At 72.1% G+C, this 112,015-nt stretch carries 106 protein-coding genes, 3 tRNA genes and 1 pseudogene (1 of these 110 cut by a window edge); 67 read left to right on the top strand and 43 right to left on the bottom strand.

The window, feature by feature from the left end:
* The 3 genes from BMW85_RS44830 to BMW85_RS44825 all read left to right on the top strand — a co-directional run.
* Nucleotides 1–454 carry the end of a glutamate-5-semialdehyde dehydrogenase gene (locus tag BMW85_RS44830; RefSeq protein WP_091093740.1) on the top strand. 821 nt of this gene lie to the left of the window's left edge, so 454 of the gene's 1,275 nt are visible here — the last part of the coding sequence; its start codon lies beyond the left edge, outside the window; its stop codon occupies nucleotides 452–454.
* A gap of 49 nt (nucleotides 455–503) precedes the next feature.
* Complete coding sequence (locus BMW85_RS50105; RefSeq protein ID WP_177241209.1) at nucleotides 504–680, top strand: hypothetical protein; 177 nt, start codon at nucleotides 504–506, stop codon at nucleotides 678–680.
* A 91-nt stretch (nucleotides 681–771) separates the two neighbouring features.
* Entirely contained in the window at nucleotides 772–2,796 is a 2,025-nt protein-coding gene (locus BMW85_RS44825) for a serine/threonine-protein kinase (RefSeq protein WP_091093738.1), read from the top strand.
* A 75-nt stretch (nucleotides 2,797–2,871) separates the two neighbouring features.
* Here the strand turns inward: BMW85_RS44825 and BMW85_RS44820 are convergent, their stop codons facing one another.
* Entirely contained in the window at nucleotides 2,872–3,894 is a 1,023-nt protein-coding gene (locus BMW85_RS44820; protein WP_091093786.1) for a M48 family metallopeptidase, read from the bottom strand.
* A gap of 123 nt (nucleotides 3,895–4,017) precedes the next feature.
* On the opposite strand from BMW85_RS44820, the gene nadD reads away from it, so the two are divergent.
* The 3 genes from nadD to BMW85_RS44805 all read left to right on the top strand — a co-directional run bounded on the left by nadD (nucleotide 4,018) and on the right by BMW85_RS44805 (nucleotide 5,759).
* On the top strand, nucleotides 4,018–4,608 hold the full coding sequence (nadD, locus tag BMW85_RS44815; protein ID WP_281249699.1) for a nicotinate-nucleotide adenylyltransferase: 591 nt from the start codon (nucleotides 4,018–4,020) through the stop codon (nucleotides 4,606–4,608).
* Between the two features lie 91 nt (nucleotides 4,609–4,699).
* Entirely contained in the window at nucleotides 4,700–5,095 is a 396-nt protein-coding gene (gene rsfS / locus BMW85_RS44810; protein WP_091093736.1) for a ribosome silencing factor, read from the top strand.
* A 34-nt stretch (nucleotides 5,096–5,129) separates the two neighbouring features.
* A complete protein-coding gene (locus BMW85_RS44805) occupies nucleotides 5,130–5,759 on the top strand; it encodes a histidine phosphatase family protein (protein WP_091093735.1) in 630 nt (209 codons plus the stop codon).
* A 52-nt stretch (nucleotides 5,760–5,811) separates the two neighbouring features.
* Here the strand turns inward: BMW85_RS44805 and BMW85_RS44800 are convergent, their stop codons facing one another.
* The gene (locus BMW85_RS44800; RefSeq protein ID WP_091093733.1) at nucleotides 5,812–6,183 is read right to left on the bottom strand and encodes a winged helix-turn-helix transcriptional regulator; all 372 of its coding nucleotides are present in this window, start codon (nucleotides 6,181–6,183) and stop codon (nucleotides 5,812–5,814) included.
* Between the two features lie 91 nt (nucleotides 6,184–6,274).
* On the opposite strand from BMW85_RS44800, the gene BMW85_RS44795 reads away from it, so the two are divergent.
* On the top strand, nucleotides 6,275–6,901 hold the full coding sequence (locus tag BMW85_RS44795; protein ID WP_091093732.1) for an NAD(P)-dependent oxidoreductase: 627 nt from the start codon (nucleotides 6,275–6,277) through the stop codon (nucleotides 6,899–6,901).
* A 95-nt stretch (nucleotides 6,902–6,996) separates the two neighbouring features.
* Nucleotides 6,997–7,072, top strand: a tRNA-Ala gene (locus tag BMW85_RS44790).
* Between the two features lie 50 nt (nucleotides 7,073–7,122).
* On the opposite strand, the gene BMW85_RS44785 is transcribed toward BMW85_RS44790, so the two are convergent.
* Complete coding sequence (locus tag BMW85_RS44785) at nucleotides 7,123–8,424, bottom strand: extracellular catalytic domain type 1 short-chain-length polyhydroxyalkanoate depolymerase (protein ID WP_091093730.1); 1,302 nt, start codon at nucleotides 8,422–8,424, stop codon at nucleotides 7,123–7,125.
* A 116-nt stretch (nucleotides 8,425–8,540) separates the two neighbouring features.
* Complete coding sequence (locus BMW85_RS44780; protein WP_091093783.1) at nucleotides 8,541–9,542, bottom strand: helix-turn-helix transcriptional regulator; 1,002 nt, start codon at nucleotides 9,540–9,542, stop codon at nucleotides 8,541–8,543.
* Nucleotides 9,543–9,588: 46 nt separating this feature from the next.
* Here BMW85_RS44780 and BMW85_RS44775 point away from each other — a divergent pair, with 46 nt between their 5' ends.
* The gene (locus BMW85_RS44775; RefSeq protein ID WP_091093728.1) at nucleotides 9,589–10,041 is read left to right on the top strand and encodes a hypothetical protein; all 453 of its coding nucleotides are present in this window, start codon (nucleotides 9,589–9,591) and stop codon (nucleotides 10,039–10,041) included.
* Here the strand turns inward: BMW85_RS44775 and BMW85_RS44770 are convergent.
* Entirely contained in the window at nucleotides 10,028–10,348 is a 321-nt protein-coding gene (locus tag BMW85_RS44770; protein WP_091093726.1) for a hypothetical protein, read from the bottom strand. The two genes, BMW85_RS44775 and BMW85_RS44770, sit on opposite strands and share 14 nt — an antisense overlap.
* 93 nt (nucleotides 10,349–10,441) lie before the next feature.
* Between BMW85_RS44770 and BMW85_RS44765 the strand changes: the two genes are divergently transcribed.
* The gene (locus BMW85_RS44765; protein ID WP_218156216.1) at nucleotides 10,442–11,206 is read left to right on the top strand and encodes an SDR family oxidoreductase; all 765 of its coding nucleotides are present in this window, start codon (nucleotides 10,442–10,444) and stop codon (nucleotides 11,204–11,206) included.
* Nucleotides 11,207–11,221: 15 nt separating this feature from the next.
* Here BMW85_RS44765 and BMW85_RS52245 read toward each other — a convergent pair whose 3' ends face one another.
* From BMW85_RS52245 to BMW85_RS44745, 4 genes are all read right to left on the bottom strand, one after another.
* Entirely contained in the window at nucleotides 11,222–11,797 is a 576-nt protein-coding gene (locus BMW85_RS52245) for a hypothetical protein (RefSeq protein ID WP_143082619.1), read from the bottom strand.
* A gap of 31 nt (nucleotides 11,798–11,828) precedes the next feature.
* Complete coding sequence (gene nhaA / locus BMW85_RS44755; protein WP_091093722.1) at nucleotides 11,829–13,634, bottom strand: Na+/H+ antiporter NhaA; 1,806 nt, start codon at nucleotides 13,632–13,634, stop codon at nucleotides 11,829–11,831.
* Nucleotides 13,635–13,701: 67 nt separating this feature from the next.
* Nucleotides 13,702–14,391 carry a GAP family protein gene (locus BMW85_RS44750; protein WP_091093720.1) on the bottom strand — a complete coding sequence of 230 codons (690 nt, stop codon included), beginning with the start codon at nucleotides 14,389–14,391 and terminating at the stop codon, nucleotides 13,702–13,704.
* Nucleotides 14,392–14,485: 94 nt separating this feature from the next.
* A complete protein-coding gene (locus tag BMW85_RS44745; protein ID WP_091093718.1) occupies nucleotides 14,486–15,856 on the bottom strand; it encodes a Dyp-type peroxidase in 1,371 nt (456 codons plus the stop codon).
* A 165-nt stretch (nucleotides 15,857–16,021) separates the two neighbouring features.
* Between BMW85_RS44745 and BMW85_RS44740 the strand changes: the two genes are divergently transcribed.
* Nucleotides 16,022–16,405 (top strand): hypothetical protein, encoded by a 384-nt coding sequence (locus BMW85_RS44740; protein WP_091093717.1) that lies wholly within the window; start codon nucleotides 16,022–16,024, stop codon nucleotides 16,403–16,405.
* On the opposite strand, the gene BMW85_RS44735 is transcribed toward BMW85_RS44740, so the two are convergent.
* A complete protein-coding gene (locus BMW85_RS44735) occupies nucleotides 16,381–16,875 on the bottom strand; it encodes a 2-thiouracil desulfurase family protein (RefSeq protein ID WP_091093715.1) in 495 nt (164 codons plus the stop codon). The two genes, BMW85_RS44740 and BMW85_RS44735, sit on opposite strands and share 25 nt — an antisense overlap.
* Nucleotides 16,845–18,209, bottom strand: coding sequence for a DHA2 family efflux MFS transporter permease subunit (locus BMW85_RS44730; RefSeq protein WP_218156215.1), 1,365 nt, complete (start codon nucleotides 18,207–18,209; stop codon nucleotides 16,845–16,847). Before BMW85_RS44730 ends, BMW85_RS44735 begins: the two co-directional genes overlap by 31 nt.
* 55 nt (nucleotides 18,210–18,264) lie before the next feature.
* Here BMW85_RS44730 and BMW85_RS44725 point away from each other — a divergent pair, with 55 nt between their 5' ends.
* The 7 genes from BMW85_RS44725 to BMW85_RS44695 all read left to right on the top strand — a co-directional run bounded on the left by BMW85_RS44725 (nucleotide 18,265) and on the right by BMW85_RS44695 (nucleotide 22,718).
* Nucleotides 18,265–18,951, top strand: a complete 687-nt coding sequence (locus BMW85_RS44725) for a TetR/AcrR family transcriptional regulator (protein ID WP_177241207.1) — start codon at nucleotides 18,265–18,267, stop codon at nucleotides 18,949–18,951.
* A 34-nt stretch (nucleotides 18,952–18,985) separates the two neighbouring features.
* The gene (locus BMW85_RS44720; protein ID WP_091093712.1) at nucleotides 18,986–19,348 is read left to right on the top strand and encodes a hypothetical protein; all 363 of its coding nucleotides are present in this window, start codon (nucleotides 18,986–18,988) and stop codon (nucleotides 19,346–19,348) included.
* On the top strand, nucleotides 19,345–19,722 hold the full coding sequence (locus BMW85_RS44715) for a hypothetical protein (protein WP_091093711.1): 378 nt from the start codon (nucleotides 19,345–19,347) through the stop codon (nucleotides 19,720–19,722). Before BMW85_RS44720 ends, BMW85_RS44715 begins: the two co-directional genes overlap by 4 nt.
* Before the next feature lie 39 nt (nucleotides 19,723–19,761).
* Nucleotides 19,762–20,403, top strand: a complete 642-nt coding sequence (locus BMW85_RS44710; protein WP_091093708.1) for an SRPBCC family protein — start codon at nucleotides 19,762–19,764, stop codon at nucleotides 20,401–20,403.
* A 146-nt stretch (nucleotides 20,404–20,549) separates the two neighbouring features.
* Nucleotides 20,550–21,761, top strand: a complete 1,212-nt coding sequence (locus tag BMW85_RS44705) for a CynX/NimT family MFS transporter (RefSeq protein WP_177241206.1) — start codon at nucleotides 20,550–20,552, stop codon at nucleotides 21,759–21,761.
* 7 nt (nucleotides 21,762–21,768) lie between these two features.
* Nucleotides 21,769–22,593: an alanyl-tRNA editing protein gene (locus tag BMW85_RS44700; RefSeq protein WP_091093705.1), complete on the top strand. Its 825-nt coding sequence runs from the start codon at nucleotides 21,769–21,771 to the stop codon at nucleotides 22,591–22,593.
* Between the two features lie 52 nt (nucleotides 22,594–22,645).
* Nucleotides 22,646–22,718, top strand: a tRNA-Ala gene (locus BMW85_RS44695).
* Between the two features lie 13 nt (nucleotides 22,719–22,731).
* Here BMW85_RS44695 and BMW85_RS44690 read toward each other — a convergent pair.
* Entirely contained in the window at nucleotides 22,732–23,409 is a 678-nt protein-coding gene (locus BMW85_RS44690) for an endonuclease III domain-containing protein (RefSeq protein WP_091093704.1), read from the bottom strand.
* Nucleotides 23,410–23,500: 91 nt separating this feature from the next.
* Complete coding sequence (locus tag BMW85_RS44685) at nucleotides 23,501–23,701, bottom strand: DUF4236 domain-containing protein (protein ID WP_245775457.1); 201 nt, start codon at nucleotides 23,699–23,701, stop codon at nucleotides 23,501–23,503.
* Between the two features lie 62 nt (nucleotides 23,702–23,763).
* Between BMW85_RS44685 and BMW85_RS44680 the strand changes: the two genes are divergently transcribed.
* Nucleotides 23,764–24,516 (top strand): metallophosphoesterase, encoded by a 753-nt coding sequence (locus tag BMW85_RS44680; RefSeq protein ID WP_091093702.1) that lies wholly within the window; start codon nucleotides 23,764–23,766, stop codon nucleotides 24,514–24,516.
* Here BMW85_RS44680 and BMW85_RS44675 read toward each other — a convergent pair.
* Nucleotides 24,503–27,907 carry an alpha-L-arabinofuranosidase family protein gene (locus BMW85_RS44675; RefSeq protein ID WP_177241205.1) on the bottom strand — a complete coding sequence of 1,135 codons (3,405 nt, stop codon included), beginning with the start codon at nucleotides 27,905–27,907 and terminating at the stop codon, nucleotides 24,503–24,505. The genes BMW85_RS44680 and BMW85_RS44675 overlap by 14 nt on opposite strands.
* A 230-nt stretch (nucleotides 27,908–28,137) precedes the next feature.
* On the opposite strand from BMW85_RS44675, the gene BMW85_RS44665 reads away from it, so the two are divergent.
* The 12 genes from BMW85_RS44665 (at nucleotide 28,138) to araA (ending at nucleotide 42,825) form a co-directional block, all read left to right on the top strand.
* The gene (locus tag BMW85_RS44665; protein WP_091093699.1) at nucleotides 28,138–29,130 is read left to right on the top strand and encodes a LacI family DNA-binding transcriptional regulator; all 993 of its coding nucleotides are present in this window, start codon (nucleotides 28,138–28,140) and stop codon (nucleotides 29,128–29,130) included.
* Nucleotides 29,131–29,203: 73 nt separating this feature from the next.
* Nucleotides 29,204–30,193 (top strand): ABC transporter substrate-binding protein, encoded by a 990-nt coding sequence (locus BMW85_RS44660; RefSeq protein WP_091093698.1) that lies wholly within the window; start codon nucleotides 29,204–29,206, stop codon nucleotides 30,191–30,193.
* Between the two features lie 55 nt (nucleotides 30,194–30,248).
* Complete coding sequence (locus BMW85_RS44655) at nucleotides 30,249–31,760, top strand: sugar ABC transporter ATP-binding protein (protein ID WP_091093696.1); 1,512 nt, start codon at nucleotides 30,249–30,251, stop codon at nucleotides 31,758–31,760.
* Nucleotides 31,757–32,782 carry an ABC transporter permease gene (locus tag BMW85_RS44650; RefSeq protein WP_091093694.1) on the top strand — a complete coding sequence of 342 codons (1,026 nt, stop codon included), beginning with the start codon at nucleotides 31,757–31,759 and terminating at the stop codon, nucleotides 32,780–32,782. Before BMW85_RS44655 ends, BMW85_RS44650 begins: the two co-directional genes overlap by 4 nt.
* On the top strand, nucleotides 32,779–33,762 hold the full coding sequence (gene yjfF, locus BMW85_RS44645; RefSeq protein ID WP_091093693.1) for a galactofuranose ABC transporter, permease protein YjfF: 984 nt from the start codon (nucleotides 32,779–32,781) through the stop codon (nucleotides 33,760–33,762). The genes BMW85_RS44650 and yjfF overlap by 4 nt, the downstream gene beginning before the upstream one ends.
* A 207-nt stretch (nucleotides 33,763–33,969) precedes the next feature.
* Nucleotides 33,970–35,085, top strand: a complete 1,116-nt coding sequence (gene chvE / locus BMW85_RS44640) for a multiple monosaccharide ABC transporter substrate-binding protein (protein WP_091093692.1) — start codon at nucleotides 33,970–33,972, stop codon at nucleotides 35,083–35,085.
* A 60-nt stretch (nucleotides 35,086–35,145) separates the two neighbouring features.
* Nucleotides 35,146–36,684: a multiple monosaccharide ABC transporter ATP-binding protein gene (gene mmsA / locus BMW85_RS44635; protein ID WP_091093690.1), complete on the top strand. Its 1,539-nt coding sequence runs from the start codon at nucleotides 35,146–35,148 to the stop codon at nucleotides 36,682–36,684.
* The gene (gene mmsB / locus BMW85_RS44630; RefSeq protein ID WP_218156214.1) at nucleotides 36,681–37,955 is read left to right on the top strand and encodes a multiple monosaccharide ABC transporter permease; all 1,275 of its coding nucleotides are present in this window, start codon (nucleotides 36,681–36,683) and stop codon (nucleotides 37,953–37,955) included. The genes mmsA and mmsB overlap by 4 nt, the downstream gene beginning before the upstream one ends.
* 70 nt (nucleotides 37,956–38,025) lie before the next feature.
* Nucleotides 38,026–39,048: a LacI family DNA-binding transcriptional regulator gene (locus BMW85_RS44625; protein ID WP_245775456.1), complete on the top strand. Its 1,023-nt coding sequence runs from the start codon at nucleotides 38,026–38,028 to the stop codon at nucleotides 39,046–39,048.
* A 5-nt stretch (nucleotides 39,049–39,053) separates the two neighbouring features.
* A complete protein-coding gene (araB, locus tag BMW85_RS44620) occupies nucleotides 39,054–40,718 on the top strand; it encodes a ribulokinase (RefSeq protein ID WP_177241204.1) in 1,665 nt (554 codons plus the stop codon).
* Complete coding sequence (locus tag BMW85_RS44615; RefSeq protein WP_091093686.1) at nucleotides 40,715–41,371, top strand: L-ribulose-5-phosphate 4-epimerase; 657 nt, start codon at nucleotides 40,715–40,717, stop codon at nucleotides 41,369–41,371. Before araB ends, BMW85_RS44615 begins: the two co-directional genes overlap by 4 nt.
* Nucleotides 41,368–42,825 (top strand): L-arabinose isomerase, encoded by a 1,458-nt coding sequence (gene araA, locus BMW85_RS44610; RefSeq protein ID WP_091093685.1) that lies wholly within the window; start codon nucleotides 41,368–41,370, stop codon nucleotides 42,823–42,825. Before BMW85_RS44615 ends, araA begins: the two co-directional genes overlap by 4 nt.
* Here the strand turns inward: araA and BMW85_RS44605 are convergent.
* Complete coding sequence (locus tag BMW85_RS44605) at nucleotides 42,822–43,166, bottom strand: PLD nuclease N-terminal domain-containing protein (RefSeq protein ID WP_218156213.1); 345 nt, start codon at nucleotides 43,164–43,166, stop codon at nucleotides 42,822–42,824. The genes araA and BMW85_RS44605 overlap by 4 nt on opposite strands.
* Nucleotides 43,167–43,247: 81 nt before the next feature.
* Between BMW85_RS44605 and BMW85_RS44600 the strand changes: the two genes are divergently transcribed.
* The 6 genes from BMW85_RS44600 to BMW85_RS44580 all read left to right on the top strand — a co-directional run bounded on the left by BMW85_RS44600 (nucleotide 43,248) and on the right by BMW85_RS44580 (nucleotide 47,902).
* Entirely contained in the window at nucleotides 43,248–44,465 is a 1,218-nt protein-coding gene (locus BMW85_RS44600; protein ID WP_091093683.1) for an FAD-binding protein, read from the top strand.
* Between the two features lie 111 nt (nucleotides 44,466–44,576).
* Entirely contained in the window at nucleotides 44,577–45,359 is a 783-nt protein-coding gene (locus BMW85_RS44595) for an LLM class flavin-dependent oxidoreductase (RefSeq protein WP_091093681.1), read from the top strand.
* A gap of 36 nt (nucleotides 45,360–45,395) precedes the next feature.
* On the top strand, nucleotides 45,396–45,788 hold the full coding sequence (locus BMW85_RS44590) for a DUF3224 domain-containing protein (RefSeq protein WP_245775455.1): 393 nt from the start codon (nucleotides 45,396–45,398) through the stop codon (nucleotides 45,786–45,788).
* A gap of 71 nt (nucleotides 45,789–45,859) precedes the next feature.
* Complete coding sequence (locus tag BMW85_RS50675) at nucleotides 45,860–46,054, top strand: hypothetical protein (RefSeq protein WP_218156212.1); 195 nt, start codon at nucleotides 45,860–45,862, stop codon at nucleotides 46,052–46,054.
* Nucleotides 46,055–46,097: 43 nt separating this feature from the next.
* Nucleotides 46,098–47,381 (top strand): acyl-CoA carboxylase subunit beta, encoded by a 1,284-nt coding sequence (locus BMW85_RS44585; RefSeq protein WP_245775454.1) that lies wholly within the window; start codon nucleotides 46,098–46,100, stop codon nucleotides 47,379–47,381.
* 50 nt (nucleotides 47,382–47,431) lie between these two features.
* Nucleotides 47,432–47,902 (top strand): class I SAM-dependent methyltransferase, encoded by a 471-nt coding sequence (locus BMW85_RS44580; protein WP_177241203.1) that lies wholly within the window; start codon nucleotides 47,432–47,434, stop codon nucleotides 47,900–47,902.
* A gap of 100 nt (nucleotides 47,903–48,002) precedes the next feature.
* Here the strand turns inward: BMW85_RS44580 and BMW85_RS44575 are convergent.
* The 3 genes from BMW85_RS44575 to BMW85_RS44565 all read right to left on the bottom strand — a co-directional run bounded on the left by BMW85_RS44575 (nucleotide 48,003) and on the right by BMW85_RS44565 (nucleotide 50,500).
* Nucleotides 48,003–48,075: transfer RNA gene (locus BMW85_RS44575), tRNA-Ala, on the bottom strand.
* 46 nt (nucleotides 48,076–48,121) lie between these two features.
* Nucleotides 48,122–48,883, bottom strand: a complete 762-nt coding sequence (locus BMW85_RS44570; protein ID WP_245775453.1) for an alpha/beta fold hydrolase — start codon at nucleotides 48,881–48,883, stop codon at nucleotides 48,122–48,124.
* Nucleotides 48,884–49,021: 138 nt separating this feature from the next.
* Complete coding sequence (locus BMW85_RS44565; protein ID WP_245775452.1) at nucleotides 49,022–50,500, bottom strand: vWA domain-containing protein; 1,479 nt, start codon at nucleotides 50,498–50,500, stop codon at nucleotides 49,022–49,024.
* Between the two features lie 133 nt (nucleotides 50,501–50,633).
* On the opposite strand from BMW85_RS44565, the gene BMW85_RS44560 reads away from it, so the two are divergent.
* Nucleotides 50,634–52,409, top strand: a complete 1,776-nt coding sequence (locus BMW85_RS44560; protein WP_245775451.1) for an asparagine synthase-related protein — start codon at nucleotides 50,634–50,636, stop codon at nucleotides 52,407–52,409.
* On the opposite strand, the gene BMW85_RS44555 is transcribed toward BMW85_RS44560, so the two are convergent.
* From BMW85_RS44555 to BMW85_RS44545, 3 genes are read right to left on the bottom strand one after another with little or no spacing between them, the layout of a single operon-like run.
* A complete protein-coding gene (locus BMW85_RS44555; RefSeq protein ID WP_091093674.1) occupies nucleotides 52,378–52,926 on the bottom strand; it encodes a TIGR03086 family metal-binding protein in 549 nt (182 codons plus the stop codon). The two genes, BMW85_RS44560 and BMW85_RS44555, sit on opposite strands and share 32 nt — an antisense overlap.
* Nucleotides 52,923–53,435, bottom strand: a complete 513-nt coding sequence (locus tag BMW85_RS44550; RefSeq protein ID WP_177241202.1) for an isoprenylcysteine carboxyl methyltransferase family protein — start codon at nucleotides 53,433–53,435, stop codon at nucleotides 52,923–52,925. Before BMW85_RS44550 ends, BMW85_RS44555 begins: the two co-directional genes overlap by 4 nt.
* Nucleotides 53,432–54,451 (bottom strand): type III polyketide synthase, encoded by a 1,020-nt coding sequence (locus BMW85_RS44545; protein WP_091093672.1) that lies wholly within the window; start codon nucleotides 54,449–54,451, stop codon nucleotides 53,432–53,434. The genes BMW85_RS44550 and BMW85_RS44545 overlap by 4 nt, the downstream gene beginning before the upstream one ends.
* 42 nt (nucleotides 54,452–54,493) lie before the next feature.
* On the opposite strand from BMW85_RS44545, the gene BMW85_RS44540 reads away from it, so the two are divergent.
* The 3 genes from BMW85_RS44540 (at nucleotide 54,494) to BMW85_RS44530 (ending at nucleotide 56,349) form a co-directional block, all read left to right on the top strand.
* Nucleotides 54,494–55,501, top strand: a complete 1,008-nt coding sequence (locus tag BMW85_RS44540; protein WP_091093671.1) for a helix-turn-helix domain-containing protein — start codon at nucleotides 54,494–54,496, stop codon at nucleotides 55,499–55,501.
* 36 nt (nucleotides 55,502–55,537) lie between these two features.
* Nucleotides 55,538–55,804, top strand: a complete 267-nt coding sequence (locus BMW85_RS44535) for a hypothetical protein (RefSeq protein WP_091093669.1) — start codon at nucleotides 55,538–55,540, stop codon at nucleotides 55,802–55,804.
* 122 nt (nucleotides 55,805–55,926) lie between these two features.
* Nucleotides 55,927–56,349: a VOC family protein gene (locus BMW85_RS44530; protein ID WP_091093668.1), complete on the top strand. Its 423-nt coding sequence runs from the start codon at nucleotides 55,927–55,929 to the stop codon at nucleotides 56,347–56,349.
* 7 nt (nucleotides 56,350–56,356) lie between these two features.
* Here the strand turns inward: BMW85_RS44530 and BMW85_RS44525 are convergent, their stop codons facing one another.
* Both BMW85_RS44525 and BMW85_RS44520 read right to left on the bottom strand, forming a co-directional pair.
* Nucleotides 56,357–57,184 carry an SAM-dependent methyltransferase gene (locus BMW85_RS44525; protein WP_091093666.1) on the bottom strand — a complete coding sequence of 276 codons (828 nt, stop codon included), beginning with the start codon at nucleotides 57,182–57,184 and terminating at the stop codon, nucleotides 56,357–56,359.
* Nucleotides 57,185–57,221: 37 nt separating this feature from the next.
* The gene (locus BMW85_RS44520) at nucleotides 57,222–58,175 is read right to left on the bottom strand and encodes a GlxA family transcriptional regulator (RefSeq protein ID WP_245775450.1); all 954 of its coding nucleotides are present in this window, start codon (nucleotides 58,173–58,175) and stop codon (nucleotides 57,222–57,224) included.
* 71 nt (nucleotides 58,176–58,246) lie between these two features.
* Here BMW85_RS44520 and BMW85_RS44515 point away from each other — a divergent pair, with 71 nt between their 5' ends.
* Nucleotides 58,247–59,533 (top strand): MFS transporter, encoded by a 1,287-nt coding sequence (locus BMW85_RS44515; protein ID WP_091093663.1) that lies wholly within the window; start codon nucleotides 58,247–58,249, stop codon nucleotides 59,531–59,533.
* The gene (locus BMW85_RS44510; RefSeq protein WP_245775449.1) at nucleotides 59,530–60,189 is read left to right on the top strand and encodes a peptidyl-tRNA hydrolase; all 660 of its coding nucleotides are present in this window, start codon (nucleotides 59,530–59,532) and stop codon (nucleotides 60,187–60,189) included. The genes BMW85_RS44515 and BMW85_RS44510 overlap by 4 nt, the downstream gene beginning before the upstream one ends.
* Here BMW85_RS44510 and BMW85_RS44505 read toward each other — a convergent pair.
* Entirely contained in the window at nucleotides 60,179–61,162 is a 984-nt protein-coding gene (locus BMW85_RS44505; protein ID WP_245775448.1) for a DUF3616 domain-containing protein, read from the bottom strand. The two genes, BMW85_RS44510 and BMW85_RS44505, sit on opposite strands and share 11 nt — an antisense overlap.
* Before the next feature lie 101 nt (nucleotides 61,163–61,263).
* On the opposite strand from BMW85_RS44505, the gene BMW85_RS44500 reads away from it, so the two are divergent.
* The 6 genes from BMW85_RS44500 to BMW85_RS44475 all read left to right on the top strand — a co-directional run bounded on the left by BMW85_RS44500 (nucleotide 61,264) and on the right by BMW85_RS44475 (nucleotide 67,849).
* Entirely contained in the window at nucleotides 61,264–62,139 is an 876-nt protein-coding gene (locus BMW85_RS44500) for a hypothetical protein (RefSeq protein ID WP_143082618.1), read from the top strand.
* Nucleotides 62,140–62,176: 37 nt separating this feature from the next.
* Entirely contained in the window at nucleotides 62,177–64,099 is a 1,923-nt protein-coding gene (gene ftsH / locus BMW85_RS44495; RefSeq protein ID WP_091093770.1) for an ATP-dependent zinc metalloprotease FtsH, read from the top strand.
* 109 nt (nucleotides 64,100–64,208) lie between these two features.
* Complete coding sequence (locus tag BMW85_RS44490) at nucleotides 64,209–64,796, top strand: DUF937 domain-containing protein (RefSeq protein WP_091093656.1); 588 nt, start codon at nucleotides 64,209–64,211, stop codon at nucleotides 64,794–64,796.
* Between the two features lie 26 nt (nucleotides 64,797–64,822).
* Nucleotides 64,823–65,404: a Maf family protein gene (locus BMW85_RS44485; RefSeq protein ID WP_091093655.1), complete on the top strand. Its 582-nt coding sequence runs from the start codon at nucleotides 64,823–64,825 to the stop codon at nucleotides 65,402–65,404.
* A gap of 10 nt (nucleotides 65,405–65,414) precedes the next feature.
* Entirely contained in the window at nucleotides 65,415–66,176 is a 762-nt protein-coding gene (locus BMW85_RS44480) for an EI24 domain-containing protein (protein WP_245775447.1), read from the top strand.
* A 545-nt stretch (nucleotides 66,177–66,721) separates the two neighbouring features.
* On the top strand, nucleotides 66,722–67,849 hold the full coding sequence (locus BMW85_RS44475) for a DUF4192 domain-containing protein (protein ID WP_091093652.1): 1,128 nt from the start codon (nucleotides 66,722–66,724) through the stop codon (nucleotides 67,847–67,849).
* 202 nt (nucleotides 67,850–68,051) lie between these two features.
* Here BMW85_RS44475 and BMW85_RS44470 read toward each other — a convergent pair whose 3' ends face one another.
* Nucleotides 68,052–68,396, bottom strand: a complete 345-nt coding sequence (locus tag BMW85_RS44470; RefSeq protein WP_091093650.1) for a hypothetical protein — start codon at nucleotides 68,394–68,396, stop codon at nucleotides 68,052–68,054.
* Nucleotides 68,397–68,556: 160 nt separating this feature from the next.
* Between BMW85_RS44470 and BMW85_RS44465 the strand changes: the two genes are divergently transcribed.
* Nucleotides 68,557–69,150 (top strand): DUF1707 and DUF4870 domain-containing protein, encoded by a 594-nt coding sequence (locus BMW85_RS44465; protein WP_245775446.1) that lies wholly within the window; start codon nucleotides 68,557–68,559, stop codon nucleotides 69,148–69,150.
* 162 nt (nucleotides 69,151–69,312) lie between these two features.
* On the opposite strand, the gene BMW85_RS52240 is transcribed toward BMW85_RS44465, so the two are convergent.
* The 3 genes from BMW85_RS52240 to BMW85_RS44450 all read right to left on the bottom strand — a co-directional run bounded on the left by BMW85_RS52240 (nucleotide 69,313) and on the right by BMW85_RS44450 (nucleotide 72,666).
* Nucleotides 69,313–70,053, bottom strand: coding sequence for a septal ring lytic transglycosylase RlpA family protein (locus BMW85_RS52240; protein WP_281249698.1), 741 nt, complete (start codon nucleotides 70,051–70,053; stop codon nucleotides 69,313–69,315).
* 628 nt (nucleotides 70,054–70,681) lie between these two features.
* On the bottom strand, nucleotides 70,682–72,205 hold the full coding sequence (locus BMW85_RS44455; RefSeq protein ID WP_091093649.1) for an ATP-dependent DNA ligase: 1,524 nt from the start codon (nucleotides 72,203–72,205) through the stop codon (nucleotides 70,682–70,684).
* Nucleotides 72,206–72,291: 86 nt separating this feature from the next.
* Nucleotides 72,292–72,666, bottom strand: a complete 375-nt coding sequence (locus tag BMW85_RS44450) for an FKBP-type peptidyl-prolyl cis-trans isomerase (protein ID WP_091093647.1) — start codon at nucleotides 72,664–72,666, stop codon at nucleotides 72,292–72,294.
* Nucleotides 72,667–72,743: 77 nt separating this feature from the next.
* Here BMW85_RS44450 and BMW85_RS44445 point away from each other — a divergent pair, with 77 nt between their 5' ends.
* On the top strand, nucleotides 72,744–73,505 hold the full coding sequence (locus BMW85_RS44445) for an SDR family NAD(P)-dependent oxidoreductase (RefSeq protein WP_091093646.1): 762 nt from the start codon (nucleotides 72,744–72,746) through the stop codon (nucleotides 73,503–73,505).
* A 27-nt stretch (nucleotides 73,506–73,532) separates the two neighbouring features.
* On the opposite strand, the gene BMW85_RS44440 is transcribed toward BMW85_RS44445, so the two are convergent.
* A complete protein-coding gene (locus tag BMW85_RS44440) occupies nucleotides 73,533–74,972 on the bottom strand; it encodes a GuaB1 family IMP dehydrogenase-related protein (RefSeq protein WP_091093764.1) in 1,440 nt (479 codons plus the stop codon).
* A 97-nt stretch (nucleotides 74,973–75,069) separates the two neighbouring features.
* Between BMW85_RS44440 and BMW85_RS44435 the strand changes: the two genes are divergently transcribed.
* Nucleotides 75,070–75,522, top strand: a complete 453-nt coding sequence (locus BMW85_RS44435) for a GyrI-like domain-containing protein (RefSeq protein ID WP_091093644.1) — start codon at nucleotides 75,070–75,072, stop codon at nucleotides 75,520–75,522.
* 47 nt (nucleotides 75,523–75,569) lie between these two features.
* On the opposite strand, the gene BMW85_RS44430 is transcribed toward BMW85_RS44435, so the two are convergent.
* Nucleotides 75,570–76,724, bottom strand: a complete 1,155-nt coding sequence (locus tag BMW85_RS44430; RefSeq protein ID WP_091093642.1) for a cytochrome P450 — start codon at nucleotides 76,722–76,724, stop codon at nucleotides 75,570–75,572.
* Entirely contained in the window at nucleotides 76,721–77,842 is a 1,122-nt protein-coding gene (locus tag BMW85_RS44425) for a CaiB/BaiF CoA transferase family protein (protein WP_091093639.1), read from the bottom strand. The genes BMW85_RS44430 and BMW85_RS44425 overlap by 4 nt, the downstream gene beginning before the upstream one ends.
* A gap of 118 nt (nucleotides 77,843–77,960) precedes the next feature.
* On the opposite strand from BMW85_RS44425, the gene BMW85_RS50100 reads away from it, so the two are divergent.
* Nucleotides 77,961–79,505: a serine/threonine-protein kinase gene (locus BMW85_RS50100; RefSeq protein WP_177241201.1), complete on the top strand. Its 1,545-nt coding sequence runs from the start codon at nucleotides 77,961–77,963 to the stop codon at nucleotides 79,503–79,505.
* Nucleotides 79,502–80,485 carry an NAD(P)-dependent oxidoreductase gene (locus BMW85_RS44415; RefSeq protein WP_091093638.1) on the top strand — a complete coding sequence of 328 codons (984 nt, stop codon included), beginning with the start codon at nucleotides 79,502–79,504 and terminating at the stop codon, nucleotides 80,483–80,485. The genes BMW85_RS50100 and BMW85_RS44415 overlap by 4 nt, the downstream gene beginning before the upstream one ends.
* Nucleotides 80,486–80,587: 102 nt before the next feature.
* Here BMW85_RS44415 and BMW85_RS52730 read toward each other — a convergent pair.
* Nucleotides 80,588–80,692, bottom strand: a pseudogene (locus BMW85_RS52730) (FitA-like ribbon-helix-helix domain-containing protein); the annotation flags it as partial.
* Between the two features lie 50 nt (nucleotides 80,693–80,742).
* On the opposite strand from BMW85_RS52730, the gene BMW85_RS44405 reads away from it, so the two are divergent.
* From BMW85_RS44405 to BMW85_RS44395, 3 genes are all read left to right on the top strand, one after another.
* A complete protein-coding gene (locus BMW85_RS44405) occupies nucleotides 80,743–82,038 on the top strand; it encodes an RNA-guided endonuclease InsQ/TnpB family protein (protein WP_218156211.1) in 1,296 nt (431 codons plus the stop codon).
* A 91-nt stretch (nucleotides 82,039–82,129) separates the two neighbouring features.
* Nucleotides 82,130–83,479, top strand: coding sequence for an FAD-binding oxidoreductase (locus BMW85_RS44400; protein WP_091093635.1), 1,350 nt, complete (start codon nucleotides 82,130–82,132; stop codon nucleotides 83,477–83,479).
* Nucleotides 83,480–83,483: 4 nt separating this feature from the next.
* A complete protein-coding gene (locus BMW85_RS44395) occupies nucleotides 83,484–84,743 on the top strand; it encodes a class I SAM-dependent methyltransferase (protein WP_091093634.1) in 1,260 nt (419 codons plus the stop codon).
* 15 nt (nucleotides 84,744–84,758) lie between these two features.
* Here BMW85_RS44395 and BMW85_RS44390 read toward each other — a convergent pair whose 3' ends face one another.
* Nucleotides 84,759–85,688: a zinc-binding dehydrogenase gene (locus tag BMW85_RS44390; RefSeq protein ID WP_177241200.1), complete on the bottom strand. Its 930-nt coding sequence runs from the start codon at nucleotides 85,686–85,688 to the stop codon at nucleotides 84,759–84,761.
* A gap of 110 nt (nucleotides 85,689–85,798) precedes the next feature.
* Here BMW85_RS44390 and BMW85_RS44385 point away from each other — a divergent pair, with 110 nt between their 5' ends.
* Entirely contained in the window at nucleotides 85,799–86,482 is a 684-nt protein-coding gene (locus BMW85_RS44385) for a TetR/AcrR family transcriptional regulator (RefSeq protein WP_218156210.1), read from the top strand.
* A gap of 81 nt (nucleotides 86,483–86,563) precedes the next feature.
* Here BMW85_RS44385 and BMW85_RS52235 read toward each other — a convergent pair whose 3' ends face one another.
* Both BMW85_RS52235 and BMW85_RS44380 read right to left on the bottom strand, forming a co-directional pair.
* Nucleotides 86,564–86,689 carry a hypothetical protein gene (locus tag BMW85_RS52235; RefSeq protein WP_281249697.1) on the bottom strand — a complete coding sequence of 42 codons (126 nt, stop codon included), beginning with the start codon at nucleotides 86,687–86,689 and terminating at the stop codon, nucleotides 86,564–86,566.
* A gap of 103 nt (nucleotides 86,690–86,792) precedes the next feature.
* Complete coding sequence (locus BMW85_RS44380) at nucleotides 86,793–88,328, bottom strand: long-chain-fatty-acid--CoA ligase (RefSeq protein WP_091093632.1); 1,536 nt, start codon at nucleotides 88,326–88,328, stop codon at nucleotides 86,793–86,795.
* A gap of 149 nt (nucleotides 88,329–88,477) precedes the next feature.
* Here BMW85_RS44380 and BMW85_RS44375 point away from each other — a divergent pair, with 149 nt between their 5' ends.
* From BMW85_RS44375 to BMW85_RS44365, 3 genes are all read left to right on the top strand, one after another.
* Nucleotides 88,478–90,019, top strand: coding sequence for a GMC family oxidoreductase (locus BMW85_RS44375; RefSeq protein WP_091093631.1), 1,542 nt, complete (start codon nucleotides 88,478–88,480; stop codon nucleotides 90,017–90,019).
* A 94-nt stretch (nucleotides 90,020–90,113) separates the two neighbouring features.
* Complete coding sequence (locus BMW85_RS44370) at nucleotides 90,114–91,367, top strand: cytochrome P450 (RefSeq protein WP_091093629.1); 1,254 nt, start codon at nucleotides 90,114–90,116, stop codon at nucleotides 91,365–91,367.
* A gap of 23 nt (nucleotides 91,368–91,390) precedes the next feature.
* On the top strand, nucleotides 91,391–92,230 hold the full coding sequence (locus BMW85_RS44365; RefSeq protein ID WP_091093628.1) for an alpha/beta fold hydrolase: 840 nt from the start codon (nucleotides 91,391–91,393) through the stop codon (nucleotides 92,228–92,230).
* A 6-nt stretch (nucleotides 92,231–92,236) separates the two neighbouring features.
* On the opposite strand, the gene BMW85_RS44360 is transcribed toward BMW85_RS44365, so the two are convergent.
* On the bottom strand, nucleotides 92,237–93,271 hold the full coding sequence (locus BMW85_RS44360; protein WP_245775445.1) for a methyltransferase domain-containing protein: 1,035 nt from the start codon (nucleotides 93,269–93,271) through the stop codon (nucleotides 92,237–92,239).
* Between the two features lie 223 nt (nucleotides 93,272–93,494).
* On the opposite strand from BMW85_RS44360, the gene BMW85_RS44355 reads away from it, so the two are divergent.
* Entirely contained in the window at nucleotides 93,495–94,736 is a 1,242-nt protein-coding gene (locus BMW85_RS44355; RefSeq protein WP_091093625.1) for a cytochrome P450, read from the top strand.
* Here BMW85_RS44355 and BMW85_RS50095 read toward each other — a convergent pair.
* Nucleotides 94,733–96,673: a hypothetical protein gene (locus tag BMW85_RS50095; RefSeq protein WP_177241199.1), complete on the bottom strand. Its 1,941-nt coding sequence runs from the start codon at nucleotides 96,671–96,673 to the stop codon at nucleotides 94,733–94,735. The two genes, BMW85_RS44355 and BMW85_RS50095, sit on opposite strands and share 4 nt — an antisense overlap.
* Before the next feature lie 431 nt (nucleotides 96,674–97,104).
* Here BMW85_RS50095 and leuS point away from each other — a divergent pair, with 431 nt between their 5' ends.
* Nucleotides 97,105–99,585 carry a leucine--tRNA ligase gene (gene leuS / locus BMW85_RS44345; protein WP_091093621.1) on the top strand — a complete coding sequence of 827 codons (2,481 nt, stop codon included), beginning with the start codon at nucleotides 97,105–97,107 and terminating at the stop codon, nucleotides 99,583–99,585.
* A 12-nt stretch (nucleotides 99,586–99,597) separates the two neighbouring features.
* Here leuS and BMW85_RS44340 read toward each other — a convergent pair whose 3' ends face one another.
* Together BMW85_RS44340 and BMW85_RS44335 are read right to left on the bottom strand one after the other, a co-directional pair.
* Nucleotides 99,598–100,566 carry a TIGR03557 family F420-dependent LLM class oxidoreductase gene (locus BMW85_RS44340; RefSeq protein ID WP_091093620.1) on the bottom strand — a complete coding sequence of 323 codons (969 nt, stop codon included), beginning with the start codon at nucleotides 100,564–100,566 and terminating at the stop codon, nucleotides 99,598–99,600.
* Between the two features lie 28 nt (nucleotides 100,567–100,594).
* A complete protein-coding gene (locus BMW85_RS44335) occupies nucleotides 100,595–101,035 on the bottom strand; it encodes a hypothetical protein (RefSeq protein ID WP_091093618.1) in 441 nt (146 codons plus the stop codon).
* Nucleotides 101,036–101,175: 140 nt separating this feature from the next.
* On the opposite strand from BMW85_RS44335, the gene BMW85_RS44330 reads away from it, so the two are divergent.
* A complete protein-coding gene (locus BMW85_RS44330) occupies nucleotides 101,176–104,328 on the top strand; it encodes a S41 family peptidase (RefSeq protein ID WP_091093617.1) in 3,153 nt (1,050 codons plus the stop codon).
* 82 nt (nucleotides 104,329–104,410) lie between these two features.
* On the opposite strand, the gene BMW85_RS44325 is transcribed toward BMW85_RS44330, so the two are convergent.
* Nucleotides 104,411–105,421 carry a MalY/PatB family protein gene (locus BMW85_RS44325; protein WP_218156209.1) on the bottom strand — a complete coding sequence of 337 codons (1,011 nt, stop codon included), beginning with the start codon at nucleotides 105,419–105,421 and terminating at the stop codon, nucleotides 104,411–104,413.
* Nucleotides 105,422–105,584: 163 nt separating this feature from the next.
* Here BMW85_RS44325 and BMW85_RS44320 point away from each other — a divergent pair, with 163 nt between their 5' ends.
* The 3 genes from BMW85_RS44320 (at nucleotide 105,585) to BMW85_RS44310 (ending at nucleotide 108,935) form a co-directional block, all read left to right on the top strand.
* Entirely contained in the window at nucleotides 105,585–106,427 is an 843-nt protein-coding gene (locus BMW85_RS44320; RefSeq protein ID WP_091093615.1) for an aminoglycoside adenylyltransferase domain-containing protein, read from the top strand.
* 130 nt (nucleotides 106,428–106,557) lie between these two features.
* Nucleotides 106,558–107,721, top strand: a complete 1,164-nt coding sequence (locus tag BMW85_RS44315) for an MFS transporter (protein ID WP_091093614.1) — start codon at nucleotides 106,558–106,560, stop codon at nucleotides 107,719–107,721.
* Nucleotides 107,718–108,935 (top strand): aminopeptidase, encoded by a 1,218-nt coding sequence (locus BMW85_RS44310; protein ID WP_091093612.1) that lies wholly within the window; start codon nucleotides 107,718–107,720, stop codon nucleotides 108,933–108,935. Before BMW85_RS44315 ends, BMW85_RS44310 begins: the two co-directional genes overlap by 4 nt.
* Here BMW85_RS44310 and BMW85_RS44305 read toward each other — a convergent pair.
* From BMW85_RS44305 to BMW85_RS44295, 3 genes are all read right to left on the bottom strand, one after another.
* The gene (locus BMW85_RS44305; protein WP_091093611.1) at nucleotides 108,884–110,146 is read right to left on the bottom strand and encodes an MFS transporter; all 1,263 of its coding nucleotides are present in this window, start codon (nucleotides 110,144–110,146) and stop codon (nucleotides 108,884–108,886) included. The two genes, BMW85_RS44310 and BMW85_RS44305, sit on opposite strands and share 52 nt — an antisense overlap.
* 77 nt (nucleotides 110,147–110,223) lie before the next feature.
* Complete coding sequence (locus BMW85_RS44300; RefSeq protein ID WP_091093609.1) at nucleotides 110,224–111,162, bottom strand: aldo/keto reductase; 939 nt, start codon at nucleotides 111,160–111,162, stop codon at nucleotides 110,224–110,226.
* Between the two features lie 104 nt (nucleotides 111,163–111,266).
* Nucleotides 111,267–112,015: TCP-1/cpn60 chaperonin family protein (locus tag BMW85_RS44295; protein ID WP_281249680.1), on the bottom strand; the 749-nt coding region annotated here is incomplete at its 5' end.

Below are 112,015 nucleotides of genomic sequence, written 5' to 3'. Positions count from 1 at the left end.
GAAGGCGCTGGAGGCGCTGGCCGAGGCGGGCGTGACCGTGCACGGCGACGAGCGGATCGCCGCCCACGGCGCCGACGTCGTGCCCGTCACCGACGACGACTTCGCCGTCGAATACCTCTCGCTCGACATCGCCGCGGCCGTCGTCGGCTCGCTGGAGGAGGCGGTGGAGCACATCAGGCGCCACGGCTCGGGCCACACCGACGCCATCGTGACCCGGTCGCAGCGGGCCGCCAGGCGGTTCGTGGCGCTGGTCGACTCGGCGGCGGTGGCGGTCAACGCCTCCACGCGGTTCACCGACGGGGGCGAGTTCGGGTTCGGGGCGGAGATCGGCATCTCCACCCAGAAGCTGCACGCGCGCGGGCCGATGGGGCTGCCGGAGCTCACCTCCACGAAGTGGGTTTACACCGGCGAAGGGCATTTGCGCACCTCAGAAGGCACCGTGGTGGCCGGCTGACGGCGTGTCGGCCTGACCGTGGCCGCGCACCGCGGCTTGACTGGGGGACATGGAGATCATCGTCGCCCTCGCCTTCGTCGCCGCGGTGCTGTTCGCCGCCGACCGTCTGATGCTCCTGCTGGAGAGCCACGGCCACGTACGCTGGCGCCGCAAGGGTCGCAGGCGGCTGTCCGAGGAGCCCACCGCGCGACTCGACAGCATGCTCTCCGACCACTCACGCCGATAAACCTGTACGACCTCCGGCGCGCCGCAAGCGTTGACTCCCGTCCCAACGCTAGGGTTGTGTCCCTTATGGGCGCGCCGGGCGGGGAGGGACGGTGAGCAAGCTCGGCAAGGTCGGGCCGTACACCTTGGTCGAGCGGCTCGGCCGGGGCGGCATGGGCGAGGTCTACCTCGCGACCACCCGCCGGGGCGAGCGCATCGCGCTGAAGGTCCTGCACGACCTGGCCGAGGACGAGACCTCACGGGTCAGGCTGGAGCGCGAGGTCCGCGCGCTGCGCAGGGTCGAGAGCCCGTACGTCGCCAAGGTGCTGGACGCCGACCTCAACTGCGCGCGGCCCTACCTGGTGATGGAGCACATCGAGGGCGCCACGCTGCTGGAGAAGGTACGCGGGGACGGGCCGCTCGACGTCGCCGAGCTGGTCGAGATGGCGCAGGGCATCGCGGCGGCGCTGGCGATCATCCACGCGGCCGGGGTCGTGCACCGCGACCTGAAGCCGGGCAACATCATCATGTCCGCGCGCGGACCGGTGCTCATCGACTTCGGCATCGCCCAGGTCCTGGACGCGACCCGGCTGACCATGACCGGCACGTTCCTCGGCACGCCCGGCTACACCGCGCCGGAGATCTTCGCCGACGAGCACGTCGACTCGCCGGCGGACGTGCACGCCTGGGCGGCGACGGTGGCGTTCGCGGCGACCGGGCGGCCCACGTTCGGGCGGGGGACGGCCGAGGCGCAGATGTACGCCGTGCTCAACGGGCAGGCCGACCTCAAGGGCGTGCCGGTCGAGCTGCTGCCGCTGGTGCGCGCGGCGCTCAACCGGGAGCCGGGCAAGCGGCCCACGGCGGCGTTGCTGGCCGACCGGCTGTCGCGGCTGGCCAGGGTCACCAGCGCGACCGAGACCGACGCGGGCGGCGAGGCGGCCGAGGAGGCGCCGCCGTCGCGGGGGCGGGGCGCGGACGAGGGCGCGCGGGGCGAGGCCAAGGCGGCGCGCGGGCGGCCCAATCCGACGGGCGCCGACGGGAAGGTGCCGCCGCCTCGCCGTACCGGTGGTGAGGCGGCGAGGCGGGCCGCCGCCGAGGGGAAGACCACCCAGCCGCGAGGCCGGACGCCTGTGGACGGGGCTGCCGCGCGTGGCCGGACTCCTGCGGATGGGGCCGCCGCGCGTGGGCGCACGCCTGCTGATCCAAGCGCCGCGCGTGGGCGCACTTCTGCTGATCCGACCGCTGCTCGTGGGCGTGCGCCTGTTGATGGTGCCGCCGCTCGTGGGCGTGCGCCTGCTGACGGTGCTGCCGCGCGTGGGCGTGCCGCCGCCGATGGTGCCGCTGCTCGTGGGCGGACGGCTGGTGACGGGGGTGCCGCGCGGGGGCGTACGCCGGCTGATGGGGTTGTGGCGCGGAGCAGGATGGACGGGGCCGCGGCGCGGGCCCGGAGCGCGGCGGACGGGAAGGTGCCCGCGCCGCGCGTCCGGGGCAGCGGCGACGGCAAGAACACCGGGCCGCGGGCGAAGATGACCACGCCCCGCGCCCGTGCGGCCGCCGCCGTACGGACCCGCGCGGCGGCGGCCCGGCCACAGGTCAGGCGGAAGAGCGACGCGCCCACCACGCTGCCCGCGGGCAACGGCGCGCTGCTGCTGCTCGCGGTGCTGGCGGTGCCGTGCGTGGTGACGTCGGTGATCTGGCCGATCGCCTCGATCGCGATCACCGCCGTGTTCGTGGTGCTGACCAGGACGCTCTGGATGAACCACTGGATGATCAGGAACCGGGGCTCCCGGCGGGTGCGGATGACGCTGCGCGTGCTGCTGTTCCCGCTGGCGCTGGCCGGCGCGGCGGGGACCGCGCTGGTGTGGCCCGGCCTGCCCGTCGCGGTGGCGTCGGGCGGGGCGCTCTGGGTGACCGGCGGCGGCCAGATCGACACCGACTGGTGGCAGCAGCCGGCGCCCGTGACCGTGGCGGCCGTGGTGTTCGGGATGCTCTGCGGCGGCATCACCGGTCGCGAGATCGAGCGGATCGGCGGCCGGCTGCCGGACCTGCGCAGGGAGGGACTGCGGGCGCTGGCGGTGCTGGGCGGGTTCGTCGCCCTGTGCGCGGCCGCCGTGCGCGCCATCGCCCTCCTGCTCTAGGACCCCGGCGAAAGACCGGCCCGCCGACGGACGCGGCCGCTCACGCTGACCGGCCGCGCGTGGCGATGGCGCCGGTCAGCCCTGGCCGCCGTCGCGGCGGGAGAAGCGGTTGAAGATGCGCTCGCCCGCGTTGACCGCGCCCTCGGCGACGTCGCGCAGCACGCCGATGAACGGGTCCTGCGACTGCTGCCAGGACGCGCGGTAGGACTCGGCCGCCGCCTTGACCTCGTCGGTGACCCGTGCGCTGGCGTCGTCCTCGCGGCGCGGGTAGTCGCCGCCGAGGATGCGGTCGTAGTCGCCGCTGCGCTGCCACTTGTCCAGCTCGGCCACGCGCACCACGGCGAACGGGTGGGTGGTGCCGAGCAGGTTGAGCACCTTGAGGAAGCCGTCGCGAAGGTCGCCCGCGGTGTCGTACTCGTTGTACTGCTCCAGGAACGCCTCGATGTTCATCTCGTGGGTGTAGGCGCCGCCGGCGAGCTTCATCAGCGCCCGCTTGCCCGCGTCGGGGTCCTGGCCGACGAGCAGGCCGCCGCGGTCGGAGGACAGCTCCGACTTGCGGTACCACTCCTCCAGGCCCGCGACGATGGCCCGCAGGCCGATGTAGCCGAGCGGGATCCAGGCGACGCGGGTGGCGAGGCGGGTGAGGATGTCGAGCATCGTCCGGTAGACCGCGTGCCCCGAGAGGATGTGGGCGGTCTCGTGGCCGATGACGAAGCGCTGCTCCTCCTCGTTCATGAGGTTGAGCAGGCCGGTGGTCACGACGATGAACGGGTCGTCGAAGCCGATGGCCTTGGCCTGGACCTGCGGGTCCTGCTGGACGTAGATCTCCGGGATGCGGTGCAGGTCGAGGGTGTAGGCGGCGTCGCGGCCCATGTCGTAGAGCGAGCGGAACTGCGTCTCGCTGACGCGGACGGCCGAGGCGAGGTACATCAGGCGGAGGCGGCGCTCGCTGATGAGACCGGACATCTGCTTGAGAACCGTGTCAAACCCACTCAACTTACGCAGAGCGACCAGGGCGGACCGGTCTGCGGGGTGTTCGTAGGCTCGGGACGAGATGCCGGGCAGTTGGACGCGATTGCGGTCCGGGGTGGTCGTCATGCCCGGCATGCTACGTCCGCAACCGAAGTCTTGCGCGGACATCACGAAGGGGGGTGCCATCGAGTTGTGGTGCTGCGTCCGCGTAAGGTCCGTTCCATGAAGAACGCGTCGGGTGTGCAGGGGATGCGACGAGTGGGAGTCATGGGCGGGACGTTCGATCCCATCCACCACGGACACCTTGTCGCGGCCAGCGAAGTCGCCCACCACTTCGAGCTGGACGAGGTCGTCTTCGTCCCGACCGGACGGCCGTACCAGAAGTCCGAGCGCGAGGTGTCCGCCGCCGAGGACCGCTACCTCATGACGGTCATCGCCACCGCCTCGAACCCCCGTTTCTCCGTCAGCCGGGTGGACGTGGACCGTCCCGGGCCGACGTTCACGATCGACACCCTGCGCGACATCGCCAACATTTACGGTCCGGACGTCGAGCTGTTCTTCATCACCGGCGCCGACGCGCTCGGCGCGATCCTCGACTGGCAGCAGGCCGACGAGCTGTTCGAGCTGGCGCACTTCGTCGGCTGCACGAGGCCCGGCCACACCCTGCACGATCCCGGCCTGCCCGAGGGGCGGGTGACGCTGCTGGAGATCCCCGCGCTGGCCATCTCGTCGTCGGAGTGCCGGCAGCGGGTGGCCAAAGGGGAGCCGATCTGGTATCTGGTTCCCGACGGGATCGTGCAGTACATCAACAAACGAGGGCTGTATCGCGCCCACGGGTGAAGGTATCCATGCCGTACGTGAGGGGTTTCGGCCTGGACGGGTACCCTCAACATATAGGCATGCTGCCGACACAGGAGGACAGACCCGCATCGTGACCGCATCTGACAGAGCCGTCCAGCTCGTGCGCATCGCCGCGGAGGCCGCGGCCGAAAAGCTGGCCGATGACATCCTCGCCTACGACGTGAGCGAGCAGCTCGTCATCACCGACGCGTTCCTGCTCTGCTCCGCCACCAACGACCGCCAGGTCCGTGCCATCGTCGACGAGATCGAGGAGCGGCTGCGCACCGAGGCCGACGCCAAGCCCGTGCGCCGCGAGGGCGAGCGTGAGGGCCGCTGGGTGCTGCTCGACTACATCGACATCGTCGTGCACGTCCAGCACGAGGAGGACCGTACGTTCTACGCCCTGGAGCGCCTGTGGAAGGACTGCCCGGCCATCGCGCTGCCGGAGAGCGTCATGCAGGCCAACCTGCAGCGGGCGCGCGCGTGAGCGGACGGGCCGGGCTTCCCGGCGGGGAAACCGCATGAGCCGGCGCATCGTGTGTCTGCGCCACGGGCAGACGTTGTGGAACGTCGAACGACGGTTCCAGGGCCACTCCGACATCCCGCTCGACGAGACCGGCATCGCGCAGGCCGCCAGGGCCGCCTCGCTGCTGGCCTCGCTCCGTCCCACCGTCATCGTCTCCTCCGACCTGCAGCGGGCCAACGACACAGCGCTCGCGCTGGGCCGCCTGGTCCGGCTCGACGTGCACGTCGACAAGGACTTCCGCGAGCGCGGGGGCGGCCAGTGGGAAGGGCTGACGCGGGAGGAGATCGCCGCGCGCTGGCCCAAGGAGTACGCCGACTGGGAGGCTCCCGACGGCGAGGAGGTCCAGGACGTCGCCGAGCGGGTGGCGTCGGCCATGCGCCGCTGGGCGGCCAAGCTGGACGACGACGGCCTGCTGGTCGTGGCCTCGCACGGCGCGGCGCTGCGGCTCGGCATCTGCGAGCTGCTCGGGCTGCCCGAGGAGCTGTGGCCGGCGCTCGGCGGGCTCGGCAACTGCTCGTGGTCGGTGCTCCAGGAAGGGCGCAAGGGCTGGCGGTTGCTGGAGCACAACGCCGGCACGCTGCCTGAGCCCATCAGCAGCGACGACAAACCGGACGCCGAGGTCTGAGAACGGCCGGGCGGCCGTGCGGCTCGGGGGCCGTGCGGCTCGCTCGCCTCGCTCAGGAGGCGGTGTGCCGCTCCCGCGCGTCGAGCAGCTCGTCCCAGTGATCGGCCGCCCACGCGCAGGCCGCCTCCAGCGGCTCCAGCATGCTGCGGCCGAGCGGCGTCAGCGCGTACTCCACCCTGGGTCTCGGGTCGTCGTGCACGGTGCGCGAGACGAGGCCGCCGCGCTCCAGCCCGCGTAGCGACTGCGTGAGCACCTTCGGGGTGACGCGGTGCAGCGGCACGCGGAGCTCCGAGAACCGGCGCGGGCCGTCCTCCAGACAGCGGATGATCAACGCCGCCCACTTGTCGCCGAAGCGGAACGGCACCAGCGGCGACGGGCACAGCTCGTCGAAGAGGTCGGCGGGCAGCGGCTGCCGGTGCGTCATGGTGTCTCTCCCGCGGGTCTCGGTATCCAGGAGGTAACCGCCCTCGCGGCTATCTTTCCGGAGCATCGACGCAACGGGAGGTATTCCGACGATGAGCAGGTACGTGATTTTCGGGGCCGGCGGCCGAGCCGGCCGGCGGGCCGTCGCCGAGGCGCGCAGGCGCGGCCACCAGGTGACGGCCGTGGTCCGCGACCCGGCACGGTACGACGGCCCGGCGGACGACGGCGTACGGGTCGCCGCGGGGGACGTCACCGACGCGGCCGACGTCGCCGCCCTCGCGGCCGGGCACGACGCCGCGATCAACACGGCGGCGGTGATCGGCTCGGACACCTTCTTCAGCGACGCGGCGCGGGCCCTCGTCAAGGGCCTGCGGCAGGCCGGGGTGGACCGGCTCGTCGCGGTCGGGATCGCCACGCTGCTGCCCGGGCCCGACGGGATCCTGCTGCTGGACGTGCCCGGCTTCCCCGCCGAGTTCCGGCCCTTCTGCCTGGCCCACGCCGCCGGTCTCGAGGTGCTGCGTGCCGAAGGCGGCGGGCTGGACTGGGTGTACGTCAGCCCGGCCGGCGACTTCGACCACGAGGGGGAGCGCAGCGGCCGGTACGAGGTCCGCGAACACGGGGACATGGCGCTCCGCGTCTCGTACGCGGACTTCGCGATCGTCCTGCTGGACGAGGCGGAGAGCCCACGGCACCGTGGCGGCCACCTGGCCGTGACCTGAGGCCCGGGTTTCGCGGGAGAGGCGATTAGGCGAATCCGGGCGGATGGCTATATGCTCTCGGAGCGCCGCAACGGGCAGGCTCGTAGCGGTGACCAGGGGCTATAGCGCAGTTGGTAGCGCGCCTCCATGGCATGGAGGAGGTCTGGGGTTCGAATCCCCATAGCTCCACCACCACAGAAACGGCGGCGTCCTCACGGACGCCGCCGTTTTCCGTGTGTGGGTCAGGTGGTGCAGGCGGCGCCGTTCAGGGTGAAGGACGAGGGGGCCGCGGTGTTGCCGTTGTGGGTGGCCTGGAAGCCGAACTGGGTGGACGCGCCGGGCGCCAGGGTGCCGTTGTAGCTCACGTTCCTGGCCGTCACCGCGCCCGAGGCGGGGGAGACGGTGGCGTTCCACGCGCCGGTGACCGTCTGCCCGGCGGGCAGCGTGAAGGCCAGCGACCAGGACGAGAGCTGCGTGGTCCCGGTGTTGGTGATCGTCACGGCGGCCGTGAAGCCGTTGTTCCAGGTGTTCATGGCGTACGCGACCTTGCAGGCGCCGCTCGGGGTGACGGTCGGGGTGACGGTCGGGGTCGCGGTCGGCGTCTGGGACGGGCCGCCGCCGGGGGTGTCCAGGCCGAGGAAGGCCAGCACCATGGCGGCCATCCCGCCCTGCGGCAGGCTGTGCCCGACGCCCTGGAGGCTGATGCCCTCGACCGCGACGGTGGTGCCGGTGCCGCCGTAGCGGGTCCTGGTCCAGCCGGAGCGGGGCTGGTCGGTCATGGACGGGGTCTGGCTCAGGCCGTGGACGTTGGTCCACTGCTTGATCTCCTCGGCGAAGTTCGGGTAGCGCAGGGTGGTGTCCTCGGTGCCGTGCCACACCTGCATGCGGGGGCGCGCCCCGGTGTAGCCGGGGTAGGCGGCGCGCACCAGGTCCCCCCACTGCTGCGGGGTCTTGATGAGCTGGCCGTTGGCGCAGGTGCTGTTCCAGCTCGACCCGTCGGTGGTGGCGAAGCAGCCGAACGGAACGCCCATGAACGCCGCTCCCGCCTTGAACACGTCCGGGTACGCGCCCAGCAGCACGTTCGTCATCATGCCGCCGGAGGAGGCGCCGGTGACGTACGTGCGGGCCGGATCGGCGTTGTAGCGCTGCTGCACGTACCTGACCATGGAGACGATGCCGACCGGGTCGCTGCCGCCGTCGTGCCGCAGCGCCTGCGGCGAGGAGACGTCGAAGCAGGACCCGCTGCGCGTCGCCGAGGGGTAGACGACGATGAACTTGTACTGGTCGGCGAGCGAGGCGAACTCGGTGCCCGAGTAGAAGGCCGGGCCGGAGCCTGTGCAGTAGTGGACGGCCACGAGCAGCGCCGGGCGGGTGCCGACGCCGTCGGGCACGTAGAGATGCATGCGAAGGTTGGTGGGGTTCGTGCCGAAGCCGGTCACCTCGGTGAGCTGGGCCGAGGCGGCCGGGGGCGCCGAGATCAGCATCGCGACGACGAGCGCCATCGCGGCGACCGCGGCGCTGGCCAACCGCGTTGTCAGTTTCATCCGGGCTCCTCTCGATGGCCTGAAACATTGCGAGTGTGTTGAGAAACTTTCACCCTCGCAACAGGCCAGGTCCACCGGGGCCGGACCCGCCCTCCTGAGCTGCGAGCCGGCGGAAACTAGGCGGGCTCCGGCGTGAAAGTTTCCCCTGCCGCGTAACGCTCGGCCAGAGCCGCGGCGGTCGCGCCGATCCGCTCCCGCAGCTCGGCCGGAGCCAGCACCTCCGCGTCCACCCCCAGGCGCAGGAACTCGGCCAGCGCGTGCTCGACCGACTCGATCGGCACCGTGACCCGCGTCCACCCCTCCGCGTCCGGCGCCCCGGCGGTGCGCCGCGCCGCCTCCACCATGCCCGGCGTCATCAGGTCGGGCAGCCGCTCCAGCCCGCGCGGCGACAGCCGCACCACCGCCTCGCCCCGCCGCAGCCGGGCCTCGAACGCCTCCAGATAGGCCGCCCAGTGCGCCGCCAGGTCGAACCCGCGCGGCCGGGTGAAACCCTCGTCCAGTGTGCGCAGGCCGAGGATCTGCGAGACGCGGTAGGTCCGCACGTCCCCGTCCGTCCCCGCCACGAGATACCACCGGCCCGCCTTGACCACCAGCCCGTACGGGTCCAGCAGCCGCTCCACCTCCTGCGGCTCCTTCCACCGCCGGTAGACGACCAGGATCCGCCGCTCGTTCCACACGGCGTCGGCCACGGCCGGCAAATGGGCCAGGGGTTCCCGTTCGCGGTACCACGTGGGCGCGTCCAGGTGGAAGCGCTCCTGGAGCCGCCCGGCCCGGTCGCGCAGCTCGACCGGCAGCGCGGCCATGAGCTTGAGCTGGGCCGCCGTCACCACCGCGCCGAGGCCCAGCTCCGCCGCGGGACCGGGCAGCCCCGCGAGGAACAGCGACTCGGCCTCGTCCGCGGTCAGCCCGGTGAGCCGGGTGCGGTAGCCGTCGAGCAGCTGGTAGCCGCCGTTCGGGCCGGCGTCGCCGTACAGGGGGATGCCGGCGGCGTGCAGCGACTCGACGTCGCGGTAGATCGTACGGACCGAGACCTCCAGCCGCTCGGCCAGCTCGCGTGCGGTCAGCCGGCCCCGGGTCTGCAGGAGCAGCAGGATCGACACCAGGCGGGAGGCACGCATGGTCGCTGACATTACCTGTCAGTGACCCCGGCGTACGGTCCCCCGCATGAACGATTTCGACTTTTTCGCCGGCCACTGGAACGTCGTCAACCGCCGGCTCGTCAAGCCCCTGTCCGGCAGCGACGAATGGGACGAGTTCCCCGGCCACTCGGTCGCCACCCGGCACTTCGCCGGCGCCGCCAGCTTCGACGAGATCACCTTCCCCACCAAGGGCTGGAACGGCCTGACCGTGCGCGTCTACAACCCCGGCACCCGCCAGTGGTCCATCTACTGGGCCAGCAGCGCCCGCGGAGAGCTCGACACCCGGCCCATGGTGGGCGCGTTCGACGGCGACCGGGGAGTCTTCTACGGCGACGAGACCGTGGACGGCCGGCCGGTCCGCGCCCGGTTCGTCTGGACGCGGATCGACCAGGACACCGCCCGCTGGGAGCAGGCGTTCGCCGAGGCGGGCACCGACGACTGGGAGACGAACTGGATCATGGACTTCACGAGGAAGTGACCGCCGTGCCCGGCGGCCCGGCCGCCGAGGACTGCGTGCCGCGCATCCACAGGATCCCGGCCACCGCCAGCGCGCCGAGCAGCAGCACCAGCCCGCCCACCACGACCACCCACCACCAGCCGGCGCGCGGCGGCTTGGCCTCGTAGAGCTGGACGTCGGGCAGCATGTCAGGGGTGTAGTCCAGCCGCTGGGTGGCGGGCGGGTCCTGGGGCTCCCGCCGGGGCGGGGGCGACTCGGGGTGGGGGAGGCGGTGCCGGATGGTCTGGTCGGGGTCCGGCTCCTGGCGGCCGGGCTGGTGCGCAGTCATGGGCCCCTCGAACGCGCTGGGTGGGGAGTGTCAGGCTTTCCGCCGACATTGTCACACTTTCGCCTGCTGCCCCGTCCAGATCGCATGACACGTGTGCTGGTGACTGGAGGCAGCGGCCGGCTCGGCCGCGCGGCGCTGGAGACCCTGACGAAGGAGGGGTACGAGACGCGGGCGACCAGCCGGTCGCCGCGCGCCTCCGAGGCGGGCGGCGTACGGTGGTTCGGCGCGGACCTGACCACCGGGCGCGGCCTGGAGGAGGCGGTGGAGGGGGCCGACGTGGTCGTGCACCTGGCCTCGGCGGCGTACCGGGGGCGTTACACCCGGCGTCTCGAACTGGACGGCACGGGGGCGCTGCTCGCGGCGGCGCGGGCGGCCGGCGTACGGCACCTGGTCTACATGTCGATCGTCGGCGCCGACCGGGTGCCGCTGGGCTACTACCGGCTCAAGGTCCAGGCCGAAGGGCTGGTACGTGACAGCGGGGTGCCGTGGACGGTGCTGCGGGCCACGCAGTTCCACGAGTTCGTGGAGCTGGGGCTGCGCGGCATGGCCCGGTTCGGGGCGCTGGTGGCCGATCCCGGCATCCCTGCGCAGCCGGTGGACGTCAGGGACGTGGCCCGGCGGCTGACGGGGCTCATCGAGGCCGGGCCCCGGCAGGGGACCGAGGAGTTCGGCGGGCCCGAGGTGCTGACCATGGACGGGGCCGCCGAGAGCTGGCTGCGGGCGCGCGGGCTGCGCCGGCCGGTGCTGCGGATGCCGATCCCCGGCGCGCTCGGCAGGGCCTTCCGCGCCGGTCATCTCGTCACCCAGGCCCGGCCGACAGGGGAGCTCACCTGGGAGCGGTACCTGCGGGGCGAGTGAGGGGACGGGCGGCGGTCAGCCGTACGGGCCCTGGCCGTAAGGCGGCTGCGGCGGGTGCTGGCCGCCGGGCTGCGGAGGCTGCTGCGGGTAGGGCTGCTGGCCCTGCGGCTGCTGCGGATACGGCTGCGCTTGCGGTTGCTGGGGGTAGGGCTGCTGGCCCTGCGGCTGCTGGGGGTACGGCTGGGGCTGAGGCGCCGGCTGGTTCCAGCCCTGCTGCTCCCAGCCCGCGGGCGGCTGCTGCCACCCCTGCGGTCCAGGCGAAGGGGCGGGCGCGGGCGTGGTCCGCCGCGCGACCACCCCGCCGATCAGCAGGCCGAGGCCGACGAGATGGATGATCGAGCTGATGGCGACCGACACGGACAGCCCCGCGGCCAGGCCCAGCAGGCCGACCAGCTCCCTCTGCAGGAAGCTCTGCGCCACGGCGAAGCCCGCGCCGACGAGGAGGACGACGCAGCCGGCGATCCCGAGCACGGCGCCGCGCCCCTGCTCGCGCCGGCGCATCGCCATGAGGACGAGGCCGACGAGCAGGAGAATGCCGTTCAGCAACGCGCTGACGAGGCTGATGACCATGAGCGAACCGGTGTCTGTCAAGGGAGGACTCCTGCGGGGATCGGGGGACCTGTCAGGAAGGCTGCGGCGACGGGCGTAGCTCGGCTATCGCCCGGCCGATCGCGTCCTCGTCGAGCGGCCCCTGGTAGCGGACGCCGTTGAGGAAGAGGGTGGGGGTGCCGCGGACGCCGCTCTCGCGGCCGGAAGCCTCGTCGAGGGCGATCCTGGAGGCGTGCCGCGGCACGTCCTCCCACGGCTCGACGCCGAGCCGGGCGGCGTGGCGCTCCAGGTCGGCGTCGCTGAGTGAACGCTGGTTGTCGTAGAGGACGTCGTGCATCTCCCAGAAGCGGCCCCGGTCGCCCGCCGCCTCGGCGACGATCGCGGCCGAGGCGGCGCGCGGGTGGATGGTCCGCAGCGGGAAGTGCCGGAAGACCAGGCGTACGTCGGGGTTGTCCCTGAGCAGCCGCGTCAGCACGGGGTGGAGGCGGCCGCAGTAGGGGCATTCGAAGTCGCCGTACTGGACGATGGTGATCGGGGCGTCGGCCCGGCCGCGGATGTGGTCGCGCGGCCCGACGGGCACCGACAGCAGTTCGGGCAGCTCCTCGTCGGGCTCGGCCTCGGGCGGGGCGCAGACCCCGCCGCGGTCCCACGCCATCCGGAAGATCACCCAGCCCATCGCGGCGGCCAGCAGCGAGCCGGCCAGGATGCCGATCTTGGCCTCGGCGCGGATGGCCGGGTCGTCGAAGGCCAGGTCCACGATGAACAGCGCCACCGTGAACCCGATGCCGGACACCGCGGCCCCGCCGAACAACTGCCCCCACACCAGGTTGCCGGGCAGGATGCCCCACTTGAGGCGGAGCGGCAGCCACGTGCCGAGCGCGATGCCGGCGAACTTGCCGAGCAGCAGGCCCGCCACGACCCCCCACGACACGGGCGAGGTGAGCGCCGCCCGCAGGGTCTCGCCGTCCAGCCGCACCCCCGCGTTGGCCAGCGCGAACACCGGCACGATCACGTAGCTGCTCCACGGGTGCAGGCGCAGTTGCAGCCGCTCGTTGACGGAGACGGCGTGCCGGACCCGCAGGGTGGCCTCCCTGGCGGCGCGGGCGCTCGGCTCGTTCGTGAACTCGTGGACGGCCTCGCCGGCGAGGAGCAGCTTCTGGTCGGAGGGGGCGTAGACGAAGACGAGCACGCCGAGCGCGATGCCGACCAGCGTGGGGTGGATGCCGCTCTCCAGTGTGGCCAGCCACAGCCCGAACCCCAGCACGATGTACGCCGGCGCCCGCCAGATCCTCAGCCGGCGCAGCGTCACGATGGCCGCCAGCAGCACCGCCGCGGTGAGCAGGGCGGGCACCGACAGCTCGCTCGTGTAGAACAGCGCGATGATGAGGATGGCGAGCACGTCGTCCACGATCGCCAGCGTCAGCAGGAACGCCCGCAGCGGATCGGGGCACCGCGCGCCGACGACGGCCAGCACGCCGAGCACGAAGGCCGTGTCGGTGGCGATCGGCACGCCCCAACCGGCCGCGCCGGGGCCGCCCGCGTTGAGCAGCAGGTAGATGCCCGCGGGCACGAGCATGCCGCCCAGCGCCGCCAACGCCGGCACCGCGATCAGCCGCCGGTCGCGCAGCTGTCCGAGCCGGACCTCGTACGAGATCTCCAGGCCGATGACGAAGAAGAACAGCGTCATCAGCCCGTCGTTGACCCAGTGGCGCAGGTCGAGCGAGAACTCGGCCGTCCCGAACGACAGCCCCATCGGGGTGTGCCAGAACGCCTCGTAGGTGTCAGTCCAGGGGGAGTTGGCCCAGATCAGCGCGAGGACGGTGGCGACGAGCAGCGCGCTGGTGCTGCCCGCCTCGGTCCGGAAGAACGTGCGCAACATCGTTTTGATCGCCTCCCCGGAGGTCGATCCTAAACGCGCGGACGCGATGCTCACCGGGCGGGAGTGGTCACTCCGGGGCGAAGAACAGCTGGACCGCCGCGTCGCGGGCGAGCAGGAAGCCGATGATGCCGATCGCCCAGCTCACCATCGACGCCGAGTGCCTGGCCAGCCAGTCCCGCAGCCGCTCCAGCCGGGATTCCAGCCGGGCCCCTGTGACGGCGCGCAGGCCCATGAGGGCGAGCGGCGGCGTGATCATGACGAGGACGTACCCGGCCAGCAGCGGCAGCCACTGCGCGGCCGGCAGGCCGGAGGTGGTCATGACGCCGACCGCCGCCAGGTAGGGGACCATCGTGGCCACCTCGACCGCCCCGGCCGTCAGCCCGAGCAGCACCATCGTGCGGGGCCCGCCGACGCGCGGCTCGAAGCGGCGCTCGGGCAGGCCGCGCTTGGCGCGGTACTTCGGGTCGAACCTGAAGCTCAGCGCGAACAGGCCCACGCCGAGCGCGAGCTGCACCCCGTACGCGACCTCGCTGTGCAGGGCCTCGCCGAGGCCGTCCATGACCGCGGACAGGCCCAGCATGAGCGCGACCCCGACCAGGAAGTAGAAGACCGCGATCGTGCCCAGGTAGACGAGCTGCCCCGACACCCTGGACCGCTCGCCGGCCAGCAGCAGGTAGAGGGGGATGACCAGCGTCCCGAAGCTGGTGCTGTCCACCAGTGCGAAGGCGGCGAGGGTGAGCATCAGGCCGATCGTCATGACACGATCATCGCGGCCGGGGCCCGCCCCCGCCTCCTACGCCGGAGCGAACCCGGCGTACATCCTTCGATGCACGCCGGGCGCTCTCACGGGGTCACAGGCCGCGCAGATAGGCCAGCGACGGCGCGAAGAAGTATTCCCCGCCCTTCATCGTGACCGTCTGCGGCACCTGGGCCTGCGGCGGCGACTGCTCGGGCTTGCCCCAGACCTTCGGGAACGTCACCTTGATCGCCCGCTCGCCCTGCCCGATGACCGGGTCGTGGCCGGTCGCCGGGTTCTCGAAGTCGGGATTGCCCGCCCAGGTCCGCTGGGTGAACTCGAACTGGTCGACCAGGCTGCTGTTGAACGCCATGAACAGCAGCCCGACCTCGCCGCTCGGCCGCGTCGCCGGGGGCGCGTCGTCCCACGGCTGGTCGCCGCGCCGCCCGTAGGTCTGCCCGCGCCTGGCCATGAGCACCTCGCGGCCGAACGAGCGCGGGTTGGTCTTCCTGATGTGGCCGCTGAAGGGGCACTTGCTGCCGTCGTCGCCCTCGAAGGTGAAGTCGTTGGCCACCGGGCCGCCGCCGGCCTTGGCCCTGCCGGTCAGCGGCGTGCCGTCCTTGAACCGGCCGACGAGCATGGCGCCCGCCCGGTGCCGGTCGCCGCCCTTCAGCCCGAGGTCGTCGGCGAGCCGCTCCTCGATCTCCTTGAAGGCGCGTACGTTCTGCTCCAGCTTCCTGAAGACCAGGTAGCTGCCGTGGTGGCGGCGCGGGTCGGGCGAGAAGGGGTCCGGCACCAGCACGTTGGCCAGCGGGAAGGCCGGGTCCCAGCGCTTGCGCGGCTCGCGGTCCACCTCGTCCTTGAGGAACAGCGGCTGGCTGCGGCCGTCCACGTAGCCGAAGTGCTCGATGCCGTCGCCGGCCGGGTTGCGCATGCCCCGGCCGATCTCCTCGCCGAGCAGCCGGGCGCTGGCCGGCAGCGCGCCGATGATCTCGTCCCGCAGCGTCGCCACCGGTCCGGGCCGGTCGTCGCCGATGAGCACGACGGCGTGGATCTCGCGCTGGTAGGCGCGCTCCCACTGCTCGACCGGCGGGTCCTCGACCTCGGCGACGCGCCGCTTCATGCCGTCGCGGAACGCCCGGTCGCCGAAGGCGCGCACCTCCTCGACCGAGTGGCCGAGGTCGCGGTAGCCGGCCTTGCTGATGCCGATCCCGACGTACGGGGTGCCGCGCCGCCCCCGGCCCGCGAAGTCGCGCACCTCCTCCAGGTGCCGGCGCGCGGACTTCATCCACGTGGTGGCCACGTGCCGCAGGAACGCCCTGCCTTCGGCCGCGTCGTTGAACCGGACGAACAGGACGGACAGGTGCTCGCGTACGTGAGCGCGCAGAATGTTCGGCTGGAGGTTGTCGAGCATCGCCTTGGTGTCCGCGTCGAGCGTGGCCGAGTCCCAGGCCAGGGGTTGTGCGTTGTTCAGGTCGACTGGCATCGCCAAGTCCCTTTCCCCGTTTCGGAATGGAATTTTCCGAGCCCCCACTTCTAGGACTCCCGGGAGGCGGAGAAAGTTTCCTCGCGGGGCTACCGCGCCGGACGTACGCGGGCGGCCTCCTCCGGGACGATGGCCGGCCGCGCCCCGCGGTGGGAGCGTGGTGCCATGGACACGATCCGCAGGGCCCTGGGCCGGCTCTCCCTGCTGTACGCGCTGATCTTCCTGGTGGCGGCGCTGCTGCACGCCGGGGCGGGTCCCGGCCCGCTGCGCCGGCCCCCGGTGCCGCCCGCCGTGGTCACGGAGGCACTGTGCTGCGCCGCGATGCTGGTCGGCGCGTACGGCGCGCTGAGGCCCCGGCCGTGGGCGTGGGACGGGCTGATCTACACGCACGCGGCCGCGCTGGGCGGCGTGCTGCTCGGCGTGCTCGCGACGGCGCTCGTGCCGGGGGTGCAGGCGGGCACGCTGCTCGTGGCGTATCACGGCACGGTCGCGGCCCTGCTCGCCGCCGGCCTCGGCGCGGCCTTCTACGTCTCCAGGGTGCGCAGGTAGCCGGCCGCCTCGGCGAGGCGGTCCTCGCCGAACACGCGGATGCCGTGCCGCTCCAGCAGCGCCGTGGTGACCCCTTGCCCGGGCGTCCTGCGGCCCGCGAAGGAGCCGTCGTAGACGGCGAGCGCGCCGCACGACGGGCTGCCCTCCTTGAGCACCGCCATCCGGGCGCCCGCCGACCGGGCCGCCTCCAGCGCCGCCCGCGCGCCCGCGAGGAACGCCTCCGTCACGTCGTCGCCGCCGGACGTGAGGACCCGGGCCGTGCCCGCCAGCACCGCGGCGCCGCCCGCGCCCCCCTCGATCTCGGCGGCCGGGCGCGGCACCGGCAGCCCGCCCGCCACCTCGGGACAGAACGACACCAGCCGGCCCTCCGCCCGCCAATCGGCGAGCACCGCGGCCGAGCTGGTCTTGGCACCGCCGTCGTAGCGGACCTTGCGGCCCATCAGGCAGGCGCTGACGAGGATCTTCTCCACGTCTTCGATCCTATGAGCACGATCGGCACCAGCGAGAGCGCGGCCAGCGCGGCGGCGCAGCCGAAGGCGTAGGCGAAGGGCCGGGCCGCGCCCGCCGCGGTGAGCAGTTGCAGCAGCACCGCGAGCACCGCGACGCCGAAGGAGGAGGCGAGGCGGAGCGCGATCGTGCTGAGCGTGGTCGCCGCCGGGATGGCGGCGCGCTCCAGCGTGGCGTACGCCGCCGCGACCACCGACGTCGACACCAGCCCGTGCCCCAGCCCGGCCACGAGGATGGGCACCGGCCCGGGGAACGCCGCGAACGCCGCGATCCCCGCCACCACGGCGGCCACGCCGGTCGCCGCGACGCCGCGCGCGCCCCGGCTGTCGGTGAGCCTGCCCGCGATCGGCAGCGTGAGCGCCGCCCCGATCCCGAGGGGGGCCAGCAGCAGCCCGGCCTCCAGCGGGCCGCCGCCCCCGGCGAGCTGGCTGTGCAGCGGCACGAGCACGGTGAAGCCGAGCATCGCCGCCGAGTAGCAGGCGAGCGCCACCACCGCGGCGGCGAACGTACGGTCGCCGAGCAGCCGCAGGTCCACCAGCGCGCCCGGCACCCGCAGCGCCCGCACCGTGAACGCCGCGACCAGCGCGAGCCCGATCCACAGCGCGGGATGCGCGAACGAGGCTCCGCCGCCGACCTCCGACAGGCCGTGGATCAGCGCGGCCAGCCCGGGGGAGAGCAGCGCCAGGCCGAGCACGTCGAGCGGCTGCCGGGGCGCGGCGGCCGGATCCGGCTCGCGCGGCAGCAGCAGCGCCGCCGCGATCAGCGCCACCGCGCTGATCGGCAGGTTGACCAGGAACAGCCACCGCCAGCCGGGCCCTTCGACGACGAGGCCGCCGAGCGGCGGCCCGAGCACCGGCGCCAGCATGGACGGCACCGTGATCAGCGCCATGGCGCGGCCCATGCGCTCCTTGCCGGCCGCCTGCGCCAGCATCGCCTGGCCCACGGGCATGAGCAGGCCGCCGCCGAGCCCCTGGACGGCGCGGAAGGCGACCAGGCTGCCGGCCGACCAGGCCGCGGCGCAGAGCGCGGAGCCGCCGGCGAACAGCACGAGCGAGACCAGCCAGACGCGCCGCGAGCCGAAGCGGCCGACGGCCCAGCCGGTCACCGGGACGGTCATCGACATGGCCAGCAGGTAGCCGGTGACCGCCTGCTGCATGGTGGCGGGGGTGGTGCGGAAGTCGTGGGCGAGCGTGGTGAGCGCCACGTTGACCACCGTCGAGTCCAGCATCGTCATGACGCCGCCCAGGAAGACCACCAGGGCGGTCGTCACGAAGGGGGTTCGTACGCTGTATCGCATGGCGTACAACGTATCATCACTCGTACAGCGTATCGCCTGGCTTAGGATCGGGGTTGTGAGCTCTGTCTGGTCGCGTCCCGCGCCGCCCCGCCGCCCGGCTCTGACCAGGGAGGCGATCGTGGCCGCCGCCATCGCGATCGCCGACGCCGAGGGCCTCGCCGCCGTCTCCATCAGGCGGGTGGCGACCGAGCTGGGGGCGCGGGCGATGACGCTCTACTCCTACATCGAGCGCAAGGAGGACCTGCTCGCGCTCATGCTCGACGAGGTCGCCGCCGAGCTGGGCGCCGACGGCCCCGCCCCGGACGACTGGCGCGAGGCGCTGCTCGCCATCGCCCGCCGCGAACGCGACCTCGTCCGCCGCCACCCCTGGCGGATGGACCTGGTCGCGCAGGGCCTGCCCGCGGGGCCCAACGCGCTGCGGCACGTCGAGCGCAAGCTCGCCGTCCTCGCCCGGCTCGGCGTCGAGCCGCCCGCCGCCTGGCGCTTCCTCGCCGCCTGCACCGACTACATGACCGGCTACATGGTCCGCGAGGCGCGGGAGCGCACCGCGCCCCGGCGCGAGGGCGTCAGCGACGCCGAGCGGGCCGCCCTCGCCGAGCCGTACGTCAGGGAGCTGGTGGACGGCGGCGAGCTGCCGCACCTGGCGCCCATGCTGGAGCGGGGCGTCCCCGGCGCCGACGACAACTTCGAGCGGGGCCTGCGCTGGCTGCTCGACGGCATCGAGCGCGAGCTGCCGCGATGAGGGGCGCCGCCCCCGGGCGATAGCCTTACCCCCGATGAACACCACCGTCTCCGCGATCGTCATCACGGTCGCGCTGCTGCTCATGCTGGCGAGCCTCATCACCGCGATCCGCGACCGGCCCATGGGCATGGTCCTGCTGATCGGCTTCGGCGTGCTGGAGGTCGCCGTGCTGGTGCAGGTCGGCTTCGTGATCGCGGCGCTGGCCGGGGGAGCGGAGTCGCCCGAGCCGGCCACGCTGTGGGGCTACCTCATCGGCGAGGTCGTGATCCCGCCCGCGGCGGTGTTCCTGGCGCTGGCCGAGCGCTCCCGGTGGGGGACCGCGATCCTGGTCGTGGCCGGGTTCGCGATCGCGGTCATGAACGCCCGGCTCGGGCAGATCTGGCAGGGCGTGGCATGAGCTCCATCGGCAGCGGGCCTGGGCGGGCGCTGATCGCCGTCTACGGGCTGTTCTCGCTGGCCGCGGGCGCGCGGGCGGCGGTGCAGATCGCCACCAGGTTCGGGGAGGCGCCGCTCGCCTACAGCCTGTCGGCGTTCGCGGCGGCCGTCTACGTCCTGCTCACGGTCGCGCTCTGGCGCGGCGCGCGGCGGCTCGCGCTGGCCGCGCTCCTGGTCGAGCTGGCCGGCGTGCTGATCATCGGCACGGCCAGCGTCCTCGACCCGGCGGCCTTCCCCGACGAGACCGTGTGGTCCGTCTACGGCAAGGGTTATCTCTTCATCCCGCTCGTGCTGCCGCTCGCCGGGCTCTACTGGCTGCGCCGGCAAAGGCGTTGAGGCGTTAACGTCCGGCCCGGCCGGGAAGTGGCTGAACCCATGAGCACGATCGAGCACTCCGTAGACGTCGAGGTCCCCATCCGGGTGGCCTACAACCAATGGACGCAGTTCGAGAGCTTCCCCGAGTTCATGGAAGGGGTGGAGTCGGTCAAACAGGTGACCGACACCCGTACGCACTGGGTGGCGGAGATCGCCGGGGTCCGGCGCGAGTTCGACGCCGACATCACCGAGCAGCACCCGGACGAGCGGGTCGCCTGGCGCAGCGTCGACAAGCCGAACCAGGCGGGCGTCGTGACCTTCCACCGCATCGACGACGGCCACACGCGGGTCACGCTCCAGATGGAGTACGACCCCGAGGGCTTCGTCGAGACCGCCGGCGACTGGCTGCAGCTGGTCCGCATGCGGGTCAACGGCGACCTCAAGCGGTTCAAGCAGTTCATCGAGTCGCGTGGCTCGGAGACGGGCGGCTGGCGCGGCGACGTGCCCGGCCCGCACCAGCACGACGGCGCCGCGCCGCGTACGCACGAGCAGGGCTCCACGTACGGCGGCGCGCAGCAGGTGCCGCCCGGCACGATCGGCGGCACCGACCCGTCCATGCCGGGCGGCGACACGACGCTGCCGGCCCCTGGCGCCTTCCCTCCGCGTGACGAGCCCCCGCAGGGTCCCCGACCGGTCCTGTAAGACACCCCCGACCCGAACGGCGGCCGCCCATGTGGCGGCCGCTGTCGTCTGTCCGGGGGTCAGTAGCACGGGGGAATAAGGCACATTTCGGTCCTGTTAAGGTGGTGATTCGTCCCATGACTTGATGAGTGGAGGATTTTCCCGGCATGAGCGTTCTGGCGTCAGAGCCAAGAGGCAGGACCACCCCCCTCGCCTGGCTCCTCGTGCTGGGGATCGTCCTCGCCGCACTCAACCTGCGGACCGCCGTCACCAGCGTAGGCCCGCTCCTCGACCAGCTCGCCGGGGCGCTCGGCATGACGAGCGTCGGCACCGGCCTGCTCACCACCCTCCCGGTGCTGGCCTTCGCCGGCGTCGGCGCCGTCACCCCGTCGCTCGCCCGGCGGGTCGGCGAGCACCGGCTGCTCCTGCTGGCACTCGTCACGCTGGGCGTGGGGATGCTGGTCAGGTCGCTGGTCGGCTCGGCCCCCGTGTTCCTGCTGAGCAGCGCCGTCGCGCTGTCCGGCGGCGCCGTGGGCAACGTGCTGATCCCGACGCTGATCAAGCGGCACTTCCCGGCGCGCACCGGGATCATGACCACCGTCTACACCACGGCCCTGGCGGCTGGCACGATGCTGGCCGCCGCCGCGACCGTGCCGATCGAGCGCGCGTCGGGGAACTGGCACGTCGCGCTCGGCGTGTGGGCCGCCCTGGCCGCCGTGGCCGCCATTCCGTGGCTTGCGCTGCTGCGCAGTGAGCCGGAGCGGGACACGGCAGGCAGGGAGACCGGGATCCGGCGGATGCTGGGCAGCCGGCTGGCCTGGATGATCGCGATCTACTTCGGCACCCAGTCGATGATCGCGTACATCATGTTCGGCTGGCTCGCCACCATCCTCACCGACGCCGGCTACAGCACCTCCCAGGCCGGGCTGCTCCTCGGCGTGTTCACCGCGCTGAACATCCCGGTCTCGGTCGCCGTGCCCATGATCGCCGCGCGGTTCCGCGACCAGCGGCCGGTGGTGGTCGGGCTCGTCGTCTTCTACGTGGCCGGCTTCGGCGGGCTCTGGGCGGGGCCGGTCTCGTGGGCGCCGCTCTGGGTGACGCTGATCGCCGTCGGCATGGGGTCGTTCCCGCTGGCGCTGGTGATGCTGGGGCTGCGCACCCGTACGCCGGAGGTGACCGCCGCGCTGTCGGCCTTCGGGCAGAGCGCCGGCTACCTCATCGCCGGCGGCGGACCGCTGCTGGTCGGCGTGCTGCGGGAGGCGTCAGGGGGCTGGGCGCTGCCGTACACGCTGATCTTCGTGGTGCTGGCCGTCCAGCTCGCCTCCGGCCTGTACGCCGGCCGCGAGCGGCACCTGGAGGACGAGCGGGCGCTGGGATGATGGACGGGTGAACTCGACTCTCGTCACCTTCCCCAGCGGCCGGATCTCGGGCCGCTCCGAGCTCGTCGGGGTCGTGCCGGTGGGGGACCGGCACGGCCTCGTCGTCGCCGAGACGCCCTTCCACCCCCTCGACCACACCTGGCCCGACCAGCCCGCCGACCGCGGCACGGTCGGCGGGACGCCGGTACTCGACTGCGTGACAGGGGCCCAGTCGGCGACCGGCGAGACCTTCCTGGGGGCGGACATCCCGGCGCGGCGGGGGGAGGAGGGCTGGCGGTGGCTCGTCGTCCACGTGACCGGCGAGGCGCCGCCCCCTCCGGGAGCCGAGGTGGAGCTGGAGGTGGACGCCTCCTACCGCGCGGCGCTCTCGGCCGGCCACACCGCCTGCCACCTCGCCGCGCTCGCGCTCAACGCCGCACTCGCCGGCCGCTGGCGCAAGGAGGCGCCGCTCGACCGGCTCGGCCACCCCGACTTCGACCAGGCCGCGATCACCTCGTCCCGCATCGTCGAGCGCGGCAGCGTCGACGTCTACCGCCTCGGCAAGTCGCTGCGGAAGAAGGGCTTCTCCGCCGAAGGGCTCGACCCCGATGAGGTCGCCGGCGAGGTGAACGAGCGGCTCAAGACCTGGGTCGCCGCCGACGCCCCCGTCCGGATCGACGTCCCCGGCCCCGAGCTGACCGCCCGCCGCACCTGGCGCTGCGAGCTGCCCGAGGGCGAGGCGGCCATCCCGTGCGGCGGCACCCACGTCGCCCGCACCGGCGAGCTGGGCCTGGTCCAGGTCGCGCTCACGCTCGACGAGGCCACCCTGACCATGCACACCACCTGCGGCTGAGACTTTCCGGGGCGCGGGCGCTCCGGAAGTCCTATACACTTGGTGATCGCAAGGGGCTATAGCGCAGTTGGTAGCGCGCCTCCATGGCATGGAGGAGGTCTGGGGTTCGAATCCCCATAGCTCCACCCTTTCCCCCGCTTAACGTGGCGCGCTTCTTCGACTGAGCGTGCTCTGGCCGTACGCGCACACCTCGCGCAGCACGCACTCCTCGCACCGGGGCCGGCGTGCCTGACAGACCGTCCGCCCGTGCCTGATCAGCGCGAGGTGCAGCTCGTGCCGGACCTCCGGCGGCACCATGGGCCGCAGGAGCCGGTGCGCCTCCGTGGCGGAGGTGCCCGGCGGGATCCAGCCGAGCCGGGTGGTCACGCGGTGCACGTGCGTGTCCACGGGGAACGCCGCCCGCCCCATGGAGAACATCAGCACGCAGGCCGCGGTCTTCGGGCCGACGCCCGGCAGCGAGGTCAGGTACTTCTCCGCCGCCTCGTCGTCGAGCCCGTCCAGCCGGTCCAGGGTGATCGCGCCCTCGCGGTCCTCGATCGCCGCCAGGATCTCCTGGATGCGGCGGGCCTTGCGCTCGGCGATGCCGCCGCAGCGGATGGCGTCGGCGATCTCCTCCGGCGGCGCGTCCGCCACCTGCTCCCACGAGGGGAACCTGCCCTTGAGCCGGGCGAAGGCACGGCCGGAGTTGACGTCCGAGGTCGCCTGGGACAGGACCGTCGCCACGACCTGGTCCACGACGGGCAGCGCCGGGCCCGGCGCGAACGCCTCCCGCCCGGCCCGCAGCCGCCGCAGCACCTCCATGACCCGATCGCTCACCCTGCCTCCTGATCCTCGCCCCGGCCGGGCTGGCCGTGACGCAAGGGAACGGACCGGAGGGGAGCCCTCCGGTCCGTCCTATGGCGAACGGTCAGCGACCGTCGGTGGTCTTGCGCCAGTGAAATCCGCCGGGCAGATTGACCGACAGCGTACGACGCCCATCGGCTCTCCGCGTCACCCGGAACAGCCGGTTGCCCCAGCTGTGGCCGACCCCGCCGCGGGACAGGTTCAGCCGTAAGGGGCCCACCTTGATCGACTTACGGTAGCTCCAGCCCATCTCGAACTCCTTCATCGAATGCGAGGGCACTCCACTACCCACGAGAAGCGGGTTCTATCAGGCGTACGGTGGAGTGCATGATCGTGATCGCGCATCTGAGCGACGTGCACATCGGCGCCACCCCCGAGAGCGCCGGACGCGCGCGGGCCGTCATGCGTCACCTCGACGCGCTGCCCGCCGACCTCGACGCCGTGCTGGTGACCGGCGACATCGCCGACCACGGCACCGCCGACGAGTACGAGCAGGCCCGCAAGCTGCTCGCCTCCCGCCATCCCGTGCTGATCGGGCCCGGCAACCACGACGTGCGCGAGGAGTTCCGCCGCGTCCTGCTCGGCGATTCCGATCCGGGCCCCGGCCCGGTCAACCAGGTCCTGCGCACCTCGCGCGCGATCTACGCGATGTGCGACTCCTCCATCCCCCGCGAGCACCCCGGCCACCTGGAGGAGGAGACCCTGGACTGGCTGGAGGGCGTGCTGGCGGACAGCGACCGCCCGGTGTTCGTGGCCTTCCACCACCCGCCGGTGCCGCTGCACGCGCCGCTGCTGGACGACATCATGCTGCGCCCCAGCCCGCGCCTTGCGGAGCTGGTCGGCCATCCCAACGTGGCGGCCGTCCTGGTCGGCCACGCGCACACGGCCGCCGCGACCACGTTCGCCGGCCGGCCGCTCCTCGTCGCGCCCGGCGTGGTCTCCACCCTGACGCTGCCCTGGGAGGGCGGCACCACGTGGGAGACCTGTCTCGACTACGTCCTGCCCCCGTCGCTCGCCTTCCACGTGCTCGACGACGAGGGCAGGATCACCACCCACTACCGCGTGGTCATCGCTCCCTGAGCTCGATGAACGTCACCGAGTGGGCGGGGAAGTCGTAGCCGAAGGAGGCGGACAGGTCGTTCTCCCGCCACTCCTCGGCCGCGACGCGCTCGGGCTCGGCGAGCGTGTTGACGTCGGACGGCGACCCGGTGAGCGAGGTGACCACGGCGGACGGCCGGAACCTGGCGCCGCCGAGGTCCACCGCCGCGCGCACCGCGCTGTCCTGGGCGTTGACGACCTTGAGCGTCACCCGGTCGCCGTCCCTGGACACCACCTGGTAGAGCGGCTCGACCCGGGCGCTGTCCACGAAGTCGTGCACCTTGCGCCCGTCCAGCCAGGTCGTGATCCGCCGCCCGTCCACCTGCACCTTGAGGCGGTGGTCGCGGCCGGTCTCCACGGTGTCGGCCGAGGTGACGAGCGCCGACTTGCCGCCGTCGACGGCCTTCTCGATCGCCGTCTGGGTGTTGTTCCAGCCGCCCACGTTCCACCAGTAGAAGTTTCCGGTGTCCCGCACGCCGAACATCACCAGGAAGCCCTCGTCGCCGCCGGTCTTGCGGGCGGTCACCTCGACCGTGTAGTTCGACCAGCCGGCCGAGCCGGCGGTGGAGCGGGCGTCCTCGACCAGGGCGCTCTGCGTGTACGCGCCGTCCCCTGCCGTCCAGGTGCCGGCCCCCGGCGTCCAGCCGGGCGCGCCCGCCGAGAAGTCCTCCGCGAGCAGGACGCTCCCGTCGGCGGCGGTCACCTTGACGTCGTCGTAGCGGACCTGGGTGCGCCAGGAGCCGAGCCCGACCGCGCCCCTGATGTCCTCGACCGGCCTGGCCTCGCCGGTGAAGGAGCTCGGCAGCACCCGGTCGCCGACGTGGCGGGAGAACAATCGCTGCACGTGGTAGCTGGGGGAGCCGTACGCCTGGTCGTTGTCGAACCAGATGAGGTCCGGCGTCCAGTCCACGTAGTCGACGTTGGCCAGCAGCGGCGCGTACGAGGCCAGCTCGATCACGTCGGAGTTGCGCTCGATGCCGGTCAGGAACGACGCCTCGGCGAGGGCGTTGGAGAAGGCGTTGCCGCGCGAGGCGTACTCGCCGACGAACACCTTGGGCCCGTTGCGGTCATAGGTGTTGTAGCGGTGGTTGTTGGCGAGGAACCAGTCGGGGTTGTTGTAGTAGTGCTCGTCCACGAGGTCGGCCTTCTGGTCGCGGGCGAACTGCCACATCCGGTCGAACCAGGCACCCTGGGAGGTCTGCCCGGAGTTGCTGATGATCTTGATCTTGGGGTACTTCGCCCGGATGGCGTCGGCGAACTTCGGATAGTTCGTGAAGAACTCCGGATAGATCTCCTCGTTGCCGAGCCCGATGTACTCCAGCCCGAACGGTTTCGGGTGCCCCATCTCGGCGCGCTTCCTGCCCCAGGTCGAGGTGACCGGGCCGTTGGCGTACTCGATGAGGTCCAGCGTGTCCTGCACCCAGCGGGCCAGCTTGGCCTCGTCGGTGAGCGGCCGGTTCTCGCCGCAGCCGTTGACGCCCACCGACAGCACCGGCAGCGCCTCGGCCCCGATGTCCTCGGCGAACTGGAAGTACTCGTGGTAGCCGATGCCGTACGACTGGTTGTAGCCCCAGAAGTTGAAGTTCGCAGGCCGCTCCTCGACCGGGCCGATCGTCTCCTTCCACTGGTAGATCCGCCGCCGGTCCTGGTTCAGCGCGTACGGGTCGTAGGTGCCGACGTTGGTCACGCAGCCGCCGGGGAAGCGCAGGAACCGCGGCTTCAGCTCGGCGATGAGTTTCGCCAGGTCGGCCCGCATGCCGTGCCCCTTGTACGTCTCGCGCGGGAACAGCGAGACCATGTCGAGGTCGGTCCGCCCCTCGGGCGCCTGGATCACCAGGCGGCCGGCGTCGGTGGTCGCCGAGGCGGTGAACGAGGCCCGGTACTTCGCCCAGCCCCCCGCCTTGACCCGCACCGCGGCCTTGCCGAGCACCGCCGTGCCGGCCTCGGCGGTCACCGTCAGCGTGGCGGCCGAGTCGCGCCGCGCCCACAGCGACAGGTCGTAGCGCTCGCCGGCCTTGAGCGGCAGGCCGCGGTTGAAGCCCGCGTTGGCGACGCCGGCGGTGCCGCCGCCGGTCACCTCCAGCCGCAGGTGGTTGCGGTTGTTCGGGTTGAGCGGCTGCTCGCCGGAGACGGTCAGGGCGGCGGTGGCGCCGCGCTCGGCCTTGCTCCACGCGGTCAGCCCGGTGTAGGAGGGCTCGTCGGTGGAGTTGAACTCGAACGAGCGGTTCTGCACCAGCTCGGCGTAGAGCCCGCCGTCGGCCGCGTGGTTGATGTCCTCGTAGAAGACGCCGTAGAGGTTGGGGGAGACCTTCGTGCCCGCGGCCCTGGTGTCGGCGGTGAGCGTGCCGGTCGTGTAGCCCTCGACGCGGAACTTCGCCGCCTGGCTCCCCATGACCAGCCGGCCGCCGGTCACGGCCGCGGCGCGGTCGCCGGAGGTGAGCGTGACCTTGCCGCCGCCCGCGTCCTCGATCCGGAAGACCGAGCCGGTGGCGGCCAGGCTCACCCGGTCGGCGGCCTGCAGGAACCGGCCGGTGGCGACGTCCTTGAGCAGCACCCCGTCCCCGCTCGGTACGGCGGTGAGCGCGAGGCCGGTCCGCGGCGGCCGGGCCGAGGCCGTGATCGCGCCGGAGCGGTCGGCCGCCAGGTAGGGCAGCGCCGCCGCGCGCAGCGTGAACGGCCCGTCCGGCACCACGGGTCCGCCCTCGGCCGCCTTGATCGCGAGGTAGTCGAAGTCGACCCGCATGGAGGCGCCGTTCTGCGCCGAGAGCCCGAACAGCCCGAGCCGGCGCACCTCCAGCCTGGCCGTCATGCGGGACGCCTGCACCCAGGCCGTGCCGTCCCAGTACGAGGAGGTGAACTCGTCGCCGCTGCGCGCCAGCTTCAGCGTCTCGGCCGTCGATCCGGGCCGGGCCGCGAACGCCGAGGTGAAGGCGGCCCCCACCTCGGTCGCGGTCTCGATCACCGGCCCGCCGGCGAAGCCGACGTGGGCGAGCCCGGCCCGCACGTAGTTGTCCCAGTCCTGCCAGGCGAGCAGGCCCGCGCTCTGGTAGTCGAGGGAGACGGGCGCGCTCAGCCTGGTCACCACCTCGAAGTCGCCGTCGGGGACGTCGAGGAGGAAGAGGTTGCGCGCGTTGTTGGTGCCCTGGTGGGTGTCACCGGTCAGGGTGTCCAGGTGCAGCGCCCCGCCGGACAGGCTCCAGCGTGACTCGTCGGGGGACAGGACGGTCCAGTCCTGTCCGAGGGCGTCGCCGTCGAACTGGTCGACGACCGCGCCGTCGGGCACGGGGTCCACGGGGTCCGCCGACGCCGCCGCCGGTGGCGGCGCGGCCAGCAGGGCGGCCACCAGCAGGGCCGACAGGGCGATGCGCGTCATGAGTCGGGGGGCTCCTCAAGTCGTGTTAACGCTAACAACGAGTGAGCGTTAACAACGGCGATCCGCGCCACCGTAAAGACCCGCCCCCAAGCACGTCAAGAGCGAGCCTGCGTAACCCGACCGTAATCGGGCGACCTCTTGACGAGACCGGTTGTTAACGTTCACAGTCGGGGCCAAGCCAGGGAAGGAGCACGGCAGTGGGATCCCGCCTGGGGCGTCGCTTACCCGTCATGGCCGATGTGGCCAGGGAGGCCGGCGTGTCGCACCAGACCGTGTCCCGCGTGCTCAACGATCACCCGAACGTGCGCAGCGAGACCCGCGCCCGGGTGCTCCAGGCGATCGACAAGCTCGGCTACCGCCGTAATCTCGTCGCCCGCGCCCTGGTGACCAAGCGGTCGCGGACGCTCGGCGTGGTGAGTTTCGACACCACGCTGTACGGCCCGGCCAGCACGGTGTACGGCATCGAGCAGGCGGCCAGGTCGGCCGGCTACTTCGTCAGCATCGTCAGCCTCAAGTCCATCGATCCCGCGGGCGTCCGTGACGCCCTCGACTACCTGGCCGACCAGGGCGTGGACGGGGTGGTGGTGGTCGCGCCGCAGCGCTCGGCCGCCCGGGCCCTCGCCGACCTGCCGCTCGCCATCCCCACCGTCGCCGTCGAGGGCGGCCAGGCGGGGGAGGTGTCCGTGGTCAGCGTGGACCAGGTCGCGGGGGGCAGGCTCGCCACCGAGCATCTGCTCTCCCTGGGTCACGAGACGGTCTGGCACGTCAGCGGACCGTCGGACTGGTTGGAGGCCGAAGGACGCGTGGCCGGGTGGCGGGCCGCGCTGGAGCAGGCGGGCCGCGAGGCCCCGCAACCGCTCGCCGGGGACTGGAGCCCGCGCTCGGGATACGAGGCGGGCCGCAGCCTGGCGCGCATGACGGACGTGACCGCGGTCTTCGTCGCCAACGACCAGATGGCGCTCGGAGTGCTGCGGGCGTTCACCGAGCAGGGGGTGAGCGTGCCCGGCCAGGTGAGTGTCGTCGGCTTCGACGACATCCCCGAGTCGGCGTACTTCTCGCCGCCGCTCACGACCATCAGTCAGGATTTCGACGCGGTCGGCAGACACAGCATCGAGGTGCTCGTACGGCGACTGGAGGACGGCCTCCAGGAGCGCGAGCGGCTCGTGGTGCCGCCGGCGTTCGTCCGCAGGGCCAGTACGGCCCGGCCCCCGGAAGGTCGCTAGCGGCCGTCCGCGACGACGGCGGTCCCTGGCCCCATCAGGGGTGTTAGCGTTCACATCAGAAGGGAACCCCCCAGTGTTCAAGAGGATCTCGGCCTTGGTCCTCGCCGGGCTCACCGCGCTGTCGGTGACGGCCTGCGGCGGCGGCGACGGCACCACCAGCGCCGGCACCGGCGGTGGCGGCGACGACACGATCACCATGGGCTTCGCCCAGGTCGGCGCGGAGAGCGGCTGGCGGACCGCGAACACCAAGTCCGTCCAGGAGTCGGCGAAGAGCGCCGGCATCACGCTGAAGTTCTCCGACGCCCAGCAGAAGCAGGAGAACCAGATCAAGGCCATCCGCTCCTACATCCAGCAGAAGGTGGACGTCATCGCCTTCTCGCCGGTGGTGGAGTCCGGCTGGGACCCGGTGCTGAACGAGGCCAAGAACGCCAAGATCCCGGTCATCCTGACCGACCGCGCCGTGGACTCCAAGGACACCTCCCTCTACAAGACCTTCCTCGGCTCGGACTTCGTGGAGGAGGGCAAGAAGGCCGGTCAGTGGCTGGTCGATGAGTACAAGGACAGCAAGGACACGGTGAACATCGTCGAGCTGCAGGGCACCACCGGCTCGGCCCCGGCCAACGACCGCAAGTCCGGCTTCCAGGAGGTCATCGGCGCCGATCCCAAGTTCAAGATCATCGCCTCGCAGACCGGCGACTTCACCCGCGCCAAGGGCAAGGAGGTCATGGAGGCCTTCCTGAAGTCCAACCCCGACATCGACGTGCTCTACGCCCACAACGACGACATGGGTCTCGGCGCCATCGAGGCCATCGAGGGCGCGGGCAAGGTCCCCGGCAAGGACATCAAGATCATCACGGTCGACGCGGTCAAGGACGGCATGCAGGCGCTCGCCGACGGAAAGATCAACTTCATCGTCGAGTGCTCCCCGCTGCTCGGCCCGCAGCTCATGGACCTGGCCAAGAAGGTCGTGAAGGGCGAGGAGGTGCCGGCCCGCGTGGTGACCGAGGAGACCACCTTCACCCAGGAGCAGGCCAAGCAGGTCCTGTCCTCCCGCCAGTACTGATCGAAAGGACGCCGGGCCGGCGGCCCCGCCGGCCCGGTCTTCATCTGGAGGCTTCATGGCAGTACCCGCGCCGGTCCTGACGATGAGCGGGATCGGCAAACAGTTCCCGGGGGTGAAGGCCCTCGACGACGTGGACCTGCGGCTGCTCCCCGGCGAGGTGCACGCGCTCATGGGCGAGAACGGCGCGGGCAAGTCCACCCTCATCAAAGTGCTCACGGGCGTGCACCCCGCGGACGCGGGCACCATCGAGCTGGCCGGGCGGACCGTCGCCTTCGGCAGCCCGCTGGAGGCGCAGCAGGCCGGCATCAGCACGGTCTACCAGGAGGTCAACCTCTGCCCCAACCTCTCGGTGGCCGAGAACATCCTGCTCGGCCGCGAGCCGCGCCGCCTGGGGCGCATCGACTGGAGGCGCATGCGAGCCCGCGCCCACCAGCTGCTCGCCCGGCTCGACGTCCGGCTCGACGTCTCGGCGCCGCTGTCGGTCTACTCGCTGGCCGTCCAGCAGATGGTGGCCATCGCGCGGGCCGTGGACATCGACGCCCGCGTGCTCATCCTCGACGAGCCGACCTCCAGCCTCGACGCCGACGAGGTCCAGCAGCTCTTCCGGGTGATGCGCCGGCTCAAGGAGGAGGGGATCGCGATCCTCTTCGTCTCCCACTTCCTCGACCAGATCTACGAGATCTCCGACCGCATGACGATCCTGCGCAACGGCCGGCTGGTCGGCGAGTACCCGACCAGCGAGCTCAGCCAGGTCGAGCTCGTGGCCAAGATGATCGGCCAGGAGCTGGCCGCGCTGGAACGCCTGCACGGCGAGGCCAAGACCTTCGACCGCCCCCTGGTCGAGGCGCGCGGGCTCGGCCGGTCCGGCGCGATCGAGCCGTTCAGCCTGACCATCCACGAGGGCGAGGTCGTCGGCCTCGCCGGGCTGCTCGGCTCCGGCCGCACCGAGGTCGCCCGGCTGCTGTTCGGGGCCGACCACGCCGGCTCCGGCGAGCTCGCGATCGGCGGCGCGCCCACGTCGCTGCGCACCCCGCGCGCGGCCATGACGCACCGCATCGCGTTCTGCTCGGAGAACCGCAAGGAGGACGGGCTCGTGCCCGACCTCACCGTACGCGAGAACATCGTGCTGGCGCTCCAGGCCACCCGCGGCTGGACCCGCCCGGTGCCCCGCGAGACGCAGGACGACCTGGTCGGCAAGTACGTCAAGGCACTGCGGATCAGCCCGCCCAACCCCGAGATCCCGGTGCGCAACCTGAGCGGCGGCAACCAGCAGAAGGTGGTGCTGGCCCGCTGGCTCATCCTCGAACCCCGGCTGCTCATCCTCGACGAGCCCACCCGCGGCATCGACGTCGGGGCCAAGGCCGAGATCCAGCGGCTGGTGGCCGAGCTGTCGGACGGCGGCATGGCGGTGCTGTTCATCTCCGCCGAGCTGGAGGAGGTGCTGCGGCTCAGCCACAAGGTCGAGGTGCTGCGCGACCGCCGCCTGGTGGCCGAGCTGCCCAACGACGAGAGCTTGACCACCGACGTGCTCCTGGAGACGATCGCCAGCGGAGGGCGAGTGTCATGAGACGCCTGCTGTGGCCGGCGGTGGTCCTCGTGCTGCTGCTGGCGCTCAACATCTTCTTCACGCCGAGCTTCTTCTCCGTCCAGGTCAGGGACGGCCACCTGTACGGCAGCCTGATCGACATCCTGCGCTTCGGCGCGCCGCTGATCCTGGTCTCGATCGGCATGACCCTGGTCATCGCCACCGGCGGCATCGACCTGTCGGTGGGCTCGGTGGTGGCGATCTCCGGAGCGCTCGCCTGCCTCCAGATCAGCGAGGACGCCGGGCTGCCCATGGCGGTGGCGGCGGCGCTCGGGCTGTGCCTGGTGCTGGGGGCCTGGAACGGGTTCCTGGTGGCCGCGGTCGGCATCCAGCCGATCATCGCCACGCTGATCCTCATGGTGGCCGGGCGGGGCCTCGCGCAGCTCATCACCGACGGGCAGATCATCACGATCAACGACCCGGCGTACAAGGTGATCGGCGGCGGCTACTGGCTGACCGTGCCGTTCGGCATCCTCGTGGTGATCGCCGTGCTGGGGATCACCGCGTTCCTGACCCGGCGGCTGGCGCTGGGCATGCTCATCGAGTCGGTGGGCGGGAACGCCGAGGCCAGCCGGCTGGCCGGCATCCGGGCGCGCGGGATCGTCATCATGGTCTACGCCTCCGCGGCCCTGTGCGCGGGCGTGGCCGGGCTGATGATCAGCTCGAACGTCTCCAGCGCCGACGGCAACAACGCCGGCCTGTGGATCGAGCTCGACGCGATCCTCGCCGTGGTGATCGGCGGGACCTCGCTGGCGGGCGGCCGGTTCTCGCTGTCCGGCACGGTGCTGGGCGCACTGATCATCCAGACGCTGACCACGACGATCTACTCGATCGGCGTGCCGCCGGAGACCACGCTGCTGTTCAAGGCGCTGGTCGTGACGGCCGTCTGCCTCATCCAGTCCCCGTCCTTCCGCGCCAAGGCGTTCCGCCGCCGCGGCCGGTCGGCGCCCACGCAACCGTCCCCGGAGGAGAGAGTCTTGGCAGGCCGAGGAGGCACGGCGTGACCGCGCTGACGTTCGGGCGGGCCTCCGTCCCGGTGAAGTACCTGCCGGTCCTGGTGACCGGGTGCCTGTTCGTGGCGATGTTCGTGGCGGGCGGGATCCGCTACGAGGGCTTCGCCAGCGGGCAGGTCGTGCTCAACGTCTTCATCGACAACGCCTTCCTGCTGGTCGTGGCCGTGGGGATGACGTTCGTGATCCTGACCGGCGGCATCGACCTGTCGGTGGGCTCGGTGGTGGCGCTGTCGACGATGATCGCGGCGAGCCTGATGGAGGGGCCGGGGTGGCCGCCGTACGTGGTGGTGCCGCTGGTGCTGCTCATCGGGTCGGGGCTCGGGCTGGTGATGGGCTGGATCATCCAGTCCTTCGACATCCAGCCGTTCATCGTGACGCTGGCGGGCATGTTCCTGGCCCGCGGGCTCTGCTACACGATCGGGACCGACTCCATCCCGATCAGGGACGCCACGTTCACGGCGTTCGCGCAGACCAGGATCGACCTGTTCGCCGATCTGTGGGTCTCGCCGAGCGTGGTCATCGCCCTGGTGGTGGTGGCGGTGGCGGCGTACGTGCTGCACTACACGCGCTTCGGCCGGTCGGTCTACGCGACCGGCGGCAACGAGCAGTCGGCGCTGCTCATGGGGCTGCCGGTGGCCCGTACGAAGATCACGGTCTACACGGTCAGCGGTTTCTGCTCGGCGCTCGGCGGCGTGCTGCTGTCGTTCTACATGCTCTCCGGCTACGGACTGCACGCGGTGGGCATGGAGCTCGACGCGATCGCGGCCGTGGTGATCGGCGGCACGTTGCTCACCGGCGGCACCGGGTTCCTGCTCGGCACCGTGCTCGGGGTGCTGGTGCTCGGGCTGATCCAGACGATCATCAGCTTCGAGGGCACCCTGAACTCCTGGTGGACCAAGATTTTCATCGGACTGTTGCTCTTCGTGTTCATCCTCCTACAGCGCCCGTTCTCCGGGCGGGTCAGGCGTTGAACAGGGAGGACACGCGCTTGGAAGTTACCTGAATGTTTCCGGCAGGTGATGTCTGAACGTTGACATAGTCTTTGTTAGCGATAACAATCGGCGGAAACGAACGCGAAGTTTGTTCTCATTCGTCACGTTCTGGCGGGACGAATTGATCTTCTACACCGGCGGCCGCCGCGTCCAGCGCTGCCGCGACCCCCATCGCAAGGAGATGACATGAGGTTGGGACGGATCGGGGGCGTGGTCTCTGCCATCGCTCTCGCCGCGACCATGACGGCCTGTGGCTCCAGCCAGAAGACGGTCGACGCCGAGGCCTCCGCGTCCTCCGCCGCCGGCGGCGCCGGAGCGCTGATCGGCGTGACGATGCCGACCAAGTCGTCGGAGCGCTGGATCCACGACGGCGACAACGTCAAGTCGGCGCTGGAGAAGCTGGGCTACAAGGTCGACCTCCAGTACGCGGAGAACGACATTCCCACCCAGGCCAACCAGATCGAGAACCAGATCACCAAGGGCGCCAAGCTCCTGATCATCGCCTCGATCGACGGCACCGCGATCACCTCGCAGCTCCAGCAGGCCGCCGACAACAAGATCCCGGTCATCGCCTACGACCGGCTGATCCGCAACAGCCCCAACGTGGACTACTACGCCACCTTCGACAACTTCAAGGTCGGCGTGCAGCAGGCCACCTCGCTGCTCAAGGGCCTCGGCGTCGAGGACGGCAAGAAGGGCCCGTTCAACATCGAGCTCTTCGGCGGCTCCCCCGACGACAACAACGCCACGTTCTTCTGGAACGGCGCCCTGTCGGTGCTCCAGCCGAAGATCGACGACGGCACGCTCGTCGTGAAGAGCAAGCAGACCGACTTCAAGCAGGCCGCCATCCTGCGCTGGGACCCGGCGACGGCCCAGAAGCGCATGGAGGACATCCTCACCAGCACCTACGGCAGCGCCAAGGTCGACGGCGTGCTCTCGCCGTACGACGGCCTGTCCATCGGCATCCTGTCGGCGCTCAAGAGCTCCGGCTACGGCACCAGCGGCCAGCCCTACCCGATCGTGACCGGTCAGGACGCCGAGCTCGCCTCGGTCAAGTCCATCATCGCCGACGAGCAGTACTCCACGATCTTCAAGGACACCCGCAAGCTCGCCGAGCAGACGGTGAAGATGGCCGACGCCGTGCTGAAGGGCGGCCAGCCCGAGGTCAACAACACCAAGGACTACGACAACGGCAACAAGGTCGTCCCGTCGTACCTGCTCGACCCGGTGATCGTCGACAAGTCCAACTACAAGGAGATCATCGTCGGCGGCAACTACTACACCGAGGACCAGCTCCAGTAAGGGCCTCGCCCCCGGGGACCGCGCGTCCCCGGGGGCTTCCCTGAGCTGAGCGAGGGGCATATGACCGAGCACATCTTGCGGATGGTCGGGATCACCAAGACCTTCCCCGGCGTCAAGGCGCTGCAGGACGTCAACCTGTCCGTCCGGCGGGGCGAGATCCACGCCATCTGCGGCGAGAACGGCGCCGGCAAGTCGACGCTGATGAAGGTGCTGTCCGGGGTCTACCCGCACGGCACGTACGAGGGCGAGATCGTCTTCGAGGGCGAGCGGGTCGAGTTCGGCAGCATCCGCGACAGCGAGCACGCCGGCATCGTCATCATCCACCAGGAGCTGGCACTCAGCCCGCAGCTGTCGATCGCGGAGAACATCTTCCTCGGCAACGAGCGCGCCAAGCGCGGGATCATCGACTGGAACCGCACCAACTACGAGGCCGCCGAGCTGATGAAGCGGGTCGGCCTGCGCGAGAACCCGACCACGCCGATCTTCGACATCGGTGTGGGCAAGCAGCAGCTCGTGGAGATCGCCAAGGCGCTGTCGAAGGAGGTCAAGCTCCTCATCCTCGACGAGCCGACCGCGGCGCTCAACGACGACGACTCCGCGCACCTGCTGGACCTGCTGCGCGGCCTGCGGGAGGAGGGCATCACCTGTGTGATCATCTCCCACAAGCTCAACGAGGTCACCGCGATCGCCGACGCCGTCACGATCATCCGCGACGGCCGCACGATCGAGACGCTCGACATGGCGGCCGACGACGTGACCGAGGACCGCATCATCTCGGGCATGGTCGGCCGCGCGCTGGACAACCGCTTCCCGCCGCACGAGTCGTCGATCGGCGAGGAGGTGCTGCGCATCGAGGACTGGACCGTCCACAGCCCGAGCCAGCCCGGCCGCAAGGTCGTGGACGGCGCCGGGCTCACCGTGCGCCGCGGCGAGATCGTGGGTCTGGCCGGCCTCATGGGCGCGGGCCGTACCGAGCTCGCGATGAGCGTGTTCGGGCGGACCTACGGGGTGAACATCTCCGGGAAGATCTTCAAGGACGGCAAGCCGATCGTGATCCGCAACGTCCAGGACGCGATCAGGCACGGCATCGCGTACGCGACCGAGGACCGCAAGCGCTATGGCCTCAACCTCATCGACGACATCAAGCGCAACATCAGCGCCGCCGGGCTCAAGGGCCTGGCCAGCCGCGGCTGGGTGAACGAGAACGAGGAGTACAAGGTCGCCGAGGGCTTCCACCGGAGCATGAACATCAAGGCGCCCACCGTGAACAGCGTGGTCGGGAAGCTGAGCGGCGGCAACCAGCAGAAGGTCGTGCTCTCCAAGTGGATCCTCACCGAGCCCGACGTGCTGATCCTCGACGAACCCACCCGCGGCATCGACGTCGGTGCCAAGTACGAGATCTACACGATCATCAACCGCCTCGCCGACCAGGGCAAGGCCGTGCTGGTGATCTCCAGTGAGTTGCCTGAGCTGCTCGGCCTGTGCGACCGCATCTACACGCTTTCCGAGGGTCGCATCACCGGGGAGGTGGCGCGCGAGGACGCCACCCAGGAACGGCTCATGTACCTCATGACCAAGGGACAGGAGAAGCTCTCATGAGCAGCATCACGCCCGCAGACGTGCCCGCCGACACGGCTACCGGCGCGAAGGGCGGCGACGGGGGAGCGCCACGGCGGCCGGGCAGGGTGTCGCTCGGCGGGGTGTCGCTGAACCTGCGCTCCAGCGGCATCTACATCGCGTTCGCGCTCATCATCGCGCTGTTCTCGGTGCTCACCGACGGCGCGCTGCTGCAGCCGCAGAACATCTCGAACATCATCGTCCAGAACTCCTACGTCCTGATCCTCGCGATCGGGATGATCCTCGTCATCATCGCCGGGCACATCGACCTGTCGGTCGGCTCGGTGGTGGCCGTGACCGGAGCGCTGGCCGCCGTGCTCATGGTCAACATGGGCGTGGCGTGGCCGCTGGCCCTGCTGATCACGCTGGTCGCGGGCGCGCTCATCGGCGCGTGGCAGGGGTACTGGATCGCCTACTTCGGCATCCCGGCGTTCATCGTGACGCTGGCCGGCATGCTGCTGTTCCGCGCGCTGACCCTCACGGTGCTGGGCAACCAGGGCATCGGCCCGTTCCCCGACCAGGTCCGCACCCTCGCCAACGGCTTCACCAACGGCTACCTCGGCAACGTGGGTCTCGGCCCGCTCGGCGGCGCCGACCTGTTCAGCCTGCTGATCGGCCTGGTCGCGATCGCCGGCATGGTGGTCGCCCAGCTCCGCTCCCGCAACGCCCGCAAGGGCTACGGGCAGTCCGTCGAGCCGATGGCCCTGTTCGCGCTCAAGATGACGGCCGGCGCCGGGCTGATCCTCTTCCTGGTCGTGCAGCTCGCCAGGTTCAAGAACCTGCCGTGGGTGCTCGTGCTGCTCGCGGTGCTGGTGCTCGGCTACTCGATGCTGGCCGGCCGCACGGTCTTCGGCCGCCAGATCTACGCCATCGGCGGCAACCTCCAGGCGGCGGTCATGTCCGGCGTCAAGGTCAAGTCGGTCGTCTTCTGGATCTTCGTCAACATGGGCGTGCTGTCGGCGATCGCCGGCATCATCTTCGCCGGCCGGCTCAACCAGGCAGGTCCGACGGCGGGCAACAGCTTCGAGCTGGACGCCATCGCGGCGGCGTTCATCGGCGGCGCGGCCGTGCAGGGCGGCGTCGGCAAGGTGGCCGGCGCCATCACCGGCGGTCTGATCATGGCGGTCATCAACAACGGCATGTCGCTGATCGGCTCGCCCAGCGAGCGGGTCATGCTCGTCAAGGGCGCGGTGCTCCTGGCCGCGGTCGCGTTCGACGTCTGGACCAAGCGCCGGGCCGGCGGAACGCGCTGAGCACGACCCTGCCCGTGACCCTGCCCGCGATCCGGTCCGCGACCCGAGCGCCCAGCGAGAGGAGACGCCCGTGACGGCATCGAAGCGCCGCCTGCCGGTCATGGCCGACGTGGCCAAAGAGGCGGGCGTGTCGCACCAGACGGTCTCCCGGGTGCTCAACGACCATCCGAACGTCCGGGCCGACACCCGGGCCCGGGTGGAGGCGGCGATCACCCGGCTGGGCTACCGGCGCAACCTGGTCGCCCGCGCGCTGGTGACCAAGCGGTCGCGGACGCTCGGCGTGGTGAGCTTCGACACCACGCTGTACGGCCCGGCCAGCACGGTGTACGGCATCGAGCAGGCGGCGCGCACCGCCGGCTACTTCGTCAGCATCGTGAGCCTGAAGTCGATCGACGCCGACAACGTGCGCGACGCCATCGACTACCTGGCCGAGCAGGGCGTGGACGGGGTCGTGGTGGTCGCGCCGCAGCGCTCGGCCGCCCAGGCACTGGAGAGCCTGCCGTCCGGGATGCCGGCGGTCGCGGTCGAGGGCGGCTCGCACCGCGACGACATCCCGGTGGTCTGCATCGACCAGGCCGAGGGCGCCAGGCTCGCCACCCGCCACCTGCTGGAGCTGGGCCACGAGACGGTCTGGCACGTCTGCGGCCCGTCCGACTGGCTGGAGACCGAGGGCCGGCTGGAGGGGTGGCGGGCCGCCCTGGCGGAGGCTGGGCGGCCGGCGCCCGAGCCGCTGGCCGGCGACTGGAGCCCGCGCGCCGGCTACGAGGCGGGGCGCAGCCTCGCCGCGATGGACGGCGTCACGGCGGTCTTCGCGGCCAACGACCAGATGGCGCTCGGGGTGCTGCGCGCCCTCAGCGAAGGGGGCGTGCGGGTGCCGGAGCAGATCAGCGTGGTGGGCTTCGACGACATCCCGGAGTCGGAGTTCTTCTCGCCGCCGTTGACCACGGTCAGGCAGGACTTCGACGTGGTGGGCCGGCACTGCATCGAGGTGCTGCTGCGGCAGATCGAGGCCGCGCGCGGCGTGTACGGGCGCCTGGTCGTGCCGCCCCGCCTGGTGGTGCGCTCCAGCACCGCCCCTGGACCCGGTAGATGATGGGCATGCCACCGGAATTCCCCCTGGAGAGCAATGTGAACGCTAACACTTATGTGGTAGGAGTCGACTTCGGCACGCTGTCCGGACGCGCGGTCGTCGTCCGGGTCGGCGACGGCGCCGAGCTCGGCAGCGCCGTCCACGAGTACGCCCACCGCGTCATCGAGCGGGAGCTGCCCGGCTCCGGTGTGCGGCTCGGCCCCGACTGGGCGCTGCAGGCGCCGCAGGACTGGCTGGAGGTGCTGAAGAACGCGGTGCCCGCCGCGCTCGCCGCCGCCGGCGTGCCCGCCGAGCAGGTCGTCGGCATCGGCACCGACTTCACCGCCTGCACCGTGCTGCCGGCCACGGCCGACGGCACGCCGCTCTGCGTCGAGACCCCGGAGCTGCCGCACGCCTGGCCCAAGCTGTGGAAGCACCACGCCGCCCAGCCCCACGCCGACCGGATCAACGAGCTGGCCGCGCGCCGCGGCGAGAGCTGGCTGCCGCGCTACGGCGGCAAGATCTCCTCCGAGTGGGAGTTCGCCAAGGCGCTGCAGGTCCTGGAGGAGGCCCCCGACGTCTACGCCAGGGCCGAGCGCTGGATCGAGGCCGCCGACTGGATCATCTGGCAGCTCACCGGCGTCGAGAGCCGCAACATCTGCACGGCCGGCTACAAGGGCGTCTTCCAGGACGGCTCCTACCCGTCGAAGGAGTTCCTCGCCGAGCTCAACCCCGGCTTCGCCGACTTCGCGGACAAGCTCGCCACCGGCCGGGTCGGCACCGACGAGGGCGGCGTCACACTCGCCCCGCTCGGCGGCCTCGCCGGCCGGCTGACCGCCGAGGCGGCCGGATGGACCGGCCTGCCCGAGGGCATCGCGGTCGCCGTCGGCAACGTGGACGCGCACGTCACCGCCGCCGCCGCGGACGCCGTACGTCCCGGCCAGATGGTCGCCATCATGGGCACCTCCACCTGCCACATCATGCCCAGCGACCGGCTCGCCGAGGTGCCCGGCATGTGCGGCGTCGTCCGCGACGGCATCGTCCCCGGCCTGTGGGGCTACGAGGCCGGACAGTCGGCGGTCGGCGACATCTTCGCCTGGTACGTCGACAGCTGCGGCCTCGGCCACGAGGAGCTGACCGCGCTCGCCGAGAAGCAGGCCGTCGGCCAGCACGGGCTGGTGGCGCTCGACTGGTTCGGCGGCAACCGCTCGGTGCTCGTGGACCACAACCTCTCCGGCGTCATCGTCGGCCAGACCCTGGCCACGCGGCCGGAGGACGTCTACCGCGCGCTCATCGAGTCCACCGCGTACGGCGCCCGCATGATCGTCGAGACGTTCGAGCGGGCCGGCGTGCCGGTCGAGGAGTTCGTGGTCGCCGGCGGGCTGCTGAAGAACCCCTTCCTCATGCAGATCTACGCCGACGTGCTGCGCCGGCCGCTGTCGGTGATCGGCTCCGACCAGGGGCCCGCGCTCGGCTCGGCCATCCACGCGGCGGTCGCCGCCGGGGCCTACCCCGGGATCGAGGAGGCGGCGGCCGCCATGGGCCAGCGGACCGAGGCGGCGTACACGCCGGACCCGGACCGCGCCGACGCCTACGACCGGCTCTACGCCGAGTACCGCAGGCTCCACGACTTCTTCGGAGACGGCCGCATGCTCCACACGCTGCGCGCCATCAGGAACGAGGCCCACGCATGAAGAACATCCGCGCAGCGGTCGCCGAGTTGCACGCCGAGCTGGTCAGGTACGGCCTCGTCGTGTGGACGGCCGGCAACGTCTCCGGACGGGTCCCCGGCGAGGACCTGTTCGTCATCAAGCCCTCCGGCGTCTCCTACGACGAGCTGACCCCGGAGAACATGGTGGTGTGCGACCTCGACGGCAACCTGGTCGAGGGCGAGCACGCCCCCTCCAGCGACACCGCCGCGCACGCCTACGTCTACCGCAACCTGCCCGAGGTCGGCGGCGTCGTGCACACCCACTCGACGTACGCCTCGGCCTGGGCCGCCCGCGGCGAGGCGATCCCGTGCGTGCTCACCGCCATGGCCGACGAGTTCGGCGGCGAGATCCCGGTGGGCCCGTTCGCGCTGATCGGCGACGACTCGATCGGGCAGGGCATCGTCGAGACGCTCAAGGGGCACCGCTCCAAGGCGGTCCTCATGCAGAACCACGGGGTGTTCACCATCGGCAAGGACGCCAAGGCGGCGGTGAAGGCCGCCGTCATGTGCGAGGACGTGGCCCGTACCGTGCACGTGGCCCGCCAGCTCGGCGACCCGCTGCCGATCGCCCAGGACGACATCGACCGCCTGTACGACCGTTACCAGAACGTCTACGGACAGAGGAGCCCGCGTTGAAGATCTGGTTTCTGACCGGCAGCCAGGGGCTGTACGGCGAGGACACGCTCCGCCAGGTGGCCGAGCAGTCCCAGGCCATCGCCGGGCAGTTGCCCGTCGCGGTCGAGTGGAAGCCCGTGCTCACGGACGCCGCCGCGATCCGGCGGGTGATGCTGGAGGCCAACGCGGACGACTCGTGCGCCGGCGTGATCGCCTGGATGCACACCTTCTCCCCGGCCAAGATGTGGATCGCCGGCCTCGACGCGCTGCGCAAGCCGCTGCTGCACCTGCACACCCAGGCCAATGTCGAGCTCCCGTGGAGCACCATCGACATGGACTTCATGAACCTCAACCAGGCCGCGCACGGCGACCGCGAGTTCGGGTTCGTGCAGACCCGGCTCGGCGTGCCGCGCAAGACCGTGGCCGGACACGTCAGCGACCCGGCCGTGGGCGCGCGCATCGAGGCGTGGGCGCACGCCGCCACGGGCCTCGCCGAGGTCCGCCAGCTCAAGCTGGTGCGGTTCGGCGACAACATGCGCGACGTGGCCGTCACCGAGGGCGACAAGGTCGAGGCGCAGCTCCGCTTCGGCGTCTCGGTCAACACCTACGGCGTCAACGACCTGGTCGAGGCCGTGGACGCGGCCTCCGACGCGGACGTGGCCGCGCTGGTCAAGGAGTACGAGGAGCAGTACCGGGTGGCCCCCGAGCTGCTCGGCGAGCGGGCCGAGTCGCTGCGCTACGCGGCCAGGATCGAGCTGGGCCTGCGCGGCTTCCTGGAGGCCGGCGGCTACCGCGCCTTCACCACGAACTTCGAGGACCTCGGCGGCCTGCGCCAGCTTCCCGGCCTGGCCGTGCAGCGCCTCATGGCCGACGGCTACGGCTTCGGCGGCGAGGGCGACTGGAAGACGTCGGTGCTGCTGCGGACGCTGAAGTCGATGTCACCGTCGGGCGGCACGTCCTTCATGGAGGACTACACCTACAACCTCACGCCCGGCAACGAGCTGATCCTGGGCGCGCACATGCTGGAGGTCTGCCCGTCGATCGCCGCGGGCACGCCGTCCTGCGAGATCCACCCGCTCGGCATCGGCGGCAGGGAGGACCCGGTGCGGCTGGTGTTCGACGCCGCTCCCGGCCCCGGCATCGTGGTCGGCCTGGCCGACATGGGCGACCGGTTCCGTCTGGTCGCCAACGAGATCGACCTCGTGGCGCCGCCGGAGCCGCTGCCGAAGCTGCCCGTGGCCCGCGCGGTGTGGCAGCCCCGCCCGAACCTGCGCACGTCCACCGAGTCGTGGCTCACCGCCGGCGCGCCGCACCACACGGTGCTCACCACGGCGGTCACCCGCGAGGAGCTGACGGACCTGGCCGAGATGCTGGGCGTGGAGCTGGTGATCATCGACGCCGACACCACGACCGAGCGCTTCGCCAAGGAGCTGCGCTGGAACCAGGCTTACTACCGCCTGGCCCAGGGCTTCTAGTCCTCGTCGGCGGGTTTCTTCGGGGCGTTCCTGCGCTGCTCCTCGGCGCGTTCGCGGCAGCGGCGCAGGAACTCCTCGTCGTCGTCGGGGTTGGTGGCGGCGAAGCGGCCGGGGCGGTCGTACTCGGGGAAGGGGCTCGCCGGGGCCGCCGCGCGCCGCTCGGGGCGGCCGGCCAGCAGCCACACGATCGAGCCGACCAGCGGCGCGAGGAACACGATCACCAGCCAGAGGATCTTGGGCAGGTTGCGGCAGAGCGGCTCGGGCGTGGTGATCACGTCGAACAGGCAGTAGAGCCACAGCACGAGCGTGACCAGGCTCATGGCCTCGTACAGGTAGAGCACGGCGCACCTCCGTCAGCGGCGGAGACGAAACTAGCGGCACCTGACCGGGCTGACAAGCGGTGGTTGTGGGAAGGTAAGGCCGTGACGCTGAGCAATTGGGCGGGAAACACCGCATTCCGGGCAAGTGACGTCCATCACCCCTCCTCGCTCGACGAACTGCGCCGGCTCGTCGCGGGCAGCGCCCGGGTGCGGGCGCTCGGGAGCGGCCACTCGTTCAACGACGTCGCCGACACCACGGGCGACCTCGTCGTCCTCGACCGGATGCCGGACGCCGTCGAGATCGACAGCGCCGCCGGGCGGGTCCGGGTGCCGGCGCGCATGACGTACGCGCGGCTCGCCCCGCAGCTCGACGCGCACGGCCTCGCGCTGGCCAACCTGGCCTCGCTGCCGCACATCTCCGTCGCCGGCTCGGTCGCGACCGGCACCCACGGCTCCGGCGACGCCATCCCGAGCCTCGCCGCCGCCGTCTCCTCGCTCGACCTCGTCACCGCCGACGGCTCGACGCTCACCCTCGCCCGCGGCGACGCCGACTTCCCCGGCGCGGTGGTGGCGCTGGGCGCGCTCGGCGTCGTCACCTCCCTCACCCTCGACGTGGTGCCCTCCTTCGAGGTGCGCCAGTACGTCCGCGAGGGCCTGCCCGTCGAGGCGCTGGCCCACTTCGACGACATCATGGCCGCCGGCTACAGCGTCAGCCTCTTCACCGACTGGCGCGAGACCCGCGTCTGGCTCAAGCGCGCCGGCGACCCCGGCGACGAGCTGCCCGCCGACTGGTACGGCACCCGCCCCGCCGACGGCCCCCGCCACCCGCTGCCCGCCATGCCCGCCGACCCCTGCACCACGCAGCTCGGCGTGCCCGGCCCCTGGCACGAGCGGCTGCCGCACTTCCGCGCCGACTTCGAGCCCAGCGGCGCGGGCGACGAGCTGCAGTCGGAGCTGATCCTGCCACGCGAGCACGCGGTCGAGGCGCTGCGCGCGCTGTTCGCGATCGGCGAGCGCATCCGGCCGGTGCTGCACATCTCCGAGGTGCGCACCGTGGCCGCCGACGACCTGTGGCTCAGCCCTTTCCACGGGCGCGACAGCGTCGGCGTGCACTTCACCTGGATCAAGGACCCGGAGGGCGTACGGCCCGTGCTGGAGCTGGTGGAGGAGACGCTGGCGCCGTTCGGGCCGCGGCCCCACTGGGGCAAGCTGTTCACCCGGTGGCCCTCCTGCCCCGAGCGGTTCCGGTCGCTGGCCGCGCGGCTTGACCCGGAGGGCAAGTTCGCCAACGACTTCACCCGCCGCCTCCTGGGGGAGTAGCCCTACCGCCTGGGGAGTAGCCCGCCGGGCGCGCGCTGCGTCCACGGACGTAGCCGGTCACCGGTCCCGGGGACGATGCGCCGGAGCCGCCCGTAGGCGATCGTCAGGGGCATGACCGATCACCCCTTCAGGTTCGGCGCGGTCGCCGGACGCGCCCCCGACTGGTCCGGCCTGGCCCGGCGGGCCGAGGACCTCGGCTACGACACGCTGCTGGTGCCCGACACGCTCGGCACGTTCTCGCCGTTCAGCGCGGTCGCCGCGGCGGCCGCGGTCACCAGCCGGCTGCGGCTCGGGACGTACGTGCTGAGCGTCGCCAACCGCACGCCCCGCGCCGTCGCCTGGGAGACCGCGACGCTGCGGGAGCTGTCCGGCGGACGCTTCGAGCTGGGCCTCGGCGCCGGGCGCCCGGACGCCGCGCACGACGCCGCCGAGCTGGGCCTGCCCTTCGGCACCGCCGGCGCGCGGGTGCGCAGGCTCGCCGACACCATCGACGCGGTCGCCGCGGCGGCGAAGGATGTCCCGATCCTCGTCGCCGCCGCCGGCACCCGGCTGCTGCGGCTGGCCGCCGCCAGGGCGGACACGGTCGCGCTCGGCGTCCCGCCGCACGCCACGGAGGAGCAGGTGGCGGCCAAGCTCGACGAGCTGTACGAGCTGGCCGGCGACCGCTTCCACGACCTGGAGCTCGCCATGAACCTGGCCGCCGCCGGCACCGAGCCGCCCGCCTGGCTCGGCCCCCTCGGCCCCGAGGCCACCGGCGTGCTGCGCGGCACGCCCGCGCGGATGGCGGACGTGCTGCGCCGCCGCAGGGACCGGCTCGGGGTGTCGTACGTGACGGTCAACGCCGCGTGCCTGGAGGCGTTCGCCCCGGTCGTGGAACTCCTCGCCGGAACCTGACGGAACCTGACAGGTACGTCCGCCAGCATGGACGCCATGACCGCAAAGGGAACCTTCGACACCGCGAACTGGGACGCCAAGCAGCCCTACGAGGAGCGCGACGGCGTCACGCTCGGCCTCGTCACCATGACGAAGACCTTCCACGGCGACCTCACCGGCACCAGCCTCGTCACGCTGATGATCGCCACGACCCCCGTGGAGGACTCCCGCTCGTACGTAGCTCTGGAGCGCATCGAGGGCGCCCTGCACGGCCGGTCGGGCAGCTTCGTCGTCCAGCACAACGCGGTCAGCGACCGGGGCGCCCACGCGCTGCGCGTGTCGGTGGTGCCGGACTCGGCGACCGGGGAGCTGACCGGGCTGCGCGGCGAGATGCAGATCGTCATCGGCCCGGACGGCGGCCACTCCTACACCTTCGACTACACGCTCTGATGGCGTTCGGGGGCGGGTCCCGGTAGCGTACCGACCGGCCGGTACGCCAACCGCCGGGAAGGAGCCACGCCGTGTGGGACCCCGAACTCGCCGAGCTGCGCCGGCGCAGGGAGCTGGCCGAGCGCATGGGAGGCGAGGAACGCGTCGCCCGCCAGCACGCCACCGGCCGCCTCACCGTGCGCGAACGGCTGGCCGCGCTGACCGACTCCTGGCAGGAGATCGGCGCGCTGACCGGCCGGGCCGCGGACGGCGGCCTCACGCCGTAACGTCATCATCGGCCGGGCCCGCCTCGACGGCCGCAGGATCGTGGTGTCCGGCGACGACTTCACCGTACGCGGCGGGGCCGCCGACGCCGCCATCCACGACAAGCAGACCCTGGCCGAGCGCATGGCGGGCGAGCTGCGCGTCCCGCTCGTCCGGCTCATCGACGGCACGGGCGGCGGCGGCAGCGTCAAGCAACTCGAGGAGTTCGGGCGCACCTACGTCCCGTACAACCCGGGCTGGGACCAGGTGGTGGCCAACCTCGGCCGGATCCCGGTGCTCTCCCTGGCCCTCGGCCCGGTGGCCGGGCTCGGCGCGGCCCGCCTGGTCACCTCGCACGTCTCGATCATGGTGAAGGAGCTGTCCCAGGTCTTCATCGCCGGACCCGCCGTGGTGGAGGCGGGCATGGGGGAGAGCGTGGGCAAGGAGGAGCTCGGCGGCTGGCGGGTCGCCGCCTCGGCCGGCACCGTCGACCTGGTCGCGGGCACCGAGGAGGAGGCGTTCGCGCTCACCCGGCGGGTGCTGTCCTACCTGCCGCAGAACGCCTGGCAGCCGCCCCCGGTCACGCCCTCCGCCGACCCGGCCGACCGCACCGCTCCCGAGCTGCGCGAGCTCGTGCCGCGCGACCGCCGCCGCCCCTACGACATGCGCCGCGCGCTGGACCTGGTCTTCGACGCCGGCAGCGTCCTGGAGCTGGGCCGCCGCTTCGCCCCCTCCGTGATCACCGCCCTGGCGCTCCTGGACGGCCACCCCGTGGCGGTCCTCGCCTCGGATCCCCGCGTCTACGGCGGCGGCATGACCGCGCAGGGCTCCGACAAGCTGGCCCGCTTCGTCGACCTGGCCGAGACCTTCCACCTGCCGGTGGTGCACCTGGTGGACCAGCCGGGCTTCGTCATCGGCACGGCCGCCGAGCGGGCCGGCACCATCCGCCGCGGCGCCCGCGCGCTCGCCGCCGTCTACCAGTCGACCGTCCCGTGGGCCTCGGTGCTGGTCCGCCGCGTCTTCGGCGTCGCGGGGGCCGCACACCGGCCGCACGACCGCTACACCTTCCGGGTGGCCTGGCCGTCCGGCGACTGGGGCTCACTGCCGATCGAGGGCGGTCTGGAGGTCGCCTTCAAACGCCTGCTCGCCGAGGCCGGCGAGGACGCGGCGGCGCTCAAGGCGGAGATCGCCGAACGGCTGGAGGCGGTGCGCTCGCCGTTCAGGACGGCGGAGGCGTTCCTGGTCGAGGACATCATCGACCCCGCCGACACCCGCCCCCTGCTGACCGACTGGGTGAAGGACGCCTACGCCGCCCTCCAACCGGGCCCCCGCTCCACGACCCGCCCGTGAGATCGTGAACCATGACCACAGAGCGCGTACGAGCCAGAGTGTTCGGAGAGGTGGCCGACGAGTACGACAGAATCCGGCCCGGCTATCCCGCTGAGCTGGTGGAGGACATCCTGACCTATGCCCGGCTCGCGGAAGCCCCGGCCCTTGAGGTGGGCGCGGGCACGGGGAAGGCGACGGTGCTGTTCGCCGCCCGCGGCGTCACCCTCACCGCCGTCGAGCCGGATCCGGCGATGGCCGCTGTGCTGAAGCGACGCGTGGCCGGCCTGCCGGAAGTGACGATCGCGGTCTCCTCCTTCGAGGACTATGTGCCGGATCAGCCGTTCGGCCTGCTGTTCAGCGCGCAGGCCTGGCATTGGGCCGACCCGGCGGTGAGATGGGAGAAGGCGGCCGCGGCGCCCGCACCGGGCGGAGCGCTGGCCCTGTTCTGGAACTTCCACCACCTCAAGGACCCCGACGCGGCGGCCGGAGTGCTCGCGCCGATCTTTTCGCGGCGCTCAAGGACCTGCTCGGCGAGCAGGTGACGTTGAGCGTCGGCACCGCGCTGCACCTGGCCCGCCGCACCGGATGAACGACGAGATCCCGTCCGATCGAAATGATCGGACGGGATCTCGTGAACGTCTGTGGAGCTATGGGGATTCGAACCCCAGACCTCCTCCATGCCATGGAGGCGCGCTACCAACTGCGCCATAGCCCCTTGCGTGAGTACGAGTGTATCGGACTCACCGACCACCCCGGACCGGCTACTCCAGCAGGGTCCGCAGGATCGGCTCGGCGTGTGTCCACAGCAGGGAGCCGCCCGCGCCCGGGATCAGCCGGCGGCGGGCGCCGCGGATCCGCCGGGACAGGGTGAAGCCCTGGTCGGGGGAGTGGTGCAGGTCGAGGTCGCCGTACCAGAGGTCGACGGGGACGGGGACCTCGGCGAGCGGGAACGGCCAGGGGCTCATGGCGAGCACGCTGTCGCGGGCGTAGCCGGCCGGGCCCTGGGCGAACGCCTCGGTCATGGCCCGGCGGTAGGCGCGGGCGAAGTCGGGCTGCTCGTAGATCTCCCGGTCCACGGCGGGACTGTTGGGGACGATCATGTCCCAGAGGGCGTCGGGGGTGAGGGAGGAGAAGAACTTCTCGGCGGCGGCCGGGTCGGCGGCGACCGTCTCGACCAGCTCACGGAAGTGGCCGGGCAGCACGCCGGTCATGGTGGCGACCTCGTCGGCCCCCGAGACGACCGCGACCCGGCGTACGCCCGGGACGAACGCGCAGGCCAGCGCGAACGGGGCGCCCTGCGAGAAGCCGACCACCCGCGGCCCGTCGAGGCCGAGGGCGGCGACGTCGGCGGCCCAGGAGGTCAGGGTGCGGCCGGGGTCGGGGTCGGAGGAGCCGAGGCCGGGCCGGTCGAGGGAGATGAGGCGGACGCCGAGCTCGTCCACGACGCCGGCGCCGAAGCCGAGCCACCGGCTCGTGCCCGCCCCCGGGCAGAGCACGACCGGCGTCCCGGTGGCCGGTCCCACTCGGCGCGGGCCAGGCGGCGGCCGTCGGGCAGGACGCTCTCGCCGAGCCGGGCCGGTGGGGTGATCAGGTGGTGCCGCGTCATGTCTGACACCTTGCTCGGCCCGGCCGATCGTCCGCAAACCGTTTTCCGCGCCGGGTCAGTCGACCGCGCGGGCCTTGTCGATGAGCGCCGTCAGCTCGGTCACCATCGGGTCCTCCGACAGGGCGGCGAGCCGGGTGGAGTGCTCGGCGAGGTCCGGCAGGTCCAGCCCGAACGCCTGCCGCTCCCGCAGGTACATCGCGAATGCCGCCACCAGCACGTCCACCTGGAGCCGGACCGGCGTGCCCTTGTCCCACACGCCCTTGGCCAGGTCGGCGGCCCGCAGCGACTTGCCGGCCTCCGACGCCTCGCGCGTGTCGGGGTCCTGCCAGCGGACCGTGGCCTGGGCGAGCTGCCCGCGCGCCCCCGGCTTGAGCTTGAGCGCGTAGAGCGCGGTCACCGCGTGGCCGGGCCCGATCTCGCCGCCGTCGCGGCTGTCGTCGCGGAACTCCTCGGTGGTGAGGGCGCGGTTCTCGTAGCCGATGAGGCGGTAGGTGTCGACGACGGACGGGTTGAAGACCACCTGGGCCTTGGCGTCGCGGGCGCGCAGCTCGATGGTGGCCGTGAGCCGGGTGGTGAAGAGCTTGTCCGCGTCCTGCTGGGAGCTGACGTAGACGGCCATGCCGTCGCCGTTGTCGGCGAGCTGCTCCATGAGGGTGTCGCCGTACTCGCGGCCGACGCCGACGGTGAGCAGCGTGACCTGGCGGGCCGCGTACTCCTTGGCCTGGGCGAGGATGCCCTGCCACTCGGTCTCGCCCTGGTTGGCGAGGCCGTCGGAGAGCAGGACGACCCGGTTGGTCGCGGCCGGGCGGAACGCCTTGGCGGCCTCCTGGTAGCCGGTGACCAGGCCGCTCTCCAGGTTCGTGCCGCCCTCGACGGTGAGCCGGTCCACGGCGGCCCGCAGGTCGGCGCGGGCGGTGAGCGGGGTCATCGAGGCCAGCACCTCGGCCTCGTCGCTGAACGCCACGATCGACACCTGGTCGCCGGGCGCGAGCTGGTCGAGCAGCGTGCGCAGCGAGGACTTCACCAGGTCCAGGCGGCCGGGCTCGGCCATCGAGCCGGACACGTCGACCACGAAGGTGAGGTTGACGGGCCGGCGCGCGGCGGCCTCGGTGGCGCGGGTCTGCAGGCCCACCCGCAGCACGGCCTCGTCCCGGCCGCCGGGCAGCAGGGCGCCGTCCACGTGCACCGCGAACCCGTCGTCGGGCGGCTGCTCGTAGTCCTGGCGGAAGGCGTTGACCCACTCCTCGGGGCGGATCCGGTCCGGCTCGGGCCAGCGGCCCTCCTGCAGGGTGCGGCGGGCGTAGCCGTACGAGGCGGTGTCCACGTCCAGCGCGAACGTGGAGATCTGAGCCGTGGCCGTCTCCTGCTCGTCCTGCTCGTCCGCGCCGGTCGACTCCGGCCGGGCGGGAGCCTGGGACGCCACGGGGGCGTTGGCGCGCTCGGCGCTTCCCGCGCTGCCGCCGGAGCCACCGCACCCGGCGAGTACGAGGACGGCGACCAGTCCGGCACCGACCGACAACGGGCGGATTCTCATCTCAACCACCTCCGACCCCTTACGACGGCGGCTGACCGGTGGTTCGCCGGGGCGGTGACGTAAGCGAGCACAAACCGCGATCGATACGTGATCAGTTGTGACGATCGGCGCAAATGAGATAAATGTGACTGGCATGCGCGTCTACCTCGGTATAGCCGCCAAGCACGGGGAGATCCCCCTTCCTGCCCTGGAGAAGGCCCGCTCCGTCATCGAGCTCGCCTTCCCCGTGCCCCCGGACGTCATCCGCGGCCGGGAATGGCACGGCAGAGGCGTCTCCCTGCTCGGCTGGACCAACGAGCCCGACGACCTCCGTCTGCCGCCGCTGCTGTCCGAGCACGGTGGCCGGATCATCGGGCTGAACGGCCACCTGGCCGACCCCGCCGACGTCGCCCGGCTGCCCCGCGACCCCGGCGACCCGCTCGGCGGCTGCTTCTCCTCCTGGTACGCGCGCGACGGCGAGCTGGGCGCGAGCACCGCGATCAACCGGGTGTGCCCCGTCTTCCACGCCGAGACGCCCGACCTGCACCTCATCGGCAGCCGCGCCCTGCTCGTGCATCTGATGGCCCAGCCGGGCGACCGCGTCGAGCACGACGTCCTGGCGCTCCAGACGATGGTCAGGCAGGGGTTCTTCCTGTCGGACGAGACGCCGTACAAGGGGGTGTCGGCGCTGCGGCCGAGCACGCGCGTCGAGGTGCGCGACGGCCGGCGCGTGATCATCGAGACCCCGCTGCCGCAGGCGGCGCCGCCGCCGGCGAACCGCCGGGCCAAGCGGGCCGCCGTGGACGAGCTTGCCGACGCGCTGCTCGCCACCGTCGAGCCGCTGCGCTCCCTGGGCGAGCCGGTCAACCTGGCGCTGACCGGCGGGCGCGACACCCGCGTCCTGGCGGCGCTGCTGCACGCCGCGCGGGTGCCGTTCCGGGTGACGACGAACGGCCTCGACACGCACCCCGACGTGATCATCGCGCGGCGGATCGCCGCCGAGCTGAAGGTCGAGCACACGGTCATCGCGCCGCCGCAGACGGCCGCCAAGGACGCCGTGCTGGTGGAGCACCCGCTGGCCCGCGCCTGGGAGACGTTGCGCACGTGCGAGGGCATGACCTCGGCGTACGAGTCGATCGTGAGCTACCTGCCGTACTCCGGCAAGCCCACCATGTCCGGGCAGAGCGGCGAGACGCTGCGCGCGGGCAGCCTCAACCTCCTGCAGACCGACCTCGGCGACAAGGCCCTGCTGCGCCGCATCACCACGACCTTCTGCAAGGACGACAAGCTGTTCACCGCCGAGGCCAACGAGCACGCCCGCGAGCTGGCCCGCCCCTGGCAGGAGCGGCCCGACCGGCTGGAGGCCCTCGACCACATCTACATCTGGTACAAGGTCGGCCGGTGGCAGGCCAGCGCGCGGGCCGGCGCCCTGCGCCGCGGCGACCCGGTGCGGCCGTTCCTGGACAACCGGGTGGTGCGCGCGGCGCTCGCCCTCGACCAGCGCTGGCGGCTGTCGGAAGAGGTGATCTACCAGCTCGTCCTGCGCTTCGCGCCGCGCCTGCGTGACGTGCCGATCGAGGGCAAGCCGTGGCGCTTCGCGGAGGGCCTGACCCGGCGCCTGCCGTGGGCCCACGTCCCGCCGCCCGCCATGCCGACCGTGAAGACCGGCGGCGGCTGGAGCTGGCGGACCAGCCCCGGCCCCGCGCTCACGGACGTGCTGCGCCGGCAGGTGCTCGGCAGCCTCGACGCGCTCGCGCCCATCGTGAACCCGGACGAGGCGCGGGCCCTGTTCGCCGACCCTGTGGTCAAGAAGCCCGCGCTCGCCTGGCACCTCTACACCGTCAGCGCCCTGCTCACCGGGCTCTACCCCGGCAAGCAGCCCGAGGGGCTGGAGCCGATCACGGTCTCCAGGCCGGATCCCGGCCGATGAGGCCGAGGAACCTCTCCAGCGCGGGCGCGTCCTGCGGCACGGCGACCTCCTCGCCGAACGCGCCCCGCGCCCGGCCGATCGGCGCCATGTCCCTGGCGAAGGCGAGCAGCCTGGCGGCGGTCGCCTCCTCCACCTCGTAGCCGCGGCCGGTCGCACGGGAGAGGTCCCAGCCGTGGGCGACCAGGTCGGTGAGCGCCATGTGGGCGATGACCGTGCGCGGCAGCCCGCCCATGGCCTCGCTGACGCCCTCCCACGACTCCGGCTTGTCCCAGGCGATCAGCATGCGCTCGGCCCGCTCCGGGAAGTCGCCGGTGTAGTCCTTCTGCGGCGGGAACCCGCCACCGCCCGCGACCGACTCGAACAGGGAGACGGCCCACTCCATATGGTTGACCAGCCCCCTGACGTCGAACTCCGAGCACGGCGTGGGCCGGCCGAGCTCCTCCTCGGGAACGCTGGTGACCAGGTCGGCGGTGCGCTGGGCGGCCCCGCGCAGCATCGGCAGCAACTCTTCTCTCATGAGCTACAGGATGCCAGCGCCCGGTCCTCCTCCGTGATCCGAATCGTCAGAAGGACCGCGTTGGCCGCGGTGAAGACCAGCGCGGTGAGCCAGGCGGTGTGGACGAGCGGCAGCGCCACCCCCTCCGCCACGACGGCCACGTAGTTGGGGTGCCGCACCCACCGGTACGGCCCGCCGCTCACCAGCGGCAGCCCCGGCACCACGACCACCCGCGTGTTCCACTGACGCCCCAGCGTCGCGACGCACCACCAGCGCAGCGCCTGCGCGAGCAGCACCACGGCCAGCATCGGCCAGCCCAGCGCCGGCACGAACGGCCGGTCGAGCAGCCACACCTCGGCCGGCGCGGCCACCAGGAGCGCCACGTGCGCCGCCACGATCCAGGGGTAGTGGCCCCTGCCGTGCTCGACGCCGCCCCGCGCACGCGCCCACGCCAGGTTGCGCCGGGCCACGACCAGCTCGGCCAGCCGTTCCATGACGACCAGCCCGATCAGCACCAGGTAGGCGCTCACCAGTGCAGCAGGAGCAGCTCGGCGGAGAAGCCCGGCCCCAGGGCCATCAGCACCGCGGGCGCCCCCGGCCGGCCGCGCGTCTCCTGCAGCACGTTGAGCACCGACACGGACGACAGGTTGCCGTGCCGGCGCAGCGAGCGCCAGGTCACCTCGACCGCCTTCGGCGGCAGGCCCAGCGTCTCCACGATCTTCTCGATGACCTTGGGGCCGCCGGGGTGGCAGATCCAGGTGCCCACCTGGTCGGGGGTCAGGCCGTAGTCGGCGAGGAAGGCCCGGATGTCGCCCGCCAGCACCTCCTCGACGAAATCGGTCAGGTCGGCGTCCAGGACGATGCGGAAGCCGTGGTCGCCGACCTCCCAGCCCATCAGGTGCTCGGTGCCGGGGTAGAGCCGGCTGCGGGTCGCCACGACCTCCGGCCCCCGTCCGCGCCCAGTCGCCACGACGGCCCCCGCGGCGTCGCCGAACAGGCCGCTCGCCACGAGGTTCGCGATCGAGGTGTCGTCCCGCTGGATGGTGAGCGAGCACAGCTCCAGGCACACCAGGGCCGCGACGTGGTCCGGCCAGCCGCGCAGGTAGTCGTACAGGCGGGACAGGCCCGACGCCCCGGCCGCGCACCCCAGCCCGAACACCGGCAGCCGCTTGACGTCAGGCCGCAGCCCCATGCGTTTGGCCAGCCGCGCGTCCAGCGAGGGCGTGGCCAGGCCCGTGGTCGAGCAGAACAGCAGGTGATCGACCCTCTTCGGCTCCACGCCCGCCTGGTCGAGCGCGGCCGTCAGCGCCCGCTCGGTCAGGTCGAGGCCGACCTCCACGTACGCGTCGTTGGCGCGGCCGAAGGAGTCGAGCTTGGCGTAGTCCTCCAGCGGGAGCGCCAGACTGCGGCCCGTCACGCCGGTCGCCTCGTGGAAGCGCCGCAGGAGGTCCTCGTCGCAGTGGGTCAGACGGGCGAACGCCTCGGTGATCTCCGCCTGCTCGTAGCGGTGATCGGGGAGAACCGTCTGTACCGCCGAGATATGCATGCACTTCCTCTGCCGCTGGAGGAGCCCGGCTAACATGCGCTCATGCTCCTCCCCGACCCGGCCCGGCCGCACCGGGTCGCCGCGCTGGCCTTCGACGGGATGGCGCCGTTCGAGCTGGGCTGCGTGGTGGAGCTGTTCGGGCTGCCACGGCCCGAGCTGGCCGAGTACGGCGTCCCCTGGTACGACCTCAGGGTGTGCGCGGCGTCCCCGGAGCCGCTGCGCGTGGTGGGCGGATTCACCATGAGCGCCGAGCACGGCCTCGACGTGCTGGCCGAGGCCGACACGGTGATCGTCCCCGGGGTGGCGGACGTGCGCGGGCCGGTGCCTGCCCCGCTCGTGGCGGCGCTGCGCCGGGCGCACGGGCGTGGCGCGCGGCTGGTGTCGATCTGCTCGGGCGCCTTCGCGCTGGCCGCCGCCGGGCTGCTCGACGGCCGCCCGGCCACCACCCACTGGAGGTACGCGGCCCTGCTCCAGGAACGCTTCCCCGCCGTCCGGGTCAACCCCTCGGTCCTGTACGTGGACGACGGCGACGTGCTGACCAGCGCGGGCAGCGCCGCGGGGCTCGACCTGCTGATCCACCTCGTCCGCACCGACCACGGCCCGCGCGTCGCCAACGCCGTCGCCCGCCGCCTGGTCGTGCCGCCGCACCGGGAGGGCGGGCAGGCCCAGTTCATCGAGGCGGCGGTCACGCCGGTCGGCGGCGACGACGCGGTGGCGCGGGCGATGGCGTGGGCCATGGAGCACCTGGCCCGGCCGATCACGGTGGCCGACCTGGCGCGGGTGGCGACCATGTCGCAGCGCTCGTTCATCAGGCACTTCCACCGGCGGACCGGCACCAGCCCGCTGCGGTGGGTGATCGCGCAGCGGGTGGCGGCCAGCCTGCCGATGCTGGAGTCCACGGGGGCGCCGGTGGAGGAGATCGGGGCGGCGGTGGGGTTCGAGAGCGCGGTGACGTTCCGGCGGCACTTCGCCAGGGCCATGCGGACGTCGCCGTCCGCCTACCGCAGGGCGTTCGCCGTCACCGGGGGCGAGACCGCCCGCTCTCTATAGGTGGCGATATCGAACTGGCGTTCGTATAATGGTGACATGGATCTCACGCCGAAGGAACTTCCCGAGCTCTGGCGGCCGCCGATCGTTCTTCGCGCCGGCGCGGCGCGCTATCTGCTCGCCTGGGGTGACGACGCCGCGGGCGAACGTTGGGGTTTCCTGCTGTGGCCGCCGCGGGCGCGGCCGGCGGACGACGGCGTCGCGCACGAGGGGCAGGCGCGCTGGGTGCCGTGGGAGGACATCCGCCCGGTCGCGGGCGAGGACTACAGCACCGTTCCGGTGGCGGACGCGCTGCTGCTGCTGTGAGGCGGGTGGGGTCACGGCGGGAAGAGGACACAACCTGGCCGCTTCGGCTGGCACGGTGGTCATCGAGCGGGCCGGGAAAGCGCCCGCTCGCTGACCACCGTCTGACAGCGCAAGGAGCGATCATGTCCGTCGACGCCGTGACCCACCTCAACTTCCGTGGCGACGCCCGCGAGGCGCTCGCCTTCTACCAGTCCGTGTTCGGCGGCGACGTGGTCGCCGTCACCTACCAGGACGCCGGGAACGTCCAGGACCCGGCCGAGGCCGGCCAGGTCATGTGGGGCCAGGTGAGCGCGCCCAACGGGTTCCGCGTGATGGCCTACGACGTGCCGTCGGGCCAGCCGTGGGACCAGGGCCAGAACGCGTTCTTCCTCTCGCTGCGCGGCCAGGACGCCGCCGAGGTGACCGCCTACTGGGAGAAGCTCGCCGTCGGGGCGAGCGTGCTGCGGCCGTTCGGGCCCGCCGAGTGGGCGGCGCTCTACGGCATGCTGAAGGACCGTTTCGGCGTCACCTGGGTGGTGGACGTGGTCGGCCCGCAGGCCGCGTGAGAAGGGGCTAGGCCGGGACGCGGCCGACGCCGGCCAGGATGCCGGACCTCACGTAGTCGTGCTCCCCGCCGGGCGCGCCGTCCGGCGTCCAGTCGGCGACCGGCACCACGCCGGGCCCGACCAGCTCCAGCCCGTCGAAGAAGGCCGCGATCTGGTCGTGGCCGCGCCGCACGAGGCCGCCGGAGGGCGTGTTCGCGTACACCTGGCGTCCGGCCAGCACGGCGTCCTCGCCGGCGTCGCCCGCGTACAGGTGGGACAGCACGAGGTGCCCGCCCGGGCGCAGCCGCTCCCGCACCCGCGCCGCGATGCGTCCGGCCTCGGCGTCGTCGGGGACGAAGTGCAGCACGGCGACCATCAGGACGGCGAACGGCCGCGACAGGTCCAGGTGCCCGGCCACGCGCGGGTCGTCGAAGATCGCGTCCGCGTCCTTGAGGTCGCCCTGCACCACGATCACGTCGGGGTCCGTGGCGAGCAGGGCGCGGGCGTGGGTGAGGACGATCGGATCGTTGTCCACGTAGACGACCCGCGAGCCCGGCCCGTGCCGCCGCGCGACCTGGTGGACGTTGTCCTGTGTGGGCAGCCCTGCGCCGATGTCCAGGAACTGACGCACGCCCGCCTCGGCCAGCATGCGCACCGCCCGGCCGAGGAAGGCGCGGTTGGCGAGGGCGATCTCGCGGGCGTCGTTGCCGAGCCGCCGGCCGAGCTCGATCATCTTCTCGGCGGCCTCGCGGTCCACGGCGAAGTTGTCCCGGCCGCCGAGGTAGTAGTCGTACATGCGGGCGACGCTCGGCACGTTGGGGTCGATCCCGGCCGGCACGCGGTCCGTCTCGGTCATGTCCCGACTTTAGGTGGAACGCGGACGCGGCGGTAGATCACACCCGCCGGAACGTGTGCCGGTACGCCAGCGGCGCCACCCCCACCGCCGCGTGCAGGTGCTGGCGCAGCGAGACCGCCGTGCCGAACCCGGCCCGCCTCGCCACCTCCTCCACCCCGAGATCGGTGGTCTCCAGCAGGTGCCTGGCGTGCTGCACCCGCTGGGCGGCCAGCCATCTGGCCGGGCTCACCCCGGTCTCCTCGCGGAAGCGCCGGGTGAAGGTGCGTACGCTCATCCTGGCGTGCCCGGCGAGGGCGTTGAGGTCGAGCGGGCGGTCGAGGTGGGCGAGCATCCACTCCCGGGTCGCGCCCAGGCCGCCGGCCGGCTCGTGCGGCAACGGACGCTCGACGTACTGCGCCTGGCCGCCCTCCCGCCACGGCGGCATCACGCACCGGCGGGCGGTGCGGTTGGCCACCTCGCTGCCGTGGTCGCGCCGGATGACGTGCAGGCACAGGTCCATGCCCGCGGCCACGCCGGCCGAGGTCAGCACGTCGCCGTCGTCCACGAACAGGACGTCGGGGTCCAGCTTCACCTGCGGGAACAGCTCCGCGAACCGGGGCGCCTCCCGCCAGTGCGTGGTGGCCGGACGGCCGTCGAGTAGCCCGGCCGCGGCCAGCACGAACGCCCCCGTGCAGATCGACATCACCCGCGGCCGGCCGCGCAGGGCGGCGCGCAGCCCGGCGGAGAGCGTGCCGTCCTTGAGCACCCGGCCCGCGTGGATGCCGGGCACGAGGACGGTGTCGGCTGTGTCGAGCACGTCGAGGTCGTGGTCGGGCTGGACGCTGTAGCCCGCCGAGCAGCGCACCGGCCGGCGGCCCTCGGAGCAGGTCACGACCTCGTACAGTTTCTCGCCGCCGGGGGTCTCGGCGGCCCAGAAGACCTGGCCGGGGATGCCGAAGTCGAGCGGGGCGAAGTGGTTGAGCGCGACCACGGCGATACGATGACGGCGCATGGCCGGATTCTTGCACATATTGGCTTTCCGGCCACTCGTCCCCTCATTGGCAGAACCCCCAGGATTGCCGCATGACCTCCAGCACCACCCCCGCCCGCGCCCCCGTCGCCGGGCCGATCCGCCGCGGCCCGCACCGCGCCTGGTACGTGGCGGCCGTCGCCTTCGTGGCGATCCTGGGCGCGGCCGGGTTCCGGGCCACGCCGGGCGTGCTGATCACGCCGCTGCGCGCGGAGTTCGGCTGGTCCACCGGCACCGTCTCGCTGGCGGTGTCGGTCAACCTGGTCCTGTACGGCCTCACCGCCCCCTTCGCCGCCGCGCTCATGGACCGGTTCGGCATGCGCCGCGTGGTCGCGCTGGCCCTGCTGCTGATCGCGGCGGGCAGCGGGCTGACCGTGTTCATGACGGCGAGCTGGCATCTCCTGCTGTTCTGGGGCATCTTCGTCGGGCTCGGAACCGGCTCGATGGCGCTGGTGTTCGCCGCGACCGTGGTGGACCGCTGGTTCGTCAGGCACCGGGGGCTGGTCACCGGCATCCTCACGGCGGCCGGCGCGACCGGGCAGCTCGTCTTCCTGCCCGTTCTCGCCTGGCTGGCCGAGGGTCCCGGCTGGCGCTGGGCCTCGATCGCGGTCGCCGGGGCGGCGCTGGCGGTGGTGCCGTTCGTGTGGTGGCTGCTGCGCGACCGCCCCGAGGACATCGGAACGACGGCGCTCGGCGCGGAGCCGGGCCAGGAACGCCCGGCCCCCGGCAGCGGCAACGCGGCGCTCCGCGCGCTCGCCGTGCTCGGCCGGGCGGCACGCACGCGCCCGTTCTGGCTGCTGGCGGGCGGCTTCGCGATCTGCGGCGCGAGCACGAACGGCCTGGTCGGCACCCACTTCATCCCCGCCGCCCACGACCACGGCATGGCCGAGCCCGTCGCGGCCGGGCTGCTCGCCGTCATCGGGATCTTCGACATCGCCGGCACCGTCGCCTCGGGCTGGCTGAGCGACAGGATCGACCCGAAGGTGCTGCTCGGCCTCTACTACGGGCTGCGCGGGCTGTCGCTGATGGTGCTGCCCAGCCTGTTCGCGGCCACGACCGAGCCCAGCATGCTGATCTTCATCATCTTCTACGGCCTGGACTGGGTGGCGACCGTGCCGCCCACCGTGGCGCTGTGCCGCCGCATCTACGGCGCGGACGGGGCCGTGGTGTTCGGCTGGGTGTTCGCCTCCCACCAGGTGGGGGCCGCGTTCGCCGCCGTCGCCGCCGGGCTCACCCGCGACCACCTCGGCGCCTACGACCTCGCCTGGTACGCGGCGGGCGCGCTCTGCCTCCTCGCCGCCGGCATGTCCCTGGCGATCAGGCATGCTAGGACCCGATGAACGAAGAGTTGTACGTGCTGCCGCTGGTCGTCAGGATCGAGCGGGCCACGCCCCCCGAACGCACCGACGCGCTGGAGGCCGCCGCCATGGCGGTGCTCGGCCTGCTCGACGACCCGGGGGAGTGGGCCGCCGAGCTGCACGCCTGGCAGTCCACCGGGAAGATCCGCAAGGTCGTGCGCAGGGCGCGCGGCGCCGAGTGGCGGCGGGCCGTGGCGCTGCCCGGCCGTACGGTCGAGCACCGCACGGCCGAGGTCCGCGTCCATCCGCCGGTGCCGCTGGACGACTGGCCGCGCGACCTCGCCCGGCTGCAGGTCGGGGGCACCGAGCTGAGCGACGCCCACGAGCCGCCGCCCGCCGTCCCCCCGGTCCTGTGGGCCAACCCCGGCCTGGAGATGACCGCGGGCAAGGCCATGGCGCAGGCCGGGCACGCGGCCCAGCTCGCCTGGTGGGCCAGCGACGCCGCCGGGCGCGCGGCCTGGCGGGCCGCCGGGCTGGCCGTCTCGGTCCGTACGGCCCCGGCGCGGGACGACTTCGACGCCATGGTCGCGGCCGGGCTGCCGGTCGTGCGCGACGCCGGGTTCACCGAGATCGAGCCGGGCTCGTGCACGTTCGTCGCCGACGCGCCCTGGCTCCGGGGCCGGGTCGCTAGATCGTGAAGACGTCGGCCAGCACGCCGCCGGCCGGGGTGATCCGGGCCGGCGACGGGCTGTCGTAGACGACCATCAGCCGGCCGTCGGCCAGCCGCGCCAGCCCCTCGGGATGGTCGCAGCCGGCCCCGTACGGCAGGTCCATGACGACCTCCAGCTCGCCCGCGGGCACCACGCCCGACCGCCGCCCCGGCCACCAGCGCCGCACGTGCACCGGGCCGTCGAGCGCCATGGACGGGCCGGTGAGCATCAGCAGTCCGCAGTCGTCCGGGTCGCCGTCCGGGTCGCCGTCGGGGCACAGGTCCCGCACGCCGAGCCCGCCGAGGTCGAGGAAGTGCTTGCGGTACGGCTCGCGCAGCCGCAGCCGCCCCCGTCCCGTCTCCTCCAGCCGCAGCTCCAGCACCACCGCCCAGCCGCGCAGCACCGGGCCGCGCAGCCCGAGGTAGACCCGCTCGCCCACCACGGCGATGCCCTCGACGTCGAGGCCGTTGTCCTTGCCGGGAATCGCCAGGAACGGCCCGAGATGCGGGTCCTCGCGCAGGTGCGCCGCGAGGCCGCGTTCCCCGGACAGCACCGCCCCCGCGCCGGGCTCCTCGCCGTGCAGCGGCAGCCGGGCGAGGATGTAGCGGTTCTCCTCCCTGACCAGGGTGGCCAGGCGGGCGGCGGCCTTGGCCGGGTCCTTCGACTTGACCCGCCTGCGCTTGAGGCTGTGCGAGCCGACCACCCACAGGTGCCCACCGGCCCGCGCCATGCCCTCGATGTCGGCCTCGTCGTCGGGGCCTGCGGGCAGGTCGATGTAGTCCGCCAGGCGGAACGTGCGCTGGTCGCCGAAGTGGTCGCCGGTCCAGGCCAGATGCTCGAAGGAGGCGGTCTCGTCGCCGGCCACCCAGACGCCGTGGGGGCTCTGGCGGAGCGCCGAGAGGTTCGTATGGGTCTGGGACGCCCGCGAGGCGTGATCGAAGCGGAGCTCCACCTGTTGCACGACGTCATGATTGCACTTCGGTCGCATCACATACGTAATGGCGGGATATGTCGTACGCTCCCGTCGTGCTCGATGGGGAAGATGAGATCAAGGGTTCCCGTGTGAGAACCGCGACCAAGCCCAGAACCCTTACCTCTCCGCCCGAACGCTCCCGCATCGGTGACATCCGTATGCGGGTGGTGTACCGGGGCCTCGCCGTGGCCGCCGCCGTCGCGGCGGCCGCCGTGGCGGTGGTCGTGGTGCTCCCGTCGGAGCCGGACGGGGTCGTCGCGGGGCCGGTAACCGCGCCGCCGGCCGCGCAGCCCTCGTCCGGCCCCTCCGCGGAGGCGTCGGTGTCCGTGTCCGCGTCGGCGTCCGCGTCGGCGTCACCGTCGGAGACCGTGACCCCGGCCGCGCCCGCCGCCCAGGTCACGCCGACGCCCGGCACGTCCCTGGCCCCCGGCTACACCGCCATGGAGGCCCTGTACGCCGACCCCCGCGTCCCCGAGCTGACCGCGAAGGTCAAGCGCATGCGGCTCCCGGCCCCCTCCCGCCGGGTGACCAAGGACCGGCGGAGCGGCCTCGCCGTGCCGAAGCTGCCGAAGCCCTGGAAGACGTACGGGCCGGCGCCGTTCACCACCAGGCAGGTGCTGCCGCGGCTGCGCGGCGGCACGGTACGGGGCATGTTCGTCACCTGCCCGCTGCCGATCATGGAGCAGAAGTCGCCGCGCGACAGTGCGCTGCTCGCCGCCCGCTGGACGCTCAACCATCACCCGAAGGGCGCCCGCATCACCTGGCTGGCCTCGCAGCCGGTCAGGCACGGCTGGATGCTCGTCTACCGGGTCACGTACGGCAAGCGCTCCTCGCGCGCGGCGGTGGTCGTGGTGGACGGGGGAATGTCCAAGCCGGGTTTGGCGTTCGTGACAGTGCCTGACGCGCAGCGCAAGCAGTGGAGCGACATCGCCCGCGTGGCCTCGGGGGTGCGTGTTCTAGGCTAGAAGGATCATGGTGGCGGCGACGTGGGGAGTGGACGCCGTGGAACGCTCTGGACCGCCGCAGGCACCAGGCAAGGGCAAGGGCAAGCCGCCCTGGCGCTCTGAGGGCCTGCCCGGCACGCCCGGCGGCCGGCCCAAGATCAATTGGTGGCGGTTTGTCGTCACGCTGCTGGTCGTGTACGCGGGCTTCTTCGTCGTGTCGTCGTTCGTCGACAACGAGTCGGTGGAGACCATCTCGTACACCGAGTTCACCACCCAGGTCGACGCCAAGAACGTCAAGGACATCTCCGCCCAGGGCCTGTCGGTCGAGGGCGACCTGAGGAGCGCGGCGAAGAACCCCGACGGCGGCGCCACGTACACGAGGTTCTCCACCGAGATCCCCGCCTTCGCCAACACCGACCAGCTCGACCAGCAGCTCCGCAGCGGCCAGGTGGAGATCACCTCCAAGCCGCTCACCCGCGGCTTCTTCTCCAACCTGCTGCTGTCGCTGCTGCCCGTGCTGCTGCTGGCCGGCCTGTGGATCTGGATCATGCGGCGCGGCGCCAGCATGATGGGCGGCGGCGGGCTCGGCGGCCTCGGCAAGTCCAAGGCGGCCAAGCCGGTCGAGGCCGGGCAGGTGCGGGTCACCTTCGACGACGTCGCCGGCATCGACGAGGTCGAGAACGAGCTGGTCGAGATCGTCGACTACCTCAAGGACCCGGGCAAATACCGCCGGCTCGGCGCCAAGCTGCCCAAGGGCGTGCTGCTCGCCGGCCCGCCCGGCACCGGCAAGACGCTGCTGGCCAGGGCCGTCGCGGGCGAGGCCAAGGTCCCCTACTTCTCCGCCTCCGCCTCCGAGTTCATCGAGATGATCGTCGGCGTGGGCGCCTCGCGCGTACGCGACCTGTTCGAGGAGGCGCGCAAGGTGGCGCCGTCGATCGTGTTCATCGACGAGATCGACGCCATCGGCCGGGCCAGGGGCGGCGCGGGCGGCATCGGCGGCCACGACGAGCGCGAGCAGACGCTCAACCAGATCCTCACCGAGATGGACGGCTTCTCCGGGGCCGAGGGCGTCATCGTCATCGGCGCCACCAACCGTCCCGAGATCCTCGACCCGGCGCTGCTGCGCCCCGGCCGGTTCGACCGGACCGTGCAGGTGGGGCTGCCGGACGCCGCCGGGCGCACCGCGATCCTCGGCGTGCACACCCGCGGCGTCCCGCTGGACGCCGAGGTCAGCCTCGACCAGCTCGCCAAGACCACGCCCGGCATGACCGGCGCCGACCTGGCCAACCTCGTCAACGAGTCGGCCCTGCTCGCCGCCAAGCGCGGCAAGGAGAAGGTCACCAGATCCGACTTCACCGACGCGCTGGAGAAGCTGCAGCTCGGCGCGGCCCGCAGCATCGTGATGCCGGAGGAGGAGCGCACCCGCACCGCCTACCACGAGGCCGGTCACGCGCTGCTCGGCATGCTCCAGCCCGGCGCCGACCCGGTCAGGAAGATCTCGATCATCCCGCGCGGGCGCGCGCTCGGCGTGACGCTGTCCACCCCCGACACCGACCGCTACGCCTACGACGAGCAATACCTCCGCGGCCGCATCACCGGCGCGCTCGGCGGCATGGCGGCCGAGCAGGTCATCTACGGCGTCATCACCACCGGCGCCGAGAACGACCTCGAACAGGTCACCATGATCGCCCGGGGCATGGTCGGCCGCTGGGGCATGTCGGAGAAGGTCGGCCCGCTCACCATCCTGCCCAACGACGGCTCGCAGCCGCAGGCCAGCGCCGCCACCCTCGCCACCGTGGACGAGGAGGCGCGGCGCATCGTGGAGCAGTGCTACGAGCGCGCGGTCCAGGTGCTCACCGACAACCGCGACAAGCTGGAGGCGATCGTGGCGGCGCTGCTGGAGCACGAGACGCTGGACGAGGCCGACGCGTACGCCGCGGCCGGTCTGGCCAGCCAGTCGAAGGCCGACGTCACCTCCTGATTTTTCCCGAGAATTAGCACAAAGCGGGCATTGTGCGGCGGTTGTCGGGCGGTGTCATGGGCACCTGTAGCGTCAGGAGCCTTCGAGCGCCGAGGATCGGAGGAGAGCCGTGACGCCGTACGACGAACTCCTCGACCAGCAGCTGCTCGACCAACTCGGCCGGCCGGGCGTGGAGCAGACCGCCGCCATGCTCGGCACCGACGAGGACAAGGCCCGCGACATCGTCCAGGCCGTCACCGGCATCGTCATCGGCGGCCTCGCCCGCAACGTGCAGTACCCCGACGGGGCCGACGCCCTGCGCGGCGCGCTGGAGGACCACGTCGACGCCGACCCCTTCGACGGCGACGTGGCCTCGCTCACCCGCGACGGCCACAGCATCCTCGGCCACGTGCTCGGCGGGCAGGGCACCGAGGCGGCGGCGACCGGGCTGGGGCGGCTGTTCGGCGTCGACACCGGCGCCATGATGAAGCTGCTGCCGCTGATCGCCCCCATGGTGATGTACCTCCTGGCCACCCGGGCCGACGGCCGCGACCTCGACGCGGACGCCCTGGTCGACGAGCTCGAACGCGAGCGCGCCGCCCTGCCCGACGCGCGCCGCGAACTCCTCGACGAACTGCTCGACCACATCTTCGGCCCCGGCCCCGGCCGTCCCGGGATCTACGGCGGACTGCCCGGAACGTCCCTTCCCGACTGGTGACCGGTCGCGACCGGTAGGCTTGTCCGGTGATCGTTCTGGCTTCCGCCTCTCCCGCCCGCCTGGCCCTGCTGCGCCACGCCGGCCTCGACCCCAAGGTGATCGTCAGCGGGGTCGACGAGGACGCCTACACCGCGCACAGCCCGGCCGCGCTCAGCCTCGTGCTGGCGAGGGCCAAGGCCGAGGCCGTCGCGGACGGGCTCGACCAGGGCGTGGTCATCGGCTGCGACTCCATCCTGGAGCTCGACGGCCGCCCCTACGGCAAGCCGGCCTCCGCGGAGGAGGTCGTGGAGCGGTGGCGGATCATGCGTGGCCGCACCGGCCGCCTCGTGACCGGCCACTGCGTCATCGACGTCGCCGCCGGACGGCAGGTCGCCGAGGTGGCGACCACCGTGGTGCGCTTCGGGCAGCCGTCCGACGAGGAGATCGCCGCCTACGCCGCCACCGGCGAACCGCTCGGACTGGCCGGGGCGTTCAGCATCGAGGGGCGCGGCGGCTGGTTCGTCGAGGGCATCGACGGCGACCACGGCAACGTGCTCGGCCTGTCGCTGCCGCTGCTGCGCGACCTGCTCGCCGAGCTCGGCTACGCGGTGACGGCGTTCTGGCGCTAGCCTGCCGGACATGCGATCATTGCGCGACTTCTCGGCCGGAATCGGCTTCTTTCTCAAGGGGTTCGGCTGGGTGGCCAGGAACGGCCGGTGGTGGGGCTTCGGGCTCATCCCCGCGCTCATCGCGTTCGCCGTCTACGTGGTGGCGCTGATCTTCCTGGGCATGTACGCGTTCGAGCTGGCCGAGTTCCTGACCCCGTTCGCCGACGCCTGGAGCTGGCAGGGCGTCTTCCGCACCCTGGTCGGGATCGTGCTGTTCGCCGGCGGGCTGGCGCTCGCGGTGGTGACGTTCACCGCGGTCACCCTCGCCATCGGCGAGCCGTTCTACGAGCGGCTGTCGGCGGCGGCCGACCCGCTGGACGACGAGATCGAGCAGCCGTGGTGGCGCACCCTGCCGCGCTCGATCAGGGACAGCCTGGTGACGCTCTGCTACGTGCTGCTGTTCACCCTGCCGCTGTTCGTGCTGGGGTTCGTGCCGGTGCTGGGGCAGACCGTGGTGCCCGTGCTGGGGGCGGCGGTGTCCGGGTTCTTCCTGACCGTCGAGCTCACGACGCTGGCGCTGGAGCGGCGGGGCGTGGCGCGCAAGGAACGTTTCCGGCTGCTGCGCGCCAACATGGGCGTGACGCTGGGGTTCGGGGTGGCGGTGTTCGTCCTGTTCCTGGTGCCGTTCGTGGCGGTGATCGCCATGCCGGCGGCGGTGGCCGGCGCCGCCTTCCTGGTCCGCCACCACATCGCCCCCACCATCCAGGCCCCCCACCCCCCGACCACCCCCTGACCCGCCACCCGCTCCCCGCCCCGCATCCACCGGTCACCCTCTGATCCGCGTCCATGGTCCTCGGGGGATCCGCACCCGCTGGCTGCTCCTCGGCCAGGAGCCATCGGTCACCCCCCTGGTCTGTGCCTGCTGGCTGCTGCTCGGCCCGTAGCGGTCGGTCGCCCTCTGGTCTGTGCCCGCTGGCTGCACCTTGCCGGGAACGGCCGATCACCATCTGACCGCACCTGCTGGCTGCTCCTTGGCCCGTAGCCGTCGGTCACCCTCTGGTCCGCGCTCACAGGCCGCCCTTGCCTGCACCCGTCGGTCACCCTCTGGTCGGCGACCGGGGGGCAGCCTTGACCCCGCAGCCACCGGTTGCGCCCAGCGTCGTGCCCATCCGCCGGCCCCGAGCACCCCACCCTCATCCGATGGGTCGCTCAAGTGGCCGGGCGGGCGCCACCACCTGTGCGGGCGTTGTCCACAGGGCGGCCCGTCGCCCGCACGCTTATCCCCAGAATCGGCTTCGGCTCATTCCAGGCCCGCGCTTCCGGGCACCCTGACGGTCCATGACGACCAACACCTCCCCGCCCTCGCCCCCGCCCCCCTTCACCCCTCCTTCGACCCCCGCTTCCACTTCACCGTTCCTCACCCTCACCAGCCCGTCGGACATCCTGGCCGCCGTCCCCTATCTCGTCGGCTTCCACCCCTCCAACAGCCTGGTCGCGGTGGGTTTGGAGCACGGCCGGGCCGTGATGGTGGTCCGCTGGGACCTCCCCCTGTCCTCGGGCACCCTCGACGCCCTGGAGACCATGTTCAGACGGGAAAAGGTGACCGAGATGGTCGCCATCGGCTACGGCCCCGGAAAGGCCGTCACCCCCGCCATGGACGAGGTCAGGCGGGTGGCGGCGCGCGCCGGGGTCCGCGTAGGAGAGGCACTGCGGGCCGACGCCGGCCGCTACTGGTCCTACGTCTGCGCCCTCCCGTCCTGCTGCCCCGCCGAGGGCACCCCGTACGACCCCGGGAGCAGCCGCATCGCCGCCGAGGCCACGGTGCACGGCCTGGTCGCCCTGCCCGATCGCGAGACCCTCGAACGCACCCTCGCCCCGGTCACGGGCCCGGTCCGGCTGGCGATGCGCCGCGCCACGTCCGGCGCGGCCGGCGAGGTCAAGGCCGCGCTGGCGGCGGCCACCAACCTCGACGCCTTCACCCGCGCCTTCGTGGCGGAGGGCCTGTCCCGCGTCCGCAAAGCCCTGGCTACCCATGAGGAGGGCGGGCGGCTCACCGACCTGGAGGCCGCCAGGCTGGGCCTCGACCTCGCGCTGGTCCGGATCCGCGACGAGGCATGGACGCTCATGGACGAGTCCCACGTGGCGCTGTGGAAAGACCTGACCCGCCGCTTGGAGCCGCGCTTCGCACCACCTGCGGCGTCCCTGCTGGCGATGGCGGCTTGGCGGTCGGGCGACAACATCCTGGCCACCGTCGCCCTCGAACGCGCCCTGGCCATCGACCCTGGCTACTCGATGGCCAACCTGCTCATGCACGCGCTCCAGAATCTGCTCTCACCCGCGATCCTGCGCGACCGCATGCCGACCCCCGCCGAGCTCGACACGGCCATGGGCGCCGCCCACGCGGGCTGGCTCCTGCCTCTGTCGGGCCTCCTGCTGGACGACGAAACCCCCGTCCCAGGAGATTGAGCGTCGCTCCAGTGACGAGCGGCGGCGGAAAACAAGTGGGGGACACCTGAGCGTGCGCCGAGAAGCACACCTCACAAGGGTCGATCCCGGCCCGTGTCGCCCCTCGTGACATCCCGAATCCTGAAATCAGCCGATGCCCGAGCACACCGCCGAAACCACGACGTCGAAACCATGCCGCCCAAACCGGGCCGGGCGACCGTGACTAGAGTGAGCCTTCTTCGCGGCGGCGGCGTTCGTTGAATGCCCGCATGCGGGGCGGATATCCGGTGAGCTGGACGTCGTACACCGGCAGTGCCAGATCACGGGCGACCTTGTGAATCACGGCGGGAGAGCCGACACGGCGCCTGGTCCACTCGCCGTCGTCGGCGACGGCGACGGCGGTCGTGTCGGTGGCGAACGTTTCCGGCTCGACGTAGAACTCGACGCCGCGCCGGGAACGGGCGAATGCGATCAACGCCTCGATGTCGGCGTCTGTCGCCTCACGGTCGAACTTCGCGATCTTCGGGCCGCGCCATCGACGAAGGCCATACCGGTCTCGCCATCTCATAGGTCCTTTTTATATCGTCTGGCGCTTTCGCGCGTAGGAGAAATGATCTTTTCAGGGGGCGATCTCGGGGACAGCTCCGGGTTTCTCCTGATGGCAGTTGCCCGTTCGGCCAAGCAGTATGGAAGACATCACCGATCACTGAAGGAGAGGCATGGCGACTATGGCTGGGGTACCGACAACCCCCGGGCCGGGACAGGTGCCGCCAGCTCACCTGCGCGTCACCAACCAGGACCGAGAGCATGTGGTCGAGCACGTCAAAGCGGCGTACGCGGAGGGCCGGTTCGACAAGCTCGAGTTCGACGACCGGCTTGAGCGGGCGATGACGGCACGCACCCACGGCGACCTGATGCCCATCATGACCGAGCTGTACGGCACGCAGGCGGTGCCCCGGCTCGCTCCGCGACCTGCCCCCACCTACCCGGGGCGGCCGGCTGGGTCCGTGGAGGGCAACGAACGCCTCGGCGCCGCGGCCGGTCATCTGCTCCTGGCCCTGGGCTTCCCGATCGTCGGCCCGCTGATCCTGCTGCTCGCCGCGGGCAAGACGTCGCCGTACATCCGGCGGCACGCCGTGGAGGCGCTCAACTTCGGGCTGACGGTGGTCGGGGCGTCGATCCTGCTCCCGCTCACGGTCATCGGCGTGGTGCTGGTGCCCGTGATCTGGGTGGCGGCGTTCGTCCTCGCGATCGTCGCCGGCGTCAACTCCCTGACCGATGGCGACTACCGCTACCCGCTGACGGTCCGCCTGGTCAAATAGCCGAAGCTTCCCAGACCCACGCCGCCGTAGCTCACGCGCCGGTCCGGGTGCTTGCCCGTACCGGTTGAGGGCGGGGCGGTCGTAGGTGCCCCGCCGGCGGCGTGCTGCTTCGCAGGCTGTCCTCGGGGGGTTCGCACGTACAGGGGGGTGCGGAGGGCGGGGTCAGCGGGCCAGGACCTGGTACTTCACGTGCATCACGCCGGCGTTCGTGTTGCCGATGGCGGAGAAGGCGGCGGCGGACAGGTCGAGGCAGCGACCGCCGATGTACGGGCCACGGTCGTTGATGCGGACGGTGACCGATTTGCCGTTGTTCGGGTTGATCACCCGGACCTTGCTGCCCAGGGGGAGGGTCTTATGGGCGGCCGTCATGGCGGACGGGTTGAATCGCTCGCCGCTGGCGGTCATCTGGGGCTCGTCGTAGTACGAGGCGCCGCAGGAGCCGGAGGAGAGGACCTTCGCCTTGGGCTTCTTGGCGACGGACTTGGCCGGCTTGGGGGTGGCGGGCTGTGTCGGCTTGGGGGGCTGTGACGGCTTGCCGCTGGACGCGCTCGGCGCCGTCGCCGACGGTGAGGCGCCCACTGCCTCCGCGTCCTGCGGGGTCGTGCTCTGCGGGGTGGGGGTTCGGGGGGAGGCGGGGTTCGGGTTGGCGGCGGCCGGTGGCCTCGGGGCCGGGGAGAGAGGCTTCGGGTTCGACTGGCGGCCCGCCTCGTTCGTGGTCCTCGCCGCGCCTGCGCCGGTCTCGGCGAGGGGCTTGGCGGCGGTCGCGGTGCGCTTGGCGGGTTCGTCGTCGGCCAGCGCCGCGTAAGCGGAGGCCGAGGCGGTGGCGATGACGGCGGCACCCGCTGCGACGGCGGTCCAGCGGCGCCTGCCGGTGAGGAACGGCTTGTGGGAATGCTGGCCCAAGGTAAACCACGGTCCTGGCTAGGGTAGGGAAGGGAAAGGCCGGTCCGGCGGGGGTGGGGGCGTACGGCGGCCGTTTCCGTCGGCGCGGCGGGGGATGCCGCGCGGTGAGGACGAACATACGGGACAAACAGCCAGTAAAGACAAGTTAATCCCTAATCTAGTGACATATCTCACTTCGATATCAAGATCGCACTAAAGGTCAGCTTTGTGCGATTGATCGATCAATTCCAGCGGAAATGACGTTGGGGGCGGCTTGATCGCAAAAGAGGGGTTTGATCAGGGCAAATGGGTGCGCTGCGCCTCAAGGGTTAAGGGGTGATGCTGCGAAACTCCGGCGGCCGGGGTCGCGGGCGTGCGGGAAAAGCGGAAGGCGAGAAAGAGATCGTCGAAGAGCTCGGCCCCTTCGTTACGGGAGCCAGAAACCCCGGGGTGCGGGAGTCAGGAGGGGCGTTGATGCCGGGGCGGCTCTTTCGTGGACGCCGCGTCGCCCCCATGGCACCCCTCCGCGCTCGCGGGGACGCTCTCTGGCCGATGAGGTCCGCCGTCCACCCGAAAAGTTGGGCCGGGGTGCCTGGAGGGCTGCCGTCGCCGGCGCGGGGGAGCGAGTCAGGGAGTCCGGTGGAAGCGGTCAGATCATGAGAGAGCGGACGGTGTCCACGGTGTCGGCGTCCTCCACCCGCTTGTCCGGCCGGTAACGCAGCACCCGCGCGAACCGCAGCGCCATCCCGCCCGGATAGCGCGGCGAGCGCTGCACCCCGTCGAAGGCGATCTCCACCACCAGCTCAGGACGCAGCCGCACGGTCCAGTCGTCCGTCGGCCCCTCGGCCAGCTCCAGGAACCGCTCGGTCTGCCAGGCCAGCAGCTCGTCCGTCAGGCCCTTGAACGTCTTGCCGAGCATCACGAACCCGCCCTCCGGGTCGCGCGCCCCCAGGTGCAGGTTGGACAGCTTGCCCTCGCGCCGGCCGTGGCCCCACTCGGCGGCCAGCACCACCAGGTCGAGCGTGTGACGCGGCTTGACCTTGATCCAGCCCGCTCCGCGCCGCCCGGCCGCGTACGGCGACGCCAGCGCCTTCACCACCAGGCCCTCGTGCCCGGCCTTGACCACGTCGATGAAGAACTGCTCGGCCTCCGCCACGTCGCCCGTCACCAGGCGCGGCGTCAGCAGGGTCCGCGGCACGACCCTGGCCAGCGCCTCCTGGCGCTCGGCGTAGGGGAGGTCGAGGAGGTCGTCGCCGTCGGCGCGCAGCGCGTCGAAGAAGAAGACGCTGAGCGGCGTCTGCTCGCGCAACTGCTCGACCTTGAGCTTGCTGGAGACCCGCGCGGCGGTCACCTGGAACGGGTGCGGTCGGCCGTCGGGACGCAGCGCGAGCACCTCGCCGTCCAGCACGAGGTCGTCCGACGGCGTCTTCAGCACGGCCTCGACCAGCTCGGGCACCTGTGCGGTGATGTCGTCGAGTGTGCGGGTGAAGACCCTGACCTCCTCGCCGGACCTGTGGGCCTGCACCCGGATGCCGTCCAGCTTCCACTCCAGCGCAGCGGGCGCGCCCGCCTTATCGAGGGCGGCGGCGACGTTGGGCGCGCTGCCGGCCAGCATGGGGGAGACCGGCCGCCCGACCTCCAGGCGGAAGGCGTGCAGCGCCTCCACCCCGCCACTCAGCGCCGCCGCGCCGACGGCGGGCAGCCAGCCGCGCAACGTCAGCGCCCGCCGGACGTCGGCGGACGGGGCGCCGGACGCCTTGGCCACCGCCTCGATCATGACGCCGTCGAGCGCGCCCTGCCGCAGCTCGCCGTTGAGCAGGCGGCGCACGAACTGCTGCTCCTGACTGGTCAGCCCGGCGAACAGCTCGCTCACCAGCGCCCTGCGGGCCGCCTGGGAGCCGGGGCCGGACACGGCCTTGATCCGGGTCAGCAGCGCGTCGACCGTGGTCAGGGTGGCGGTGGCGACGAGCTTGGGCTGCGGGATCTCCTCCAGGGTGCGCCAGCCGACGCCGACCTGGCGCTGGGGCAGCTCGCCCGACAGGTAGGAGATGGCGATCTCCGCCTCGTCCGGGCCGACCCGGCCCAGCAGCTCCGCCAGATGTGCGATCTTGCCCAACCTGGCGGACGTGCGCGTCACCGCCTCGGAAACTCGGACCACGTCGATCAGAAGCACACGCCTATCGTGCCTCACGCCGCCGACATTCCCTACCGGCGCCCACCGGCCGGCCGTCACGCGGGCGGCCGGTGGGCGTGCGGGCCCTACCTGACGCCGAGCAGGTCGACGACGAAGATGAGGGTCTCGTTCGGCTTGATGGCGGCGCCGGCGCCGCGGCTGCCGTAGCCGAGGTGCGGCGGGATGACCAGCTTGCGCCGTCCGCCGACCTTCATGCCTGCGACGCCCTGGTCCCAGCCCGCGATGACGCGCCCGCCGCCGAGGGGGAACTCGAAGGCGTCCCCCCGGTTCCAGGACGCGTCGAACTCCTCCCCGGTGGAGAAGGCCACGCCGACGTAGTGGACGCGGACGTGGTGGCCGGGCTTGGCCTCGGGGCCGTCGCCCTCGACCAGGTCGACGATCTCAAGGTCCTTGGGCGGGTTGCCCTCGGGGAAGTCGATCTCGGGCTTCTCGAGTGCCACGAAAGTGCTCCTGTCGGCGACTTGACGTTGTGATTCGGACCTGACGACTCTATGCGCTCGGGATATCGTCTTCGTTCGTGGCCGCTCTGAGTCCCGACGCGATCCTGCTCACCGGCCGCGTGGCCGTCGTCACCGGGGGAGCCCGCGGGATCGGGCTCGCCGTCGCCGAGACCTTCGCCGCCTTCGGCGCGCACGTGGCCGTCTGCGACCGCGACAAGCCGCCCTTCGGGGAGCCGGCCATGACGCTCGACGTTCGCGACCCGGTGGCGGCGGAGGTGTTCGCCCGCGCGGTGGGCGAGCGCTGGGGGCGGGTGGACGTGCTGGTCAACAACGCGGGCGGCACCTTCCACGCCCCGTTCGAGAGCCTGTCGCCGCGCGGCGAGCGTACGCTGATCGAGGAGAACTTCACCCAGCTCACCGCCATGATCCGCAGGCTGCTGCCGCTGATGCGGCCGGGCTCGTCGATCATCAACGTGACGTCGAGCGAGGCGCACCAGGCGGCGCCGGGCTTCGCCGTGTACGCGGCCATGAAGGCGGCCGTGGAGAGCCTGACCAGGTCGCTGGCGCTGGAGCTGGCGCCGCGCGGCGTCCGGGTCAACGCCATCGCGCCCGACGCCCTGCCCACGGAGGGCGAGGAGGGCGTGCGCGAGCGCATGCTGGCCGACGGCTCCCTGCCCTATGAGCCGGTACGCCTCCCGCCCCTCGGCCGGCTCGGCGAGCCTGTGGAGGCGGCGGGGGCGGCCGTGTTCCTGGCCGGCGACCTGGCCAGGTTCGTCACGGGCACGACCGTGCACGTGGACGGCGGCATCCACGCGGCCGGCGGCTGGCGCCGCACCTGACCCCTACGCTCACCGGCCCACGCGCGCTCACCAGCTCGTGTGCAGGGGCATGCCCTCCGCGTACCCGGACGAGCTCTGCAGGCCCACCACGGCCCGCTCGTGGAACTCCTCCAGCGTCGAGGCCCCGGCGTACGTGCAGGCCGACCGCAGCCCGGCCACGATCGCGTCGATCTGGTCCTCCACGCTGGGCCGCTTCGGGTCCAGGTACATCCTGGACGTGGAGATGCCCTCCTCGAACAGCGCCTTCCTGGCCCGCTCGAACGCCGAGTCCTCGGCGGTCCGCAGCCGCACGGCCCGCGCCGAGGCCATGCCGAAGTTCTCCTTGTACCTGCGCCCGTCGGCGTCCACGTGGGTGTCGCCGGGCGATTCGTACGTCCCCGCGAACCACGACCCGATCATCACGTTGGACGCCCCGGCGGCGAGGGCGAGCGCCACGTCGCGCGGGTGGCGCACGCCGCCGTCCGCCCACACGTGCCGGCCGAGGCGGCGGGCCTCGGCGGCGCACTCCAGCACGGCGGAGAACTGGGGCCGCCCCACGCCGGTCATCATCCGCGTGGTGCACATCGCGCCGGGCCCCACGCCGACCTTGAGGATGTCGGCCCCGGCCTCGACGAGGTCGCGTACGCCGCCGGCGGTCACGACGTTCCCCGCCGCGACGGGCACCCCGGGGTCGAGGGCGCGCACGGCCCGCAGGGCCGAGATCATCTTCTCCTGGTGGCCGTGCGCGGTGTCCACGACCAGGCAGTCGATGCCGGCCTCCAGCAGCTCCTTCGCCCTGGCGGCCACGTCGCCGTTGACGCCGACGGCGGCGGCGACGCGCAGCCGTCCCCGGTCGTCCACGGCGGGCTGGTAGAGGGTGGCGCGCAGGGCGCCGGTACGGGTGAGGATGCCGACCAGGCGGCCGTCGCCGTCCACGATGGGCGCGAGGCGGTGCCTGCCGTCGTGCAGCCGGTCGAACGCCTCCCGGGGGTCGAGCCCGGCCGGCAGCGTCAGCAGCTCGCTGGACATGACGTTGGAGAGCTGCGTGAACATGTCCACGCCCTGGCAGTCGGCCTCGGTGACGACGCCGACCGGCCGGTTGTCCCAGTCCACGACGATGACCGCGCCGTGCGCCCGCTTGGGCAGCAGTTGCAGCGCCTCGCCGACGGTCTCGTGCGAGGTGAGCGTGAGCGGCGTGTCGTGGACGAGGTCGCGGCCCTTCACCCATTCGACGACGTTCGTCACGACGTCCAGGGGGATGTCCTGCGGGATGACGGTGATGCCGCCGCGTCTGGCCACGGTCTCGGCCATGCGGCGGCCGGCGACCGCGGTCATGTTCGCCACGACGAGTGGGATGGTCGTGCCCGTGCCGTCGCCGGTGGAAAGGTCGACCGCGAGCCGCGATCCGACGGCGGAACGCGACGGCACCATGAACACGTCGCTGTAGGTCAGATCGTGCCGAGGCTGGACATCATTAAGAAATTTCACGTTCATCCATCTTATGTCGTAAGTGCTCCACCTGGAGTTTGCCCGTTCGCGGGGGCCTTATGATCGGCCCGGATACATTTGCGGGGGGAGGGGACTCGTGAACGTCACCGAACGAGCCGAGCTGACTGTGGTCGGCTGGGTCGTACGCACCAGCAACGCCGACGAGATGGACCCGGCACGCGCCAGACTGCCCGCCCTGTGGCAGCGCGCGGGCGCGCCGGGCGTGTTCGCGCACGTGCCGGGGCGGATCGACGAGAATCTCTACGCGGTGCTGACCGACTACGAGAGCGACCACCACGGGGCCTACACCCAGATCGTCGGCGTCGGGGTGCGCACCGCGCCGCGGCTGCCGGAGGGCATGGTGGCCGTACGCGTGCCGGCCGGGCCGGCGCTGCTGGTCGAGGCCCGGGGGCAGCTTCCGCAGGCGCTGATCGAGGCGTGGCAGGGGGTGTGGAAGCACACCGAGTCCGGCGGCGTCCCGCCGCGCGCGTTCACGACGGACGTCGAGGTGCACCACCGCGACGGCGTCGACCTCTACCTCGCGATCTAGGCCGCTACCTCACGATCCAGGCCGCTACCTCGCGATCCAGGCCGCTCTCACCAGGGGCGCAGCGAGATCGGGAACGACGTCACGCCCCTGACGAAGGCGTTCGGCAGGATGCGCGGGCCGCGCTCGTCGGCCCACGCCGCCTCCCGCACCCGCGCCACCCACTCCTCGAAGAAGATCCGCAGCTCCAGCCGGGCCAGCGCCGCGCCCAGGCAGAAGTGCGTGCCGAGACCGAAGGCGAGGTGCCCGCCGGGCTTCCTGGTCACGTCGAAGGCGTCCGGGTCATCGAAGATGTCCGGGTCGCGGTTGGCGGAGCCGTACATGAGGAGCACCTGCGCCCCTCGCGGGATCGGCGTACCGCGCAGGACGGTGTCGCGGGTGGCCGACCGGCACATGTTGAGCACGGGCGTGGTCCACCGGACGAACTCCTCGACCGCCCCCTCCATCAGGGCCGGGTCCGCGCGCAGCAGCCGCCACTGGTCCGGATGGCGGATCAGCGCGTCGATCGCCGTGGCGATCACCGTCCTGGTGGTCTCGGCGCCGCCGTCGAGCAGCAGCAGCGCGTCGTTCGCCAGGCGTTCGTCGTCGTAGTCGGGGCTCGCGCTCCACAGCGACAACAGGTCGTCGCGCGGGCGTTGGCGGCGCTCGGCGGCCAGCTCCAGGACGGCGTGGCTGTACTCGGCGGCGGCCACCACGGCCTCGTGGGTGACGTACCGCCGGCCGCCGCCCGCCACGATCGTCGTCTCCGACCAGTGTTTGAGCCGCGGCCACTCCTCGTCGGGGAAGCCGAGCAGCCAGCCGATCATCCGGGCCGGCAGCGGGGCCGCGAGCTCGTCCACAGCGTCCACCGTGCCCTTCTCCAGGGCCCGGTCCAGTTGCTCGGCGACGACCGCGCGCACCCGGCCGGCGTAGGCGTCGCGGACGTGGCGCGGGGTGAAGCGGCGGTAGACCAGGCGGCGCCGGGCCGCGTGCTCGGGGTCGTCCAAGCCGATCATGGACGGCTCGGACGGGAGCTGCGGCCGGTAGCCGCCGGTGCTCGTCCACAGACCGGGGTCGCGCTCGACGGCCGCGATGTCGGCGTGCCGGGAGACGCCCCAGAGGCCGTTGGCCTCGTCGTGGTGGACGGGGGAGTGCTCGCGCAGCCAGGCGTAGACCGGGGTGGGGTCCCCGGCGTACAGGTCGCCGTCGAGCAGATCGACGATCACCCGAGCACCCCTTGGCCGCGCAGCCTGTCCGCCTCCTCCCGCGACAGGCCCCAGTCGGACAGGTCCGTCAGGCGGGTGGCGGGGGAGAGGTCCTGCTCGGGCACGCCCAGCAGGCGCGGCGCGGGCCGGGGCTGGACGAGCCCGCCGACCTCGGTGAAGGAGTCGCGGGCGACGTTGTGCGGATGGGTGGCGGCCTCGGACATGGACAGCACGGGCGACACGCACGCGTCCGAGCCGTCGAACACCTTCTCCCACTCGGCCCGGGTCCGCTTCCTGAACTCCTCGGTGAGCCGGGCCCGCAGCGCCGGCCACTGCGCCCGGTCGTCGCGGTCGGGCAGGTCGGTCAGGCCCATGAGCTCGACCATGGCCTTCCAGAACTGCGGCTCAAGCGAGCCCACGGCCAGGTACTCGCCGTCGGCGGTCTCGTACGTGTCGTACTGGGGGGCACCGGTGTCGAGCAGGTTCGTGCCGCGCGGCCCCCAGAAGCCGCTCTGCACGCCCTGGTAGAACATCGCGAACAGGACCGCCGCACCGTCCACCATGGCCGCGTCGATCACCCGGCCCTTGCCGGTGCGCTCGCGTTCGAGCAGCGCCAGCAGCACGCCGTAGGCGAGCATGAGGCCGCCGCCGGCGAAGTCGCCGAGGATGTTGATCGGCGGGGTGGGCTTGCCGCCCTCGCGGCCGAGCATCGACAGCACGCCGGAGATCGCGATGTAGTCGATGTCGTGGCCGGCTGTGGAGGCCAGCGGGCCGTCCTGGCCCCACCCGGTCATCCGGCCGTAGACCAGCCGCTCGTTGACGGCGTGCAGGTCGTCGGGGCCGATGCCGAGCCGCTCGGCCACGCCCGGCCGGAACACCTCGATCACCACGTCGGCGTGCCGCGCCAGCTCCTTGAACGCGGCCACCCCCTCGGGCGACTTCAGATCCAGCCCGATCGAGTGCTTGCCGCGGTCCATCACGTCGGTACGAGGCCGGTCGGAGACCGCCTTGACGCGGTCCACCCTCAGCACCTCGGCCCCGTGGTCGGCCAGCATCATCCCGGCGAAAGGACCGGGGGCCAGCCCGGCGAGCTCCAGCACGCGAACACCGGCCAGCGGGCCGCGACGTCCATCAGTCATACCCACAGTAGAACAACATTCGGTCATCTGGTGCAAGCAGGCTTCGCGAGCTTCCCTCGCACGCCCATCAGGTATGGGAAACTTGCCCACTGTTCGTGGTGGTCTACAGGGGACGGACATGGTATCGGATAGCAACCGGCTCATCGCCAGGCGCTACGAGTTAGTGCGCGAGCTGGGCCGCGGGGGGATGGGCGTGGTCTGGGAAGGCCGGGACACGCTCCTCAACCGTCAGGTGGCCATCAAGGAAGTCGTCCTGCCCGAAGGGCTGCCGGCCGGCGACCGGGAACGTCAGCTCATGCGCACCGTCCGCGAGGCCCGCACCGCGGCCAAGCTCAACCATCCCGGCGTCGTCGCCGTCTACGACGTCGTCGAGGAGGGCGGCCGGCCCTGGATCGTGATGGAGCTGCTGAGCTGCCCCACGATCGAGCAGGTGGTGCTCGGCACCGGCGCGCTGCCGATCCGTGAGGCCGCCGACGTCGGCCGCCAGGTGCTGTCGGCGCTGCGCGCCGCGCACGAGGCCGGCATCCTGCACCGGGACGTCAAACCGAGCAACATCCTCATGACCGAGGACGGCCGGGCGGTGCTCACCGACTTCGGCATCGCCACGGTCGAGGGCGACGCCTCGCTCACCCGCACCGGCATGGTCACCGGCTCCCCCAGCTTCCTCGCCCCCGAACGGGTGCGCGCCGACGCGGCGGGGCCGGCCTCCGACCTGTGGTCGCTCGGCGCGACGCTGTACGCCTGCCTGGTGGGCCGCTCGCCGTTCGAGCGGGGCGAGGCCATGGCCACGCTCAACGCGCTGCTCAACGAGGAGCCCGACTACCGGCGCATCCCGCCCGCCATGCACCCGGTGCTCCGCGGCCTGCTGCAGAAGGAGCCGGAGCACCGGCTGAGCGCCGAGGAGGCCGACCGGCTGCTGACCGAGCTCGCCGCCACCTCCCGCCCCGCCTACGACGACGCCGACGAGCCCCGGCGCGGGGGCGGCGGACGGGGCCGGACCCTGCTCGCGGCGGCCACGGTCGCCGTCGTGGTGATCGGCGCGGGGACGTTCGGCTACTTCAGGTTCGCCACGCCCGCCGAGGGGGCGCCGCGCGCCAGTGCCGCGCCCGCCGCCGCGACCGCCCCGCTCACCCCCGTCCCGGAGTCGGCCACGCCCACGCCCAGCGTGACCCCGACGCCCAGGCCGAGCGTCACGCGGGTGGCGGCGCCGCTCGTACGGGCCTGGCGCTCGCCCGACGGCTGGTCGATCCTGCGGCCCTACGGCTGGCGGGGGGCGCGGCGGGAGGCGTACACCGAGTGGACGCGCCGCGACCGGGGCGCCCACTTCGGCGTGCAGGCCGTCTACAGCAGCACCGACCCCTCCGAGCTGATGATCACCACCCGTGACGAGCTGCGGCAGAGCGCCGAGGACGTCGTCACCCGGGGCCGCCGCACGGTCGACCACCAGGGCGTCAAGGCGCTGGAGTGGGAGGTCACCTACACGGCGGGCGCCGAGGGCGGCGCGCCCTGGATCACGCCCGGCGCCCGCTACCGCGAGCTGCGCAGGGCCGTGGTCGTGGGCGACACGGCCTACGTCCTGTCCTGGACGGTCGCGGAGGGCCAGTGGGCGCGCAGCCAGCGGCTGATGCGGCAGGTGATCAACAGCTTTACGGTGGGGGCATGAGCCCCTGGACCCTGCTCGCCCTGCCGCCGCTTCCCGAGGCGTTCGTCCGCGACCTGCTCGCCCCGCTCGGCGACCGGGTGGACGTACGGGTGCCTGCCGCCCGCGACCGTGACGCGCTGCTGGCGGCGCTGCCGGACGCCGAGATCGTGCTCGGCGACTGGACGGGCACGCTCGTCCTCGACGGCGTGGCGGTCGCCGCCGCGCCCCGGCTGGCCTTCGTCCAGCAGCCCTCGGTCGGCGTGGACGGCCACGACCTCGGCGCGCTGACGGCCGCCGGGGTGCCGCTGGCGAACACGCCGGGCGTCAGCGCCGTCGCCGTCTCCGAATGGTGCCTGGCCGCCGCCCTGGCGCTGGCGCGCCGGCTCGTCGCGGGCGACACCGCGGTCCGGGCCGGGGAGTGGCCGCAGCAGAGCCTGCGGCCGTACGAGCTGCGCGGCCGGACCGTCGGTGTCGTCGGCCACGGCCCCATCGGCGTGGCCTGCGCCGAGTTGTTCCGCGCGCTCGGCTGCGAGGTGCGCTTCTGGACCCGCACCCCTCGCGAGGACCCCGCCTACCAGGATCTCGGCGCGCTCCTGGCGGGCAGCGACGTCGTGGTGGTCGTCATCGCGCTGTCGGAGGAGACCACGCGCCTCATCGACCCGGCCCTGATGAAGCCCGGCGCGCTGCTCGTCAACGCCGCCCGCGGCGAGGTCGTCGACCAGGCGGCGCTGGTGCGGGCGCTACGCTCGGGCCACCTGGCCGGAGCCGCGCTGGACGTCTTCGAGACCGAGCCGCCGCCGCCCGGCGACCCCCTGCGCGAGCTGCCGAACGTGCTGCTCAGCCCGCATGTCGCGGGCGTCACGCCCGAGGCGAGCGGCCGGCTGCTGACCGCCGTCGTGGACAACCTCCTCGCCGCCGTCGAAGGCCGCGAACTGACCGGCGTGGTGAACGGCCTGCCGCCTACGGTCCGCAGGAAGTCTTTCGGTACGACTACCCGATAACCGATTCACCGGAGACCGCCAGGATGCCATGGCCTTCAGGCGGGGTAGGAATGGGCGTGGTCCCGCTGGGGGATGGCCCGGCGTAGCCGGGACAGCCTGTTCCACAATGTGCAGCACCTGCGCGTGCAAGGATCGGTGCTCCTGCTCAGCCAGCTCCTTCAGCCGTGCGTGGAGATCGTCGGGAAGCCGCAGCGTGATCTGTCTCATCTCGGCAGAATAGCCGCCGCATGCCATTTCTGTGATGGTAACGTGACTCTGTGTCACGCTTCCGGCTCCAGCCCGCACCCGCCCAGGAGGCGGCGCTGGCGGAGCACTGCGCGCACGCTCGGTACGTGTGGAACCTCGCCGTCGAGCAGCACGCGCACTGGAAACCGGGCCGCAAGAGCGCGCCGGGATTCGCCGAGCAGTGCCGCCAGCTCACCGAAGCCCGCGCTGCGAGCCCGTGGCTGGCCGCCGGTTCGGTCGTCGTGCAGCAGCAGGCGCTCAAGGACTTCGCCCAGGCCATGGCGAACTTCTTCGGCGGCACCCACCGGCGGCCGACCTGGCGCAAACGCGGCCAGACCGAAGGCTTCCGCATCGTCGCGGTCAAGACGGGCGACGTGCGCCGCCTGTCGCGCAACGTCGGCGAGGTGAAGATCCCCAAGGTCGGCTGGGTACGGTTCCGCTGGTCCCGCGCCGTCCCCGGCGGGGCCAAGTCCTACCGCGTCACCCGGGACCGTGCCGGACGCTGGCATCTCGCCTTCGCCGCCGTTCCGGAGCCGATCACCGGGCCCGGCACCGGCCAGGTCGTCGGCGTGGACCGGGGCGTCACCGTCAGCGCCGCCCTGTCCACCGGCGAGCTGCTGACCGTCCGCGGCCTGCGCGACACCGAAAAGGCGCGCCTTGGGCGGCTGCTGCGCAAGCTCGCACGGGCCAAGCGCGGCTCCAACCGCCGGGCCAAGGTCAAGACCGCCATCGCCCGGCTGAAAGCCCGCGAGGCCGACCGGCGCAAGGACTGGGCGGAGAAGACCAGCACGGACCTGGCCCGCCGGTTCGACGTGATCGCCGTCGAAGACCTCAAGATCCGTAGCATGACCCGGACGGCCAGAGGGACGCTCGAAGCTCCGGGCCGTAACGTGCGCCAGAAGGCCGGGCTCAACCGGGGCATCCTCGCCGCCGGATGGGGACGGCTCGTGCAACGGCTGGAGCAAAAGGCCCCCGGCCGCGTCCAGAAGATCAACCCGCGTCACACGTCGCAGACCTGCAACGCCTGCAAGCACGTCGCCAGCGAGAGCCGCGAGAGCCAAGCCCTCTTCCTGTGCGTCGCCTGCGGGCAGTCGGGACTGCGTCGCCTGCGGGCATCGGGACAACGCCGACGTCAACGCGGCCAAGAACATGCGGGACACGGCCGCAGGGCATGCGGTCACTGCGCGGGGAGGCCTGCCATCAGGCGGGCCGGTGAACCGCGAACCTCAACCCGACCTCCCCTCGGCGGCGTAGGAAAGGTTGGAATTCCTCGCCTTCGGGCGGGGGAGGATGTCAACTGGCACGATAAACAGTTTTCGTGTCTTTAACGACCCCGGTCTGGTCCGAGCCGCTAGCGGGAGATACCGTGCTGACGGACGATCTCTACCAGCTCAAGGGGGTGCTTTGGTGACGACGACGATGTCGACACACCGACGGGCAGTAGAGCAGATCAGGCAGTCGTACGCGGAGATCCCCGGCGGCGCGGCGCCCCGGCTGGCCAAGTCGACGTCGAACCTCTTCAGGTTCCGCGACTCCGCCCGCACCGCGAAGCTGTCGGCACGCGACCTCGACGAGGTCATCAGCGTGGACCCCGAGACCATGACGGCCGAGGTCCAGGGCATGACCACCTACGAGCACCTGGTCGAGGCCACCCTGCCGCACGGGCTCATGCCGTACGTCGTGCCTCAGCTCAAGACCATCACGCTCGGCGGCGCGGTCACCGGCCTCGGCATCGAGTCGACCAGCTTCAGGGACGGCCTGCCCCACGAGTCGGTCGAGGAGCTGGAGATCCTCACCGGCGACGGGCGGGTGATCGTCGCGCGCGAGGACAACGAGCACCGCGAGCTGTTCCGCTCCTTCCCCAACTCCTACGGCACGCTCGGCTACGCCCTGCGCATCAGGATCAAGCTCCGCAAGGTCCAGCCGTACGTGCATCTCACCCACGTCAGGTTCACCGACGCCGCCAAGTGCATGCTCGCGATGCAGGAGATCTGCGAGAGCATGGTCCACGACGGCGAGCGGGTCGACTTCGTGGACGGCGTCTTCTTCGACCCCGGCGAGATGTACATCACCCTCGGCCGCTTCGCCGAGCGCGCGCCCTACGTCTCCGACTACACCGGCATGCGCATCTACTACCAGTCGATCAGGCAGCGCAACCGCGACTGGCTGACCATCCACGACTACCTCTGGCGCTGGGACACCGACTGGTTCTGGTGCTCGCGCGCCTTCGGCGTGCAGCAGCCCGTGGTCCGCTCGCTCATGCCGCGCCGATGGATGCGCTCCGACGTCTACCGCCGCCTGGTCGCGCTCGACCGGAGATACGGCGTGACCGCCCGCGTCGACCGCTGGCGCGACCAGCCCGTCCACGAGTCGGTCATCCAGGACGTCGAGACGCCCGTCGAGCGGGGCGCGGAGTTCCTGGAGTTCTTCCACGACAAGGTGGGCATGACCCCGGTGTGGATGTGCCCGCTCCGGGCCGGCTCCCGATGGCCGCTCTATCCACTGGAGCCGGGGCGGCTGTATGTCAACTTCGGCTTCTGGGGTATGGTGCCGCTGCCACGGGGACAGTTCGACGGTTACTACAACCGGCTGATCGAGAACGCGGTGCACGATCTCGACGGCCACAAGTCGCTCTACTCGACGTCCTTCTACGACCCTGAGCAGTTCTGGCAGTTGTACAACGGCGACGCCTACTGGCCGGTCAAGCAGGAGTACGACCCGAACGGACGCCTGCTGGACCTGTACGACAAGTGTGTGCGGGGAAGGTGAGTCGATGGCTCTCGCAACCATCTTTGAGAAGATCGTCGGCAAGGACGCCAACATCGCGTTCATGGCCTACGACGGCAGCAAGGCGGGGCCGGACGCGGCCGACCTCGCACTCGAGGTCAAGTCACCGATCGCGGTGGCCTACCTGGCGCAGGCCCCGGGGGAACTGGGCCTGGCGCGGGCGTACGTCTCCGGCCACATGGACGTGCACGGCGACATGTACACCCTGCTCGACCGCATGTGGAACATCACCACCAACGATCTGTCCACCGCCGAGAAGGTCGCCGCGGTGCGGGCGCTCGGGGTCAAGCCGCTGCTCATGCGGGTCCCGCCGCCGCCGCAGGAGATGCGGCAGAGCACGCTGGCCAGGCTGGGCTCCCGGCATGCCAAGCAGCGCGACGCCGAGGCCATCCACCACCACTATGACGTCTCCAACCGGTTCTACCGGTGGGTGCTCGGCCCGTCGATGGCCTACACGTGCGCGGCCTTTCCCGAGGAGGACTCCTCGCTGGAGGAGGCCCAGTTCGCCAAGTTCGACCTGGTGGCGCGCAAGCTCGGCCTCAAGGAGGGCATGCGCCTGCTCGACGTCGGCTGCGGCTGGGGCGGCATGGTCATCCACGCCGCCAAGCACTACGGCGTCAAGGCGCTCGGCGTCACGCTGAGCAAGCAGCAGGCCGAGTGGGCGCAGAAGGCCATCGCCGACGAGGGGCTGCAGGACCTCGCCGAGGTCCGTTTCATGGACTACCGCGACGTCCGTGAGACCGGTTTCGACGCGGTCAGCTCCATCGGCCTGACCGAGCACATCGGCAAGGACAACCTGCCGGCGTACTTCGCGTTCCTGTACGGCAAGCTCAAGCCGGGCGGCCGGCTGCTCAACCACTGCATCACGCGCCCGACGGGCAAGGAGAAGACCTTCAACAAAGGCGGCTTCATCAACCGCTACGTCTTCCCCGACGGCGAGCTGGAGTCGGTGGGCTGGCTGATCCGCGAGATGGAGGACCTCGGCTTCGAGATCCGCCACGAGGAGAACCTCCGCGAGCACTACGCCAAGACCCTCCGCCACTGGTGCGACAACCTCGACGCCAACTGGGACGAGGCGGTCCAGGAGGTCGGCATGGGCACCGCCCGCGTCTGGGCGCTCTACATGGCCGGCTGCATCGTGGGCTTCGAGCGCAACAAGGTCCAGCTCCACCAGGTGCTGGCGGTCAAGCTGGACGAGCACGGCCGCTCCGGCGTGCCGCTGCGCCCGGCCCGCGACTGGCCCTGACCTTCCCGCCCGCGGCTAGGGGGCCGTCCCGTCCGGCGCCGGGGTGACGTCCAGGACGGCCTTTCCCGCGACCCGGCGCTCCAGCAGGGCCGCGGCGGCCTCGCCGACCCGGTCCCAGGGCCCCCGCCAGCCCACCTCCGGCGACAACCGGCCCGACGCCACGAGCGCGAGCAGCGTGGCGAGGTCCGGTCCTGGCTCGCGTACGTCGCCGAACGTGCTCATCGTCCTCGCCGGGCCGAGCGAGAACAGCGAGTACGGCGCGAGGACGGCGGGCTCGCCCGAGGCCCAGCCGATGGCCTGGATGTCGCCGCCGGGCGCGAGCAGTCGCCAGGCGGCGGCGAGCTGGGGGCCGCCGACGTTGTCGAGGATCAGGTCCACGGGCTCGCCGACGCCGTCCAGGCCGATCACGACCTCGGCCGCGCCGAGTTCGGCCAGGCCGGCGGCGCGGGCCGGCGAGCCGACCGAGGCGATGACGTGGGCGCCGCCGAGTGCGGCGAGCTGTACCGCGTAGCGGCCGACGCCGCCCGCCGCGCCGGTGACGAGCACGCGGCGGCCGAGGATGGGACGGGTGCGCAGGGTGCGCAGCGCGGTCAGGCCGGCCATCGGGAGCGCGGCGGCGGCGGCCAGGTCCACGCCGTCGGGGACGGCGGCCACGGCCGTGACGTCCACCGCCATCCGCTGCGCCCACGCCCCCTCCCCGAACGCCACCACTCTGGTGCCGGCGGGCGGGCCGGCGCCGTCCGTCGCGGCCTCGCGGACGGTCCCGGCCGCGTCGAACCCGTGGACGGTGCCGGGCGGGCGGCCGGCGGCGCCGATGACCTCGCCGCGGTTGAGCGAGACGTGGTGGACGTCGAGCACGAGCCGGCCGGGGCCGGGCTCCGGCTCGGGCGCGGTGCCGAGGCGCAGGGCGCCGGGAGTGCCGGGGTCGGCGACGAGAGCGCGCATGGTCGGGCTGTCTCCTTGGTGAGGAAAGTTAATCGGACCGTCGGTCCGGATGGCTACGCACGCTAGCATAAGCGGACCGGCGGTCCGCAACAACGAGGGGGAGGCGGCACGTGAGGGCAGACGGGCGGACGGAGCGGATCGACGCCGCGCGCGATCGAGCGGAGCGGGGTGGCGGGGCGCGCGACCGGCCCGAGCGGGTTGATGTCGTGCGCGACCGGCCCGAGCGGGGGGACGCCGCGCGTAACCGGGTGGCGGTGTTGCGGGCGACCGAGCGGCTGCTGGCGGAGGGCGGCGGCGACCACGTGTCCATCGACCGGGTCGCGGCGCTGGCCGGGGTCGGGAAGGGCACGGTGTTCCGGAGGTTCGGCAGCCGGGCCGGGCTGCTGCAGGCGCTGCTGGAGGAGCGCTCGAAGGACCTGCGGGAGGCGGTGACCGGCGGCCCGCCGCCGCTCGGCCCCGGCGCGCCGGCCCGCGACCGGCTGCTCGCCTTCCTCGACGGCCTCGGCGCGATCGCCGAGGGGAACGCGATCCTGCTGGCGGCGCACGAGCAGGCGTGCGCCGAGGACAAATATGACGACCCGAGCTACCGCTCCTGGCACGGGCACCTCAGCGACCTCGTCGCCGAGGCCCGTCCGGACCTGGACGCCGGCTTCGTGGCCCACGCCCTGCTCGCGGTCTTCGACGGGGCGCTGATCCGGCACGTGACGCCGCCGGAGGACCCGCGCCGGTTCACCCGCTCGGTGCGAAGCCTGGCCCTGGCACTGCTGGGGGACGGTGCTGCGGGGGGACGGTGAGGATGGGGGGCGGTGAGGATGGCCGCCACCTCCGCGCCGAGGTGGCGGCCCACGCGCCGGAGGACCGTTAGGGGGAGAGGTCTACTCCGGGTCCTCGGCCGGAGCGGCGTGCTTGCCGCGGCTCGGCCGGAGCTCGGCCGGCCTGGCGGTTTCGTTGCCCTCTTCTGGCTGGTCCTTGGGGGTGTGGGGCTTCTCGTGGCGGCCCACGCGACCTCCTTTGCCGTGCTCGGTTGCATGCGGTTACCGCAAGATTACAATCAGCACGGCAGAAAGGCGAACGCCGTACGGCGTCCGCCTTTCGGGACGAAGGTCAGCGCAGCTCGCGCTTGAGGATCTTGCCGGTGGCCGTCATCGGCAGCGCGTCACGGAACTCGATGATCCGCGGATACTTGTAGGCCGCCATGTTCTCCTTGCACCAGGCCATGAGCTCGTCCTCGGTGATCGTGGCGCCCGGCGTCCTGATGACGTACGCCTTGATCTCCTCGCCGTGCGATTCGTGCGTCACGCCCACGACGGCGGCCAGCGAGACGGCCTCGTGGGTCATCAGGACCTCTTCGAGCTCGCGCGGGTAGACGTTGAAGCCGCCGCGGATGATCATGTCCTTGGCCCGGTCGATGATGGCGTAGTAGCCGTCGGCGTCGCGCGTGGCGATGTCGCCCGTACGGAACCAGCCGTCGTGCATGACCTCGGCCGTGGCCTCTGGGCGGCCGTAGTAGCCCTTCATGACGTTGTGGCCGCGGATGGCGATCTCGCCGGGGCCCTCGCCCTCGACCGTCTTCCAGTCGCCGTCCACGAGCTTCATCTCCACGCCCCAGATGGGGGTGCCGATGGTGCCCGGCTTGGCCGGCCGGCCCGGCTGGTTGAAGCTCGCCACCGGCGAGGTCTCCGACAGGCCGTAGCCCTCCAGGATGCCGATGCCGAAGGTCTGCTCGAAGTCCTTCAGCACCTCGACCGGCGAGGACGCGCCGCCCGCGACGGCGATCCGCAGCGTGTCCGGCACCTCGGCGCCCTCGGCGTGGATCTTGGTGAGCATGCCCCAGTACATGGTGGGGACGCCCGCGAAGAACGTCACGCCCTCCTTGCGCATGATCTCCAGGGCCTCGCCGGGCTCGAAGCGCGGCATGAGTACGACGGTCGCGCCGCGCAGGAACCCGGTGTTCATGACGGTGGTCTGGCCGAAGGAGTGGAACATCGGCAGCACGCCCAGGTAGACGTCGCCGCCCTCGGTGGCCGGGAACATGCGGTCGCTGACGATGGCGTTCATCAGCATGTTCTGGTGGCTGAGCTCGGCGCCCTTGGGCTGCCCGGTGGTGCCGGAGGTGTAGAGGATGACCGCGGTGTCGTCGGGCGCGGTCTGCACGGTCTCGAACCCGGCCGCCATGCCGCCGAGCGCCGCCCAGAACGACTCGCCGTACTCAGACTCGGTGGCGAGCGGGGTGGCGGGCAGCACGAAGAAGTGCTCACAGCCCTCGGCCGCCTCGAAGCCGGCCTTGCCGCGCTCGCCGAGCGGCAGCTCGGGCGTGCCCTCGAAGCAGAACAGCGCCTTGGCGTCGCTGTCGTCGAGGTGGTAGGCGATCTCGCGGGACTGCAGCAGCACGTTGAGCGGCACCACGGTCGCTCCGGCCTTGAGGATGCCGTAGTAGACGAACGGGAAGTACGGCAGGTTGGGGCAGGCCAGCGCGACCTTGTCGCCCTTGCGGATGCCGCGGGACACCAGCAGGTTCGCCACCTGGTTGGCCACCGTGTCGATCATCGAGTACGGCAGCCGCATGTCACCGAAGACGATGGCCGTGCCGTCCGGGTTGTTCCTGGCGCTGTCCTCCAGGACGATCGACAAGTTCAGCATGACGCCTTCCTCCTCTAGCCGGCTTTCGCGCCATCTTCGCAGCATGGCCATACCGACCGGTAGGTAACGGAGGTTACAACTGGATATGGACGTCCCCCGGTCGCGTGGCGTAAGCAAGTAGTCAATTACTTGCCCCCATGGAGGGAACCATGGAGTACGACTACGTGATCGTGGGCGCCGGCTCGGCGGGCTGCGTGCTGGCCAACCGGCTGTCGGCCGATCCGGGCGTGTCTGTGGCCCTGGTCGAGGCGGGCGGCCAGGACGACAAGCTGGAGATCCGCATGCCCGCGGGTTTCGCCAAGCTCTTCAAGACCGACTACGACTGGAACTACACGACGGCCAAGCAGGACGAGCTGTCCGGCCGGGAGCTCTACTGGCCGCGCGGCCGGGTCGTCGGCGGCTCGTCCTCGCTCAACGCCCAGATGTGGGTGCGCGGCTGCGCCCGCGACTACGACCAGTGGGAGGTGCCCGGCTGGTCCTACGCGGACGTGCTGCCGTACTTCACCAGGGCCGAGCACCGGATCGGCACCAACGACGGCGACGTCTACGGCACCGGAGGCCCGCTGCACATCTCCGAGCTGCGCAGCCCCAACGTCACCACGGCCGCGTTCCTGCGCGCCTGCGAGGAGCTGGGCTACCAGCGGCTGCGGGAGCTGAACGGCCCCTCCAACGAGGGCTACTGCCCGACCCCCGTCACCCAGTACCGCGGCCGGCGCTGGAGCTCGGCCGACGCCTACCTGCGCCCGGCGCTCAAGCGGTCCAACCTGACCGTGGTCACCGGGGTGACCGTCGAGCGGGTGCTGTTCGACGGCCGCCGGGCGGTGGGGATCGAGCACGGCGGCGCGCAGCTGAAGGCGCGGCGTGAGGTCATCCTGGCCGCGGGCGCGATCGGCTCGCCGCACCTGCTCATGCGCTCGGGCGTGGGCGCCGCCGCGGAGCTGCGCGAGGCCGGCGTCGAGGTCGTGCACGACCTGCCCGAGGTGGGCAGGAACCTCCAGGACCACCTGGCCTCCGGCGTGTACGTCTCCTGCCTCCAGCCGGTCACGCTCACCAAGGCCGAGTCCGTCGGCAACCTGCTGCGTTACCTCGTGCTGCGTTCCGGCATGCTCACCACGAACGTCGGCGAGGCGGTCGCGTTCCTGCGCACCTCGCCCGAGGAGCCCGCGCCGGACATCGAGCTGGTCTTCGCGCCGGTCCCGTTCGTCGAGCACGGCCTCGTCCCGGCGACCGGTCATGGCCTGACCGTGGGCGTGGTGCTGCTGCAGCCGGAGAGCCGCGGCCGGATCACGCTCAACGGCCGCGACCCGGTCATCGACCCCGCCTACCTGAGCGCGGAGGCCGACGTGCGGCGGCTGGTCGCCGGGCTGAAGGCGGCCAAGCAGGTGTTCACGACCTCGGCGATGCGGCCGTACGCGGGCGGGCCGATGGACCCCTACTGGGGGCCGGAGAGCGACGAGGAGCTGGCCCAGTGGGTGCGCGAGCGCGCCGAGACCCTCTACCACCCGGTCGGCACCTGCCGGATGGGCGTCGACGAGGGCTCGGTCGTGGACCCGTCGCTGCGCGTGCGCGGCGTGGAGGGCCTGCGCGTCGCGGACGCGTCGGTCATGCCGACGCTCAACCGCGGCCACACGCACGCCCCGGCCATCATGATCGGCGAGAAGGGGGCGGAGCTGATCCTCGGCGGGGCCTGATCCTCGGGCGGGCCTGAGCCTCGGGCGGGCCTGATCCTCGGGCGAACGTGAGCCGCCCTTGACGTAAGTGGTCACTTGCACAATGTTGGTGGGTATGACGCTGTCCACCGACGTCGACCTGTCGCACATCCCGTTCTGGGCGCTGCCGCAGGCCGAGCGCATGGATGCCTTCCGTCGGCTGCGCGCGCTCGATCGCCCGGTGTTCGTGCGCGAGCAGGCCGTGCCGTTCGTCGGCGGCGGACCGGGCTACTACGCCCTCGTCCGCCACGCCGACGTGACCGAAGCCAGCAGGAACGCGGCCGTCTTCAGCAGCGAGCCGTGCTCCAACAGCATCCCGGACATGCCGCGCTGGCTCAGCGTGTACTTCGGGTCGATGATCAACATGGACGATCCGCGGCACGCCCGGCTGCGGCGGATCGTCTCCCGCGCCTTCACCCCGCGCATCCTCGCCAAGATGGAGGAGGACCTCGCGCGGGCCGCCGCCGAGATCGTGGACCGGGCCGTCGAGGAGGGACCGGGCGACTTCGTCACCCAGATCGCGGCCCGGCTCCCGGTCCGCGTCATCTGCGACATGATGGGCATCCCCGCCCAGTACCACGACATGGTGCTGCGGCGCACCAACGTCATCCTCGGCAACGCCGACCCCGAGTACACCGGCCTGTCGCCCGACTTCGGCCGGCTCAACGTGGCCCGCGGCCTGGCCAAGCTGCTGCACGCCGGCTACTCGCTCAACCGGCTGGCCGCCCGCCTCGGCGACGAGCGGCGCAAGCGGCCCACCGGCGACCTCGTCAGCCTGCTGGTCAACGGCGAGGAACGGCTGTCGTCGCAGGAGCTGGGGTCGTTCTTCATCCTGCTCGTGGTGGCCGGCAGCGAGACCACCAGGAACGCCATCGCCTACGGGCTGAAGCTGCTCACCGACCATCCCGAGCAGCGCGAGCTGCTCCTGGCGAACTTCGACGGGCACATCGTGGCCGCCTGCGACGAGATCGTCCGCTACGCCACCCCGGTCATCCAGTTCCGGCGGACGCTCACCCGCGACCACGAGATGAACGGGACGGCGTACAAGAAGGGCGACAAGGTGCTGCTCTTCTACAACTCCGCCAACCGCGACGAAGCCGTCTTCGACCACCCCGACAGGTTCGACATCACCCGCGACCCCAACCCGCACGTCGGCTTCGGCGGCCCCGGCCCGCACTACTGCCTCGGCGCCCACCTGGCGCGCAGGGAGATGACGGTGATGTTCCGCGAGCTGTTCACCCGCCTGCCCGGCATCCGCGCGGCAGGAGAGCCGGAATTCCTGCTGTCCAACTTCATCAACGGTGTGAAGCACCTGCGCTATACCGTCTGACCCGAATGCTAGGTTTCGCAGTCATGGAGATCAGGACTGTCCACGCCAACGGGCTGGAGTTCGCGTATCTGACCCTGGGGGATGGACCGCTGGCGCTGTGCCTGCACGGCTTCCCCGACACCGCGCACACCTGGCGGCACCTCATGCCGGCGCTGGCCGAGCGGGGCTACCGTGCGGTCGCGCCGTTCCTGCGCGGCTACGCGCCCACCGAGATCCCGGCCGACGGGGCGTACGAAGGGGCGGCGCTGGCCGCCGACGTCCGCGCGCTGCACGAGGAGCTCGGCGGCGGCGCGGACGCCGTCGTCATCGGGCACGACTGGGGCGCCTTCCCCGTCCACCAGTGCGCCGGCCGCTTCCGCCGGGCCGTCGCGCTGGCGGTGCCGCCGCCGGGCGCGATGGCCGGCGCCTTCTTCGACTACGAGCAGCTCCGGCGCTCGTTCTACATCTTCCTGTTCCAGACCCCGCTCGCCGAGACCGCCGCGGCGGCCCCCGGCTTCCTCGACGGCCTCTGGCGCGACTGGTCACCGGGGTACGACGCCACCGAGGACCTCGCCTTCGTCCGCCGCAGCCTGCTCGACGACCCCGCCAACCTCGCGGCGGCCATCGGCTACTACCGCGCGATGCTCGGCACCACCCCGCCCTCCGGCCGCTACCCGGAGCCGGAGCCGGAGGCGCGCGGCCCCCTGCTCTACCTGCACGGCGCCCAGGACGGCTGCCTGGGCGCCGGGCTCGTCAAGGACGTCGCCGCGCACCTGCCGGCCGGGTCGCGGGCCGAGGTGGTGGCCGACGCGGGCCACTTCCTGCACCTGGAGCGGCCGGACGAGGTCAACCGGCTGATCCTCGACTGGCTCGGGCCCGCCTGACCCTCCCTACTCCTTCCTGAGCACCGCGATCAGGGGGTGCCGTCCCGACAGGCTCACCCGCACGGCCCGCTCCACGGCGAGCCCGCGCGGCGGCCGGTCGTCGTGGACCAGCGCCACCGCGAGCCCGTCGTCGGCCAGCACCCGCCGCACCTCCCGCCACAGCGGGCCGAGCCCGCCGGCGAGCAGCCCCAGGGGCGGCACCTGGCGGCCCCACGGCGGGTTGACCAGCACCCGGTCGGCCGCCCCGTCCCGTACGGGGACGCGGCCGCCGTCGGCGAGCGCCCAAGTGAACGCTCCGCCGCCTCCGCCGCCTCCGGCGTTGGCCCTGGCGGCGGCGAGCGCGTCCGGGGCGTGGTCGAAGCCCAGGAAGCGGGCTCCTGGCGCGAGCGCGCGCGCCTCGATCAGCGTCGTGCCCGCGCCGCAGCACGGGTCCAGCACCGTCCTCGCCCCGGCCGGCCCGGCCAGCTCGGCGAGCTCTCCCATGGCGGCGGCCAGCGGCGGGTGCAGGGTGCCACGGACGGAGGCTGTCTTGTACGCGCGCCGGTGCAGCGGCCGCGGGGCCGGCCGTACCGCGATGACCGCGCGCTCGCCTTCGATCGTGACCCGCCAGGCCGTCGCCCCGCCGGGTGGCCGCGCGCCGTCGCGCCGCGAGTGGTACGCCACCCGCGCCGGCCGGGCCAGCTCGGCGCCCACCGCGTCCTCGACGTCGTACCTCGTGTAGTTGCGCCGGCCCACGAACGAGGCCGACACCTCCAGCCCGGCGGCGCCGGGCGCCGGCAGCAGCCCTGGGTCCAGCTCGCGCGCGGCCCTGGCGAGCCGCCGCAGGGCGGAGCGCTCCCGCCCGATCCCGTCCACCACTGCGGCGGCCAGCAGCACGTCGTCGGCCGTCCGCAACGCCGGCAGCCCCGCTGTGCCCGGGGTCTCGAACCACACCTCGCGATGGCGCATCCCGCGCACCACGCCCGCACCGGAACGCCGGATCTCCGTGGCAACCAGGGGCTCGATGCCGTGCACCGCCCTGGCCACGGCAAAAGTATGCACGTGTCCTTCTCCCACGTCGCGACCCGGGACGGCGCTGATTCAGCCGTCCCGCATCGCCGGCGGTGGGTGCTCCGCGACCCGCCGGCGGATCGCTAGCCGAGGGCGAAGAAGAACGCGTACATGGCGGTCATTCTAGCCCCAGGACGGGGCCTCGATTGATCACGTACGTACGGTGTACGTAAGAACCATTGACGTAAGTGCTCGCTTTTCCAATGATTGCCTCATGAGCGTCCTCGACTTCGACCTGTCGGACCGCGACTTCTGGGCCAGACCCATGGAGGAGCGCGAGCAGGCCTTCGACCGGCTGCGTGCCCGTGAGACCCCCGCGTTCTTCGAGGAGATGGACGTCGGCGTCGCCCCCAAGGGCCCCGGCTACCACGCCCTGGTCAAGCACGCAGACATCCTGGAGGCCAGCCGCAACCCGGAGGTCTTCTGCTCGGGCGACGGCGGCGCGACCAACATCCCCGACATGCCGAGCGAGTTCACCGAGTACTTCGGCTCGATGATCAACATGGACGATCCGCGCCACGCCCGGCTGCGCAGGATCGTCTCGCGGGCGTTCACCCCCAAGATGATCAAGCAGTTCGAGGCGGACGTCGAGTCGGCGGCCACCGCCATAGTGGACGACCTGCTGGCCAAGGGCCCCGGCGTCGACTTCGTCACCGAGGTGGCCGCCCGGCTCCCCCTGAAGATCATCTGCGACATGATGGGCATCCCCGAGCGGGACTACACCTACGTCTTCGACCGCTCGAACGTCATCCTCGGCGGCTTCGACCCCGAGTACACCGGCGGCGACCTCGAACAGATCGCCACCCGCCTGCTCACCGCCGGCATGGAGCTGCAGCAGCTCGTCCAGGACCTCGCCGCCCACCGCAGCGACAACCCGACGGGGGACCTCACCTCGTCACTGGTCAACGCCAACATCGACGGCGAGCGGCTGACCATGCAGGAGCTGGGCTCGTTCTTCATCCTGCTCGTCGTGGCGGGCAACGAGACCACCCGCAACGCCATCTCCCACGGCCTGCACCTGCTGACCAGGAACCCCGACCAGCGCGCCCGCTGGCTGGAGGACCTCGACGGGCACGCTCCCGCGGCCGTCGAGGAGATCGTCCGGCTGGCCTCGCCGGTCAACTTCATGCGCCGCAAGGTCACCCGCGACTTCGAGATGAACGGCCACCTCTACCGCAAGGGCGAGAAGGCCGTCCTGTTCTACTGGGCCGCCAACCGGGACGAGGCGGTCTTCGAGGACCCGTACCGCTTCGACGTCACCCGCCACCCCAACCCGCACGTCGGCTTCGGCGGGCCGGGGCCCCACTTCTGCCTCGGCGCGCACCTGGCCCGGCGCGAGATCACGGTGATGTTCCGCGAGCTGCTGCGCCGGGTGCCCCAGATCGAGGGCGGCGAGCCGGACCGGCTGCACTCCTCGTTCATCAACGGCATCAAGCACATGGAGTGCCGCTTCTAGCCCAGCCTGAGCTGGTTCATCACCACCCGGATGTCGGGCAGGAGCTGCTTGCTCTCGGCCGGGATCGACACGAAGACGATGGCGGGCACGCTGCCGCCGGTGTTGACCGCCATCGTCACGATCGTGGCCTTGTCGGTGCCCGACGTCAGCGAGTACGCGATCAGCCGTCCGGTCTGGTCGCCCACCTTGATCGCCTGCTGGGCGACCTTGCGCACCTTGTTGTCCGACGGGAAGAACCGCTTCCTGGCGTCCAGCACGACCTGCTTGATCACCGGCTCCAGGTCGTCCTGGTCGTAGTACGAGGCCAGCCGCTCCGGCAGCGGCCCCGACATGACCATGGCCGACTTGTCCTCGGTGATCGGGACGTACTGGCGGGTGCCATAGCCATAGGTGGCCTTGACCGTCGCGCGCTGGTCGAGCTGCCAGGTGCCGCCGAGCCGCGGGACCGAGATCCCGGCCTCCTGGTCGGGCACCCGGCCGATCACCGGCGAGGCCTTGCCCGGGTACTTCGGCAGCGGGCCGATCGAGGTGGCGGACTTGGTCGTGCTCGCCTTCTGCGAGGCCGTGGGACCGGCGGCGGCGGTGCTCGCCGGGTCCTCGCCGGCCAGCGGCCCCGCCAGGAACGCCCACAGCAGCGCGGCCACCAGCGCGATCGCCACGGAGCCGCCGAGGGCGTAGATCCAGATCGGCTTGCCCTCGTCGTCGTCGTCCAGAGGGTCCCGCTCGCCCATCGACTCGTAGTTGTCGCCGAAGACGGTGTTCCAGAGCTCCTGCTGACGCTCGGGCGGCGGGGTGCGCGAGCCGCTGATCTGGCCCGCGGTCACGAACCTGTTCTCCGGGTCGGAGGGGTCGCGGCTCAGGTTGGAGCCGGCGCGTGAGCCCTGATGGGGCGGCTGCCCGTGCTCGTCGGGCCCCGTCGGCGGGGCGCCGATGTGGGTCTCGCCGGGTCGGCCGTAGGTGATCGTGCGCTCCTCGGACGTCTGGGGAGGTGGACCGTGCGGCCCGGACGGGCCCTCGTGCGGCAGGGTCCCGGCGGGCGCGCCGGCGGCGGCCTGGCCGAACGAGGCCGGAGCCGACGCGACCGGAGCAGACGGGGCCGGAGCAGACGCGGCCGGGCCGCCGTCGAACGGGCGCGCTTCGGGGGCGTCGACGGGCTCAGGGGCGCGGGGCGGCCAGGGCGCCGGCGTGGACAGGTTGGCCCACGCGCCGGGGGAGGGCGTCGGCGGCTGCTGCCAGGCGGGCACCGGGTCGGGCACCCGATGGGGCGCCGCGTCGAACGCCGGGTCGGGCATGCGGCCGGACCCGGAGCTCATGGGGTCGGGCCTGCCGTTGGGCCCGGAACCCATGAGGTCGGGCCTGCCGTTGGGTCCGGAGTTCGGCATCGGGCCGGGCGCGGGAGAGCGGCCGTCGCCGCGTTCGCCGGCCCACGCCGGAGCGCCGCCGTCCTTGCGCGGCGGCTCGGGCCAGCCGGAGTCGGGGCGGGGCGGCTCGGGCCAGGACGGGCCGGGGTCCTGCGAGCCGTAGGACCGCGGGGGCTCCGCGCGGCGGCCATCGCCGGCCGCGCCGTTCGCTCCGCCGTACCCCGGGCCGTTGGCCCCGCCGTACTCCGGACCGTTCGCACCGCCGTACCCCGGACCGTTCCCGTTCGCCGCGCTGTGGCCGGGGCCGTGACCCGTGCCGTTGCCCGTCCCGCCTCGGGACGGGCGGGGCGGCTCGGGCCAGGAGCCATCGGGGCGCGGCGGCTCGGGCCAGGAGGGGTCGTGACCGGCCGGCCGCGGCGACTCCGGCCACGACATGGGCACCTCGGCCGCGGGTGTCCCCGCCCAGGAGGGGGAGGAGTCCTGTTCGGAGGGCGTGCTGGCCCACGAGGGGGCTTCCCTGCGCGGCGCCTCCGGCCAGGACGGGGGCAGGTGTGGTCCGGAGTTATCCGTTGCCATGTCTGCCGGTCCTCCCGAAGTTCTGTCCGGATCAACCCATATATCCGGATTTGACGTACCAGGCATGATCTCATGGGATTTTCCAGGAGATGCGGGTGGTTCCGCAGCGAAACGAGCGAAGCCATGCGGATCCGTCGGCGGGTCCTGCATGGGCAGGCCATCCTCCGGTCGATGAGGCTCAGCTGGGTATACCACGGCGACAAGCGTAATCTTCTGGGACGAATGAGGTCACAACGGATACATCACCATCGGGTCTCGTCAACCCTGAAGCGTCCATTGTGCCGGTGAGTGCCGATCGTCTGCCTGCATTCAGCCGAAGAGGTGCGCTAGGCTTGACACATGCGTTCCGCGACCCTGCTTCTTAGCGGGCCGCGACGGCCCTGAGTTCTCGCCGTCGCGGCTACCCCTCGTTGTGCACGGGGGGTTTTCTTATGGGTCCGAGTCAAGCCAGAAGGACAGTAGCCGTGAGTGAGTATGACCCGCAGGCACTGCAGGCCAAGTGGCTGCAGCGCTGGGAGGAGCAGGAGCCCTACCGGGCGAGCGAAGACCCCGCCGACCCCCGCGAGCGGCGCTACATGCTCGACATGTTCCCCTACCCCTCCGGCGACCTGCACATGGGCCACGCCGAGGCGTTCGGGCTCGGCGACGTCGTGGCGCGCTACTGGATGCAGCAGGGCTACAACGTGCTGCACCCCATCGGCTGGGACTCCTTCGGCCTGCCCGCCGAGAACGCCGCGATCAAGCGCAACGCGCACCCGGCCGAGTGGACCTACGCCAACATCGACACGCAGGCCACCTCCTTCAAGCGTTACGCGCTGTCCTTCGACTGGTCGCGCCGCCTGCACACCAGCGACCCCGACTACTACCGCTGGAACCAGTGGCTGTTCATCCGCTTCTTCGAGCGCGGCCTGGCCTACCGCAAGGGCGGCCTGGTCAACTGGTGCCCCAACGACCAGACGGTGCTGGCCAACGAGCAGGTCGTGGCCGGCAAGTGCGAGCGCTGCGGCGCCGACGTCATCCGCCGCGAGCTGACCCAGTGGTACTTCAAGATCACTGACTACGCGCAGCGGCTGCTGGACGACATGGAGCAGCTGGAGGGCTGGCCCGAGCGGCTGCTGACCATGCAGCGCAACTGGATCGGCCGCTCCGAGGGCGCCGACGTGCTGTTCGAGATCGAGGGCCGCGAGGAGCCGGTCCAGGTCTACACCACGCGCCCCGACACCCTGTTCGGCGCCACGTTCTTCGTCGTCGCCGCGGACGCCGCGCTGGCCGACGAGATCGTCACCGACGAGCAGCGGCCCGCGTTCGAGGCCTACCGCGCCGAGGTCGCCCGGCTGAGCGACATCGAGCGCCTGTCCACCGACAAGGAGAAGACCGGCGTCTTCCTGGGCCGCCACGCGATCAACCCGGTCAACGGCGAGCGCATCCCGGTCTGGGCGGCCGACTACGTGCTGTCCGACTACGGCCACGGCGCCATCATGGCGGTGCCCGCCCACGACCAGCGCGACCTCGACTTCGCGCGCAAGTTCGACCTGCCGGTCAAGGTCGTCGTGCACACCGGCCTGGCCGACCCGGGCGAGACCGGCGTGGCCACGCCCGGCGAGGGCTCGCTGGTCAACTCCGGCCCGCTGGACGGCCTGAGCAAGGCCGAGGGCATCTCCCGGATCATCGAGCTCCTGGACAAGGACGGCAAGGGCATCGGCGCGGTCAACTACCGCCTGCGCGACTGGCTGCTGTCCCGCCAGCGCTACTGGGGCACGCCGATCCCGATCATCCACTGCCCCGACTGCGGCGAGGTCCCGGTCCCCGACGACCAGCTTCCCGTCACGCTGCCCGACCTGCGCGGCGAGGCGCTGGCGCCCAAGGGCGTGGCCCCGCTGGCCTCCGCCGCCGAGTGGGTCAACGTCTCCTGCCCCAAGTGCGGCGGCCGGGCCCAGCGCGACACCGACACGATGGACACCTTCGTCGACTCGTCCTGGTACTTCCTGCGTTACTGCTCGCCCGGCTACACCGACGGCCCGTTCGACGTCGAGCAGGTGCGCAAGTGGGGCCCGGTCGACCAATACGTCGGCGGCATCGAGCACGCCGTGCTGCACCTGCTCTACTCGCGCTTCTTCACCAAGGTCCTGCACGACATGGGCATGGTGGACTTCACCGAGCCCTTCAGGCGCATGCTCAACCAGGGCCAGGTCATCAACGGCGGCAAGGCCATGTCCAAGTCGCTGGGCAACGGCGTCGACCTGGGGCAGCAGATCGACGCCTACGGCGTCGACGCGGTGCGCCTGACCATGATCTTCGCCGGTCCGCCCGAGGACGACATCGACTGGGCCGACCTCTCGCCGCTGGCCTCGCAGAAGTTCCTGGCCCGCGCGCTGCGCGTGATGTCCGAGGTCACCGGCGAGCCCGGCGCGCCGGTCGAGGCCGGTGACGCCGAGTTGCGCAAGGTCGTGCACCGCACGATCGACGAGGTCACCAAGCTGCTCGACTCCTACCGCTTCAACGTGGCGGTGGCGCGCATGATGGAGCTGACCTCCGCGGCGCGCAAGGCGATCGACTCGGGCCCCGGCCCCGCCGACCCGGCCGTCCGCGAGGCCGCCGAGACGCTGGCGGTCATGCTGTCCCTGGTCGCCCCCTACACCGCCGAGGAGGGCTGGGAGCGGCTGGGCCGCACCGGTCCCGTCGCCTTCGCCGGCTGGCCGGTGGCCGACCCGGCGCTGCTGGTGCAGGAGTCGGTCACCTGCGTGGTGCAGGTGGCGGGCAAGGTCCGTGACCGCCTGGAGGTGCCGCCGGGCATCTCCGAGGAGGACCTGCGGGCCCTGGCCCTGGCCTCGGAGAAGGTCTCGGCCTACCTGTCCGGCATGCCGCGCAAGGTCATCGTCCGCGCGCCCAAGCTGGTCAACATCGTCCCCTAGCCTCCCCGGGAGCTAGAGAGACCTGAGCGCCGGCAGGAGCTCCTTCTCGGCCCAGTCGAAGAAGGGCTCCTGCTGGTCGTGGCCGACCTGCACGAGCGCCACATGCGTGTAGCCGGCGTCGGCGAACTTCTTGACGCTCTGCACGACGGCGTCCACGTCGTCGCCGCACGGCACGCTCTGGGCGACGTCGTCGGGCCGGACCGTGGTGGCCGCCGCGGCGAAGTTGACCGGGCCGGGCAGCTCGGCCATGACCTTCCAGCCGCCCACGGCCGACCAGCGCCACAGCTTGTGCGCGCGCTGCTTGGCGGCCTCGGCGTCGGTGTCGTAGGAGAGGGCGAGCTGGCCGTAGACCGGCTTGCCCTGCCCGCCCGCGGCCCTGAAGTGCTCGACGACCTGCGGCATCGGGTCGTTGATGACGAGCGCGTCGGCGAGCTCGGCGGCCAGGTCGGCCGACTGTCCGCCCGAGGCGGCGATGCCGATCGGCACCGGCCGGTCGGGCAGGTCGTACAGCTTGGCCGAGTCGACGTCGAAGTACTCTCCCTGGTAGGTGACGTAGCCGCCGCCGAACAGCTCCTTGATGATCCGTACGGCCTCGGCGAACATCCGGTGCCGGGTGTCGACGGGCGGCCATCCCTCGCCGATGACGTGCTCGTTGAGGTTCTCGCCCGCGCCGAGGCCGAGGGTGAACCTGCCTTCGCTGAGCACGCCCATCGTGGCCGCCTTCTGGGCCACCACGGCCGGGTGGTAGCGCATGATGGGGCAGGTCACGTACGTCATGAGCGGGATGCGCTCGGTGGCCTGGGCCACGGCGCCGAGCACCGACCAGCAGTAGGGCGAATGCCCCATCTCCTCGACCCATGGGAAGTAGTGGTCGGAGATGACGGCGTAGTCGAAGCCGATCCGCTCGGCCGCCGCGGCGTAGTCGACCAGCTCGCGGGCCGGTGTCTGCTCCGACATCAGGGTGTAGCCGATCTGTACCATGCGTCCCGGCTACCCGGGTATGTCCGGTTTAGTGCCCGGCGTGTCGACATCCTCCCTTGCCCAGCTCCTCCAGGACCAGCCCCAGGCCGATGCCGAGCAGCCAGACGTCCTTGGCCACACCGAGACCCTGCTGCGTCGGCCGGAGGCTGCCCTCGCGGCGCATGCCCGGCGTCAGGAGGTAGAGCCCCACGAGCCCGCCGGCGAACCCGGTCAGCGCCGCCCCCGCCACCAGCGACGGCACGAACGGCAGCGCCAGCGCGGCCCCGAGCGCGAGCTCGGCCCGCGACAGCAGGCGGGTGAACGGCACGGGCTCCATCGAGCCGAGGAAGGGGTAGGCGCCGGCCGCCATCGCGTGCAGGCCGCTCGCCCGCTCCTCGTCGGCGCCGATCATGTCGGCTCCCGAGTGCAGGATGAAGGCGGCGGCCGCCAGTCGCGGCGGAAGCTGGTGGGCGCGGGCGAAGATCCTCATGTTCCCCTCCTGATCCGGTCGCCCGCCCACCTGCCCCCGCGCGTGCCGAACAGCCCGTTCTTGGCATTCCTCGTACACAGCCGGTCCGCCAGGAGGAGAATTCTTGGGCCGGGTTTGGTGTCGCGCACTAATGTTCATCTGTGACAAATGGCGCATACCTCAGATATCCGCATCTCCACGGTGACCTGGTCACCTTCGTCGCCGACGACGACATCTGGCTCGCCCCCCTCAGCGGCGGACGCGCCTGGCGCTTCACCGCCGACCGTGTGCCCGTGAGCGAGCCGCGGTTCTCGCCCGACGGCACCCGCATCGCGTGGACCGGCGGCAGGGAAGGCGCGCCCGAGGTGTTCGCGGCCGAGGTCGACGGCCCCGAGGGCGAGCGGCTGACCTTCTGGGGCAGCGCCACGACCCGGGTACGCGGCTGGAGCGACGACGGGCGGGTCCTGGCCGTCAGCGCGACCGGGGAAGGCTCGCGCAGCCGGACCTGGGCCCACGCGGTGCCGCTCGACGCCGGACCGGCCGAGCGGCTGCCGTACGGCTGGGTCAGCGACGTCGCGATCTCCGGCGACCGGGTCGCCACCGTCTCGCCCATCTGGCGCGAGCCGTCGCAGTGGAAGCGCTACCGGGGCGGCACGGCCGCCAAGATCTGGGTGGACGCGAACGGCGACGGCGAGTTCGCCCGGCTGTTCGCCGACAACCCCGCCCAGCACTGGGCGGTCAACTGGATCGGCGACCGGCTGGTCTTCCTCGCCGACCCCGACGGCGTCGGCAACCTCTACTCCGCCCTGCCCGACGGCTCCGACCTGCGCCGGCACACCGCGCACGAGGAGTTCTACGCCCGGCACGCCACCGGCGACGGTACGCGGATCGTCTACAGCCACGCCGGCGACCTGTGGCTGCTGGAGAGCCTGGACGCCGAGCCGCGCCCGCTCGACATCCGGCTCGGCGGGCCGCGTCCCGGCCGGGCCAAGCGGCCGGCGCCGCTGCGGGTCGGCTCGTACGCGCCGGACACCACCGGCCGGGCCAGCGCCGTCGAGATCCGCGGCACCGCCCACTGGATCGCCCACCGCGACGGCCCCGCCGGCACGCTGCGCGCCGAGCCCGGCGTCCGCGCACGCCTGCCGCGCGTGCTGAACGCCGACGGCCACGCCATCTGGGTCTCCGACGCGAGCGGCGAGGACGGCCTGGAGATCGGCACGCCCGGCGGCGAGGTCCGCACGCTGGCGGCCGGGCAGCTCGGGCGGGTGCTGGAGCTGGAGGCCGCCCCCGACGGCAAGCACGCCGCCGTGGCCACCCACGACGGGCGGCTGCTGGTCGTGGACCTGGAGTCGGGCGCCCTGCGCGAGCTGGACCGCACCTCGTACGGCGACGTCAGCGGGCTGACGTTCTCGCCCGACTCCTCGTGGCTGGCCTGGGTCCATCCGCACCAGGAGCCGCTGTCCCAGATCAGGATGGGCCGGGTGGACGGCACCTCCGTGATCGAGGTGACGCCGGTGCGCTTCGCCGACTACGACCCGATGTTCACCAGGGACGGCAAGCATCTGGCCTTCCTGTCGATGCGCACCTTCGATCCCGTCTACGACGCGCACGTCTTCGACATGTCGTTCCCACAGGCGTGCCGGCCTTACCTGGTGCCGCTGAAGGCGGACACGCCCTCGCCGTTCGACCCCTCCCTCCAGGGCCGCGGCTTCAACGGCGAGGACGACAAGCCCGGCAAGGACGACAAGTCCTCCAAGGACGACACGCCGCCACGGACCGAGGTGGACCCCGAGGGGATCGGCTCGCGCGTGGTGCCCGTACCGGTGCCCGCCGGCCGCTACGGCAACCTCCGCACCGCCAAGGACGCCCTGCTGTGGCTGCGCCACCCGCTCGCCGGGCAGCTCGGCGACGGCAGCGACGCGCCCCACGAGATCGTGCTGGAACGCTACGACCTCAAGAAGCGCGCCAAGGGCGAGCTCGGCAGGGAGATCCGCTCGTTCGAGGTCAGCGGCGACGGCACCCGTCTGGTCGTCCACGGCAAGAACGGCCTGCAGACCCGCGCCGCGAGCGAGGGCGACGAGGTCGTCACCATCGACCTCGACCGGATCACGGTGCAGCTCGACCCCGTCGCCGAGTGGCGGCAGGGCTACCGCGAGGCCGGCCGGCTCATGCGCGACCACTACTGGCGCGAGGACATGAACGGCGTCGACTGGCAGGGCGTGCTCGACCGCTACGCGCCGCTGGTCGAGCGCCTCGGCGCCCACACCGAGCTGATCGACCTGCTCTGGGAGGTCCAGGGCGAGCTCGGCACCTCACACGCCTACGCCACCGCCCCCGCCGGCGGCTCCGACCCGCGCCGCCGCCAAGGTCTGCTCGGCGCCGACCTCGCCAAGGACGCCGACGGCGTGTGGCGGGTCGAGCGCATCCTCGCCGGCGAGTCCTCCGACCACGAGGCCCGCTCGCCGCTGCTCGCCCCCGGTGTCGCCGTCCGCCCAGGAGACGCCGTCGTCGCCGTCGGCGGGCGTCCGGTCGATCCGGTACGCGGCCCGCTCGCCCTGCTCGCCGGCACCGCCAACCAGCCGGTGGAGCTGACCGTACGGCCGGGATCCGGCGGCGAGACCCGCCGGGTCGTGGTGAGCCCCCTCGCCGACGAGACCGCGCTGCGCTACCACGACTGGGTGGAGAGCCGCCGGGCCCGCGTCAAGGAGCTCTCCGGCGGGCGGCTCGGCTACCTGCACGTGCCGGACATGGTGGCCTCCGGATGGGCGCAGTTCCACCGCGACCTGCGTACCGAGATGTCCGCCGACGGACTTGTCGTGGACCTGCGGGACAACGGCGGCGGGCACCTGTCCGAGCTGGTGCTGGAGAAGCTCAGCCGCAAGGTCACCGGCTGGACGTGGGCCCGCGGGTTCGAGCCGAGCCGTTACCCGGCCGACTCGCCGCGTGGCCCGGTCGTGGCCGTCACCGACGAGTTCGCCGGCTCCGACGGCGACATCGTCAGCGCCGGGATCAAGATCCGCGGCCTCGGGCCGCTCGTCGGCACCCGTACGTGGGGCGGCGTGATCGGCATCGACAACCGCTACCAGCTCGTGGACGGCACCCGGGTCACCCAGCCGCGGTACTCGTTCTGGCTGGAGGGGCACGGCTGGGGGGTGGAGAACCACGGCGTCGATCCCGACGTCGAGGTGGTCACCACGCCGCAGGACCGGGTCGCCGGGCGGGACCCGCAGCTCGACCGGGCGGTCGAGCTGGCGCTCGCCGCCCTCGACGAGAACCCGGCCGCCACGGCGCCCGAGCTCCCGCCCCTGGCCTGACCGCGCCTGATCTGACCGGCCCTGGCCTGATGGGCCTGGTGTGGCCGGCCCGCCTCCTGCCGAGGCGGGCCGGTCACCGGGGTCAGGCCAGGCGGGACAGCCGGTCCAGGATCTCGGCGAGGACGGTCTCCGAGGTGGCGAAGTTCAGCCGGACGTACTCCTCGCCGCCCGGCCCGAACGCGGCCCCGTCCGAGAGCATGACCTTGGCCTCGCGTTCGACGACCTCCGCCATCCCCGCCCGCCCCGCGTGCAGCCAGGCCAGGTACGTCGCCTCCGGCATCCGGTAGCCGAACGTCGCCGGCAGCCGCGCGGCGATGGCCCGCCGGTTGCGGTCCAGCAGCGCGCGGACCTCCTCCAGCCAGGCGTCCCCGTGCCGCCAGGCGGCGACCGTCGCCTCGACGCCGAACAGGTGCGTCGAGCCGAACAGGAAGGGCGGCTGCGCCTCCAGCGCCTTGCGTACGCCCTCATGCCCCAGGTGGGCGACCGAGCAGCGGATGCCGCCCAGGTTGAACGCCTTGGTGGCGGAGGTGAGCGTCACCGTACGATGCGGGGCGATCGTGGCGAACGGGATGTGCCGGTGCGGCGCAAAGGTGAGGTCGGCGTGGATCTCGTCGGAGATGACGAGCAGATCGTGACGCTCGGCCAGCTCGGCCAGCTCCTCCAGCTCCGCGCGGGTGAGCACGCGGCCGGTCGGATTGTGCGGGTTGACCAGCAGGAGCACCCGGCAGCCCGTCAGGTCGGGGATGGTGAAGCGCCAGGAGTCGCCGTCCGGCTCGGCCTGGATCGGGCGCACCGGCCGCTGCATGACCTCCATCGTCCCGAGGAACGGGTGGTAGGCAGGGGTGTGCAGGGCCACGCCGTCGCCCGGCCGCGTCCAGAGGTGCAGCATCACCTGGAGCGCCTGGTTGACGTCGGAGAAGGCGTGGACGCGGGAGATGTCGGGGGACCAGTCGTAGCGGGCGGCCATCCGCTCGCCGAACGCCTCCGCCAGCGGGCCCGCGTTCGGCTGGTCCAGCCAGGTCGGGTAGCCGAGGTCGCCGTCGGCGCGCCGGTGCAGGGCCTCGATGACCGGTGGGGCGGTCGGCAGGTCCATGTCGGCGATCCAGGCTGGGATGACTCCGGCTCCAGCTTTCGCCCACTTGAAGCCGTCATTTCGGGCTTTGAGGCTTTCTACGCTGTATGCGTCGTTCACCCACGCATTCTAGGATTTGCATTGTGGTGAGGCGGTGCCGCGACCTGTGGCAGGCTGGGCGGCCATGACCCCCCACCCGAAGATCGAGGCGATCGTCGAGACATACCTGTCGCTGGCCGACGCGGAGGCTCCGGGCCTGATCGAAGGGCTCTACCTGGAGGGCTCGGCGGCCCTCGACGACTACCACCCCGCCACCAGCGACGTGGACTTCGTGGCGGTGACCTCGGCCGCGCCGCCCGTCGAGGTGCTCGCCCGCGTCCACGCGAGCCTCGGCGCGCACCCGTTCGAGGGCGTCTACCTCACCTGGGACGACCTCCGGGGCGATCCCTGCGAGCTGGACGCCCGGCCCGGAGCGCAGGCCGGCCGGTTCGAGCCGCGCCGCGGCGTCAACCCGGTCATCTGGCACACCCTCGCGCACCACGGCGTCACCTGCCGCGGTCCCAAGCCGGGCGAGTTCGACATCTGGAGCGATCCAGACGTGCTCGCGGCGTGGACCGACGACAACCTCGACCGCTACTGGCGCCGCCTGGTGAGCCGGGCCGCCAGCCCGGTCCGCCCGTGGGGGCTCGCGGCGCTCGGCGGGTACGCCACCGTCTGGATCGTCACCGGTGTCTCCCGGCTGCACTACACGCTGGCCACCGGCGAGGTGACCTCGAAGACGGGCGCGGCCCGGCACGCGCTGGAGGCGTTCCCCGGGCGCTGGCAGCGTGTGGTGCGCGAGGCGCTGCGGCTGCGCGAGGAGGACGACGCGCAGCCGACGTTCGGCGGCCTGCTGTCGGGGCTCGGCGAGGACTTCGGCACGCCCCGGCGCTCGCTGTACGGCTCGCCCTTCGACCGCCGCAGGGACGTGCTGGACTTCGCCGGGCAGGCGATCGAGGCGGCACACGCGCTGTACGCGGCACGGTAGGACGCTCCGGCTCGGATCTTCCCAATAGTTCTTGGGAAAGTTACTATCCCAACATGCCTTGGGAAACTGGGCTGCCTCGGCCGGCCATGCCCCGCGCCGGCGCGCTGCTCCCGGAACTCGACGACGTGCGATGACCCGCCTCCCGCTGTTGTGCGCAGGCGGGTGCTTCCTGTCGCTCGGCCTGCTCATCCCCGCCATCCCCGTCCACGTCACCGGAGTCCTCGGCCAGGGACCCGCCTCGGTCGGCGCCTGCCTGGCGGTCACGGCGGTGTGCGCGGTGCTCGCCAGGCCCCTCGCGGGACGGCTCGCCGACCGGCGGAGCCGTAGGTTCGCCGCGGCGGGCGGCGCCGCGCTGCTGGCGCTCACGTCCGGGGTCGTCCCCTGGACGGGGAGCATGCCGTCGTTCCTGGCCTGCCGCGCCGTCGCGGGCGTCGGCGAGGCCCTGATGTACGTCGGCCTGGCCGCCGCGGCCAGCGACCATGACCGTCCGGGCCCGGCGCTCAACGGCTTCTCCGTCGCGGTCAACGCGGGCCTGCTCGCCGGCGCGCCGATGGCCGCGGCAGTCGCCGCCCTGGCCGGCCCGCCGGCCGTGTGGGCGGTGTCCGCCGCCGTGGCCGCCGTCGCCTTCGCCGCCTGCCTGTTCCTGCCCGGCGCCCGGGATGCCCGCGACGGGGCCGCTCGCGACCGGGACGCCCGCGATGGGGCCGCCGCCTCCCGCGAGCGCCGCCGCGCCGGTACGGGTGTCCACATGGCAGGGCTGGTGCCGGGGCTGGCGTACTGGGCGTCGGTGTGGGGCTACACCGCCTTCAGCGCCTTCCTGCCGCTGCACCTGGCCGCGCTCGGCGGCGGCAGCGGCCCGCATTTCCTGGTCTACGGCTGTGTGCTGCTCGCCGTACGGGTGGGCGGCCATCGGGCGCTCGCCCGGATCCCCGCGCGCAGGACGGCGACCGCCGCGCTGTTGCTGACCGCAGCGGGGCTGGTCATGTTCGTCGCCTGGCCCACCGTCGAGGGGGCGCTCTGCGCCACGGCCGTCCTGGCGGCCGGGCAGGCGCTCGGCCTCCCCGCGTTCCTGACGATGGCGGTGACCGGGGTGCCCGCCGGGCAGCGCGGCTCGGCGGTGGCCACCACCACGGCCTTCTTCGACCTGGGGTTCCTGAGCGCGGCCCTCGCGCTCGGCGCCGTCGCACAGTCCCACGGCCTGGCCCAGGGTTTCGCCGTCGCCGCCTGCGTGGCGGGCCTGGCGCCGCTGCTCCTGTCCCTTCATCCCGAAGCGTCCAGAAGGAGAACGTCATGACCATTTCGTCCGCTGACCTGGCCGGCTACGCCGAGGTCGTCTTCGACATCGCCGTGCCGGTCGCCGCCGGAGACCGCGTGCTGATCAACGCCGAGATCGAGCACGCCCCGCTGGCCCGGGCCCTGACCGAGGCGGCGTACGCCAGAGGCGCCCGTTATGTCGACATCTGGTACTTCGACCCCCACGCCAAACGTTCCCGGGTCCGGCACGCGGATGCCGCGACCCTGCACGAGGTGCCCTCCTGGCTGGACGCCCGCAACGAGGAGCTGGCCCGCCACTGCGGGATCCTGGTCAACATCCGCGGCGCCGCCGCACCGGACCTGCTCGCCGGACAGGACCCGGTCAGGGCCGGCCGCGACCGCATGCCGCAGCTGTCGTCCAGGCAGCGGCTCCAGCTCGGCAACCTCGTCCGCTGGGTCATGGTCCCCTGCCCGACGGCCGAATGGGCTCGGGCGATCTTCGGCGAGCCCGACGAGGCCAGACTGTGGCAGCACCTTCGCCGCATCCTGCGCCTGGACCAGCCCGACCCCCGCGCCGCCTGGCAGCAACGCATCGCCGACCTGCTCGAACGCGCCAAGACCCTCACCGCGATGCGCCTGGACGCCGTGCGCTTCGAGGGACCGGGCACCGACCTGACCATCGGCCTGCTGCCCGGCGCGCACTGGACCGCGGCGCAGCTGGAATCGGTCCGCGGGCACGTGTTCCAGGCGAACTTCCCCACGGAGGAGGTGTTCACCACGCCCGACTACCGGCGGGTCGAGGGCACCGTCCGCTCGACGCGCCCGCTCTCCCTCGACGGCACCGTCGTGCGGGACCTGGAGCTGACGTTCAGCGCCGGAGTGGTGAGCCAGGTCCGGGCGAGCACCGGCGCGGACGTCGTCCGCACCCACCAGGCGACGGACGCCGGCGCCGCCCGGCTGGGCGAGCTGGCCCTCGTCGACGGCACCTCACCGGTCGGCCGGTCGGGTGTCACCTACCTCGAGACGCTTCTGGACGAGAACGCCACCTGCCACCTCGCGTGGGGCGCTGGGCTGCCTCCCGGCGTGCCGGAACACCTGCGTAACGGGGACGCCGCCACGCTCGACGCGGCCGGGGTCAACGCCTCCAGCGTCCACGTCGACTTCATGGTGGGCGGCCCCGAGGTCACCGTGACCGGCATCGGTCAGGACGGCGGCGCGATCGAGCTGCTGCGCGACGACGAATGGCAGGTCTGAGCGCCGTCCGGTTCCTCCGACCTGACCGGCGTCCGACGTCCGGCCAGCAGGAACAGCAGCCAGGCCACGGCGCTGACGACGGCGCAGCAGACCAGCGCCGCGTGGTGGCCGAGGACCTGGGAGAGTCCCCCGGCGGCGAGGCCGGACATCAGCGCGCCGGCCGCCGCGGTGTTGGCGAACAGCGTGGTGGCCCGGCCGGGGGCGTGCGGGAACAGGTTCTGCATGTGGCTGATGCCCAGCGCGCCCACGACGGCGATGGCGACGCCCCGGGCGAGGTGGACGAGCACCAGTGCCAGGGTCGAGGTGAAGACCGCGAGGAGCGCGAGGTGTACGGTCATGAGCGCCATGCCGAGCAGGATCGCCCGCCGCCTGCTCCACCGGCCGGGGAGCAGCAGGGCGAGCGCGGCGGGGATCTCGGCCGCCGCGCAGACGCTGAACATCCAACCGACCGTGTCGGCCGAGCCGCCCAGTCCTTGGGTGACGTACAGCGGCAGCACCACGGCCCCCGAGAACATCGCGGTGTGGAACAGCGTGAAGGCGGCGACCGGCAGCACGGCGGCGCGCGCGGACACGGCCGGGCCCCCGTCCCCCCCGGCGGGTTCCCGTACGGCCACGCGGCCGTACGGGAACCCGCCGAGGCCGAGCACGGTCACGACCATCAGGCAGTACCCGGCGGCGGTGGCCGCGAGCACCGCGGTGTAGCCGCCACCGCCCAGGAGCGCGGCGCCCGCCAGAGGGCCGATCGCCCAGGCGAGCGACCACACCGAGCGCAGCAGGGGAGTGCGGGCCCCGGAACCGTCCCCGGAAGGGGACTCCGTCCGGTCCTCGTGGCTCCTCGCCAGGGCGAACAGCTGCGGGAACAACGCGATGCCCGGGCCGAGGAACAGCACGGCGATGAGGAGCAGCAGCGGATAGGGCGGGCCGGTCAGGAGCAGCAGGTATCCCGTCCCGGCCAGGCAGCCGGCCAGCACGGCCGGCTGCCGTCCTGGCCGGCGGTCGTAGCGGCGGCCGAGCAGGAGGCTGACGGCCATGCCGCTCACCGACGTCAAGGAGAGGAAGAGGCCGATCTGAAATGCCGATAAGCGCAGCCGTTCCGCGCCGAACAGGACGAGGTAAGGGCCGATCATGGCCTCGGTGACGCCGAGCAGCAGAACGGCCGTCAGGAGGATGATGAACCGACGCCGCGGCGTGGAGGCCGGAGTTGATCTCATCCGCAGCCGCTACCCACCAGGCCCTCAGTTCATCAGCGGCCCGATGCCCACCACCACGCCCCGTCGGTTTGTCATGATCACCGGTTCTCCGGAACGGTCGACGGCCCGGTGAGGCGCAGGCGCAGCTCGTCGTACACGTCCGGTGGGAGCGGGCCCTTGCCGGCGGCTGCGACATTGGCCGCTATGTGCGCGACCTGGGTCGAGCCGACGAGCACCGCGTCCAGAGCCGGGTGGCCGAGCAGGAAGCGGAGCAGCAGCTCCATCGGCGAGGCTCCGTCCGCCAGATCGTCCAGCCGGGCGGCGGCGAGCCGTTCGTGCAGGGCGGCGAGCGGCCGGCGGATCGGTTCCGGGAGGGCGCCGGGCAGGGGAGTGAGCGGCCGGGCGATCGCGCCGCGGGCGATCGTGCCCGCACCGGTGGCCGAGGCGGCGGTGATGAGGTCGCCGTGGGTCAGGGCCGTCGGAGAGTACGGCACGAGGTACACGTCGAACACCCCCAGCGCGATGTGGTCAGGAAGGTGCGGCAGTTCGCCCGACATCCCCGTGAAGCGGATCTTTCCTTCGGCCTGGAGGGCGAGCATCTCGGCCATCGTGTCCTCGCTCCGCAGGACGGCGACACTGGGGCTCATGTGGACCATCAGGATGTCGAGGTGGTCAGTGCGCATGCGGCGCAGGCTCTGCTCGACGCCGGCGCGGATGTTCGCTCGGGTGTAGTCATGCGGTGGTTGTGCTCGCGGGTCGCCGCCCGCGGACCTCGGGCAGCCGCACTTGCTGGACAGGACGAACTCCGCACGCCGGTGGGAGATCGAACGGCCGATGTGCTCCTCGGCGTCGCCGTAGTCCGGTGAGGTGTCGATGAGGTTCATCCCCGAGTCGAGGACGGTGTTCAGCAGCGTGCCGGCTTGGTCGTCGGTGACCGGCGGGCCCCATGCCCGAGGTCCGCGGAGCTCCATCGCTCCGTAGCCGAGGCGGCTGACCTGGAGTCCGGTCCTGCCGAGGCCGGTGGTGGGCAGTGTCACGTCGTCACCTGTCTTCGTCGAGGCCCTGTGGAAGGAAGCGTTCGGCCGGCCGCGCCCCGATGGGCGGCGCAGCCGACCGCGGGTCGCGGAGGCTGAGGACGGGCTCAGAAGTCCATGTCGCCGCCACCCGGCATGGCCGGAGCGGCAGCGGCCTTCTCGGGCTTCTCGGCGATGACAGCCTCGGTGGTGAGGAAGAGCGCCGCGATGGAGGCGGCGTTCTGCAGCGCGGAGCGCGTCACCTTGGCCGGGTCGATGATGCCCGACTCGAACATGTTGACGTACTCGCCGCTGGCGGCGTTGAGGCCCTCGCCCGGAGTGAGGTTGCGGACCTTCTCCACCACGACGCCGCCCTCGAGACCGGCGTTGACCGCGATCTGCTTGAGCGGCTCCTCCAGAGCCTTCTTGACGATCGAGGCACCGGTGGCCTCGTCGCCGGACAGCTCCAGCTTGTCGAACGCCTTGGCGCCGGCCTGCAGCAGCGCCACGCCACCGCCGGGGACGATGCCCTCCTCGACGGCCGCCTTCGCGTTGCGCACGGCGTCCTCGATGCGGTGCTTGCGCTCCTTGAGCTCGACCTCGGTGGCCGCGCCGGCCTTGATGACGGCGACGCCGCCGGCCAGCTTGGCGAGGCGCTCCTGGAGCTTCTCGCGGTCGTAGTCGGAGTCGGTGCGCTCGATCTCGGCGCGGATCTCGTTGACCCGGCCGGAGATCTGCTCGGCGTCACCGGCGCCGTCGACGATCGTGGTCTCGTCCTTGGTGACGACGACCTTGCGCGCGCGGCCCAGCAGGTCGAGGGTGGCGTTCTCGAGCTTGAGACCGACCTCCTCGGCGATGACCTGGCCACCGGTGAGGA

It is taken from the genome of Nonomuraea wenchangensis (genome assembly GCF_900111685.1).
Classification (GTDB): domain Bacteria; phylum Actinomycetota; class Actinomycetes; order Streptosporangiales; family Streptosporangiaceae; genus Nonomuraea; species Nonomuraea wenchangensis.
This window is presented reverse-complemented; position numbering and strand designations above follow the sequence as displayed.

Bases quoted from the DNA above. Each gene is read 5' to 3' on its own strand.
- BMW85_RS50105 (WP_177241209.1), top strand. From the start codon at position 504: ATGGAGATCATCGTCGCCCTCGCCTTCGTCGCCGCGGTGCTGTTCGCC.
- BMW85_RS44820 (WP_091093786.1), bottom strand. From the start codon at position 3,894: ATGACGACCACCCCGGACCGCAATCGCGTCCAACTGCCCGGCATCTCG.
- nadD (WP_281249699.1), top strand. From the start codon at position 4,018: ATGCGACGAGTGGGAGTCATGGGCGGGACGTTCGATCCCATCCACCAC.
- BMW85_RS44805 (WP_091093735.1), top strand. From the start codon at position 5,130: ATGAGCCGGCGCATCGTGTGTCTGCGCCACGGGCAGACGTTGTGGAAC.
- BMW85_RS44800 (WP_091093733.1), bottom strand. From the start codon at position 6,183: ATGACGCACCGGCAGCCGCTGCCCGCCGACCTCTTCGACGAGCTGTGC.
- BMW85_RS44795 (WP_091093732.1), top strand. From the start codon at position 6,275: ATGAGCAGGTACGTGATTTTCGGGGCCGGCGGCCGAGCCGGCCGGCGG.
- BMW85_RS44785 (WP_091093730.1), bottom strand. From the start codon at position 8,424: ATGAAACTGACAACGCGGTTGGCCAGCGCCGCGGTCGCCGCGATGGCG.
- BMW85_RS44780 (WP_091093783.1), bottom strand. From the start codon at position 9,542: ATGCGTGCCTCCCGCCTGGTGTCGATCCTGCTGCTCCTGCAGACCCGG.
- BMW85_RS44775 (WP_091093728.1), top strand. From the start codon at position 9,589: ATGAACGATTTCGACTTTTTCGCCGGCCACTGGAACGTCGTCAACCGC.
- BMW85_RS44770 (WP_091093726.1), bottom strand. From the start codon at position 10,348: ATGACTGCGCACCAGCCCGGCCGCCAGGAGCCGGACCCCGACCAGACC.
- nhaA (WP_091093722.1), bottom strand. From the start codon at position 13,634: ATGTTGCGCACGTTCTTCCGGACCGAGGCGGGCAGCACCAGCGCGCTG.
- BMW85_RS44750 (WP_091093720.1), bottom strand. From the start codon at position 14,391: ATGACGATCGGCCTGATGCTCACCCTCGCCGCCTTCGCACTGGTGGAC.
- BMW85_RS44745 (WP_091093718.1), bottom strand. From the start codon at position 15,856: ATGCCAGTCGACCTGAACAACGCACAACCCCTGGCCTGGGACTCGGCC.
- BMW85_RS44740 (WP_091093717.1), top strand. From the start codon at position 16,022: ATGGACACGATCCGCAGGGCCCTGGGCCGGCTCTCCCTGCTGTACGCG.
- BMW85_RS44730 (WP_218156215.1), bottom strand. From the start codon at position 18,209: ATGCGATACAGCGTACGAACCCCCTTCGTGACGACCGCCCTGGTGGTC.
- BMW85_RS44720 (WP_091093712.1), top strand. From the start codon at position 18,986: ATGAACACCACCGTCTCCGCGATCGTCATCACGGTCGCGCTGCTGCTC.
- BMW85_RS44715 (WP_091093711.1), top strand. From the start codon at position 19,345: ATGAGCTCCATCGGCAGCGGGCCTGGGCGGGCGCTGATCGCCGTCTAC.
- BMW85_RS44710 (WP_091093708.1), top strand. From the start codon at position 19,762: ATGAGCACGATCGAGCACTCCGTAGACGTCGAGGTCCCCATCCGGGTG.
- BMW85_RS44705 (WP_177241206.1), top strand. From the start codon at position 20,550: ATGAGCGTTCTGGCGTCAGAGCCAAGAGGCAGGACCACCCCCCTCGCC.
- BMW85_RS44685 (WP_245775457.1), bottom strand. From the start codon at position 23,701: ATGAAGGAGTTCGAGATGGGCTGGAGCTACCGTAAGTCGATCAAGGTG.
- BMW85_RS44680 (WP_091093702.1), top strand. From the start codon at position 23,764: ATGATCGTGATCGCGCATCTGAGCGACGTGCACATCGGCGCCACCCCC.
- BMW85_RS44675 (WP_177241205.1), bottom strand. From the start codon at position 27,907: ATGACGCGCATCGCCCTGTCGGCCCTGCTGGTGGCCGCCCTGCTGGCC.
- BMW85_RS44665 (WP_091093699.1), top strand. From the start codon at position 28,138: ATGGCCGATGTGGCCAGGGAGGCCGGCGTGTCGCACCAGACCGTGTCC.
- BMW85_RS44655 (WP_091093696.1), top strand. From the start codon at position 30,249: ATGGCAGTACCCGCGCCGGTCCTGACGATGAGCGGGATCGGCAAACAG.
- BMW85_RS44650 (WP_091093694.1), top strand. From the start codon at position 31,757: ATGAGACGCCTGCTGTGGCCGGCGGTGGTCCTCGTGCTGCTGCTGGCG.
- chvE (WP_091093692.1), top strand. From the start codon at position 33,970: ATGAGGTTGGGACGGATCGGGGGCGTGGTCTCTGCCATCGCTCTCGCC.
- mmsA (WP_091093690.1), top strand. From the start codon at position 35,146: ATGACCGAGCACATCTTGCGGATGGTCGGGATCACCAAGACCTTCCCC.
- mmsB (WP_218156214.1), top strand. From the start codon at position 36,681: ATGAGCAGCATCACGCCCGCAGACGTGCCCGCCGACACGGCTACCGGC.
- araB (WP_177241204.1), top strand. From the start codon at position 39,054: ATGCCACCGGAATTCCCCCTGGAGAGCAATGTGAACGCTAACACTTAT.
- BMW85_RS44615 (WP_091093686.1), top strand. From the start codon at position 40,715: ATGAAGAACATCCGCGCAGCGGTCGCCGAGTTGCACGCCGAGCTGGTC.
- BMW85_RS44595 (WP_091093681.1), top strand. From the start codon at position 44,577: ATGACCGATCACCCCTTCAGGTTCGGCGCGGTCGCCGGACGCGCCCCC.
- BMW85_RS44590 (WP_245775455.1), top strand. From the start codon at position 45,396: ATGACCGCAAAGGGAACCTTCGACACCGCGAACTGGGACGCCAAGCAG.
- BMW85_RS44565 (WP_245775452.1), bottom strand. From the start codon at position 50,500: ATGAGAATCCGCCCGTTGTCGGTCGGTGCCGGACTGGTCGCCGTCCTC.
- BMW85_RS44560 (WP_245775451.1), top strand. From the start codon at position 50,634: ATGCGCGTCTACCTCGGTATAGCCGCCAAGCACGGGGAGATCCCCCTT.
- BMW85_RS44555 (WP_091093674.1), bottom strand. From the start codon at position 52,926: ATGAGAGAAGAGTTGCTGCCGATGCTGCGCGGGGCCGCCCAGCGCACC.
- BMW85_RS44545 (WP_091093672.1), bottom strand. From the start codon at position 54,451: ATGCATATCTCGGCGGTACAGACGGTTCTCCCCGATCACCGCTACGAG.
- BMW85_RS44540 (WP_091093671.1), top strand. From the start codon at position 54,494: ATGCTCCTCCCCGACCCGGCCCGGCCGCACCGGGTCGCCGCGCTGGCC.
- BMW85_RS44535 (WP_091093669.1), top strand. From the start codon at position 55,538: ATGGATCTCACGCCGAAGGAACTTCCCGAGCTCTGGCGGCCGCCGATC.
- BMW85_RS44530 (WP_091093668.1), top strand. From the start codon at position 55,927: ATGTCCGTCGACGCCGTGACCCACCTCAACTTCCGTGGCGACGCCCGC.
- BMW85_RS44525 (WP_091093666.1), bottom strand. From the start codon at position 57,184: ATGACCGAGACGGACCGCGTGCCGGCCGGGATCGACCCCAACGTGCCG.
- BMW85_RS44520 (WP_245775450.1), bottom strand. From the start codon at position 58,175: ATGCGCCGTCATCGTATCGCCGTGGTCGCGCTCAACCACTTCGCCCCG.
- BMW85_RS44515 (WP_091093663.1), top strand. From the start codon at position 58,247: ATGACCTCCAGCACCACCCCCGCCCGCGCCCCCGTCGCCGGGCCGATC.
- BMW85_RS44510 (WP_245775449.1), top strand. From the start codon at position 59,530: ATGAACGAAGAGTTGTACGTGCTGCCGCTGGTCGTCAGGATCGAGCGG.
- BMW85_RS44480 (WP_245775447.1), top strand. From the start codon at position 65,415: ATGCGATCATTGCGCGACTTCTCGGCCGGAATCGGCTTCTTTCTCAAG.
- BMW85_RS44475 (WP_091093652.1), top strand. From the start codon at position 66,722: ATGACGACCAACACCTCCCCGCCCTCGCCCCCGCCCCCCTTCACCCCT.
- BMW85_RS44470 (WP_091093650.1), bottom strand. From the start codon at position 68,396: ATGAGATGGCGAGACCGGTATGGCCTTCGTCGATGGCGCGGCCCGAAG.
- BMW85_RS44465 (WP_245775446.1), top strand. From the start codon at position 68,557: ATGGCTGGGGTACCGACAACCCCCGGGCCGGGACAGGTGCCGCCAGCT.
- BMW85_RS44425 (WP_091093639.1), bottom strand. From the start codon at position 77,842: ATGACTGATGGACGTCGCGGCCCGCTGGCCGGTGTTCGCGTGCTGGAG.
- BMW85_RS50100 (WP_177241201.1), top strand. From the start codon at position 77,961: ATGGTATCGGATAGCAACCGGCTCATCGCCAGGCGCTACGAGTTAGTG.
- BMW85_RS44415 (WP_091093638.1), top strand. From the start codon at position 79,502: ATGAGCCCCTGGACCCTGCTCGCCCTGCCGCCGCTTCCCGAGGCGTTC.
- BMW85_RS44400 (WP_091093635.1), top strand. From the start codon at position 82,130: ATGTCGACACACCGACGGGCAGTAGAGCAGATCAGGCAGTCGTACGCG.
- BMW85_RS44395 (WP_091093634.1), top strand. From the start codon at position 83,484: ATGGCTCTCGCAACCATCTTTGAGAAGATCGTCGGCAAGGACGCCAAC.
- BMW85_RS44390 (WP_177241200.1), bottom strand. From the start codon at position 85,688: ATGCGCGCTCTCGTCGCCGACCCCGGCACTCCCGGCGCCCTGCGCCTC.
- BMW85_RS44380 (WP_091093632.1), bottom strand. From the start codon at position 88,328: ATGCTGAACTTGTCGATCGTCCTGGAGGACAGCGCCAGGAACAACCCG.
- BMW85_RS44375 (WP_091093631.1), top strand. From the start codon at position 88,478: ATGGAGTACGACTACGTGATCGTGGGCGCCGGCTCGGCGGGCTGCGTG.
- BMW85_RS44370 (WP_091093629.1), top strand. From the start codon at position 90,114: ATGACGCTGTCCACCGACGTCGACCTGTCGCACATCCCGTTCTGGGCG.
- BMW85_RS44365 (WP_091093628.1), top strand. From the start codon at position 91,391: ATGGAGATCAGGACTGTCCACGCCAACGGGCTGGAGTTCGCGTATCTG.
- BMW85_RS44355 (WP_091093625.1), top strand. From the start codon at position 93,495: ATGAGCGTCCTCGACTTCGACCTGTCGGACCGCGACTTCTGGGCCAGA.
- BMW85_RS50095 (WP_177241199.1), bottom strand. From the start codon at position 96,673: ATGGCAACGGATAACTCCGGACCACACCTGCCCCCGTCCTGGCCGGAG.
- leuS (WP_091093621.1), top strand. From the start codon at position 97,105: ATGGGTCCGAGTCAAGCCAGAAGGACAGTAGCCGTGAGTGAGTATGAC.
- BMW85_RS44340 (WP_091093620.1), bottom strand. From the start codon at position 100,566: ATGGTACAGATCGGCTACACCCTGATGTCGGAGCAGACACCGGCCCGC.
- BMW85_RS44335 (WP_091093618.1), bottom strand. From the start codon at position 101,035: ATGAGGATCTTCGCCCGCGCCCACCAGCTTCCGCCGCGACTGGCGGCC.
- BMW85_RS44325 (WP_218156209.1), bottom strand. From the start codon at position 105,421: ATGGACCTGCCGACCGCCCCACCGGTCATCGAGGCCCTGCACCGGCGC.
- BMW85_RS44320 (WP_091093615.1), top strand. From the start codon at position 105,585: ATGACCCCCCACCCGAAGATCGAGGCGATCGTCGAGACATACCTGTCG.
- BMW85_RS44315 (WP_091093614.1), top strand. From the start codon at position 106,558: ATGACCCGCCTCCCGCTGTTGTGCGCAGGCGGGTGCTTCCTGTCGCTC.
- BMW85_RS44310 (WP_091093612.1), top strand. From the start codon at position 107,718: ATGACCATTTCGTCCGCTGACCTGGCCGGCTACGCCGAGGTCGTCTTC.
- BMW85_RS44305 (WP_091093611.1), bottom strand. From the start codon at position 110,146: ATGAGATCAACTCCGGCCTCCACGCCGCGGCGTCGGTTCATCATCCTC.